The sequence below is a fragment of the Massilia pseudoviolaceinigra genome (genome assembly GCF_030846505.1).
GTDB lineage: Bacteria > Pseudomonadota > Gammaproteobacteria > Burkholderiales > Burkholderiaceae_D > Telluria_A > Telluria_A violaceinigra.
In genome coordinates this window covers 1-115,343 of sequence record NZ_JAVCWL010000021.1, presented here as the reverse complement: position 1 = coordinate 115,343, position 115,343 = coordinate 1, and the positions used below count along the sequence as shown (strand labels likewise).

Here is a 115,343-nt window from a genome sequence, read left to right as displayed (position 1 = left end):
ACGTCGAAAATGCCGTCATGGCGCTCCATGGCGGCAAGGGCGTGCTGTGCGAGAAACCCTTCACCATGAACCGGCGCGAGGCTGAAGAAATCGTGGCGCTGGCGCGCGAAAAGAAGCTGTTCCTGATGGAGGCAATGTGGACGCGCTTCATGCCGGCGCTGGCCGAAGTGCGGCGCATCATCGCATCCGGCGAAATCGGCACGGTGCACCAGGTGACGGCCGATTTCGGATTCGCGGGCACGCAGGACCCCTTGCACCGATTGAATAATCCGGAACTCGGTGGCGGCGGGCTGCTCGACCTGGGGATTTATCCGCTGTCGATCGCGGCCGCGCTGCTTGGGCCGGTGGCCGATGTGCAGGCCATGGCGCTGATGGGCGAGACCGGGGTCGATATCCAGACCGGCTTCACCATGAAGCATGAAGGTGGCGGCATGTCGGTGTGCAGCTGCTCGCTCAGGGCGCGCACGCCGGCGGAGCTGACCGTGTCCGGCAGCCTGGGACAGGTGCGGATGGATACCATGTTCCACCGGGCGCAATCGGTGACCGTGACCACGCTTGACGGGGCGCGCACGATTGCTACGCCTTATCTTGGCAACGGGTATGTGCACGAGGCGATGGAAGTGGGGCGTTGCTTGAAAGAGGGATTGCTGGAGAGTCCGGGAATGCCGCTCGACGAGACGCTGCATCTGATGGGAGTGCTCGATACGATCCGCGGGCAGATCGGGCTGCGGTATTCGGCGGACCGCTAACACGCCGTTCCGATATCCTCCGTCGTTCCCGCGAAGGCGGGAACCTATAGCATCTTCGCTTATCACGGGTGCTATGGGTTCCCGCCTGCGCGGGAAAGACGGTTTTTAGGCTAGCGTGAAAGATGGAATCTACACCTTCAAGAACTCCTCCTTACCACCCAGCCAGCGCGCCAGATGCGCCTCCACCACATCGTCCACCGCCTCATGAATCAGATTGTGCGCCACGTCGCGCGCCTGTTCCACCAGCCACTGGTCGGTTTCCAGATCGGCGAACCTGAGCATCGCCTGCCCCGACTGGCGCGCCCCTAAAAACTCGCCCGGTCCGCGAATCTCCAGATCCCGGCGCGCGATTTCGAAGCCGTCGGTGGTCTCGCGCATTGTCATCAAACGCTGCTTGGCGATCGGCCCCAGCGGGCTCTGATACAGCAGCAGGCACACGCTGGCGGCCGACCCGCGTCCCACCCGTCCGCGCAGCTGGTGCAGCTGCGACAAGCCAAACCGCTCCGCGTGCTCGATCACCATCAGCGAGGCATTCGGCACGTCCACCCCCACCTCGATGACGGTGGTGGCCACCAGTACCTGAACCTCGTTGGCGGTGAACGCATCCATCACCTCCTGCTTCTCGGCCGGCTTTAAACGCCCGTGCACCAGCCCCACCTGCAAATCGGGCAGCGCTTCGGCCAGCATCGCATGCGTATCGGTCGCGGTCTGCAATTGCAGCGCCTCGGATTCCTCGATCAGCGGACAGACCCAGTAAATCTGGCGTCCCTCCAGCGCGGCCGCGTGCACCCGTTCGATCACTTCATCGCGCCGGTTCTGGTCGATCGCGCGCGTGACGATCGGGCTGCGCCCCGGCGGCAGTTCATCGATGATCGACACTTCGAGGTCGGCGTAATAGGTCATCGCCAGGGTGCGTGGAATCGGCGTGGCCGACATCATCAACTGGTGCGGCGTCTTTCCGTCGCTTCCCTTGTTGCGCAAGGTGAGGCGCTGGCCGACGCCGAAGCGGTGCTGCTCGTCGACGATCACGAGCCCTAGTTTCGCGAACTGCACCGAGTCCTGGATAAGCGCATGCGTGCCGATCACCAGCTGCGCCTCGCCCGACTCCACCATCGCCGTGGCGGCCAGCTTGTCCTTTTTTTTCAGGCTGCCGGTGAGCCACGCCACCTTCACGCCGAGCGGTTCCATCCACCCGGCGATCTTGCGGAAGTGCTGGTCGGCCAGGATTTCGGTGGGCGCCATCAGGGCCGCCTGGTAGCCGCTGTCGATGGCTTGCGCCGCGGCCAGCGCCGACACCACCGTCTTGCCGCTGCCTACATCCCCCTGCAGCAGGCGCTGCATCGGATAACCGTTTTTCAGGTCGGCGCGGATTTCCTTGAGCACGCGCTGCTGCGCGCCGGTCAGCTTGAACGGCAGCTGCCCCAAAAACGCTTCCGACAGGGTGCCGATCGCTTTGAGGACCGGCGCGCCCTTGACGCGGCGTGCCCGCTGCGCGCGTTTGAGCGAGAGCTGCTGCGCCAGCAGTTCGTCGAACTTCATGCGGATCCAGGCCGGGTGCGAGCGCTCGACCAGCGAATGGGCGTCGATTTCCTGCGGCGGATAGTGCAGCAGCCGCACCGACGGCTCGAAGTCGGTCAGGTTCATTTCCTCGCGCAGCGACGGCGGCAAGGTGTCGCGCCAGTCGATGCGCTTCATCGCGTCCGCAATCGCGCGCCGCAAAATCGCCTGCGACAAGCCTTCGCCCGACGGATACACGGGTGTGAGCACGGTCGGCAGCGGCGCGCCTTCGTTGATGACTTTATAGGCCGGGTGCACCATCTCGGCCCCAAAAAAGCCATGCTTGAGTTCCGCCCGGGCGCGCACCCGCGTGCCTTCGGCCAGCTGCTTGACCTGGCTGCCGTAAAAATTCATGAAGCGCAGCAGCAGGTCGCCGCTCTCGTCGGCGATGGTGACGAGCAGCTGGCGCCGCGGGCGCAAGCTGATCTCGTTTTTCGTGACCACCCCCTCGACCTGCGACACATGGCCGCCGCGCAGGCAGGCTTCGCGGATCGACACCACGCAGGTTTCGTCCTCGTAGCGCATGGGCAGGTGCAGCACCAGGTCCATGTCGGTGTGCAGGCCCAGCTTGGCGAGCTTGCTTTCGTTGGTTTTCGGTGGTGTTTTCGGTTTGGTCGGCGGCATATTGAAGCAACTTCAGTGCGTAAGGGGGTAAAATAGAGGGTTGCCCTGCACGCGTGAGCCCTTATTGTACGGCTCTTGACCCTCTTTTTTACAAAATTAGCAGAATGTACTCGCTCTCCGACTTCGATTTCGACCTGCCCGCCGAGCGCATCGCGCAAACGCCGCTGCCCGACCGCAGCGCTTCCCGTCTCTTGCACCTGGACAGGACGACCATCGTCGACCGCCAGTTCACCGACATCGTGGGCCTGCTCGCGCCGGGCGACCTGCTGGTGATGAACGACACGCGCGTGCTCAAGGCGCGCTTTTTCGGCGTCAAGGAAACCGGCGGCAACGTCGAGGTGCTGGTCGAGCGCATTCTCGACAGCCGCACCGTGCTGGCCCAGGTGCGCGCCTCCAAGTCGCCCAAACCCGGCAACCGCATCCGCCTGGCCGACGCCTTCAACGTCACCGCGGGCGAGCGCGCCGGCGAATTCTTCACCCTCGTTTTCGATGGCGACGTGTTCGAGCTGATCGAAGCGCACGGGCGCCTGCCGCTGCCGCCTTATATTGAACACGATGCCGACGAATTCGACGAAACGCGCTACCAGACCGTGTACTCGCGCGAGCCGGGCGCGGTTGCCGCGCCCACGGCCGGCCTGCACTTCGACGAAGCGCTGCTGGCCGCCCTGAAAGCCAAGGGCGTCAACTTCGCCTACGTCACCCTGCACGTCGGTGCCGGCACGTTCCAGCCGGTGCGCGTCGAAGCGCTGGCCGATCACAAGATGCATACCGAGTGGTACACCGTGCCGCAGGAAACGGTGGACGCGGTGCGCGCCGCCAAGGCGGCCGGGCGCGATGTGGTGGCGGTCGGCACCACCAGCCTGCGCGCGCTCGAATCGGCGTCGCAGTCGGGCGAGCTGCTTGCCGGCAGCGCCGACACGGCCCTGTTCATCACGCCCGGCTACACCTTCAAGACGGTGTCGCGCCTGATCACCAACTTCCACCTGCCCAAATCGACCCTGCTGATGCTGGTGTCGGCCTTTGCCGGCTTTGATGCCATCCGCGCCGCCTATGCGCACGCCATCGCCAGCCAGTACCGCTTCTTCAGCTATGGCGACGCCATGCTGCTCACGACCGACAATAAGTAGACCAGACAAACTATGCTCGACTTTCAACTTCTCAAGACCGACACCAGCGGCCTGTCGCACGCGCGGCGCGGCCGCCTCACGCTCAATCACGGCGTCATCGAAACCCCGATCTTCATGCCGGTCGGGACCTACGGTTCGGTCAAGGCGATGTCGCCGGTCGAACTGAAGGAGGTCGGCTCGCAGATCATCCTGGGGAACACCTTCCACCTGTGGCTGCGTCCGGGTACCGAAGTGCTCAACAAGTTCGGCGGCCTGCACGGCTTCATGGGCTGGGACAAGCCGATCCTGACCGATTCCGGCGGCTTCCAGGTGTTTTCGCTGGGCGCGATGCGCAAGATCACGGAGGAGGGCGTCAAGTTCTCGTCGCCGATCGACGGCAGCAAGCTGTTTTTGTCGCCCGAGATCTCGATGCAGATCCAGCGCGCGCTCAACTCCGACATCGTCATGCAGTTCGACGAATGCACGCCGTATGAAATCGACGGCCGCCCGGCGACGTCGGTGGAAGCGGCGCAATCGATGCGCATGTCGCTGCGCTGGGCCCAGCGCTCGATGAACGAATTTACGCAGGGCGAAAATCCGAACGCGCTGTTCGGCATCGTCCAGGGCGGCATGTTCGAGAACCTGCGCGACGAATCGCTGGCGGGCCTGGAAGAGATCAACTTCCCGGGCATCGCAATTGGCGGGCTGTCGGTGGGCGAGCCGAAGGAAGACATGATGCGCATGCTGGAACACGTCGGCCCGCGCCTGCCGGCCAACAAGCCGCACTATCTGATGGGTGTGGGCACGCCGGAAGACCTGGTGGCCGGGGTGGCGAACGGCATCGACATGTTCGACTGCGTGATGCCGACCCGGAACGCGCGCAATGGCTGGTTGTTTACCCGCTTTGGCGACGTCAAGATCAAGAATGCGCGCTACAAGGACGACCAGGGGCCGCTCGACGAGAGCTGCGACTGCTACTGCTGCAAGAATTTTTCGCGCGCGTACCTGCACCACCTGCACCGCTCCAAGGAAATCCTGGGCGCGCGCCTGAACACGATCCACAATTTGCACTACTACCTGAAGCTGATGAGCGAAATGCGCGACGCGATCGACGCCGACCGTTTTCACGCCTTCCGCCTCGAATTCAACGCCGGCCGAGCCCGGGGCGTCTGAACCAGTTGCACCGTCGGCACTAATTGCCTAACCGGGGTCAGTCCCCGGTTAGGAAACATGGGGGAAATTGGCAACGCCGCCCGTGGCCGTTGAAAATTAAATAACTTTCGGCCGCTTGCAAAAATGAAGATGGCAGCCAAATAAGTCGAATTGGTTTGTCCGCAGCCTCCGGTGCTAGAATACAGCGCTGATTTTTTAACGAAACTAACCTCAATATCGGAGTCCCCGTGTTTATTTCCAACGCCTACGCGCAAGCCGCTCCCGCTGCCGCCGATACCAGTTTGATGGGCAATATGTCCACCTTCCTGCCGCTGATTCTGATGTTCGTGGTCATGTATTTCCTGATGATCCGCCCGCAGCAAAAACGCGCGAAAGAGCAGAAATCCATGATGGACGCGCTCGCCAAGGGCGACGAAGTCGTCACCGCCGGCGGCATCCTGGGCAAAGTCATCAAGGTCAACGACAGCTACGTGACCATCGAGGTGGCGAGCAATACCCACATCGTCGTACAAAAGAATTCGATCACCACGATGTTGCCAATCGGCACGATGAAGTCCCTGTAAGCCTGATGGGCGGCGCTGCGCCGCCTGCCTGCTCAACATTGAACGCTGGAACACTATGAATCGCTATCCCGTCTGGAAATACATTCTCATCGTCATTGCGCTGTTGCTGGGGGCCTTGTACACGGCGCCCAACTACTTCGTCGAATCGCCCGCGCTGCAGGTGACGACGGGCAGTTCGATCCTCAAGATCACCAGCACCACGAGCGAACAGGTCGAAGCGGCCCTCAAGGCCGTCGGCATCGCGCACGAGGGCGTGACCCTGGACGGGAATGAAAACAGTACGTCGGTGCGTGCGCGTTTCGCCACCACCGACGCCCAGTTCAAGGCCAAGCTGGCGCTTGAACGCGCCCTGAACCGCAACCCTGCCGAACCGGATTACATCGTCACCGTCAACCTGGTGAAGAACACGCCGCAGTGGATGCAGGCGCTGCGCGCGCTGCCGATGAACCTGGGCCTGGACTTGCGCGGCGGCGTGCACTTCCTGATGCAGGTTGACGTAGCTGCAACCACCGAAACCAAGATCAAGGGCATCCAGCAGAGTGTGCGCAGCCAGCTGCGCGACAAGGAAGATGCCCGCCATACCGGCATCGAGCGCGTGGGCCAGGCCATCGAAGTGCGCTTTGCCGATGCCGCCACCCGCGCCCGGGCGCGCCAGATCATTGGCAAGGAAATGAACGACCTGCTGTTGACCGACGCGGCGGATGCCAACGGCCTGAAACTGGTCGTTACGCTCAAGCTGGAAGCGCTCCAGAAGACCATCGCAGAAGGCGTCACGCAGAATATCTCGACCCTGTCCAAGCGTGTCAATGAACTGGGCGTGTCCGAGCCGATCATCCAGCAGCAGGGCCGCGACCGCATCGTGGTGCAGCTGCCCGGTGTGCAGGACGTGGCGCGCGCCAAGGATATCATCGGCCGCACCGCGACGCTCGAAATGCGCATGGTCGACGATACCGTGGTGCCGGGCACGGAATCGGCCGCCAGCATTCCGCTCACGTCCGAACTGTTCACCGACGAGACGGGCCGTCCGATCGTGCTGTTAAAGGACATCATCCTCACCGGCGACTACATCTCCAGCGCCATCGGCACCATGGACCAGAACAATCAGCCTGCCGTGAGCCTGGATCTCAATGGCGACGGTGGACGCAAGATGCGCGAAGCCACGCGCGACCGCGTCGGCAAGCGCATGGCCATCCTGCTCAAGGAAAAAGGCAAATACAACGTGCTGTCGGCGCCGGTCATCAACAGTGAACTGGGCAGCCGCTTCCAGATCACCGGCATGGGCACCCCGGAAAAGGCTAACGAACTGGCGCTGCTGCTGCGCTCCGGCGCCTTGTCGGCGCCGATGGAAATCATCGAAGAACGCGTGATCGGCCCGCAACTGGGCGCCGAGAACATTGCCAAGGGCCTGTACTCGACCGTGTACGGCTTCGCCGCGATCGCCGTTTTCATGATCCTCTACTACCACATGTTCGGCTTTTTCAGCGTGATCGCGCTGGCCTCGAACCTGCTGTTCCTGCTGGCGATTCTGTCGTGGATGCAGGTCACCCTGACCTTGCCGGGCATTGCCGCGATCGCGCTGGCGCTGGGTATGGCAATTGACGCCAACGTGCTCATTAACGAGCGTATCCGCGAGGAGCTGCGCGCCGGCGAGACGCCGCAAAAGGCGATCGCCGCCGGCTTCGACCGCGCCTGGGCCACCATTTTGGACTCCAACGTGACCACCCTGATCGTCGGTATCGCGCTGCTGGTGTTCGGTTCCGGTCCGGTGCGCGGCTTCGCCGTGGTTCACTGCCTGGGTATTTTGACCTCGATGTTCTCGTCCGTGTTCGTCTCGCGCGGCGTGGTCAATCTCTGGTACGGCCGCACCAAAAAGCTCAACAAAGTCTCGATCGGTACCGTCTGGACTCCTGGCCTGTCGGTCACGAAACAATAAGCACTTACTACAACAGGACTCAAGATGGAATTTTTCCGCATCAAGAAAGATATTCCCTTCATGCGCCACGCGTTGATTTTCAACGTGGTGTCGGCGCTGACCTTCGTGGCAGCCGTGTTTTTCCTTGTGACCAGGGGCTTGCACCTGTCGGTCGAATTCAAGGGCGGTACGGTGATGGAGCTTAAGTACCCGGCCGCCGCCAACCAGGAGAAGATCCGCACGGACTTGATCAAGCTCGGTTACGAGCAGCCTGAAGTCTCCAGCTTCGGCACCGCGCAGGAAGTCATGCTGCGCCTGCCGATCATCAAGACGGTGGCCGGTGCGACCGGTTCGCAAGTGGTGTTCGGCGCGCTGTGCAAATCCGAAGGCGGCGCAGTCACCAGGATCGATACCGTGGTCAAGGGCCAGAGCGTGGCCAAGGATGTCTGCCACTCGCCGGCCGGCGCCGACGTGCTCAGTCTCCAGAAGGTCGAATTCGTCGGTCCGCAGGTGGGGGACGAACTGGCCCACAACGGCATTAGCGCGCTGCTCATGGTGGTGCTGTTCGTGGTGGTCTACCTTGCCATCCGTTTCGAGTGGAAGTACGCCGTCTCGGCCATCATCGCCAACTTGCACGACGTGGTCATCATCCTCGGCTTCTTCGCCTTCTTCCAGTGGGAATTCTCGCTGGCGGTGCTGGCGGGGGTGCTGGCGGTGCTGGGTTACTCGGTCAATGAATCGGTGGTTATTTTCGACCGGATCCGCGAAAACTTCCGCAAGCAGCGCAAGGCCAGTGTCGAGGAAGTGATCGACAACGCCATCACCAGCACCATCTCGCGTACGATCATCACGCACGGCTGTACCCAGATGATGGTGCTGTCGATGCTGCTGCTGGGCGGCGCGACGCTGCACTACTTCGCCGTGGCGCTGACCATCGGTATTTTGTTCGGTATCTACTCGTCGGTGTTCGTTGCTGCCGCCATTGCCATGTGGCTGGGCGTGAAGCGCGAAGACTTGATCAAGCCGATCAAGGAAAAGGATGAAACGGACGGCGCCGTCGTTTAAGCGCAGTCCCGCCGCTCCCTGAACAATGCCGCCCGGCTCACGCTGCGCGGCATTTTTCATGGCTGCGCTGTTTGATCCTTCACCTTGCCGCCAACCCGCATGATTCACGCCCACCCGCCGCCATGAGCCGCACCAACCGCCTGTTCCTGCTGCTCGACGCCCTGCGCGGACACCGCCGGCCCGTCACGGCCGCCGTGCTGGCCGAGCGCCTCGGCGTCTCCGAACGCACCATCTACCGCGACATCCAGACCTTGTCGGAGCTGGGTGCGCCGGTCGTGGGCGAGGCCGGCGTCGGCTACATGATGCGCGCCGGCCTGTTCCTGCCGCCGCTGATGTTTTCCACCGACGAACTCGAAGCGTTGGTACTGGGTGCGCGCTGGGTGCGGCGTCAGGGCGACGAGGCGCTGGCCGAGGCGGCATCGAACGCGCTGGCCAAGATCGCCACGTCCACGCCGAAGGACCTGCGCGACTGCATCGCCGAGACCAGCCTGTGGGTGCCGGTCGGGCCAGGCGCGCCCGAGACGACCGCCTTCGTGCGCCCCGCGCGCGAAGCGATCCGCGACCAGCACAAGCTGCGCATCGGCTACCGCGACGCCGGCGGCGTGGCGACCGAGCGCACCGTGTGGCCATTCGCGCTGGCCTTTTTCGAGGGCGCGCGCGTGCTGGCCGCCTGGTGCGAGCTGCGCGGCGCCAACCGCCACTTCCGCATCGACCGCATCGTCAGTGCGGCTTCAAGCGGCGAGTGCTATCCGGAACAGCGGCGCGAGCTCATCAAGCGCTGGCGCGCCGAAATGTGCATGAGCGACGACTCCTGACAGAAACTGACGCGGGTCGCTTCTATCATGGTCGCTCCAACAACTTTCCACGGAGCTGCATCATGCGCCTGTTTCATAACTCCCTGTCATCGAACGCACGCCGGGTGCTGATGGCCGCCGAGCAGCTGGGCCTACCGCTGGACATCGTCAATGTCGACCTGATGAGCGAAGGCGACCGCACGCGCCTGCACGAAATCAACCCGAACGGCAAGCTGCCGGTGCTGCAGGATGGCGACTTCCTGCTGTGGGAATCGTGCGCCATCATGCAATACCTGTGCGACATCACGCCGGGCCAGCAGTTGTATCCGCACGATGCGCGGGTACGGGCCGACGTCAACCGCTGGCTGTTCTGGGGCAGCCAGCATTTCGCCGAGACGGTCAGCATCCTGTCGTTCGAGAACCTGTGGAAGGGCATGATCGGCATGGGCGATGCCGACCCGGCCGAGGTGGCACGTGCCGAAGGCGAGCTGCGCAGGCTCGGCGCCGTGCTCGACGGCCACCTGGCGCAGCGCGACTGGCTGGTGGGCGAGGCGCTGAGCCTGGCCGACATCGCCGTCGTCGCGCCCCTGATGTACCTGGACCAAGCCCGGCTGCCGCTGGGCGACTTCGTCCACCTGATGCGCTGGTTCGACCGCCTGCGCCAGCTCGACCTCTGGAAAAACACCGAAGCCGGATAACGCCTCGGCCGGCAGCGAATCGGCCTACAACCGGGGTCAGAGCTTTAACTGGAAATCTTTCTAGTTAAAGCTCTGACCCCGGTTGGGAACTTTCCATTGACACTCATGGGCGGGGTGGGCATACTTGGTGCTGTTATGTTAGCGCTAACATAGGATTCGGTGCCGTACCACGGTCGCCGTCCATCGAGGAGAGCCCCCGTTGAGTGCAACACCGCTGCCGTGGCGTGAAAAGATCAGTTATGGCCTGGCCGATATGGGCTTCAATTTCTATTGGGCCAATATCGCGACCTTCCTGATGATGTTCTACACGGATGTGTACGGCATCTCGGCCGCCTCTGCCGCCTCGATGATGTTCGTCATTAAGATTGTCAACGCGTTCACCGATCCCCTGATCGGCGCCGTGGCCGACCGCACCAGTACCCGCTTTGGCAAGTTCCGCCCCTATCTGGTCTGGATGGCGCTGCCGCTGGCCGGCGCCGGCGTGCTGACCTACACCACGCCGGACCTGGGCGAGAACGGCAAGCTGGCCTGGGCCTACGGCACCTATCTGCTCATGATGGTGTGCTACACCTGCATCAACATCCCCTACAACGCCTTGTCCGGCGTGATGTCGGCCGAGCCGCAGGAGCGCTCCGCCATCAACGGCCTGCGCTTCATCTTCGCCTTCGCCGGCAGCATGCTGGTGACCGCCGCCACGCCGGGCATGGTGGGCCTGCTGGGAGCAGGCGAGGGCATGGACGCGACCCGGCGCGGCTGGCAGCTGACCACGCTTGCCTGGGGCGTGCTCGCCTCGCTGCTGTTCGTGGTTACCTTTTTCAATACGCGCGAACGCATCGCGCCGCCGCCCCGGCAAAAAACGCGCGTGCGCGACGACATCCGCGACCTGGCCGGCAACCGCCCGTGGATGGTGCTGTTTTTCCTGGCGCTGATCATCATGGTGTCGATCACCCTGCGCACCACCACGGCCGCCTACTACTTCAAGTACGTGGTGGAGCGCCCCGACCTGCTCAAGTCCTTCCTGCCGGCCTACATGGCCGCCGCTGCCGCCGGCGCCGCCCTCACGCCGCTGATGACGCGCTTCGTCGACAAGAAAACCCTGATGATGGTGCTGATGTCGCTGACCGCGCTGTTCTCCGCGGCGTTCTTCTTCGTCGACGCTACCCAGATCGGCGTGATGTACGCGCTGCAGATCGCCCTTGGCCTGGTGCTGGGGCCGAAGTCGCCGCTGGCGTTTTCGATGTATGCCGACACGGCCGACTACAACGAGTGGCGCAATGGCCGGCGCGCCACCGCGATGACCTTCGCCGCGGCCACGTTCTCGCAAAAACTGGGCACGGCGCTGGCGGTGGGCGTGATCGGCGCGGTCTTCACGGTGCTCGGCTACGTGCCCAACGCGGCCCAGTCGGGCGGCTCGCAAGCCGGCATCATCTGGCTGATGTCCGTCATTCCCGCCTTGTTCGCCCTGCTCGCGGTGGCGGTCATGTTTTTCTATAACCTCGACAGCCACAAACTGCGGCAGATCCAGGCCGACCTGATGGCGCGCAAGGCGCCGCTGTAACGCTTTTTCCGGAGACGTTTTATGTTACGCCCCACCGACGACGGTGCCCGCTACGAATTGAGCAGCCCGACCGCGATGCCGCACGCCGCCGGCTTCCTGTGGAACCGCAAGATGATGATCCAGGTGACCTGCCGCGGCTACGCGGTGGCCCAGTTCATGCAGCCGGAGCCGGCCAAGTACGCGCACGCGCCGAACATGGAAGCGAAGTCCTTCATGCAGCCGGAGCAGGCCTATTTTGCGCATCATCCGGGCCGCTTCTTTTATGTGAAGGACGAAGACACGGGCGAACTGTTTTCCGCTCCCTACGAGCCGGTACGCGCAGCGCTGGACCGCTTCAGCTTTTCGGTCGGCCAGAGCGACCTGGCGTGGCATGTCGAACACCTCGGCATCGGCATCGACCTGCGCCTTTGCCTGGCGTCGGACGCGGTGGTCGAACTGTGGTCGCTGCGGGTCACCAATCTGTCCGGGCGCCCGCGCAGGATCAGCGTGACGCCCTACTTCCCGATCGGGTACATGTCGTGGATGAACCAGGCGGCCGAGTACCGCGCCGACCTGCGCGGCATCGTCGCCAGCAGCGTCACGCCGTATCAGAAGGTGGCGGACTACTTCAAGAACAAGGACTTCAAGGACAAGACCTTCTTCCTGTGCGAGCAGGCGCCCGATTCGTGGGAGGCCAACCAGGCCGCCTTTGAAGGGGAGGGCGGTTTGCATAACCCGTCGGCCCTGCAGGGAGGCGCACTCGCCAATGGCGACGCGCGCTACGAGACCCCGGCCGCGGTGGTGCGCTACCAGCTGGCGCTGGAGGGCGGCGCGGCCAGCACGCAGCGCTTCCTGTTCGGCCCCGCGTTCGACGACGCCGAGATCGCGGAACTGCGCAGCAGCTGGCTGAGCGAAGCGGGCTTTGCCCGTGCCGCCGCGCAGGCGCAGGCTTACGTGGCCGGCGGGCGCGGTTGCGCGCGCATCTCCACGCCCGACAAGGAACTGGACAATTTCGTCAACCACTGGCTGCCGCGCCAGGTGTTCTACCACGGCGACGTGAACCGCCTCACCACCGACCCGCAGACGCGCAACTACCTGCAGGACAATATGGGCATGAGCTATGTGCGTCCGTCCGTGATGCGCGCCGCCTTCCTGCATGCGCTCAGCCAGCAGGAAGCCTCCGGCGCGATGCCCGACGGGATCCTGCTGGCGGCGGGCGCGGAGCTCAAGTACATCAACCAGGTGCCGCACACCGACCATTGCGTGTGGCTGCCCGTGTGCCTGCAGGCTTACCTCGACGAGACGGCCGATTATGCGATGCTGGGCGAAGCCGTGGTCGATGCGGCCGGGCGCAGCGAGAGCGCGTTTGCGCGCGTGGGGCGCGCCATGGACTGGTTGCTGGCCGAACGCGATCATCGCGGCCTGTCGTTCATCGCGCAGGGCGACTGGTGCGATCCGATGAACATGGTGGGCTACAAGGGCCGCGGCGTGTCCGGTTGGCTGACGGTGGCGGCGGCGTATGCGCTCAAGCTGTGGGCTGGGGTGTGCGAGCAATACGGCGAGGCCGGCCAGGCGCAGCACTTCCGCGCTGGGGCGGCGGCGATGAATGCGGCGGCCAACGCCCATCTGTGGGATGGCGCCTGGTTCGCGCGCGGCATCACCGATGACGACGTGGCGTTCGGCGTGAGCACGGATGCGGAAGGGCGCATCTACCTCAATCCGCAGGCGTGGTCGATCCTGAGCGGGGCGGCCGATGGCGTGCAGACGGCCAGCATGCTGGCCGAAGTCGAGCGCCAGCTGTATTCGCCCTACGGCGTGACGATGTTCGCGCCGCCGTACAGCGCCATGCGCGACGATGTCGGGCGCGTGACGCAGAAGCATCCGGGGTCGGCGGAAAATGGCGCGGTGTACAACCACGCGGCGATTTTTTACATTTTCAGCTTGTACAGCATCGGCGAGTCCGAGCGCGCGCATATGCTGCTGCGCCAGATGATTCCGGGGCCGGATGATGCCGATTATCTGCAGCGCGGGCAGCTGCCGGTGTTCATTCCCAATTACTACCGGGGCGCGCACCGCGAGTATCCGCGCACGGCGGGCAGGTCGAGCCAGTTGTTCAATACAGGAACCGTGTCGTGGGTGTACCGCTGCATTGTGGAGGGCTTGTGCGGTTTGAAAGGCGATGCCGACGGCTTGACGATCAATCCGCAGATGCCGGCGGCGTGGCAGCGCATGGATGTGGAGCGCGAGTTTCGCGGGGCGCGCTTTGTCGTGCACGTCGAGCGCGCGGATGTGAAGGGCGTGATGGTCAGGTATGAGGGTAAATTTTTAGCGGAGGCGCGCATGACGGGGATCGTGGCGGGGGAGGAGTATCGGCTGGATGTATTTGTGCCTTGACCCCGTTGTACCTGAGCATCCGATTGCCCGCTCACCCGCTCCCCGGCTCCCCCGATTACCCGTCGTACCCGCGCCAAGGCGGCACTCGGCGGGTACCCAAGTTCCATGCGGACCAACGAAACCTTGGGTACCCGCCTGCGCGGGTACGACGGTGGAAAGGTGCGGGTGCAAAGGTGCGGGTGCAAAGGTGCGGGTGGAACGGGCGGGTGGAAAGAGAGAGGCGTGCGCCGATGCCTGCGCCTACGCGCTCTCGCGCGCCATCAGCGTAAACCCCAGATCGATCCGCGTCACTGGCGGCATCTCGCCCTTGATCGCCGCGCGCAGCAGGCTGGCCGCCTCGAACCCGATCTGGTAGCGCGGCGTATCGATCGTGGTCACCGATGGCGTCATCCATGCCGACGCCGGCAAATCATTAAACCCGCACACTGCCAGTTGTCCCGGCACCGCGATCCCGCGCCGCTGGCACTGGTAAATCGCGCCATGGGCCAGGTCGTCATTGCAGCAGAAAACCGCGTCGCAGTCCGGCGCCTGGTCCAGCATGCGCGCGAGCAGCTCGGCCCCCAGTGCGATGGTCGACGGATCGCCCACCATCATCTCCAGACGCGCATCGTGCAGGCCCGCATCGCTCATGGCCTTGCGGTAGCCGTCGGCACGGCGCAGGGTGCGTTCGTCGAGCTGGGCGCCGATGAAACCGATGCGGGTGTAGCCCTTCCCGATCAGATAGCGCGCCATCGCGTAGCCCGCGTCGAACTGCGAAAACCCGACCGACAACTGCCCCGGTGCGCTCCCCAGGTCCATCATCGACACCACCGGCACGCCGGAGGCGGCCAGCATTTGCGTCACCCGTGCGCTGTGGCTCAGGCTGGAGAGCAAAATCCCGTCCGGGTTCGATTGCAGATAAATGCCCAGCAGCTTTTCTTCCTCGGCATCGGAATAGCGGGTGTTGCCAATCAAAAGCTGGTAATTGCTGGCCTCCACCGCATCCTGGATGCCTTCCAGCACGGCGGTAAACACGGCATTCGACAACGACGGCACCAGCACCACGATCACGTTCGACTGCGCCGAGGCCAGCGCGCGCGCGGCGCGGTTCGGCACATAGCCGAGTACGGCAACAGCCAGCTCGACCCGCTCGCGCACCGCCGCCGACACCAGCGCCGGCTGGTTCAGCGCGCGCGAGGCGGTCATCGCCGACACGCCGGCATGCACGGCCACCGCCGCCAGCGTGGTTTTTCCGCTTGCCCGGCTCTTGCTGCTGCTTGTTTTGCTCATGGGGTCACTGGTCGTGTTGGCATTTGAATAGTTTTGTGGGATTCCATCCCTTTTGCACATGCTTTCCGTCAACACAAAGGAAGTTTCTCTGTAGAATTTTTAAGTTGTGTGTGTTCACGCACAGAAGTGGGACATGCCGCAGACTATAGTGGAACTGTCTCTTTCAGGACATCCCTAGTTTTGGACTTCGCCCGCTTTTATACAGCGGGCATTTTTTTGCCTCGACGATAAGCGTCGGGAAACATGCACAGGGAAAAGCAGGGCGCGGCAGGACGCCGCGCCGCCGGCTTACATCAGGGCCGAGGTCAGGCTGCTCACTTCGGCAGCCGATTCTTCCAGGATGCTGTTGAGCGTGCCATCGCCGATGACAAAGTCGATGGTTGCCGCCGCCTGACGCGAGGTCGCGCCGGCACGTTCGTACAGGGGCGAGGGGACCGGCGCCAGGTCGTTCGCCAGCAACAGGGTGTCGCCCAGGGTTTCGGGCGGCAGCGCGCGCATGCCGACCCAGAGCGCCTCGATGGCCGCCATCACCGGCGCCGGCACGCCCAGCCGTTGCAGCACGCAGCGGCCGATGATCTGTTCGCCATGTTCGATCCAATCGTCCGGCTCGCCTTCAAACAGGCCGGGGAACTCGTCCGCGCGTGAAAGCATGTAAAAGCCGCCGACCTCGTGCACGATGCCGGCGAACATTGCCGTTTCAGGGTCCAGATTGGCCACCCGCCGCGCGATCACTTGCGACAGCGCCGCCACGTGGGCCGAGTGCTGCCATAGCTGGCTGGCCTTGGCGCGCAGGGAGGGCTCGATGATTTTGCTGTCCAGCTGGCGCACGATGACCGCCGCGCCCAGCGCGTTGAGAGTGCGGAAACCCACCCGCTGCACGGCCGTACGGACATTCGTCACTTCATTGCCGGAACGGTTGTAGGCGACCGAATTGGCGATCGCCACGGTGCGCGCCGCCAGCAGTGGCTCGGCCTGCACCAGGCGGGCCGCCGTATCGGCATGACAGTCGGGATCGTTCAACGCGCGCTGCAGCTTGAGCGTGGCGTCGACGTTGGTCGGGAAACTCAGTTCCCCCCGGCTTGCTTGAGCAGCGATGCTCTTGTACGCTTCGAGTCTGTCCATGAAAAAATTATACTCCGATAACCCAGCCGTGTTTGTCGTAAAAACGTGCTTTAAAGCATTTATCTACGCGCCGCCCGGGCACCCCGCTCACGGGGCTGGCCGGCGGACACGGCCTGGCAATCAGGGCTCGCTGAAGATCGCGTCGCAGCCATCCTGGGTCGCTTCTGTATCCTGCAGCTCGTCGACCAGGCCCAGGTCGAACAATTCCTCGACTGCATTCATGAAGCTGTTGAGCTTGGTTGCGCCGATCAGGCGATAGATCTCGCCGGCTTCGTTGCGCACGCCGATCAGCATTTTTTCCTGGCGCACTTCATCCGGGGTGGCCACGTTGAGCAACAGGTTGCCGATGATGTGCTTGTCAAAATGGGCGGGCTTTTTGCCTTCGAGCAGAGTCGTTTTCAATCTTCTTCCTTGTGTTGTTGTAATGTGGGGGAAACGGCATGGTCCGCGATCACTTGCTTGAGTTTGTGCAAGCTGGCATCGATGGTATCGAAATCGGCGTCCGAGAACGACGAAAACATTTGCCTGCCTTGCTCGACCACCTTGGGAAATACCTCCTGGAACACCGCCTCGCCCTGCGCGGTCAGGCGCACGTAAAACGAGCGCTTGTCGTCGCAGCTGCGTTCGCGCGCAACCAGGCCCTTCTGTTCAAGGCGGTCGATCACGCCGGTCAGCGTGCCCTTGGTGATCAAGGTTTTCTCGCCCAGTTCCTTGTACGTCATGCCCTGCGTATTGCCGAGCGTGGCGATGATATCGAACTGGGCATGCGTCAAGCCGCACTGGCGCACGGATTCGCCCGAAAAGCGCTCGAAGCTCTGCAGGCACTCGGCCAGCAAGCGCACACTCCTTAAATAACGTTCCCCCATAGGCCGTGATTATAGCTGGCTGCGCCCGGTTTGACGGCGGCGCGCGGGCTTATGCGGGCTGGGCAGCCCCGGTAGCGGTCGCACTGATGCTGATTTGATACAGCGCAGCGGGGCGGATGGGATGGCGGCCGCTGGCCGGGTCCGGGCAGGTTCGTTGATCTCCGGTATGATAGTCAGCCGATGGAATTCCGAGGCGCCTTGCCGGCGCTGGTCCCTTTGTTATGACGCACTTTGCAGACGCACCCATGCCCGTCCAATGCCACTAGCCAAACTCGCCCGCCTGGCGCAAGAAACACCGCTGCGCGTGCTCCTGATCAACGCCGGCGAGCCCGACGCGCTGACCTGGGCCGGCCTGTTCCAGCCGCTGCGCCTGGCCGCCAAGATTCTCGGTCCCGAGCGCTTGCATGTGGACGTGCGCAGTCCCGACAAGTTTGCCGCCGACGCCCAGCGTCACTGGCATCTGGTGCTGCTGGTGGCGGACGAAGCGCAAGCGTCGCTGAAACCGGCCAACAGCCGCATCCTGATCGAGCGCTGCCGCGCCGCGCCGTTCTGGGGCGGGGTCGGGGCGGGGGTGCTGTGGCTGGCCGACGCGGGCGTGCTCAACGGCGTGCGCACGGCGCTGCCGTGGGCGCTGTACGCCGAGGTCGACACGGTGGCCGACCGCGCCCTGTTCACCCCGAACCTGTTCGAGATCGACGACAACCGGCTCACCTGCTGCGGCGGCGCGGCCAGCATCGACTTCGCGCTGAACCTGGTCGAGATCATCTTCGGGGCGGGGGTCCAGGCAAGCATCAAGGAAACGCTGTGCATCGACCGCGTGCGCGGCAAGGAAGAGCGGCAGCGGGTGGCCTTGCAGGCGCGTTTCGGCGCCCTGCAGCCCAAGCTGACGGAAGCGGTGACCTTAATGGAAGCGAACATCGAAGAACCGCTGTCGACGGACGACATCGCCAATCTGGTGGGGATATCGCGGCGCCAGCTGGAGCGGCTGTTCAAGCAATACCTGGGCAGCCTGCCGTCGCGCTACTACCTGGAGCTGAGGCTGCAGCGCGCGCGCCAGTTACTGCTCGACACACATTACTCGATCGTCCAGGTCGGGCTGATGTGCGGTTTCTCGAGCGGCTCGCACTTCTCGACCGCCTTTGGCGCCCTGTTCGGCAACACCCCGCGCGAAGAACGCCAGCGCAAACTCGCCGCCCCAGCCACGTAGATTCCTACAACCGGGGTCAGAGCTCTAATGTGAAATTATTGCGCATTGCCTACTGATCGCGCTTCTGCAACAGTAGCTCCTGATGCGCGTATTCATACCAGCCCCCGTTTTGGAGCGCAAGCCGCTACTTTTCTAGATTTAATAGCAATTAATTTCTAGTCAGAGCTCTGACCCCGGTTTTGCCGTTGGAAATTAATTGCTAGTCAGAGCTCTGACCCCGGTTAGGGAAGTTTTGGCGGCGAGCAAAAATGAAAATGCTTGTCGCGTATTCAAAAGATGTTTGCTGCTGCTCTTCTTATAATGGTCCGACGTGTCCAGCGGTTTCGCCCTGGTACGCCCTACTAACATTGGATGAGGAATGCCATGAACGCAAAGCTTGAAACGGGTGCAACCACGCGGCCGGTGACCAGACAAACCTTCGACGACGTCCTCGTCCCAACCTACGCGCCCGCCGCCATGGTGCCCGTGCGTGCCGCCGGCCTCGACCTGTGGGACCAGAACGGCAAGCATTACCTCGATTTCACTTCCGGCATCGCCGTGTCCAGCCTCGGCCATTGCAATCCGACCCTGGTCGCCGCCCTGACCGCTCAGCTCAACAACGTCTGGCACCTCGGCAATGGCTACACCAACGAGCCGGTCCTGCGCCTGGCCCTGGCCCTGACCGAAGCGACCTTCGCCGACCGCGCTTTCTTCTGCAATTCCGGCGCGGAAGCGAACGAAGGCGCCCTGAAGCTGGCGCGTAAGTACGCCCACACCAAATTCGGTCCGCACAAGTCGCGCATCATTTCGTGCCTGTCGTCGTTCCACGGCCGCACGCTGTTTACCGTGTCGGTCGGCGGCCAGCCGAAATACACCGAAGGCTTCGAGCCGCTGCCGCAAGAGATCAACCACATTGCCTACAACGATGTCGAAGCGGCCCGCGCCGCCATCGGCGACGACGTGTGCGCGGTCATCGTCGAGCCAATCCAGGGCGAAGGCGGCGTCATTCCAGGCGACCCGGCCTACCTGAAGGTGCTGCGCGAACTGTGCGACAAAACCGGCGCCCTGCTCATTTTCGACGAAGTGCAATCGGGCGTGGGCCGCACCGGCGCCCTGTACGCGTACATGGACAAGGGCGTCACGCCTGACATCCTGACCAGCGCCAAGGCACTCGGCAACGGCTACCCGATCGGCGCCATGCTGACCACGCACGACATCGCAGCCCACTTCGGCGTCGGTTCGCACGGCACCACCTACGGCGGCAATCCGCTGGCCGCCACCGTGGCGCTGAACGTGATCGAAACGATCAACCAGCCAGCCTTCCTGGCACGCGTCAGGCAAGCGTCGGACAAGATCTTCGCCAACCTGCGCAAACTGGCCGCCGACTACCCGCAAGTGTTCGGTGAAGTGCGCGGCAGCGGCCTGCTGATTGGCCTGCCGGTCGCGGAAGCGTTCAAGGGCCGCGCGAAAGACATCACCAAGGCCGCCGAAGCACTCGGCCTGATGCTGCTCATCGCCGGCACCGACGTGGTGCGTTTCGCGCCCGCGCTGATCGTCACCGACGAACAGATCGACGAAGCCGACCGCATCCTGCGCGCCGCCGTCGACGGCATGCTCAACGCGGCTCCCGCCAAGTAATCAGCTTTACACGGCCGGCCCGGCACTCGCCGCGGCCGGCCGCGGCACGCTTTGCCTAAAAAGGGAATTCACATGTTTGTTGTCCGTCCGGTTGAACTGTCGGATATCGACGCCCTCGAAACGTTGGCAGCAGTGACGATGCCGGGCGTGCATACCCTGCCGAAGACGCGCGAGAAAATCGCCGCCTCGGTCGAGCGTTCGATCGCTTCCTTCGCCGCCCATGTCGACATCCCGAGCGAGGAGTCGTACCTCTTCGTGCTCGAACAGCAGGCCACCCGCGCCATCGTCGGCACCGCCGCCATCTTCGCGTCGGCCGGCTCCAACGGCACCTATTTTTCATTCCGTAACGACGTCATCCAGCAGGTCTCGCGCGACCTCAATATCAGCCACAGCGTGCATGCGCTGACGCTCTGCTCGGAATTGACCGCTTACTCCCAGCTGTCCGGCTTTTACGTGGCCAACCGCGGCACGGCGGGCCTGGAAGCGGCCCTGCTGTCGCGCGCGCGCCTGCTGTTCGCGGTGCTCGCGCCGCACCGTTTCGGCGACCGCTTCTTCGTGCCGCTGGCCGGCATCACCGACAAGAACGGCCAGTCGCCGTTCTGGGAAGCGCTCGGCCGCAAATTCTTCAAGATGGATTTCCTCGAGGCCGAACGGGTCATCGGCGGCGCCCGCAACCGCACGCTCATCGTCGAGCTGATGCCGCACTACCCGGTGTACGTGCCGCTGCTGCCGGGCGACGCCCAGGCGGCCATGGGCCAGATCCACGGCGACGGCGAACTCGCTTTCAGCCTGCTGACCGAGGAAGGCTTCGAGGCCGACGACTACATCGATATCTTCGACGGCGGCCCGATCCTGCAAGCCCACAAGAACGCGCTGCGCACGTTTGCCGGTTCGATGCTGCGCCGCGTGGCGCCGCTCGATGCGGGCATGTCGTCCGAGCCGCCGGTGACCTACGCGGTCGCCGCCAGCAACGAGCAGAACTTCCGCGCCATCACCGTCTCGTGCCCCTCCGCCGAAGGCAGCGACACCGTCTTCCTGCCGCAGGACGCGCAGGATGCGCTGATGGTGGCCCCGGGCGATAACGTCATCTGCGTCAGAATCTGAAAGAGAACCCTATGCTAGTTGTACGCGCAATTCACGCGTCCGATCTGGATGCCCTGATCGAACTGGCGCACCAGGTCGGCAGCGGCATGACGACGCTCAAGCCGGACCGCAAGATGCTGGGCGACCGCATCTCGGTAGCCGTGGCCTCGTTTGCCGAGACCATCCCGCCCGAACAGCGCGACTATATGTTCGTGATGGAAGACACCACCAGCGGGCGCCTGGCCGGCGTGTGCGCGATCAAGGGCGCGGTCGGCCTGGACGAGCCGTTCTATAACTACCGCATCGGCACCCTGGTCCACTCCAGCCGTGAACTCGATGTGTTCACGCGGATGGATACGCTGTACCTGTCGAACGACCTGACCGGCGCCACCGAACTGTGTTCGCTGTTCCTGCATCCGGATTACCGCAGCGGGAACAACGGCAAGTGGCTCTCGAAGAGCCGCTTCCTGTTCATCGCCCAGTTCCCGCATCTGTTTACGGCCAAGCTGATCGCCGAAATGCGCGGCTACCAGGCCGAAGATGGCAGCTCGCCGTTTTACGAAGGCCTGGGGCGCCACTTCTTCAAGATGGATTTCAATCACGTCGACCATCTGACGGCGATGGGCAAGAAGTCCTTCATCGCCGAACTGATGCCACGCCAGCCGCTGTACGTGGCTTACCTGCCCGAATCGGCGCAGGAAGTGATCGGCAAGGTGCACCTGTCGACCGCGCCCGCGCGCCGCCTGCTGGAGCAGGAAGGCATGCACTTCGAAGGCTACGTCGACATTTTCGACGCCGGCCCGGTGCTGCAGGCGCGCGTGTCGGAACTGCGCGCCATGCGCGACAGCGCGGTGGCCACGGTCGACGCCGATGCCACCCCGCTTGATACCGATCCGCTGCTGGTATCGAACACCAAGCTCAATGATTTTCGCATGATCGTCGCACACGCCAATCCGGTCTCGGGCAAGCTCGCCCTGACGCCGGACGAACAGGCGCTGCTGCATTGCCAAGGCGGCGACACGGTTCGCACGCTGTCACTCAATGTAAGGAAAAATGTCCATGTCTGACCTGAGTAACTTCATCAACGGCGAATGGCTGGCCGGCAGCGGCGCCGAACTTGTCACCATCGATCCCTCCACCGGCAAGCAGACCTGGCGCAGCCTGGAGTCGACCGCCGACGACGTCGCACGCGCCGTGCAATCGGCACGCGCCGCTTTCGACGCCTGGGCCTTGACTCCGCTGGAGGATCGTATCGCCCTGTGCGGCCGTTTCCGCGACCTGCTCAAGGCCAATGCCGAAGACCTGGCGCAAACGATCTCCGAAGAAGTCGGCAAGCCATTGTGGGAAGCCCGCACCGAAGTGGCCACCATGGCCAACAAGGTCGATATTTCGGTCCAGGCTTACGGTGCGCGCACCGGTGAAGTGGCGGCCAAGGTCGCCGACGGCAATGCCGTGCTGCGTCACCGTCCGCATGGCGTGTTCGGCGTGTTCGGACCGTACAACTTCCCCGGCCACCTGCCGAACGGGCATATCGTCCCGGCCCTCATCGCCGGTAACACGGTGGTGTTCAAGCCGAGCGAGTACGCGCCGCGCACGGCCATCAAAACCGTGCAGCTGTGGCAGCAGGCCGGTCTTCCGGCCGGCGTGATCAACCTGGTCAACGGCGGGCGCAATACCGGCGTCGCGCTGGGCCAGGATGCGGGCCTCGACGGCGTGCTCTTTACCGGCAGCTGCCAGACCGGCGTCGCGCTGCACAAGCAGTTCGGCGGCCAGCCGGGCAAGATGCTGGCGCTGGAAATGGGCGGGAACAATCCGCTGGTGGTGTGGGACGTGAAAGATGTCGACGCCGCCGTGCACCATGCCGTGATGTCCGCGTTCATCTCGGCCGGCCAGCGCTGCACCTGCGCGCGCCGCCTGGTGGTGCAGGACAGCCCGGCCGGTGAAGCTTTTGTGAAGCGCCTGGTCGAAGTCGCATCCACCTTGACCGTGGGCGCCTCCAACGCCGAACCGCAGCCGTTCATGGGCCCAGTCGTATCGAGCGCCGTGGCGGCGCGCCTGGTGCAGGCGCAGGCCGACATGGCCGCCAAGGGCGGCACCGTGCTGCTGCAAATGCAGCAGCTCGACCCGAACGCCGGTTTCGTCACGGCCGGCATTGTCGACGTCACCAACGCCACCGGCATCCCGGACGAAGAGTGGTTCGGACCGCTGCTGCAGATCATCCGCGTCAAGGATTTCGCCAGCGCCGTCAAGGTCGCCAACGCTACCGAATTCGGCCTGGCCGCGGCGCTGCTGTCGAACGATGAAGCGCTGTGGAAGCAGTTTTCGGTGCAGGCGCGCGCCGGCATCGTCAACTGGAACCGCCCGACCACGGGCGCTGCCAGCAGCGCGCCGTTCGGCGGCGTGGGCAAGTCGGGCAACCATCGCCCGAGCGCCTACTACGCGGCCGACTATTGCGCTTATCCGGTCGCCTCGATCGAAACGAGCGAACTTGAAATGCCGGCCAAGCTGTCGCCCGGTCTCACTTTCTAGGATCCACCATGCAGAGCGCACGCGAATTCAACTTCGACGGCCTGGTCGGGCCGAGCCATAACTACGCCGGCCTTTCGTTCGGCAACGTCGCTTCCTTCAGCAATGTGAAGAGCGCGTCGAACCCGCGCGAAGCGGCCCTGCAAGGCCTGGCCAAGATGCGCGAACTGGCCGCCCGCGGTTTCGCGCAGGCGGTCATGCCGCCGCAGGCGCGTCCCAACTTCCGCCTGCTGCGGCGCATCGGTTTTACCGGGACCGACGCCGAGGTGCTGGCGCGTGCCTACCGCGAGTCGCCCGTCATCCTGGCGTGCGCCTATTCGGCTTCGCCCATGTGGACCGCCAACGCGGCCACGGTCAGCCCGTCGGCGGACACGTTCGATGGCCGCGCGCATTTCACTGCCGCCAACCTGAATAACAAGCTGCACCGCTCGGAAGAGCACTTGCAGTCCACCCGCACCCTGCGCGCGCTGTTCGCAGACGAGCGCCATTTCGCGGTGCACGAAGCGCTGCCGCCAACGTCGGCCTTTGGCGACGAAGGCGCGGCCAACCACACGCGTTTTTGCGCCACCCATGGCGGCAAGGGCGTCGAATTCTTCACCTACGGCCGGGTGGAGTTCGATCCGTCCGCGCCGGCGCCTAAAAAATACCCGGCACGCCAGACCCTGGAAGCGTCGCAAGCCATCGCGCGCCTGCACGGGCTGGACTCGGCGCGCACCGTGTTCGCCTCGCAGAATCCGGACGTGATCGACCAGGGCGTGTTCCACAACGACGTCATTGCGGTCGGTAACGGCAATGTGCTGTTCTATCACGAGCAAGCCTTTCACGACGAGGGCGCGGTATTGAACGCGCTGAGGAATGCATTGGCCGGTGTCGAGACCGAACTGACGGCGATCCGCGTGGCGAGCCAGGTGGTGCCGGTGGGCGATGCGGTGGCCAGCTATCTGTTCAATAGCCAGCTGCTCACCAAGCCTGATGGCAGCATGGCGCTGGTCATTCCCCAGGAATGCCAGGAAAACCGCGCCGTGGCGCGCTACCTTGAAGAAGTGGTCGCCAGCGGCGGCCCGGTCGACGAACTGATTCACTTCGACCTGCGCCAGAGCATGCGCAACGGCGGCGGGCCTGCCTGCCTGCGCCTGCGCGTGGCGCTCACCGGGGCGGAAGCGGCGGCCATGCACCAGGGCGTGATCATGACCGGGGCGCTGTACGACACGCTGGCCGCGTGGGTCGGTAAATACTACCGCGACCACCTCGAACCGAAAGACCTGGCCGATCCCCAGCTGGCGCTCGAATGCAGCGCCGCACTGGAGGAATTGAGCCGCATCCTGGGACTGCCCGGCCTGTACGACCTGACGTAGAATACCGCCAGCCGGACGGTGCCCCATATTTGGGCGGGTAAACCCGCCTACCTGCAAATCGCGAACGCGCCGCCATAAGCTGGCGCCGGACCGATGGAAATACAAACCAAGCAACGGAGAAGCAACGATGAAACAGATGCCCCAAGATTTGCGTAAACAGACGCTCGACCTGATCACTGCGAGCCAGCCTGCCGATGACGGCCAGGTGTCGGCCCTGATCAGCGCCTGGCTCGGTTCACTCGACGACGAAGACCTCGCGGGCACGGCGCCGGACAGCCTGGCGCCGGTCCTGCGCGACGGCTTTACGCAAGCAGCAAGGCGCACCGCCGCCGGTTGCCAGATCGCTCAGCTGCGCTACTCCGACGGCCGCGGCGCGCAAGCGACGGCCCTGCTGGTCCTCAACGACGACATGCCTTACCTGGTCGATTCGATCGTCATGGCGATGCGCAAGCAGCGCGTGGCCGTCAATGGCGTGATGAATTCCGTGCTGGCCGTGCGCCGCGATGCCAATGGCACCGCGGTCGCCGTCGGCGAAGCCGGCGCACCGCTCGAATCCGTGGTCCTGTGCCTGCTGGCCGAAGACCTGGGCGCCGACGAACTGGCGGCGCTGGTCGCCAAGCTGCACATGGTGGCGCGCGACGCCGCCGTGGTGCGGCGCGATTCCGTCGCCATGGGCGACCGCCTGACCGCGGTGGCCGCGGCGGCTGCCGCCAACGGCACCGAAGGCCAGGAAGTCGCTGCCTTCCTCGAATGGGCCAAGAACGAAGGCTTCGAGCCGTTCGGCTACGCTTACTATGTCGTGAAACCGGGCGTGCGCGAACTCGAACGCGATATCCCGAGCCGCATCGGCGTGCTGCAGGATACCTCGCATCCGGTCTACGGCAGCTGCCTGGCCAACATTCCGGGCGACTTCGACACCCTGTCCAAGCGTCCCGACGCGCTGTCGATCGTCAAGGCCGACGTCGAAGGCACCTTGCACCGCGATCAGCCGCTCGACTTCATCGGCGTGCGCGATACCGACGCACAGGGCAACATCCGCGGCGAGCATTGCTTCGTCGGCCTGTTCACCCGCGCCGCTACCGCGACCCCGCTGGCGCGCCTGCCGTTTGCGCGCGGCCGCGTGGCCAAGGTCCTGAGCCTGGCCGGCGTGCGCCAGGAAGGCTTCCGCGCCGAGAAATTCCTCGAAATCCTCGAATCGCTGCCGCGCACCGAAGCGCTGGAAGCCGATCCGGACTGGCTGTCGCAGGTGTGCAGCTCGGTCGTGTCGCTGTACAAGCAGCCGCGTGCCAAAGTGTTCGCGCGCCGCGACGTTTACGCGCGCCACCTGAACGTGCTGGTCTACATGCCGCGCGAGCGTTACAGCGCCAGCGTCGCCGCCAGCCTGGCCCACGCGCTGAAAGAAAGCTCGGGCGCGACCGACGTGCGTTCGCAAACCCTGGTGGCCGACGGCCCGCTGGCCCGCGTGTACCTGATCGCCCACGCGGCGCGCAATCCGCTCGACCTCGAAACCGATATCCAGCAGCCGCTCCTGTCGGTGCTCGATGGCTGGCACGACAAGTTCGCCGCCCTGACCGATAACGTGTTCGATGTGCCGACCCGCAGCACCCTGCGCAAACTGTGCTCGACCCTGCCGGTCAACTACGTCAGCGCCACCGCGCCGGCCGTCGCCTTCCGCGACCTCAATGCCATCCTGCACAACGGCCACGCCGGCCGCGTGTCGGTGCGCGTGGAGTCCGACGATGCCGGCAGCGCCACCATCCGCCTGTACTCGGTGGACGGCGTGCCGTCGCTCTCGCGCATCCTGCCGGCGCTGCATAACGCGGGCGTCGCCATCGACCGCGAACAGACGTACGCCATCGCCATTGCCGACGGCAGCCGCCATTTCGTCACCAGCCTGGCGGTCGACGCCGAAAGCGCGGCCAAGCTGGCCAAGCCGAACGTGGTGGCCGTGGCGCAGGAACTGTTTGCCTCGCTGTTCAACAACGAAGCCGAAGACGGCCGCATGAACGGCCTGGTGATTGAAGGCGGCTTGCGCATGCGCGAAGTGCAGCTGATCCGCGCCTACATCAGCTACTGGCGCCAGACCGGCAGCAAGTTCTCGGTGCGCTACATGGCCGACACCCTGCGCCGCCAGCCGGTGCTGGTCAAGGAACTGGTCGAAGGATTCCGCCAGCGTTTCGATCCGTCCGTGCCGCAAGAGCAGCGCCTGGCCGCGGCCGAACGCATCGCCGCCATCAAGACCAGCCTTGCCACCGTCAACCATGCCGATACCGAGGAAATCGTCGCCGCCCTGGTCGACCTGATCCTGGCCACCGTGCGTACCAACTACTTCCAGAACGACCAGCAAGGCGACAAGATCATCTTCAAGTTCGATACCAGCAGCCTGGCGCTGGTGCCGGAACCGCGTCCGTACCGCGAGATCTACGTGTTCTCGCGCCGCTTCGAAGGCGTGCACCTGCGCGGCGGCCCTGTGGCCCGCGGCGGCTTGCGCTGGTCGGACCGCATGGAAGACTACCGCACCGAAGTGCTTGGCCTGGTCAAGGCGCAGATGGTCAAGAACGCGGTCATCGTGCCGGCCGGTTCCAAGGGCGGTTTTGTCTGCAAGCAGATGCCGAAGGACGCCGTGCGCGAGACCATCGCCGCTGAAGGCGAAGCAGTCTACCGCCTGTTCATTTCCAGCCTGCTCGAAGTGACCGACAACCGCGTGCGCGGCGCCATCGTGCCGCCGCTTGATACGGTACGCTACGACCAGGACGATCCGTACCTGGTGGTGGCCGCCGACAAGGGCACCGCTACTTTTTCGGACATCGCCAACAGCATCGCGGTCAAGCGCGGTTTCTGGCTGGGCGACGCATTTGCGTCGGGCGGCTCGAACGGTTACGACCACAAGAAAATGGGCATCACCGCCAAGGGTGCGTTCGAAGCGGTCAAGCGCCACTTCTACGAGATGGACCACGACATGAACACCACCCCGATCACCATGGTCGGCGTGGGCGACATGTCGGGCGACGTGTTCGGCAACGGCGTGCTGCTGTCGCGCCAACTGAAAGTGCTGGCCGCGTTCGACCACCGCCACATCTTCCTCGACCCGACACCGGACGTCGTCACTTCGTTCGCCGAGCGCGAGCGCATGTTCGCGCTGCCACGCTCGTCGTGGGAAGACTATAACAAGGACCTGATTTCGGCTGGCGGCGGCGTGTTCCCGCGCAGCGCCCGTTCGATCGAGCTCTCGCCGCAAGTGCGCGCCGCGCTCGATATCGCCGAAACCGTGCTGCCGCCTGAAGAACTGATGCACCGCATCCTGCTCGCGCCAGTGGACCTGTTCTACAACGGCGGCATCGGTACCTACATCAAGGCGTCGACCGAAACCCACGCGCAGGTCAAGGATCGCGCCAACGACAATATCCGCGTCGACGGCAATCAGCTGCGCTGCAAGGTGGTGTCCGAAGGCGGTAACCTGGGCGCGACCCAGAACGGCCGTATCGAATTCGCCCTGGCCGGCGGCCGTATCTTCACCGATGCGATCGACAACTCGGCCGGCGTGGATTGCTCTGACCATGAAGTGAACGTCAAGATCTGGCTCGACACGGAAGTGAACGCCGGTGAACTCTTGGCATCGGACCGTAACCGCATCCTGAACGAAATGACCCTGGACATCGAAGACCTGGTCCTGCGCGACAACACCCTGCAAACCCACCTGCTGGTGCGCGAGGTGCAAGCCCAGGCCGACCCTGCGGTGGTGGACGGCTACGCCGCCCTGATCACCAGCCTGGAGTCCGAAGGTGCGCTCTCGCGCGAACTGGAACAGCTGCCGACCGACGCCGAACTGCAGCGCCGCAAGACGCTGGGCGCCGGCCTGACCGCACCGGAACTGGCGGTGGTCATTGCCAACGTCAAGAACCGCTTCAAGCGCCTGCTGGCCGCGCTGCCGCTGACGGAATTGAGCTGGGCCGAGTCGGTGCTCAAGCCTTACTTCCCGGCGCAGCTGGTCGCCACCCGCAACGCACTGGCGCACCCGCTGGCCAACGCGATCCTGGCGACCGTGCTGGCCAATGAATCGGTCAACCGCTGCGGTCCGCTGATGATCCGCGACCTCGCCACCGCCCACCAGGTCGACGAGACCGATGTGGTCAAGGCCTGGGGCCAGTCGTGGTCCGCGCTGCACCTGGCGCCGATCTTCGCGGCGCTCGACGCCGATGCACTGAAGGTACCGCGCGCCGTCTCGATCAAGGTCGATGCGCGCACCCGCGTGCTGTTCAAGGCGGTCGTCGAAGGCGTGCTGTCGGTGCCGGGCGACCATCAGCGCGGCGCGGGCGGCATGGAGGAACTCTCGCGTCTGTTCGCGCAGCCGGAAATGCTCAAGCAGCTCATGCCGGTCAACGCCGATGCCGACGCATTCGTGTCCCTGCCTGCGTCGTTCACGCAAGCCTGGAAAGCGGTCGACGCGATCGAAGCGGTGGCCACTTTCCTGTTCGCGGCGGTGTCGGTCAACCGTCCCGCGGGCATGAGCCTGGCGCAATTCCTGCAGGTGGGGATGGCGCTGCGCGGCCAGGCCGGTATCGATACGCTGGAACGCGGCCTGAAGCTGTCACCGCACAGCAAATCGCAGGAGCAGCTGCGCAACTACGCGATGCAGGCACTGCGCCGCACCCAGCAGCGCCTGCTGCAGCAAGTGCTGGCCCGTTCCAGCGACGGCAGCGATACCCTCGAAGCGGTTGAAGTGGTGACCAACACGATGGGCCTGTCGGGCTACGCACCGGCGGCCGACCTGGAACAGGCGATGCTGGACGTGTGGGCCTTGTCCGAGGCGACCAACGCGGCGCCGGTGGCGGCGTAAGCATGACCGCTTACGTTCCACCAACGGTAACCGCGGGAGGCGCGCAAGCGCTTCCGGCCGCCGTGCGCGCGCTGGCCGGCGCCGACTTCGGCGTGCTGGCCAAGCGCTTTACCGAGGCCGGTTTTAGTGTGCTGCAGCCGGCGCCCGGCATCGTGACGATCAAGTCCGGCAAGGCACCCGCCTGCGCCAGCGTGATCGTGTCGGTCGGCGTGCATGGCGATGAAACCGGTCCGATCGAAGTACTGGCGTACGTGCTCGATGCACTGTCGCAGGGACCGGACGCGCTGGCCGTTGACCTGATGATCTGCGTCGGCAATATCGATGCGATTGCCGCCGGCAAGCGTTTCATCGACGCGGACCTGAACCGGATGTTCCGTCCGGTGCGCGGTTCGCTCGCCAGCGCGGCGGAAGCTGCGCGCGCCGACACCATGATCGCCGCCACGGTGGCGTTCTTCGAGGGCGCCGGGCCGGATCGCTGGCACCTCGACCTGCATACGGCAATCCGGCCGTCGGTGTACCCGACGTTTGCGATCGTGCCGGACCTGATCGCGGAAGAGGGCAAGTGCGCGCTGATCGCCTGGCTCGGCCAGGCCGCCATCGGCGCCATTGTCATGAATCCGCAGTCGGCCGGTACGTACAGTTACTATTCGGCCGAGTTTCACGGTGCGGCGGCAAGCACGGTGGAGCTGGGCCGGGTCGGTACCCTGGGCCAGAACGATCTGAGCCTGTTCGCCGACGTCGGCACCGCGCTCGACGACCTGCTGCGCGGCGCCAAGCCGGCCGGACCGAAGGTCGAACCGCACGTGTTCGATGTGGCGCAGGAGATCATCAAGCATAGCGATGCTTTTACCATGGCGTTCGACCGCAGCACGCAGAACTTCACCGCGCTCGGCCAGGGGCAGGTGATCGCCACCGATGGCGACATCGTGTACGCCGTCAAACATCCGGAGGAGCTGGTAGTATTCCCGAATCCGGATGTGCGCGTTGGTCTGCGCGCCGGATTAATGGTGGTGCGGACGCGTTAGCCGGCATGGCTTGCCCCGTATCGTTTCTGACACGCGTTACAGGCAGGCCATGAGTACCTTGTTCACACCTTTCAGCATGGGGCCGCTCACGCTGGCCAACCGCGTCGCGATTGCGCCGATGTGCCAATATTCGGCCGACGAAGGCATGGCCAGCGACTGGCACATGATCCATCTGGGCCACCTGGCCTTGTCCGGGGCGGGCCTGCTGTTCCTGGAGGCGACCGCCGTGTCGCCCGAAGGACGCATTTCTCCCAAAGATCTGGGCATCTGGTCCGACGACCATGCCGCCGCACTGGCGCCCATCGTGGCCGCCATGCGCCGCCACGCGCCGATCCGCCTGGCGATCCAGCTCGCGCATGCGGGCCGCAAGGCGTCCTCCATGGTGCCGTGGGAAGGTGGCGCGAATATCGCCATCGGTGACGGCGGCTGGCAAACGGTGGCGCCGTCGCCGTTGCCGCATGCCGATGGCGAGACGGTGCCCTTGGCGCTCGATGACGATGGTCTTGCGCGCGTGCGCGACGCTTTTGTCGCGGCGGCGCAGCGCAGCCATGCGCTCGGACTGGACGCGATCGAACTGCACGCCGCGCACGGCTATCTGCTGCATCAGTTCCTGTCGCCGCTGTCGAACCAGCGCGATGACCATTACGGCGGGGCGCTGGAAAACCGCATGCGCTTTCCGCTGGAAGTGTTCGCGGCCGTGCGCGCGGCGGTGCCAGCGTCGATGGCGGTGGGCGTGCGCATATCGGCCACCGACTGGGTCGACGGCGGCTGGGAGCTGGAGCAAAGCGTGCGCTTTTCGCAGGAGCTCAGCGCCGCCGGCGCCGACTTCATTCACGTGTCGAGCGGGGGAATTTCGCCGCTGCAGAAAATTGCGGTGGGGCCGTCTTACCAGATCGGCTTTGCCGCCCGCATCCGCGAGGAGACCGGCATGCCGACCATTGGCGTTGGCATGATCACCGAGGCGCAGCAAGCCGAAGACATCATCGCGCGCGGCGACGCCGACGTGGTGGCGCTGGCGCGCGCGATGCTGTTCGATCCGCGCTGGCCGTGGCACGCGGCGGCGCAGCTGGGTGCCCAGGTGGAAGCGCCGCCCCAGTACTGGCGCTCGCACCCGCGCGAGTACAAGGACTTGTTCGGTCCGACCACGCTCGGGCAGCGCTAGGCTCTTACAGTGCGCGGGCCTGGCGGCGCCGGCGCCGCGCGCAAGCGCCCACCACCAGCGCGCCCAGGCCCAGCATGGCGTAGGTCTCCGGCTCCGGCACCGGCGTCGTCGTGTAGTAATCGACGCTGGCGGTGGTGCCGAAGGACATATAGATCATCCTGTCGGCATCGGTATTGTTGTCGAAGAAGAGTGAAAAATCCTGGGTGCGGGTGCCATAACCGCCGGTGAAGTCGCCGTTCTGGAGCGCCAGTGTCTGGTATGTGCCGTTCAATCCCACGTTGATGGCCGCGCTGCTGAAGGTGCGGTTGTCGCCGGTTTGATACCACTCGTCGATCGAGAGCTCGGCAAGGCCGCTGTAGATCAGGCGCGTGTGGGCTGCCACGCTCACGCCGATCATCTGGTTGGCGCTGCCGGTTGCACGCGCGTTGCCGAGCTGGTCGCCGTCGGCATAGATCCCGGTATTCGCCAGTCCCCACGTACCGGTGCTGGCGCTGACGCTCGCGCCGGTGTGGTACACGGAGGCATAGGTGTTGCTGCCATTGAGGTTGGGTACGTCCTTGCGCTTGTCCCAGACGGTGCCGATCATGTCGAGACTGGCCGATGCATTGCTGGACTGGCCGGACGCGGGCAGCGTGTAGCCTGCGGCCTTGCCATCGCGCGGGGTCAGGTCGATCACGATCAGCTGGGAATCCTTGACGGTGGCGCGCACGCTCGCACCGGCTGGGGAGGCGGCAGCGTTGTTACTGGCCAGCGCGAGCGACAGGGCGAACAGGGTGGTGCTGATCTTGGTGATGCGGTGAAGGTGTTTCATCGGTGTTCTCCGGACAGGTGGGAAGAGCTTGCGGGGGTGCGCTTTACGCCGCGCGTCGCCGGCGTCGCGCCATGGCGCCGACCATCAGGGCGCCCAGGCCGAACATGGCATAGGTGGCCGGTTCCGGCACCGGGGACGGGGCCTGGTAGAGGGCGCGTGTGACGAGGTTCACGCCGAGGAAGGCATATTCAGCGGTGTCGCCGTGGTTGAAGAACGACATCGAAAATTCTCCACCGCGAATCCCGCTATCGTTGTGGCCCGCAAAACCTTGCCCCATGCCCCGAATCCACACTTCGCTACCGAAATACACGGTTGTGACTGCCTCGCCGAAGAAGCTAGGGGGACCCTTTTGTCCGGCATCGCTCATCGATACCTCGCCATATCCCGAGTAAATGACCTGCGTGTGCGGAGCGATCAGCAAGGTGGTGCTTTGCACCACGTTGCCCATCGCATTGCCGCGGTGACCAACATTGTCATGCACTTGGACGTCCGCGCGCACTTCGCCAAACTGGCTTGCACTGCTTGACGAGGTCGAAGCGCCGTACGCTACCGTGGCGGCGATCGATGCCAAAAGGTGACTGTGCGCAGCGTCGTTCCGGTTCAAGGAATTCGACGGGGATTCGATGGTGGCGTCAACGCTGGAATTACCACTGCCGAGGAAGGTGTAGCCCGCCGCCTGTCCATCGTCCGGCGTCAGGTCGATCACGGTCAGCCTGGAGTTGCTGACGGCAGCGCCGACGCTGATGCCCGGCGCCGCTTGGGCGCCATGGGCTGCCAGCGACAGGGTAAAACCGAACAGGGCAGAGGCTACGGTCGCCAGGGGGTAGTGTTGTGCCATCAATTTCTTTCATATAGGGAGCGACGCGAACACGACGGCAACTGTGTCGGCGTGTTCGTTATCATAATTCCTATATTGCAGAGAAGGCAGTAACTTTTTTGTAACCGCTGCGTGCCGGCGCGACTTACAACAGATGATCGAGCAGGTCCGGCCCGAACACTTCGCGGTGCAGGCGCTCCACCGGCACGCCGGCGCCGACCAGCGCCAGCCACTGCGCCTGCATGAACGGCAGCGGGCCGCACATATACACATTCGTTTCCTGGCGCGGCCAGGCCGGCAAATACGTCACATCCATCCATCCGGTGAGGACGGCGTCGTCGTGAGCACTTACTTCTTCGTAGAACGTGACCACCTGCAGATTGGGCATGACGCTACGCGCGGCGGCCACGTCAAGCTGGTGCGCATGATGCTGCGCGTTGCGGGCGGCATGCGCGAAAATCACGTGGCGCCGCGGATGGACCTGGGCGATGCGCTTGAGGGCCGCGATCATTGGCGTGATGCCGATCCCGGCCGACAGCAGTACCACCGGCTCGTCCGATTCGCACTCCGGGGCAAAGTCGCCGAACGGCGGCGACACTTGCAGCACGCTGCCCACGCGCACGTTTTCGTGAATCCAGTTCGACACTTCCCCTGCCGGGGTGCCAGCGCCGGCCGGCGCGCGTTTGACCGAGACGCGCGCTCTGCCCGGCTGCGTGGTGTCGGACAGGCTGTACTGGCGAATTTGGCGATGTCCGTCGGCAAAGTCGACCTGCACGCTCAGATACTGCCCGGGCTTGCCGATTGCCACCGGCGCGCCATCCTCCGGCGTCATGCGGATCGACACCACATCCGCGCTTTCCTGCCGCACTTCGGTCACGCGCATGGCGCGGCGCTGGCCCGGCGTGATGCCGGCTTCGGCATACAGGGCGCGCTCGGCCTCGATGAACAGCGCGGCCAGCGAGTGATAGGCCTCGTCCCAGGCCGCCAGCAGCGGCGGCGTGGCGGCCTCGCCTAGGGTGCTGGCGATGGCGCCGAGCAGGTGGCGCCCCACGATCGGATAGTGTTCCGCGCGAATGCCGACCGACACATGCTTGTGGACGATGCGTTCGATCACCGGCGCCAGTGCGCCCGGGTCGCCGATGTTGGCGGCGTAGGCAAACACGGCCGAGGCGAGCGACTGCTGCTGGGCGCCGGTCGCCTGGTTGCCCATATTGAACAGGTTGGTCAGCTCGGGATGCTCGGCGAACATATTGCGGTAAAACGTGGTGGTGATGGCCACGCCGTGTTCGCGCAGCACGGGAACGCTGGCGTCGATGTAGGGACGGGAAGCAGCAGAAATCATAAAATCCTTTCAATATGTTGCATAAAAGATGCAACTTTAATGTCGTAAAAAAGGCGCGTCGCGACGCGCCCGTGTCCATAGCCGGTGTCAGGCAGCGATGCCCTTGCCCTCATCGAGGAACATCCTGTGCATGCGCACGATCTTCTCGCCCGTATTTCCCTCGGTAATCTGGCCCAGGGTGACCTTGTCCATGGCGCCGTAAAAGGCATCCATGCCAGTCTTGAGCGCCGCCCGCAGCTGGCAGTCGCCGCTCAGGCGGCAACCGGTGCCTTCGCAGTCGACCAGTTCGCTGTCGCCTTCCAGCTCGCGCAGCACCGTCCCGATGGACAGGGTGGCGGCATCGGCGGCCAGGCGCAGGCCGCCGTTGCGTCCGCGGGTGGCGCTGACCCAGCCGGCGCGCGCAAGGTGGCCCACCACCTTGACAACATGGTTGACCGGCAACTCGAACTGGCCGGCGACCTCGGCCACCGTCACCGGCACGCGCCGCTCCCCGGCACGGGCCAGGTAAATCAGCACGCGCAGGCCAATGTCGGTAAAACGGGTGAGGCGCATGGAGGCTCCGATGAGAAGACATGCATTCTAGCAAAGATGCATCTAGGATATAGCTTTAAAATGCGACATGGTGTTGTTTTGGCGAAATAATTATTTTCATTATAATAATTTCCACGTAGAATGTCCTGCCTATATGTACAGATGAGAATGCCATGTTCAGACACCTTTCCCTCGCCCTGTTCCTGCTGGCGCTCGGCTGCATGACCGGCGCCCACGCCCAGGGGCCGGGCGACGACAAGGCCGTCAGCGTCGAGCAGTTCGTCGCCTCACTCAAGCCGCAAGGCGGCAAGATCGACCTGCCTGGGGGACTGGCCACGCTGAACCTGCCGGACAGCTTCCGTTACCTCACCCCGGCCGACACCGAGCGGGTGCTGGTGCAGGCCTGGGGCAATCCGCCCGGCCACAAAACCCTGGGCATGATCGTGCCGGCCAGCGGCGTGATGGGCAAGGATGGCTGGGGCGTGATCGTCACCTACGAAGGCGACGGCCACGTCAAGGACAGCGATGCGGACACCATCAAGTACGACGAGCTGCTCAAGGACATGCAGGAAGCGGTGCTGGAAGCAAACAGCGAGCGCAAGTCCCAGGGCTATGCGGCGATGCAGCTGGTCGGCTGGGCCGAAAAGCCCAGCTATGAAAAAAGCACGCACAAGATGTTTTGGGCCAAGGAATTGTCGATCGCGGGCGAAAACGAACACAGCCTCAATTACAACATCCGCGTGCTCGGCCGTGAGGGTGTGCTGGTGCTGAACGCCGTGGCAACCATGGACCAGATTGCCGGCATCCGCCAGGAAATGCGCAAGGTCACCGCCTTTAGCGACTTCACGCCGGGCAACCGCTACGCGGACTACAACCCCGCCACCGACAAGGCGGCCGAATACGGTCTCGCGGCGCTGGTCGCCGGCGGCGTCGCCTCCAAGCTTGGCCTGTTCGGCAAACTGCTGGCCCTGCTGCTCGCCTTCAAGAAGCTGATCTTCATCGCCCTCGGCACGGCGGGCGTGGCGGCGTGGAACTTTTTCCGCGGCAAGCGCAACGACAAAGTCGATCTCAGCAAGTGATGCGGCGGCCCGTCCACGCCCCGGCGTGGCAAGGCCGTTGCCGGACTGGCTACCCGGTTTTTCGCGTGCAAAAGATGTGTATAAGTAAATGGCAATAGCCCCTATAATCGCTGCTGCCATTCATCTAGCGCGACAAAAGGGACGAATCCGTGAATCAAACTCTGGGCCAGAAGCTGTTCCGTACCAAACCTGCCGGTAGCACGACCAACCCCCCACCCGGGCATGCAGGAACGGGTCTGGCGCGCACCATGGGATTGTTCCCGCTGACCATGATCGGCGTGGGCGCCACCATCGGCACCGGCATCTTCTTCACCATGGTCGAGGCGGTGCCCAAGGCCGGACCCTCGGTCGTGCTGTCGTTCCTGCTGGCCGCGCTCACCGCCGGCCTGACCGCGCTGTGCTACGCAGAACTGTCGTTCCGCATTCCGGCGTCCGGCTCGTCCTATTCGTTTGCCTACGCCACGGTGGGCGAATTCGCCGCCTTCATCATGGCCGGCTGCCTGCTGCTCGAATACGGGCTGGCGGCCAGTGCCACCGCCATCGGCTGGTCAGCCTATCTGAACAACTTCCTCACCAATGCCTTCGGCTGGCAGATACCGGAAATGCTGCGAACGCCGATGTTCGTCTCCGGGGAGCACGGCATGGAAATCCGGGCCGGGCACATCAATCTGCCGCCGATTTTGCTGGTGATCATGTGCGGCTTGCTGCTGATCCGCGGCACCAAGGAATCGGCCACGACCAATGCGATCATGGTGCTGGTCAAGCTGGCGATCTTGGTGTTCTTCGTGGTGATCGCGTTTTCCGGCTTCGACATCAACAACTTCACGCCATTCTTCAACACCGATAACAGCAAGGGCTTCGCCGGCATGGCCGGCGTGACAGCCGCCGCCGGCACGGTGTTCTTCTCGTTCATCGGCCTCGACACGGTGGCCACGGCCGGCGAAGAAGTGCGCAACCCGACCCGCAACGTGCCGATCGGCATCCTGGCGGCGCTCGGCATCGTCACCGTGTTCTATATGCTGGTGGCGATTGCCGCCCTCGGCGCCCAGCCGGCCCAGATGTTTCACGGCCAGGAAGCGGGTCTGGCGGTGATTTTGCAGAACGTCACCGGCAAGACCTGGCCGGCGCTGGTGCTCTCCGCCGGCGCCGTCATTTCCGTATTCAGCGTGACCCTGGTGACGATCTACGGCCAGACCCGGATCCTGTACGCGATCAGCAAGGATGGCCTGATTCCGAAAACGTTCCAGAAAGTCAGCCCGCGCACCCAGTCGCCGGTCAGCAATACCCTGATCGTATGCCTGGTGGTGGGGCTGGTGGCCGGCTTCGTCGACTCGACCTATTTGTGGGACATGGTCAGCATGGGTACCTTGACGGCGTTCATCGTGGTGTCGGTGGCGGTGCCGGTGATGCGCAAGAAGATGGGCGAATCGCTGGTCAAGGGTTTCCGCGTGCCGTTCGGTCCATATCTGGTGCCTGGCCTGAGCGTCGCCGCCTGCCTGTACATCATGAAGGATTTGTCCAAGACCACATTCACCGTCTTCGCGATCTGGATGGGCGTGGCGGTGCTGACTTACTTCGCGTACAGCATCCGCCACTCGCGGCTGAACGACAGCGCGGCCTGACGGCTGGCCTTGCCCGCTTTTCGCGTGTGACACCGATCAGGAGCGGCAAGGCGAATGTTTAATCCAGTTCAAGCGATTGAAGATGCCGCATGCGCGGCCGATTCGCAAGTTCGTGTAAGCCTTCTTGAACAGGCGATAGAATTTCTTTCGACGCAAGGCGATGCGGGATCTGCTGAAGTGCAACACGCAATCGGGTACGCATGGTATCAGCATCCTGCGGATACGGAATTACGCAACGAAAATGTAGTTCATCATTTGCGTAATGCCTTGCGGATTAATCCCGATCACAAATATGCACTTCTCTATCTTGGTCATCATTACTATGATCGACGGCAATTCGTACAGGCCCTCGATATATTACTGACATTTCGAGATAGGGAATTTTCCGCATTCGATCAAGCCTGGCGCGATGCCAAAGTGGCAGAATTGATTCTGTGCTGCAGGTTGCAAATCGGCGATGAGAAAAATCTCAGAGAAGCGGCACATCGGTTCTGCGAAGCGATGACATGCTGAACTGTCACAGCCCAAGTAGCCCCAGCTGCCAAATGGAAGGGCCGCTTGGAACGGCTGGGCAAATCTGACAGACCGAAACGTTGATGCCTGGCTCAACTGGCCGCTTCCACATTCCCCTTCATGCCAGCCCCCTTCATTGTGGCGGGAGCTGGTACGACCGTCATTTTTAGCGGAGCAGCAGGATGCTATCGCCCCTGTAACGTAGCGAGCGAAGCCGGGTCCGGCTGCTAGAGCGCCAGACGCACGGCAGCCCGATCCAGCACGCGCACCACCATCGCTATCGCGTGCGGCACCATCTTTTTGGCCACGCCACGCCGCACCGCATGATCGGTCGACGACATCACCGCGCCCCCATATTTGTACGAATACGTGCCGCCTTGCGTGAGCAACGGCCGGATGTCGGTGGCGTTACTGGCCAGCGGCGTGAAGTCGTTCAGCGCCGCCAGCACCAGCGCCGGATCGTTCAGCTTTTCGGTATCGTAATGGTCGCCGATCCAGCCTTCCCAGCCCGAATGGTTGTGGCCGAGCACGTTGAAGGTATGGTGCGGCTGCAGCAGGTCGGTCGAATGCAGTGCGAACCCCAGCGACTGCGCCGACGGCGCCTGCAGGAAGCGCGTCCAGAAATGCTGTGCCAGATTGTCGAGCGGCTGGAATGGGAAATGCTGGTAATCCTGGTACATGCTCGCGGTCGAATAGCCGCCCTGGCGGTAGCGCGCTTCCGTGATGCCGAAGGTGTTGTACTTGCTGGCGTCGCCGAACCAGCCACCGAGCCCGCCGGTGCCATCGTCCAGGTAATCGTTGACCAGCCAGGCCGCCGCCAGCTTGTCGATGTCGCCCGGATTGCCCTGCTTGGCGTAGTGGTAGCCGCCGAAGTCGTTGCCGTGCACGTCGGCGCCGGCCGTATGGTTCTGGAAGTGCCAGAACGAGGTGTAGCGCGCCAGCCCGGAACCCAAGCCCCACAGCGGCGAACCTTGGCAGTTGCCGGTGGTCGCGCCGCAGATGTAGGTGTCCTCGAAATAGTCGACGTCGTGCGCGCCCTGGCCGACGGCGGCGGCGAACTGCTCGATCGTGTAGCCGGCCCGCGTCACGCCCGCCACCAAGGTCGCGTAGCGGGTCTGGTCCGGATGCGCCTTCATGAATTCGACGGCGTCGAGCACGATGCGGCGGTGCGTTTCGGTATTCCACGCCTTGGCCGGCAGGCATGCGAACAGGGCGAATGCGACGGGGGCGAGCTTGAATACTGCTTTCATCTGGTCTCCTTTTTTATGATGTATGCGGACAGCGCAAACGCGATGCCCGGCCGGCTTGCTGCATTACCACGACCGCGCATGCGGCCGCGCTCATTTCCCCAGTGCGGGATGATCCTTCAACAGCTGCGCGCGCATGTTTTCCAGCCCGCGCGCCTTGTCTTCCGCCTTGGCGATCTTGTCGGCGGCGATGCCCATGGAACGCCCGCGCGCGATGTCGTCGCGCAGGCGCGGCAGCTCCTCGTCGACCGCCTTGACGTAAGCGGCCATCACCTGCGCGTTCTGGCGCGCTTCAAATGCCTGATAGGCCTTCGGGTCGGCCAGTTCCTCGGCTGTGGGGCGCACCCGCGCCGGCACATCGAGCGCAATCGGCGGCGCTTCCGGGTCGCCGTAGACGCGGGTCTGCGCCAGGCTTTGCGCCGCCGGCAGCGGTGCCTCATCAGCCGGCGCGGCCTTGGTGTCCGGTGGCCAGGCGTCCAGCCAGGGCCGGCCGGCAACCGCCGCGCGCGTGCTGACGGTGGCGTCCGCCGTTCCAGCTTCGGACGGCGCCTCATTCTCCGGCCACACCAGCCAGATTGCGCTCCCAACCAGCGCCGCGCCGACCAGCAACTGCAGTGCCGGCCTCATGGCGCACCCGCGGCGCCGCGCGCCTGTTCATCGAGCAGCTTGCGGTTGACGGCGACCGTGGCCGCGCGCACCAGCTTGCTGCGCGCGGCGGCGAATTCGGTCCGCGCACGCTCATGGGCGATGGCCTTGCGCGCCATGTAGCGCACCGTTTCCGAGTCGGGCGGGTGGAAGCCCTCCACCCGTTTTTCGACCAGCAGGATGTCCCAGGTGGCCGTCGCTCCAGGCCCCACCGGCGCGCGGAACGGGCTCGACACCTTGCCCTCCGGTTGCAGCAGCGCCAGCGCCGACAGCCAGTCCGGCTCGTCGGTCTGCAGCACCCAGCCCAGGTCGCCGCCACCGGCTGCGTTGGGCGCTGTCGAATGGCGCCGCGCCAGCAGGCCGAAGTCCTTGCCGGCCGCCGCCTCGGCCGCAATCCGCGTCGCCAGCGCTTCGCTGTTGACGCGGATGTGGCGCGCGCGCACCTTCTCGGTACGCCGGAATTGCTCCTTGTGCGCCGTGTAGAACGCGCCGATCTCGGCCTGCGTGACCTGGCGCGCCAGCGCCGTTTGGAGCGGGCTGTGCGCTTCAGCGCCGTCGGCCAGTCCGTACTGGCGCATGGCGCCGCGCACCGCTTCCTGCTCGCTTAGCGCCTGGCGCAGGTCGGCCAGCGCCTGCGCGCCGAACTGGCGGTCCGCCCAGTCCAGCACGAACAGCCCGGCCATGCGCAGGCGCGCCTGTTGATAGATGAAGTCGAGCTTGCGGTTGAAGAAGTCCATGCGGCCCTGCACGTTCTGGCGCTGGTACACGTCCCCCAGCGTCAGGGTCACCGGCGGCGCGCTGCCCAGGCGATAGCGCAGCAGTGGGGTCTTGGCGGCCAGCGCGGCCTGCTCCGCACTGAAGTCGTAACCGAGCCGCAGCGCGCGCGGTGCGCCGAACAGGCGGTCGAGCTGCTTTGGTTCCAGCGGGAAGGTGGCTTCGATGGCGCCGGCAAGAGTGCCGCCGGGCAGGCCGCGCAGGGTCGCTTCCAGTTCCTTGGCGTACATGCTGCGCAGCAGGCCGACCAGGCGGTCGTCCACCCCCACCTCGGGTGCGAAGCCGACCGTGCTGGCGGGATAGAGCTGGGCGGCGCTGAAGCGCGCGCGCGACCAGTCCGCTTGCAGGCGGTCGGCCACGATGTCGGCCAGCACCGCCTCGGCGGACGGGCGGCCGGGTTGGTCGCGTGCCTGGTGCTGCAATGCGCGCAAGGTGAGCGCGTGTACGGGCGCGCCGTTGATGTGCGCGGCGACGGCGGCATCGTCGGGCGCGGCATGGGCGGGACCAAGGGTGCTTGCGAGGACGAGCAGGGCGGCCAGTAGGCGTGGTGTGGGAGCGATGATTGTCATGTCGGTTGTCGTTGTTCTCAGGCGAGGATGGCCACGCCGTGGTCGGTGCGGTCGGTAAGGATTTCAAAGGCGGCGCCGTGACGCGAACTGAACGTGCGCGGCGGCTGCCCGTGCAGGGTCAGGGTCAGCGTGCACGACGCCAGTTTGGAATTGAGGCAGGTTTTGACGCCGCCCGGAGGATTTGGATAATGCAAGCCGGCAAACGCTTCGCGCGGCGCGTCGATGCGGATCTGCACGCGCACGCCGGCGGCGCGAGCGTCGATATCCCAGCCGAAACCGTCGATGCGCGCGCGCGTGCGCAAGGCTTGCGTGATGCTGTTGAGCGAGATTTCCAGCGCGCCGATGCGCAGTACCACCAGGCTCATCTGCGGCGACCAGACCGGTCCGAATTTCAGGCGCGCCGTCGAGCATTCGAGGAACACCTCGGGCGCATCGTCGAAGCCGGCCACCTGGCCCCAGCAGTAGGTATCGGTATGGCGGCTGCCCCAGTTGTGATTCTGGCTGCCGCGCCACTGCTGCACGGCCACCGCTTCGCCATCGACCTCCAGCTCGCCTGCAAACAGCGCGCCCGGCGCCCCCACCAGCACCTTCGATTGCGGAAAGCGGCCCGCGTACAGCGAGGCCGGCATCAGCAGCAGCGGTGCGTGCGGCGCGTCGTAGCCTAGCGCCCATGCGATCCGGTGCGCGGGCGTGGCGGCGCTGCCCGCCAGGCCGCTGGCGCTGAGCTGCGAATGGCCGATCAGCAAGTCCGGCGCGCCCGGGCCGATCGTGCAGTCGCCCAGCGCGAACTGGTTCTTCACCGCCACAATGCGGCGCCGTTCGCGATCGAAGAACACAGCCCAGATTTCGCCCACGGCCTGTTGCGGCTGCCCCGCCGGGCAGAAAAAAGTGTAGCGGATCCAGAAGGCGCGCGCGCGGCCGGGCTCGTTGGCTCTGAGGAAATAGCTTTCGTAATGGCCGGCGCGGCTGCCCGGTACGAAGCGGCAGCGGTTGGCGTCGGCCGGCGTCATCACGCGTGCGGCTCCGCGCCGATGGATTCATGCGCCAGCCGCAGCGGACGAAACACCTGCGCCATGCGTTGGCGGAACACCAGCGGCGGGTAGCCGGTCCAGCCGCGAAAGGCGCGGCACAGCGACGATTGCTCCTCGAAGCCGACCGCCGCCCCCAGCTGCGCCAGCGGCGCGTCGCCGCGCAGCACGCCGATCAGCGCCTGCTGCGCGCGCGCGGCGTTGAGCAGCTGGCGAAAGCTGGCGCCCTCGCGCTGCAGGGCCCGTTGCAATGCGCGCGGCCCCAGGCCGAGGGCGGCGGCGGTGCGCGCTTCGTCGGCTTCGGCCAGCGGCACGCTGGAGGCGAACAGGGCGCCCACCGCGCGTGTCACGACCGCCCCCTCGCGCGCGCTGGTGCGTGCGCAATGGCCCAGCCAGGTGCCGAGCGCCGCATTGAGCGCGGGGTCGGCAAAGCGCGGCGTGGCGTCGAGCAGCTCCGTGGCAATCGTCACGCCGTAGCAGCAGGTTTCAAAATGCAGCGGGCAGGCGAAGGCATCTTCGTACTCTGCTAGCTGCGCGATGGGGCGGTGGCGCAGCGACACATGCGCCACATCGGCCTGCCCGCCCAGCAGATAACGGCCGAACGAGACCCAGCCGGCCAGGATGCCCTCGATCACGGCCGGCGCCACCGCCTGCGCCGGCTGCCATACCACGTGCACGCGTTCGCCCCGGCGCAGCACGCGCGCGCGTCCCAGGGTGCTGGTGATCGATTCGAGTTCGGTCAGGTGGCCGATGGCGCAGCGCAAAGTCGGCGCGCTGGCGGCGGCGATGCCCAGCATGCCGAAGCCGGCCGCACCCACGCGCGTGCCGAAGCGCAAGCCAAGCGCCGGGTCGTCCAGCTCGCGCGCGCCGCCCGTCATCAGCCCGGCAAACGCGCTGCCGCACAGGCGCGGCCCAGGGCTTGCCACGCCTGCATCGCGCGGCAAGCCCTGCTCGGCCAGGAACGCCCCCAGCGCATCGGCGTACAGGGTCGATACGCTGGGCGCGGCGCGTGTCAGCATCGGTTCAGACCGCCCACGGGAACAGCACCTTGGCCAGGTTGCCGAACACGGTCTTGAGGAACAGGATTTTCACCGCCAGCTCCTCGTACCACGGCGTGGCGATGGTGTTGAACGACCATGAAAAATTCCACAAGGTGGCCGGCTTCCACCACTCGAAGTGCAGTTCCGAGGTCCAGGCATCGCCCTTGAGCAAGTCCGGCACGCTCGGCTGGGCCTGGCCTTGCGCCTGAAACACGCCGCGCAGGGTGGTCATGTCGTCCAGCATGTCGAGCCCGGCATTGTTGTAGACGTGCTTGATGCCGACAAACTGCACCGCCGCGCCCTTGAAGCGGTAGGTCAGCACCCGTCCCGGCGCCGCGCCCGGGGCTGGCGCCAGGATTTGCAAGCTGCCGTTGACGCTGCCGGCCGGCACGCGGTCGAGCACCAGTTCGCCGCTCAGCTTGGCGGCGTGCTGGGGATTGGTGCGCCAGGCATCGATATCGTCGATGACGACCTTGAAATACACGCTCACGGAGCGGTACTCGCCCTGGTGATAGGCGTAGCCGTGCATTTCCTCGGAAAATGCGATGCCCCGTGCCCAGCCCAGGCAGGGCAGCAGCGCGAGACCGGTCAGCAGCAACAGTTTGTGCAGGAACGTCGTCATGGTCAGCCTCATTGGGAAAAGCGTTCGGCGGCGCGCTCGGCCAGCGCGGCGATGGTGAGCAAGGGATTGGCCCCCAGCGATGCCGGCGCGATGGCGCCGTCGATCACGCGCAGGCCCGGGTAGACCGCTTGCGCTGTCTGCCCACCGCCACGCGGATTGAACACCCGGCCGTCGGCGTCGACCACGCCATCCTCGACCCTATCGGCCATCGGGCAGCCGCCCAGGGGATGCACGGTGGTCATGGCGCCGCCGAACAGCGGACTGCTGCGCGGACTATCGGCGTAGCGCCCGCCGAATGCTTGCGCATGCAGCGCCATTTCGGCCCGCATGCGCTGCCCGAAGGGTTCTTTTGAAATGCCCGGCCACAGCACGCGCGCATTACCGTTGGCGTCGAGCTCCACCTTGCCCGAGGCGCTGTCGTGGCCGATGCCGAGGTACACCATGCTGTGGTTGAGGGCGCCGTCGGTGCCGCGTTTGGCGACGTCGCGCGCGATGCGCTGCAGGGCTGGAAAGTCGCTGCCGCCGGGCGCGGCCAGCGGCATGGCCAGGCGCAGGGCGTCGACCAGGGCGCTGGGGATGGCCGCATCCTGGATCAGGTAGCGCTGCGCCACCGGGGTGCCGGCGGCGCGATAGTCGGCCATGCTGGTGATGGTCGGTCCCACGCGCTTGAGGCCGAACGGCGCGGGGGCGGCGCCGAAGCCCATCACATTGGTCTGGACGCGTGTGTTGTAGGCCAGCCCCAGCAGGTCGCCATTGGTTGAAAAGCGGGTACCGAGCGCGGGCGACAGGGCCAGCCCGCGCGCCTGCGAGCGCAGCAGGATCTGGGTGCTGCCGAGGGATCCGGCGGCCAGGATCACGCTGGCGGCGACCACCGAGCCGGACACGGCGGGGCCGCTGTCCGGGCGCGCCAGGTAATGCACGCGCCAGCGCCCGTCAGGCAGGCGCTCGATCCAGTCGACCTCGATGCGCGCGAAAATCTGGGCGCCGCCGCTGCGGGCCAGCGGCAGGTAATTGACGTCGAGGCTGTTCTTGGCGCCGACGCGGCAACCGGTGACGCAATCGCCGCAATGGGTGCAGGCCGCCTGCCACACGCCCTGGGCATTCGGCTGGCCCTGGTAGCGGCGCAGGTTGACGGCGATCGGCAGCGCGCGCGGCTGTACCTGCGCGCCCTGGCGCTTGCGCGCAGCCGTGGTGGACAGGTGGAACCAGCTCTTGCGCAGGGCGTCCGCCTCGGTGACGGTGTCGGCGCCCAGCATCGTGCGCACGCGCGCCTCGTACGTATCCATGGCGCCGCTGGCGTAGGCGTTCTGGATCGCCTGCGGCCAGCGCCCGAAAATATCGCGGTCGGGTGCCAGCACCACGCTCGAATTGATCAGCGAGGTGCCGCCGACGCCATTGCCGCTCAACACATCGATGGTGCCGCCGGCGCGGTAATCGAACAGGCCGAGCGGTGCGGAGGCGGTGCGAAATTGTGCCAGGGTATCGACGAGGCCGGTGGCAAAGGCGTCCGGCGACCATTCCTTGCCCCGTTCGAGCACGGCCAGCGAGCGGCCCGGCGCCAGGCGCGCCGCCATCACCGCGCCGCCGTAGCCGGAGCCGATCACCAGCACATCGTAGACGGGCGCCAGCTGGCCGGGAGCGCGGCTGAGCGGGGTGCGGGGAGGGGCTGTGGCGGCCCGGGCTGGGGATGGCGCCAGGCTGGCGCCTGCGACCAGGCTGCCTAGTGCTGCCATAAAATGACGCCGCTTGATGCTGTCCGACATGGTGGCTCCTCCGTGGGATGGAGCAGCCAATGTAAAGGAGCATATGTACAGCGTCTTGTCCGAATGCGACAGGCGATGGTGGAGTTACGCCAAAACCGCCCATCGGTAAGCGATCGGAAATCGCCGCCCGGCGGCGGCGAGTCGCCTTACGCGGCGCTGACGAGGCGTTCGACCACCGGTTCGAGCGCGGCCGGACGGCAACCGAACGCGGCCAGGCGGCCTTGCGCTTGCGGCGCCAGCTCGAGGTCGTACGGCAAGCGGCCCGCGACCACCCAGAGTTTGTCCGCCGGCATGGCTGCCAGCAGGCGGCGTTGCCCCTCGACCAGCATCGCATTGTAGGTCTGCACCACGATCTGCTGCGCGCCGGCGGCAAACGCAATCGCCTCGGCCACTTCGGCATCGAGCGCTTCAGCCGACATCGCATACTCGCGCACGTCGAACCCGGCCTTCTGCAGCGCCGGCAGCATCGAACTGCGCGCTTCGTTGTTGCGTCCGTTGGCCACTTCATCGACTTCGCTGCGCGAACGCACCTCGACCGTGATCAGGCTCAGCGGCAGGCTTGGGTCGAGCGGGCGGAAGTCGCCCTGCACGCACAGCGCCGCCTTTTGCACTTTTTTCGCCAGCGCAATCGATTCGGCCGTCATCAGGCCGCCTGGCGTGGCCGCGCGCTCGCGCCAGCCGCCCACCGCGCGCGCCTGCTTCAGGCGCCGCACGCGCGCCAGGGCATCGCCGATGCGCTGCGCGTCGATGTCGCCTTGGGCCACGGCGGCCGTCACGGCCGCCAACGCCGCGCGCTGCTGGTCTTCGCGGTGCGAGATCAGCACGATGTCGACGCCCGCCTGCAAGGTCGCCACTGCGCCCGCCGCCACGCCCACGCCGTCGGCAATCGCGCCCATTTCCAGGCAGTCGGAAATGATCACGCCTTCATAGCCCATCTCTTCGCGCAGCAGCCCGGTCAGCACAGCCTTCGACAGCGTGGCCGGCACCGACGGATCCGGTTCGATGGCGGGAAAGGCCACGTGCGCCGTCATGATCGCATCCACGCCGCCGGCAATGGCGGCCCGGAACGGCACCAGCTCGACCGCGCGCAGGCGCTCCAGATCGTGCGGCACCAGCGCCATCGAGTAATGCGAGTCCACGGCGGTGTCGCCATGGCCGGGAAAGTGCTTGGCCGTGACGATGACGCCGGCTTCCTGCTGGCCGCGCAGGGCCGCCATGCCGTAGCGCACCACGGTGTCGGCATCTTCGCCGTAGGCACGCACGCCGATGATGGGGTTCAGACGGTTGTTGTTCACGTCGAGAACGGGAGCGAGCATCATGTTGATGCCGATCTGGCGCATCTCGTCGCCATTGATGAAATTGATCTGCCGGCATTCTTCCACCGACCCGGCCGCCTGGAAGGCCATGGCCGCGGGAATCGGCGTGACGCCCTGTTCGATGCGCATCACCATGCCGCCTTCCTGGTCGAGCGCGATCAGCAGGGGCTCGTCGCTGACTTCGGCGTTGATTTCCTGCAGCTTCTGGCACAGCGCGGATACTTGCGCCGGCGTGTGGACATTGCGCCGGAACAGGATCACGCCGCCGATGCGGCGTTCGCGGATCAGGCCGATAATATGGTCATTCGGTTCCAGGGCGTCGAAGCCGACCATGAATAACTGTCCGATGTTGTTCTGCATGTCTGATTGCATCTTGTGATTCCTCGCTATCCGTAAAAAACGTTACTCCGTGTCCTGCCATGGGCGCAGGCCCAGCAGTTGTTCGCCCAGGGCGCTCAATTGCGCGCGCTGGTATCTGGTCTGTTCCCATCGGCGCGGATCGCCATGCAGGCTGTATCCGGCCGGCGCTTCCCGCTCGCGCCAGGAATGGATGCGCCATTGTTTCAATGCCTCGTCGTGCTCCTGCGCCGGCATCATCGATATATATTGCGCCATCCGGACCTTATCCGCCGACACATTCTGGCGGATGCCGTGGCACAGGCGGCTGTTGAAAATGAGCAGATCGCCTTTTTTCAACAGCACCGGCACGTGCGGCAGGCTTGAGACGTCCGGCCGGTACCAGTCCCAATCGGCCGGCTGGGTGCGGCGCCAGGCATCGAAATCCTGGAACAGCGAGGGTACGCAGACAAAACCGCCCACTTCGATATCGGTCTGGTCGCTGATCGACAGCACGCCCTGCACATTCTGCGGCGCGCTCTCCGGGTCGTAATCCCAGTGCATGAAGCTCTTGAATTCGAATCCCGGCTCGGGCGGCAGGTTCAGGTTGATGCGGTCGATCGATACCCACAGCTTGTGCGTGCCCCAGATATCGACAAAGGCGTCATACACCCGCGGCATCTGGCGCGTGTCCCACAGATACTGGTGGTTGTATAACTCTATCATCCCCGCATTGAAGCTCAGCTCTGTTTTTCGCAGGCGCGATTTCTCGGGCGGATACCAGCTGCCTGGATTGTCCGGGTCGAGTTCCTCGAATTCCCAGATCAGCTGCTCCAGCCGCTCCAGCTGCTTCGGCTCGACCGCGTTGGGAATGACGATGTAGCCGTTCTTTATCCAGAAATCCCAGTCCTGTTCCGACAGCACGCGCAGCGGCGCGCCATTCGAACGGTCGTTCAGGCGCGCCGCCGTCCGCGCCACGGTCGACTGATTGCGCGTGTCGACGCTGTGTTTGCCGATTGTCTCGATACTGCCGTTCATCGTGCTCCTCCAGGTAGTGCCAATTCCATGAAATGCAGCCGGTCGAAAAACAGCTCGGCGGCGTAATCGAATACCGCGCGCGAGCGGAAACCCTTGTTCAGGTAAATGCCCATGGCGGCGCTGTTTTCCCATACCGCCAGCACGATGCGGGGGCTGCCTTTGTCGCGTGCCAGTGCGCCGATATCGGCCAGCATGACATTGAACAGCCCACGCCCGCGGAAGCGCTCCTCGACCGCCAGGCTGGCCACGAACAGGTCGTCCTCCCGCGCGTGGGTGGCGATAAAGGCGTCGTAGGCGGCATCCATGGCGTGCATCTCGTCGCGGTAATACGACACCGTCTCGATTTTCCCGAATTCGCCGATGGTGGCGGCCGTGTAAAAGCCGTTGAACCGGCCGGCGGCATCGAACAGGCCGACCGAATGGGCGATGTATGGATCGATATTCTGGCGCCGCTGCAACGCCACCAGCGGCAGGCGCAGGCGATTGCCGAACGAGCAGTATTCGAGATAGCTGGTCGCGAACAGCAGCGCCGCCATGCGGTCACGGTGTGCGTCCGGGATCAGCGGCCCTTGCACGAAGACGGGCGTTTCAGCGTTCATTGGCATGGGCGCTGTGGATGCGTGTGGCGGTGGCGTGGACGCTGGCGTACCTGCGCTCGCGCCGCGTATCGGCTCCGCGCGTCTTGCGCCAGAAGTTCCCGCGCCGGATCTGGTCGGCGTTGATTGCCATCAGATAGGCGCTGAACAAGGCGTTGACCCGGTCCAGCTTGGGGTCTTGCGAGAGGAAAGAGTAGTAATGGCAGCCCTCGGCCCAGGCGCGCAGTTGCGCCGCGTAAGCCATGCGCGGCAATTCCGTGGTGGTCAACACCTGGGCCACGCCGGCCAGATCGCGGATGTCGGGCAGGGTCCAGTGACGCTGTTCCAGCGCGTCGATGCAGCGCTCGTAGCTGTGCTGTTCGGCACCCGTGAGCGGCACCGGGGCGCGGGTGAGCGCATCGACGCTCAAACGCATGCCATGCAGGCCGCTGACGATGTTTTCGGTCGCGTCGTCATGCAATACCCCGTGGCGCGCGGCGAGGTCGTGGTAAGCCGTCAGCGAGCGTCCGATCGTGCCTTGCCAGACGCCGTAGGTGGCGCTGTGCAGGGCCGCGGTCCAGGCGGCGCTGTGGGCGGTTTTGTCGGGCACGCCGGGTCCCATGGCGGCCAGATTCGCGTCGATGTGCGCGATCAGCTGGGCCATCGCGGGCGTGGCTTTGCGCGCAATCAGCACGCCATTTTCGTCGTTGAACAGATTCATCCAGCAGACGAAACTGGCGTCGATATGGCCGCTGTCGCGGTTCACGGCAAAGCTGACGTAATCGGGGACTTCGGGCTTGCACAGAAAGAGCGTGGCGGCGCGATAGGGCAGGGTGTCCGCATCGAGATACATACCGCCGCAGCGGTGCAGGATCAGCAGCCGGAAATAATCGGCCAGGTTGACGAAATAGCGCTTGCGGTGCAATTGCGCCAGCAGCGGCGCGATATCGGCACCATGTTCTTGCGCCAGCGCCTGCAGCGAATGCACCGTCAACAGGCGCGCCCCGCACAGATAGGTGCCGATCACGTGCTGCGCGCCCGGCGCGGGATGAAAGCACGGGTCGCCGCGCAATTGCTCGGCGTCCCAGACCCACAGCATCAGGCGGTACGGGCCGGCGTCGAGCGGGCCGATGTCGTCGAGTGCGCAATCCCACTGGCGGATCGATTCGCGGGCCAGGTCCGGCAGCGCGCCGCCGAGCCAGATCCGGTGCATGATCATTTCGTCCGCACCGAGCGGCTGGGTCGGGACGGCGAGCAGCGACGAAATCCGGCGCGCATCGAACTGGGCGGCATGGCGGCGCACGAAATGGCGCAGTTCGCGCAAATGGCCGTAATAGGCCGATGCGGATGCCTGCAGGCGGGCCCGCGCATCGGCGCCGCCATGCGCATCCTGCCGGCAGAACGCTTCCCACTGTTTGTACGCCAGGAATTCGGCCTTCAGATCCTTGATCAGCACTTCATATTCCACGTCGATGTTCATGCTGCCTCCGTTCCGTGTCCGCTTGCTTACTCGGCCTGGGGCGATTGCGCCAGGGCCGGTTCCTGTTGGTCGTGGTTTCTCGCAAAGCGCATCAGGCAGGCGCCGATTGCCAGTCCCAATGGCACGTTAAACAGCGCATACGAGGCGAGCGAATAATCGAATCGGGCGCACACCAGGTTATAGATTTCGACGCCGGCGGCGATATACACGCAATAGAGCAGGCTCATCGCAGAAGAGGTCAGGTTCATCGATACGCCGGTGGCGGTCAGCGACAGGCGGATCAGGGCGCCGTTGAACAGGCCGAAGCCGGCCGAGAAAATGAACATGCAGACGATGAACAGGTGTCCGTGCTGATGCACCAGAGCCGCGCCCAGCATGCCGATGACGGCCAGTCCCGCGCCCTGGCGAATCAGGCGCGTGAGCGAAAAGCCGTCGCCGAGTTTTTGAATCGCCATGGTGCTGATGATGAATCCGGAGAAAATCACGAGCTGGTACAGGATATAGGTGCCGTATGACTTGCCCATGTGTTCCATGATGATCAGGGGCGACAGGCCGATCCAGGCCGTCAGCGGCGTGATCGCCATGGCCGCGATCAGGATTCCCGACATGAATTTCTTGTTGCGCACGATGGTCAGGTAGCTGGCGCGGATCGAGGCCAGGTCGGCTTTGGGCTTGATTGTTTCGGCGCGCGGCATGAAGGTGAACAGGCCGAGCCAGGCGATGGTGCCGAGCACAAAACCGATTCCGAAGATGGCTTCCCATGGCGCCACGGTGATCACGGCACTGCCAACCACCGGCCCGATCAGCGGGGCGAACACGGTGGTATTGGACAGCATGGCGGTCAGCTTGACGGCGTCGGCATCGTCGAACAGTTCGTGAATGGCGGCGTAGCCGATGAAAATGAAGCACGACCCCATGCCCTGGAAGAAGCGGGCGGTCAGGAACTGAGCGATGGTGGCGGAAAAGGGCACGAACAAGGTCGCCACCAGATACAGCGCCACGCCCGCCAGCATGACTTTGCGCTTGCCGATGCGGTCGGCGATGGGGCCGAGGAAGATCTGCAGCATGCTGCCGCCGAGGATGAACAAGCTCAGCGACAGGCCGATATTGCGGTTCGACGCCTGGAACTCGCGCACGACTTGCGGCATGGCCGGCATGATCATGTCGTTCGACAAGTAGACGGTCAGCTCATAGAGGATGAAAAACAGGGAAAAGTAGAGCAGATGCGGGCGTTTTTCAAACATATTTTCCACCTGAAAAAATCTTCCGAAAGTCCTATGGCCGAGATCCGAACACCTACAACCGGGGTCAGAGCTCTAATTAGCAATAACAAACCGCCGCCTTGGTACCGGAGCGACGCTTGTGAGGCTAGCGATACCTCGGAGAAACTTGAGCGCGCCTGCACGCGGACAGACATCTTTAAAAACGTGCACAACCGGCGTCTGACCCTAATGGCGTTAAATTAAGCTCCGTCATTCCCGCCTGCGCGGGAATGACGGAGCTAAGTTTTCGGGCAACAATGGCTTAACTTAACGGCATTCGTAACTGCATTCGGGTCTGACCCCGGTTGGGAAATGTGGTCTTAGATTGGAATGTATAGTAACTCGACTGGTCGTAGATTGGTATTAATAAATTGTAGAAATTTGTCATCGGGAGGCAGCTTGCCGCGCGGTCGCGGGCGGGACGGACGAAAAAAATGCCCGCGTCCCGGAGGAGGCAGGCATTCTTGATGGAACCAGCGCTGGGGGCGCCCGCGAACAGGCGGCCCCAGGCATGGATCTTATTCCACGTTCATTTCTTTGAGCAGGTTGTCGGCTTTGTCGACATGCTTCATGTTCCACAGCATGTAACGCACGTCGACCTGGATGTCGCGCGTGTTGGCTTTGTTGAAGTCCCAGTCCGAAATGATCGAGTCCAAGGTGCCGTCGAACGCCAGACCGATGAACTCGGCCTTGCTGTTCAGTGCAGCCGAACCGGAATTGCCGCCGGTGATGTCCAAGGTCGCCAGGTAGTTCACCGGTACGCTCTTGAGCTTCGGATCGACATACTTGCCGAAGTCCTTGGCCTTGATCGCCGCCAGTTGCGCCGCAGGGGCGTTGAACTCGCCTTCGCCAGTCGCTTTCGCCACCACGCCCTTGACGGTCGTGAACGCGGACCAGGAACCGGTGCCGTCGGCACCATGTTCGCGGCCAGCAATCTTGCCGAACGTGACGCGCAGGGTGCTGTTGGCGTCAGGATAGACCGGCTGGCCCTTGCTGGTCATGTAGGCGATCTTGGCCTTCATGTAGTTGGCGTAGGCTTGCTGGATCTTGCCTGCCAGCTCTTCTTCCTCGGCTTCGCTCTTCATGCCGGCGTCGTACATGGCCACGGCAGCCTTGATGAAGCTGTCGCTGCTGGCCTTGAAGTCGGCTGGGGTCTTGCCGATCCATGCCGCGCGCTCAGCCGCGGTGCCCAGCTTGGAGCCGGCGTACATGGTGTCGAGCACGGTCTTGAGCTGGGCTTCGCTCATGCCGTCGGTGATGCCGGCGGCGGCGTCGAAGTTGGCATTGCGCTCGGCTTTTGGCTGGGCAGCATATTTCTTCAGGCTGTTCAGGACCAGCGCCTTGTCGACTTTTTCGTCGTAGGTGCGCTCGATCCCCGCCACGGCCGCTTTCAGTGCCGGCAAGTCGCGTTCCTGGTAGCCCGACTTGCGCTCGACGTTCGGCTTGGTGTTTTCGTTCGCCAAGCGGTACAGGCGGCGTGCCACCGTCAGCAGGCGCGGTGCGGACGAGTTCAGGAAGAAGTCGCGCTTGGTTTCGGCATCGCGCTGGGCAATCAGTTTCTCGACCTGCTCGATGTCGGCCGCGAATTCTTTCTGGCGCGCCGGGTTGGCGTTGACCCAGGCTTTCATGTCCGCATGTTCTTTGGTCTTGCGTGCCAGGAAGTCGCTGCCTTCGTAGCTGGTCAGCATGCCCTTGCGGTTCTTGTAGTAGTTGTTGACGTTGGCGACCTGGCCCGCATATTTCAACTTGGCATCTTCGTTGGTCTTGGTTTCGCGTTCGATGATGGCCAGCGTTTCAGCCGACGCTTTCACGAATGCCGGATAGCTCCAGTCGAAGGTGAACGCCACTTCCGATGGCAGGCGGTGACGGTTGGTGCGGCCGGGATAGCCCAGCGCCATGATGAAGTCGCCTTCTTTCACGCCTTCCTTGGCGATCTTGAGGTGCGATGTCGGCACGTACGGCACGTTGTCCTTGGAGAAGTCGGCAGCCTTGCCATCCTTGCTCACGTAGGCGCGGTAGAAGCCGTAGTCGCCGGTGTGGCGCGGCCACATCCAGTTGTCGGTGTCGCCGCCGAACTTGCCCACGCCAGACGGTGGCGCGTGCACCAGGCGCACGTCGCGGATTTCCAGCTGCTTGATCAGGTAAAACTCGAGCCCGCCGTAGTAGCTGGCAACGGTGCAGCGGTGGCCGGCGTCTTTTTCGCATTCGGCAACCATCGACTTCATGTTCTTTTCCATCGCGTCGACGCGGGCCTTGCCGGCCAGCTTGGCGACTTCGGGAGTGATGATCTTGTTGCTGACGTTGGCAACGTCCTTGGTGACGTAGATGCGGCTGCCCGGCGCGGCCGGCAGTTCGTCCGCATGGGTCTTGGCCAGGAAGCCGTTGGCCAGCAGGTCGCGCTCCGGCGTCGAGTTGACGGCCACGCTGTTGTACACGCAGTGGTGATTGGTCGCTACCAGGCCCAGCGGCGAGACGAACGATGCGGAGCAGCCGCCCAGGCTGACAATCGCATTCATCGGGAATTCGGTGAGCTTGGTCAGGCTGGCCGGATCGAGCTTGAGGCCGGCGGCCTTGAGTTGCTTGGCTACTTGTGGCAGCTGCTGCGGCATCCACATGCCTTCGTCGGCGTGCGCGACGGTGCTGAGGATGGCTAGCGTTAGGAAGGTCTTTTTCATTCGCATTTCGTCTCGTTTTGGTCAATCGGAACAGTCTTGGCTCGCTGAGCGCCCTAGAGTATCCGTATCGCCAAAATAATAGTCAATCAAATTCTGATTGAACCCCGGCCGCGCGGGCCGGGGCATGCGCCGCTTGCGCGCTCCTTTTCTACAGCTGGTCGCCCACCAGCGAGGCCAGTTCGCCCGCCACTTTCTCGGTCCACGGACGCTGCTGCCATGCCTGCAGGCTGATCGGGCGGGCGCGGGTCCAGTCCTTGTCGAAGATGGCCACCTGTTCGGTGGCGAAGGCGCTATCGATGATGTTCAGGTTGGCTTCGTCGTTGAGGCTGAACGAGCGGTTGTCGAAATTGGTCGATCCGACCGAGACCATCAGCGAATCGACCACCAGCGCCTTGACGTGGAACATGGTCGGCTGGTACTCGGCGATCTCGATGCCCGCTTCGAGCAGGGCGCCCCAGCGCTCGCGCGAGGCGATGCGCACCAGGTCCGAGTCGATGTCCTCGCCGGGCGTGATGATCCTGACCTTGACCCCGCGCTTGGCGGCCGCAACCAGGGCGTTAATGGTCAGTTCGTCCGGCACGAAGTAGGAGCTCGACAGGTGGATGGTGTCGCGCGCAGCGGTAATGGCCATCAGGTACATCAGCAGCATGCTTTCGCTGCCTCCGCTGGGCGAGCTGCTGAACATCTGAGCCGCGTGGCCGCCTTGCGGCTTGAGCGGAGGGAAATAACGCGTGCCGTCGAGGACGGTGCCGGTGGCCTTGGTCCAGTTGTCGGCGAATACCGCCTGCATCTGCCCGACGACCGGGCCTTCGACGCGGAAGTGGGTGTCGCGCCAGTGCTTCTTGTCCTGGCCCGATCCGCGCCACTGGTCGGCAATGCCGACGCCGCCGGTAAAGCCGATGCTGCCATCGACCACCAGCACCTTGCGGTGGGTGCGGTTGTTCAGGCGCGTGAATTTCCACCAGACCGGCTTGTGGTAGCGCTGCACCTCGACGCCGGCCTGCTTCATCTTGTCCAGCGCGGCGGTATCCATTTTCATGCTGCCGATGAAGTCGAGCATGACGTGCACCTTGACGCCGGCGCTGGCGCGCTCGATCAGCGCGTCGGTAAATTCCTGGCCGATCGATTCGGACCAATAAATATAGGTTTCCAGGGTGATCGTGTGCTTCGCTTCGCGAATGGCCTTGAGCATGGCAGGAAAAATCTGGTCGCCATTGAGCAGGACGTCGACATGATTTCCTTCGAGAATTGGCGGACCCAGCAGCACGCCCATGGAGCGCCGGAACTGCGGGTCGTCGGTGTCGTACAGGCGGTGCAGCTGCCGCTCTATTTTCTTCTCGCTCGGCATGAAATTGAAAACCAAGAACACTCCCAGCAAGGTAAGCGCACAGCTGATCAATGCTACATAAAGGGGTTTCTTGGTCATCGGATATTCCAGGCAAAAAAAAACCAACGCACGAATGCGTTGGTCATGGGAGCAGCTGCATTTAGCGTACTTTACCGCGGCGCAGCAGGTTGACGATGGCCAGCAGGATCACGGCGCCCAGGAAGGACACGAGCAGCGACGACATGCTGAAGTCATCCATATTGATGGTGCCCGCGCCGAACAGGGGAGAGAGCAGCCAGCCGCCCAGGAAGGCGCCGACGATACCGACGATGACGTTGAGGATCATGCCTTGTTGGGCGTCCGTTTTCATGACCAGGCTTGCCAGCCAACCCAGGATGCCGCCAACGATGATCCAGATGATGAATAACATGGTAATTCCTCCAGTTAGTTAAATGATTTATCCCGGCCCCCGTGTTATCGCCGGGCCATGGAAAAAGAATAATTCGCACGATTTGAACGGTCGGTGCGGCAACGAACGTAATGGACGATTCAACATCTTTCTGATGAAACGTAGCGACAAGGCAGCGCTGCCGCCGTGCTTCCTCATCCATGGCAGCGCCGTGCTCCGGCGGCCCTTGTTTCACTTCGCCCAGGCCGCCCACCACTTACGTGGTCGCCCTGCCACTCACATGCTCCGCCCGCCACCCACGTGGCTCCCCGCCCACCCCCGTCGTCCCCGCGCCAAGGCGGCACTCGGCGGCGCCCCAGGTTCGTGCCGTCGTCGCCATGGGCACCAGAAACCGGGTCCCGTCCTGTGCGCGAAGTGCTGCGCGCGAATAAAAGGCCGGCGCTGATACAGGAACGCGCGATAGCGTGCGCGCCAGCCAGGCAGCGCGCCCCTATCCATCACGACTGTGCCAGCGTCGCAACAGCCGGTCTTGATGTGCCTCGCCTTCCGCATCGCACCATTTTTCAATGCCGCTTGGAAACACCGTTTTTGAGTGCGGCAACGTACGGAAGCATTGTTCAGTCGGGCTTATCGTTTCGTCACTGGCATTGATTTCCAGGTTTGCATGCGAGCCCCGCACATCAAAAATTCGAAAGGAAATTGAAATGAGCAATTACGACACCACGACCCAAAAAGATTCCCGTATGGTCACCGGCCTGTTCCGTGATCGCGACAGTGCAGAGCGGGCTTACACCTCCCTCTCCGACCGCGGCTACAGCAAGGACGACGTCACGCTGATGATGTCGGACGACACCCGCAAAACCTATTTCAACGATACCGATACTGAACTCGGCAGCAAAGCGGCTGAAGGCGCAGGCGTTGGCGCCGGCATCGGCGGCACCATCGGCGCTGTATTGGCTGGCATCGCCGCCGTCGGCACCACCCTGGTCCTGCCTGGCATTGGCCTGGTTGTCGCCGGTCCTATCGCAGCGGCCCTGGCCGGTGCTGGCGCTGGCGGCATCGCCGGCGGCCTGGTCGGCGCACTGATCGGCGCCGGCATCCCTGAAGAACGCGTCGTGCACTATGAAGAAGGCATCAAGAACGGCGGCATCCTGATGGGTGTGAACCCACGCAACGATGAGGATGCAAGCCACATCGAGCGCAGCTGGACTGAAAACAAAGGCGAGCACATCATCGGTACCGGCGTTGGCGCTGGCGCTGGTGCACTGACCGGTGCCGGTATCGGCGCCGCGGCCGGCCCGATCGGCATGGCGGCAGGTGCGGCAATCGGCGGTATCGCCGGCGGCCTGGCCGGCAAGGGTGCAGCCGAAGTCATCAACCCGAAAGCGGGCGATGAGCTGCACGAGCACCACTTTGCCAAGGGCATGGGCGCCGGTAGCGGCGCGGCGATGGGCGCAGCCGCTGGTGCGGTTGGTGGTCCGGTCGGCATGGCGGCAGGCGCGGCAATCGGCGCGATGGCGGGCGGCATGGCCGGTAAAGCGGCTGGCCAGCTGGTCAATCCTGAAGAAGAGTCGGCTTACTGGCGCAGTTCGTACCAGACCGCTCCGTACTATTCGCCGGGCTACACCTATGACGACTACGGTCCTGCCTACGAACTCGGCTACAACAGCCGCGGCCGTTATGCCGGCACCAACTTCGATTCGGTAGAGAACAACCTGTCGGATGAATGGGAAACCGTCAAAGGCAAGTCGCGCCTGAACTGGCAGCAAGCCAAGTCGGCCACCCGCGCGGCGTGGGATAAAGTCGAGCGCGCCATGCCGGGCGACTTCGACCGCGATGGCCGCTAAGCCGGGCTGCGCAATCTAGTGAGCACCTAAAAAAAGCCTCGCTTCCCGTCAAGGAAGCGAGGCTTTTCCGCGTCTGGAGCAACGCTGCTTAGTTCTTCACCGCTTCGACCTGGATCTGCAGTTTGACTTCCGGTGCGAACGGTGGCACGGCGTAGCTGATGCCGAAATCGGTGCGCTTGAATTCAGCCGATGCATCGGCGCCGCACACTTCCTTCTTGTGCATCGGGTGAATGATGCACTTGAACTTGTTGATGGTCAGCGTCACAGGCTTGCTCACGCCGTGCAGGGTCAGGGTGCCGTCGACCGAAATCGGGGTTTCGCCCTTGAAGGTGATCGACTTCGAGGTGTAGGTAATGTCCTTGAACTTGGCGACGTCGAACATGTCTTCGTTCTTGGCGTGCTTGTTCAGTTTATCGTTACCGAAATCGAGCGAATCGGCATCGATCTTGATGTCGATCGAACCGGTTTTCGCGGCGCGGTCGAGCACGACGGTGCCTTCGGTTTTGGTGAACTTGCCGCGCAGAATGGAAATGCCCATGTGGTCGGCTTCAAAGCTCGGGAAGGTATGGGTCGGGTCGATCTTGTAGGTGTCGGCGGCGAAGGCGGCGGTGGCGGTCGCGGTGGCGAGCATGGCAACGATCAGGTGCTTGATTTTCATGGGTGTCCCTTGAGTGAAATGTGCAATGTTAAAAGCGTGCGTATGAGTGAGGGTAGTGCGTTTACTGCGCCGCGCTGACGCGGAATTTGATGACGACTTCATCGGCCACCATGCTCGTGTCTTTCCACTCGCCGTCGCCGATGTTGTAAGTAAGGCGCTTGATGGGCAGCGCGCCATCGAAAGTATGCTTGCCGGCCTCGGTTTTCACCGTCAGCGGAAAGCTGACATCGGTCGTCTTGCCCTTGATCGACAGCTTGCCGGCGACCGTCATCTTGCCCGGGCCGGCCGCCTTGATTCCCGAAGAGACAAACGTCGCTTTAGGAAACTGTGCGGAGTTGAACCAGTCCTTCTTGGCTACTTCCTTGTTCATCAGCGGATCGCCCAGGTCCAGGCTGGTCGTGTCGATCTCGACACTGGCCTTGGCGGCGTCCGGCTTGGCCGCGTCGTAATCGATGCTGGCCGTAAATCTGGTGAACTTCGCTTCGACCGGCACGTTCATTTGCTTGAACGAGGCCGACACCATGCTTTTGGCCGGGTCGGTCTTGAGCGGCACCGCACTGGCGACCAGCGCCACGGCGAGCAGGGAGGCAAGCAAAGTGCCTTTGGTAAGATTCATACAATCTCCTTGGGATGAATTGGGTGACTCAGGGCAGCATGCGCTTGAGCACGCCGTCGCGGTCGATGAACTGGTGTTTCAGGGCGGCCGCCACGTGCATGGCGACGGCACCGGCCATTGCCATGTTGAGCCAGTAATGCACGCCTTTGAGCACCGGTTTCAGTTCCGGATCGGCAGCGATGATGATGGGCAGCTCGAACAGGCCGAAGTAGACCACCGGAATGCCGGCCGAGAGGGTGTACAGGTAGCCCGACAGCGGCACCGCGAACATCAGCAGGTACAGCATGCCGTGCAAGCCGTGGGCGGCGCCTTTTTGCCAGCCGGGCATGCTGGCCGGATAGGCGGGCGCGGCGTGGGTCAGGCGCCACAGCAGGCGCAGGGCGGCCAGCGCCAGCACGGTCACGCCGGCCCATTTATGCCAGGAATAGTAGCGCAGCTTGGTGGGCGTGAAGCCCGGAATGTCGGTCATCACCAGGCCCATGGTGAAGGCGCCCACGATCAGCACGGCGATCAGCCAGTGAAAAATAATCGCGGTCAGGGTGTAGCGTTCCTGCATTGGACCTGCTCCTGGAAATAGTACGTATTAGGACTAATATACCAAATAAACAGCATCGCCGCTTGCGAAGGGCAGATTACCATAGTGCGCGGGCTGTGCAGCGGGTTGAATATTGTAAAATTGCCCGAGACCCAGTTCATCACCGAACCCGGGAACGACCGCTGCATCGCTGAGCTTGGAACGTCATGACTACGACTTTTTCGCGCTGGACCGCATTCGGGCCGCTGCTGTTGCTGGCCTTGCCGGCGTCGGCGCAGCTATCCTCCGTAGCGGCCGCCACCATGGCCGACATGTCGATCGAGGAACTGGCCAATATCCAGGTCACATCGGTGTCCAAAAAGCCCGAGCGCCTCGCCGCCGCCGCCGCCTCGGTGTTCGTGATCACGGCCGACGACATCCGCCGCTCGGGCGTGGCCAGCGTGCCCGAAGCGCTGCGCCTGGCGCCAAATTTGCAGGTGGCGCAGAGCAGCGGCTACGGCTACGCCATCAGCGCGCGCGGCTTTAACAGCAGCCGCAACACCGTTCCCAACAAACTGCTGGTGCTGATCGACGGCCGCTCGGTGTATTCGCCCTTCTTTTCCGGCGTGACCTGGGATGCCCAGCAAGTCATGCTCGAAGACATAGAACGGATCGAAGTCATCAGCGGGCCCGGCGGTACCTTGTGGGGCGTGAATGCCGTCAACGGCGTCATCAACATCACCACGCGCGCCGCCAGCGCAACCCAGGGCAGCCTGGTGGCGCTGCAGGCCGGCCAGCGCGGCAAGCATGTTGCGGTGCGCCAGGGCGGGGGCGGCGACTGGCGCCTGCACGCCAGCTATGTCAAGGAAGGCCACACGGAACTGGCCAGCGGTGCGCCGGTCAACGATGCGCGCCACCAATGGCAGGCCGGCATGCGGCGCGACTGGGGCAGCGGCGCCAACCTGTTCAGCGTGGTCGGCAACGCCTATCGCGGCGCGCTCGACCAGCCGGAACCGGGTGCGATCTCCACCGGCACCAAGCTCGACCTGGGCACGGTCGGCTCATCCGGCGCCAGCCTGACGGCGCGCTGGACCCATGCCCTGGCCGGCGGCGGCAGCCTGATGTTGCAGGGCTACATCGACCATAGCGAGCGCGACGTGCCGCCGACGTATGCCGAACGCATCCAGGTGGCCGACCTGCAATTCCAGCACAGCCTGCCTGCCAGCAGCATCGGGCAACTGGTATGGGGCGCGAATTTCCGCCACACCTGGGACGCGGTGACCAACAGCAAGACCGTGGCGTTTTTGCCTGCCAAGGTCAACCAGAACTGGTCGAGCCTGTTCGCACAGGATGAGCTCGCCTTGCGCGAGGACCTGCGCCTGATCCTGGGTGCGCGGGTCGAGCGCAACGACTACACCGGCGCGGAATTCCTTCCCAGCCTGCGCCTGGCCTGGCAGGTGGCGCCGCACAATGCGCTGTGGAGTGGCCTCTCGCGCACGGTACGCGCGCCGTCGCGGCTCGACGCCGCCACCTTCGTTCCCGGCAACGCCCCGTATTTCCTGCGCGGCGGGCCGCAGGTGCGTTCCGAAGTGGCGAAAGTATTCGAGCTTGGCTACCGCGGCCAGCCGCTGCCGCAACTGTCGTACTCGGCCACCGCGTTCCACAACCGCTACGATCATTTGCGCACCCAGGAATATAACGTGCAGGGTGGCTTCCTGACCTTCGACAGCAAAATGGAAGGCAAGTCGAGCGGCATCGAAATGTGGGGCAGCTGCCAGGCCGCGCCGTACTGGCGCCTGAACGCGGGCTGGATGGCGCTGCACCAGCGCTTTTCGCTCAAGCCGGGCAGCAACGACGCGCCCGCGCCGCTCACCAGCGGACGCGACCCGTCGCACACGGCGCAGCTGCGTTCCACCTTCACCCTGTCCGCTGACAAGGAGCTTGAACTGGCCGTGCGCAAGGTGGCGTCGCTCAAGAGCGACAAGGTGCCCGGCTACCGCGCGCTGGACGCGCGTTTCGGCTGGCGCTTGCGCCCCAATGTGGAACTGTCGCTGTCCGGGCATAACCTGAACGGCGCGCATGCCGAGTACGGGCCGCTGGCCACGCGCGCGGAAGTGCCGCGTGAAATCGCGCTCAAGCTGGTGTGGCGTAATTGAAAAAAAAAGTGGTGCCGCCGCCAGCCACGGCGCCGGCCGATCCCACGCAGTGGTCGGACAAAAGCCAGGGCACCGTGGCGGCGTCGTTTCGTAAGCACTACACCGACCATGCGTACCGGTGCCGCGCGTGCCGCAAGGATGCGCTATTCAGCGCAGCCGAGCAAAAGATTGCATACGAGGTCAGGAAGACCCACATCAATGTGCAGCGCAAGTTGTGCGAGGCATGCTGGCGCGAGTGCCATGTAGTGGAGAACAAGATCGCCGCCTGCGAGGCGCAGTGGGCGCAGTCGAAACCGGCGCTGGCGCGCGATGCGGTGTTCTTGTCGACCTGGCGCGCGTTGCTGCTGGCGCACCAGCGTTACGGCGCCAGGGAGAATGGCGCGGCTAAAACCATGCTGCAAAAGTTGCTCGACCAGGCGGCCGACGTGAACTGACCCGGGAAGGCCGGATTGATGTCCGACTTTCCCGGGCCAGTTCACGGCGCGCGCCGACGGCTTACTTGGCGCGGTTGGCGATTTCGTTGCCCAGGAAGCCGCCACCGATCGCACCGGCTACCGTGGCAAGCTTTTTGCCCCGGCCGCCGCCAATCTGGTTACCGAGCAGGCCGCCGATGACAGCCCCCGCACCGATGCCCACGTAGTTAGGCTGGCTGGCTTGCTGCGCGGGCTGCGCAGGCTGCGCGCGGTAGTTCGGCGCCTGCTGCTGCGCCACCCGGGTCTGCTGCGGCGCGCGGCGCGGCGTGTGGACCACTTTCTTCACGACCGGCTTCTCGTACTCCACTTCCGGCGCTGGCCGCGGCTGCACGGCTTGCGGCGAATACTTTGCCACCAGCATCTGTGCGTCGGCCAGTTGCTGCGCCGTCGGGGTCGGCTGCGCCGCCAGCTGTGGCGCCGTCGGGGATGGCAGCGCTGCAAGCGCCTGGGGTGCTGTCAGTTGCTGCGGCGCCGTGGCCACCGCGCTGGTGTCGGCCTTGGAGCTTGGAAGCAGGCCAGTGATGGCCGCGGTGCCCGCCACGCTGAGCGCGATGACCGACAACGCTGCGGTCGCCATCAGGGGGTGGATACGCGAGGCTGTGTTGATCTGTTCCATGGTAGTGCTCCTGTTCGTTTAATCTTGAGTAAAAGATTAACGCAGCGCATCCTCGGCGCCTAGCCCCCAACCCGTATCAGTCGTAAGTGAATGTAAAACGGGCCCGCAGGCCCGTTTTGACGATTGTGGTGCGGACGATGCTGAAAAACGACTCAGACCGCCTTGGCCAGCTTGGCCGCAATGCCCACGTAGTTCGACGGCGTCATGGCCAGCAACAAGTCCTTCGCTTCCTGCGGAATCGCCAGGGTCAGCACGAACTCGCGCAGCGCATCCTTGGAAATGCCCTTGCCGCGCGTCAGTTCCTTGAGCTGCTCGTACGGGTTGGCAATCCCATAGCGGCGCATCACGGTCTGCACCGGCTCGGCCAGCACTTCCCAGTTCGCATCCAGATCCTGCTCCAGGCGCGCCGCGTTCACCTCCAGCTTGTTCAGGCCGCGCAGGCAGCTGTCGTACGCCAGCAGCGCGTAACCGAAGCCGACGCCGATATTGCGCAGCACGGTCGAGTCGGTCAAGTCGCGCTGCATGCGCGAGACCGGCAGCTTTTCCGCCATGTGCTTGAGCACAGCATTGGCCAGCCCCAGGTTGCCCTCGGAATTTTCAAAGTCGATCGGATTGACCTTGTGCGGCATGGTCGACGAACCGATCTCGCCCGCCTTGGTCGTCTGCTTGAAGTAACCGAGCGAAATGTAGGCCCAGATATCGCGGTTCAGATCGAGCAGGATGGTGTTGGTGCGCGCGATCGCATCGAACAGCTCGGCCATGTAATCGTGCGGCTCGATCTGGATCGTGTACGGATTGAAGGTCAAGCCCAGGCGCTGTTCGATCACGTTCTTCGAGAACGTTTCCCAGTCAAAATCGGGATAGGCCGACAGGTGGGCGTTGTAGTTGCCGACCGCGCCGTTCATCTTGCCCAGGATTTCAACGTCGGCAATGCGCTTGATCGCGCGTTTCAGGCGCGCAACCACGTTCGCCATTTCCTTGCCCAGGGTGGTCGGGCTGGCCGTCTGGCCGTGCGTGCGCGAAAGCATCGGCAGATCGGCGTTGGCATGCGCGATCTGGGTCAGCTTGCTGACCAGGCCCTGCAGCGCCGGCAGCATCACGCCGTCGCGCGCGGCCTTGAGCATCATCCCGTGCGAGGTGTTGTTGATGTCTTCCGAGGTGCATGCAAAGTGAATGAATTCGGTCGCCGCAACCAGTTCCGGCACATCCTTGACCTGTTTCTTGAGCCAGTACTCGACCGCCTTGACGTCATGGTTGGTAACCGCTTCCTCTTGCTTGATGGCGGCCGCGTCGCCTTCGCTGAAGTCGCTGGCCAGCTTGTCGAGCAGGGCGCTCGCTTCAGCCGAGAACGGCTTGAGCTCGGCGAAACCGGCTTGCGACAGCGCCTGCAGCCAGGAAATCTCCACCTTCACGCGATGGTGCATGAAGCCGGCTTCGGACAGGATCGGACGCAGTTTGTCGGTCTTGGCGGCGTAGCGGCCATCCAGCGGGGACAGGGCCGACAGCGTGGAGTAAGGAGCGGTAGAGGTCATGGGAGAGGGCGCTTATGGAGGAATGGATGAGCTGTGTGCATTGCTGCAAAGACCGACATTTTACCACCGGCGGCCTTGTCAAGCCTATGTTGCAAGCGTGTCCGGGCGCCGCTTTGGGGGCCATCGCACGCCGGGCGCGATGCTATACTGTCGGTCAATCGTTCACTCTAAGCATCTATGAAACTCATCGGTTCCACCGCCAGTCCGTTTGTCCGCAAGGTTCGTGTCGTCATGGCCGAGAAAAAGCTCGACTATGATCTCGAACTCGAGAACGTCTGGACGGCCGAAACGAAGATTCATCTGTCCAATCCGCTGGGCAAGGTGCCCTGCCTGATCATGGAAGATGGCAGCTCGATGTACGATTCGCGCGTCATTGTCGAGTACATCGACACCCTCACGCCGGTATGCAAGCTGCTCCCGCCGAACGGACGCGACCGCTCCGACATCAAGGTCTGGGAAGCGCTGGCCGACGGCGTGCTCGATGCCGCCGTCCTGGTGCGCCTGGAAAAAACCCTGCGTCCGGAAGAGCAGCAGAGCGCCGCCTGGATCGAACGCCAGATGGGCAAGGTGCACGCGGGCCTGGCCATCATGTCGGCCAACCTGGGCGAGTCGCCTTTCTGCAAGGGCAACCACTACACCCTGGCCGACGTCGCCGTCGGCTGCGCGCTCGGCTGGATCGCTTTCCGCTTCCCCGAGATCGACTGGCGTACCGACTACCCCAACCTGGCCAAGCTGTTCGACAAGCTCTCCGAGCGCCCATCGTTCAAAGACACGGTGCCGTTCTAAACGCACTGCGCGGCAATGGGTACTTCTCCACCGGACGACGACGCTGCAGGCAGCGCCGCGCAAAAGCGTTTGCAGATGGCCGACATCGCGCGCCTTGCCGGCGTGTCGAAAGCGACCGTGTCGCGCGCGCTCAACCGCAGCCCGCTGGTCAACGAGGAAACCCGCACCCGCATCCTCGAGCTGGCCAGTTCTCTCAAGTACACCATCAATATCGGCGCGCAGAACCTGCGGCTCAAGCAGAACCGCACGGTCGGCGTGGTCGTTCCCTACGATTCGGCGACGCGCCAGCATTTGTCCGATCCTTTTTTCCTGAGCATGCTCGGCAGCCTGGCCGATGCGCTGACCGAGCGCGGTTTCGACATGCTGCTCTCGCGCGTGGACGCCGAGCAGCTCGACGCGGCCGCCATGCCTTTCGATACCGGGCGCGTGATCGGCATTATCCTGATCGGCCAGTGGCGCCATCACGACCAGCTCAACCAGCTGGCGGCGCGCCATGTGCCGATCGTGGTGTGGGGGGCGCAACTGCCGCAGCAGCTCTACACCACGGTCGGCGGCGACAACGTCAGCGGCGGCATGCTGGCCACCGAGCACCTGATCGCGGCGGGCCGCAAGCGCATCGCGTTTTTCGGCGATATCAACCTGCCTGAAGTCGCGCAGCGCTACAGCGGCTATTGCAACGCACTGGCCAGGCATGGCCTGCCGCTCGATCCGCAACTGCGGGTGTCGGTGTCGTTCCTGCCCGAGGGCGGCGAGCAGGCGGTGCGCGAGATCGAGCGCCGCGCCGTGCCCTACGATGCGGCGTTCGCCTGCAGCGACTTGCTGGCCATGACCGCGATTAACACCCTGCGCGCGCTCGGCAAGCAGGTGCCCGATGACGTCGCGGTGGTCGGTTATGACGACATCGAACTGTCCACCTACTTCCATCCACCGCTGACCACGATCCGCCAGCCGATCCGCGCCGCCGGCCAGGCGCTGGTGGGGGCGCTGCTGGCGCTCGTCGAGAGCCAGCCGGCGGGCTCGCTGCAGTTGCCGACCGAGCTGATCGTCCGCGCAACGTCCACCTGATTTTCCGGTTCAAGTAAGTTTTCAACGCTTTCCCGAACAGAATGTAATCGATTGCACTTTTCCACGATCCTGTGGAAAAAAAGCCTCATGGGCAGGTAGTGGATTGTTATGCAATCGATTGCATTAAAAAATTGCCTGAGTCATAATCTGCTCGCACACACCAATAAGCGCCGCTCGACGGCGCACCCCCTACCGGAGGAGACTATGACAATCCAGACCACCCGCATGGCCACGGCCGTGTCCATCGCGCTGCTTCACATCGGCGCCGCCGCCCAGCAAACCCCGTCCGCCGAGGCGAGCGCCACCGACGGCCTGAACATGGAGCGCGTCGTCGTCACCGGCACCAGCGGCGGCGCGTCGAAAATGAAGTCGAGCGTCTCGGTGAGCACGATGGAGCTCGACGCCGTCCTCAAGACCGCGCCCACCAGCGCCGCCGACGTGCTGCGCTCGATCCCGGGCGTGCGCTCGGAGTCGTCCGGCGGCGAAGGCAATGCCAACATTTCGGTGCGCGGCGTGCCGGTCTCGGCCGGCGGCGCGCGCTACGTGCAGATCCAGGAAGACGGCTTGCCGGTGCTGCAATCGGGCGACTTCAACTTCATTACGCCCGACAGCTACGTCAAGATCGATGGCAGCCTCGATCACCTGGAAGTGGTGCGCGGCGGCTCCGCATCGACCCTGGCCAGCAACGCGCCGGGCGGCATCATCAATTTCATCAGCAAGACCGGGGTCGAGAAGGGCGGCAGCGTCGGCCTGACCAAGGGCCTCGATTACGACACCACGCGGGTCGACTTCGACTACGGCGCGCCCTTGTCGGACAAGACGCGCTTCTTCGTGGGCGGCTTTTACCGGTACGGCGAGGGGATCCGCAAGACCGGCATGAACAGCGAACAGGGTGGCCAGATCCGCGCCAACGTCACCCATGAGATGGATCAGGGTTTCATCCGGTTCTCGTTCAAGCACCTGAACGACAAGACGCCGGCCGGCCTGCCGGTGCCGGTCCAGGTGAGCGGCAAGGTCATCTCCGCCATCCCCGGCATCGACCCGCGCGACGCGAGCTTCTATTCGCCGCACTGGGTGCGCGACGTCACGCTCGCCAAGGACAACGGCCAGGTATCGAGCGATGTGAACGATGGCCTGGCGGTCAAGAGTACCGCCATCGGGATCGAAGCGCAGTTCAGGCTGGGCGACGGCTGGAGCGTGAGCGAGAAACTGCGCTGGTCGGACAACACGGGCCGCTTCATCGGCGTCTTCGCGGGCAATAACGGCAGCATCGGCGAGTACACCTTCGCCACCGGGCCGCATGCCGGCAAGGCGTACAGCGGCCGTGCCTTTTCCGCGGTGGTATTCAATACGTCGATCGACGACGCCGGCGCCGTGTTCAACGACACCCGGCTGTCGAAGACCTTTACGCCGGGCCAGGGCACCAGGCTGACTGCCACCGCCGGTCTGTACCTGTCGGTGCAAAACCTCGGGCTGACCTGGAACTTCAACGAATACCTGATGCAGGCCAGCGGCGACCAGCCGGCGCTGCTGCGCACCGCCAGCGCCACGCCCGGCCTGGTCGGACCGGCGTTCGGCGCCTGCTGTTCGCGCGCGGTCGACATGCAATACAAGCTGACCTCTCCTTACGTGAACCTGGGCCTCGAGCGCGGCGCACTCAATGTCGATGCCAGCCTGCGGCGCGACATGCAAAGCGCCAGCGGCAGCGCCAACATCGCCACCGGCGCCGCGCGCTACGACCCGGCCACGGCGCAGCAGGTCGACTATGACGTCGCGCGCACCTCGTATTCGGTGGGCGGCAACTACAAGCTGGCCACCGGTCTGGCCGTGTTCGCGCGCGCCAGCGACGGCGTCGCCTTCAATGCCGACCGCATCCTGTTCGGCTCTCCGCTGGACGGCAGCGCGCCGATCAGCATCAACACGGTCAAGCAGCTCGAAGGCGGCGTCAAATGGCGCAAGGGCGGCATCAGCACCTTCGCCACCGTCTTCCAGGCCAGGACGCGCGAATCGAATTACGAGGCGACGACGCAGCGCAGTACCGCCAACAGCTACGACGCCAAGGGCGTCGAGCTGGAAGCGGCCTACAACGGCGGCGCGTTGCGCGTGGCCGGCGGCCTGACCTACACGCATGCCAAGATCACCGCCACCGCGCCCGGCGGCGAAGCCGTCATCGGCAATACCCCGCGGCGCCAGGCCAAGGTGGTGTACCAGCTCACGCCGAGCTATGTCATGGGGGACGCCAGCTTCGGCGTGAGCGCGATCGGCACCGGAAAATCGTGGGCCGACGACGCCCACACCATCATCATGCCGGCCTACGCGGTCGTGCATGGCTTCTTCAATTACCAGTTGGGCGAGCGTACCCAGCTCGCGCTGAGCGCGAACAACCTGTTCAACAAGATCGGCTACACCGAAGTCGAAGGCGACGGCCATGCCGCCCGTTCGATCAGCGGCCGTGCGATCAAGGCCAGCATCAGGTACGCATTCTAAGCCCCGCCGCGGCCGGCGCGTCCACCCTTGCGCCGGCCGCGGCTTTTTTTTTGGCCACCATGACCACTTTCTCACCGCAGCAGCGCATGCTCGACGCGCTGCCTCTTCACCTGCGCGAGCAGGCGGCGCAGCGCTACGCCCGGCACGCGCCGGTATTGCTGGACCGCCTGCAGCGGCTGTACGGCCACCGCGCCGATTTTCACGCGTGGTACGCGGACCTGATGGGCGCCGTCGGCGCGCTGCACGGCGCGCGTTCGCCCGAACTGCTGGCGCTCGACGCCCGGCGCGCCGCCGATCCCGCCTGGTTCGCCGGCCAGCACATGCTCGGCTACAGCGCCTACGTGCAGCAGTTCGGCGGCAGTCTGCGCGGCGTCATCGGGCGCATCGCGCACCTGCGCGAGATGGGTGTGACTTATCTGCACCTGCTGCCCTTCCTGCGCCCGCGCGCCGGCGAGAGCGACGGCGGCTTCGCGGTGGCCAGCTTCGACGAGGTCGATCCGGCCCTCGGCACCGGGGCCGACCTGCTGGCCCTGACGGCGGCGCTGCGCGACGCCGGTATCAGCCTGTGCTCCGACCTGGTGCTCAATCACGTGGCCGACGATCATGCCTGGGCGCTCGGCGCCAAAGAGGGCGACGTGGCGCTGCGCGATTACTTCCATGTCTTCCCCGACCGCGAACAGCCGGACCGCTACGAACAGACGGTGGGCCAGATTTTTCCCGAGGCGGCGCCCGGCAACTTCACCTGGGTCGATGCGATGCAGGGCTGGGTGTGGACCACGTTCTATCCGTTTCAATGGGACCTGAACTACGCCAATCCGCAAGTGCTGTCGGCGATGGTCCAGAGCCTGCTGCGCCTTGCCAACCGCGGCGTGGAGGTGTTCCGGCTCGATTCGACCGCCTTCCTGTGGAAGCGCGAGGGCAGCGACTGCATGAACCAGCCGGAGGCGCACCAACTGCTGCAGGTGCTGCGCGCGATCGTGGAAATCGCCGCGCCCGGCGTGCTGCTCAAGGCCGAAGCCATCGTGCCCACGCGCGAGCTGCCCGCCTACTTCGGCGCTGCGGGCGGCGCGGCGCGCGAGTGCCACCTGGCCTACCACAGCACCCTGATGGCGGCCGGCTGGGCCGCGCTGGCCGAACAGGACGCCGGCCTGCTGCGCGCCGTTGCCGCCGCCACGCCGGCGCTGCCGCCGGCCGCCAGCTGGCTGACCTATGTGCGCTGCCACGACGACATCGGCTGGAACGTGCTGCGCGCCGAGGCGGGCGCGCCGCGGCTGGCCGCCATCGCCGATTTTTACCGGGGCGGCGACAGCGCCAGCTTCGCCGCCGGCGTGGCGTTCCAGACCAGCGCCGGGCGCGCCGTGCATGGCACCAACGGCAGCGCCGCCGCGCTGGCGGGCCTGGAGACGGCCCAGGGCGCGGAGCAGGAGGCATACGCGCTGCGGCGCCTGATGCTGCTGCATGGCCTGGCGCTGGCTTTCGGCGGCTTGCCGATGCTGTACATGGGCGATGAACTGGGCATGCAAAACGATCACACGTATCTCGGCGACGCCGGGCGCGCGCGCGACACGCGCTGGGTGCAGCGCGCACCGTTCGACCAGCTGCGTTACGCGCAGCGCCACGATCGATCGAGTCCGGCCGGGCGCGTGTTCGGCACCCTGTGCGCGCTGCTCGAACGGCGGCGCGGCTTGCCGATGCTGGCCGCCGGTGCGCCGCGCGCGCTGCTCGAGACGCCATACCCCGCCTTGCTGGCGCTCACGCGCGGCGAGCGCTTTCTGAGCCTGTCGAATTTTTCGGCGCAGCCGCTCTCGTTCAGCCTGTCCGCCATCGGCGCGGGGCAGTGGCCGGGCGCGGGCGACGCCATCGCGCTGGCGCCGTGGGACATGCTGTGGCTGGAACGCCCCGCGTAATATGATCATTAACGATGGATCAAGTTGAAGGAAGGCCGCAGACATGGATATGGTGACAGGACCGATCGTGGTGTTCGGAGAGGCGCTGGTCGACGATTTTCTTACCGAGCAGGTGGTGGGCGGCGCGCCCTTCAACGTGGCGCGCAACCTGGCGGCGTTCGGCAGCGCGCCGTTGATGGTCACGCGCATCGGCGACGACCCGGCCGGCGTGCTGCTGCGCGCGCAGTTCGAGCAGTTCGGCCTGGCGCAGCAGGGCTTGCAGTTCGACGCCACCGAGCCGACCGGACGCGTGCTGGTCGAACGTGGCGATGACGGTCATCGTTTCACCATCTTGCCCGACCAGGCCTACGACCGCATCGACAGCGCCGCCGCGCTGGCCGCCGCCGGCACGCCATCGACCGTCTATTTCGGCACGCTGGCGCAGCGCCACCCGACCTCGCGCGGGGCGCTGCGCGCGCTGCTGCGCGCCAGCGACGCATTGCGCTACCTGGACCTGAATGTGCGCAAAGGCCAGGTCAGCGAGCGCTGCGTGTTCGAGTCGCTGCACGAGGCCGACATCGTCAAGGTCAACGAAGAGGAGCTGCAAGACCTGTTCAGCTGGTACACCCACACGCGCCACGACACCGGCGACATGGGCAGCAGCGGCGTGCGTGGCGCATGCGCGGCCTTGATCCGCATCTTCTCGCTCGAAGCCCTGATCGTCACGCTCGGGCCGCGCGGCTCGGTGTACTTCGGCGCCGGCGGCGCCACCCTGGTCCATGCCGATACCGTCAAGCCGGCGCGCATGGTCGACACGGTCGGTGCCGGCGACGCCTTTTCGGCGCTCTTTTTGCTGGGGCGCGAGCGCGGCTGGCCGCTCGAGCTCACGCTGGCGCGCGCCAACGAGTTTGCCGGCGCCGTCTGCGCCATCCCCGGCGCGGTGCCGGCCGGGCGCGCCTTTTACGCGCCCTACATCGCGCGCTGGCTTGCCGACTGATCCCACGAAAGAGCACCATGTCGACCACCAAACCCACCTTGTCGTTCTGGCAGATCGTGAACATGAACGTCGGATTTTTCGGCATCCAGTTCAGCTTCGGCCTGCAGCAAAGCAGCATGAGCCCGATCTACAACTACCTCGGCGCCGACGAGGCCAGCCTGCCCTACCTGTGGCTGGCCGGCCCGGTGACGGGCCTGATCGTCCAGCCCATCGTGGGCGCCATGAGCGACCGCACCGTCACGCGCTGGGGGCGGCGTACGCCATACTTCCTGCTCGGCGCGATCCTGTGCAGCATCGGCCTGCTGTTCATGCCGTTCAGTCCCACCCTGTGGATGGCCGCCAGCCTGCTGTGGATCCTCGACGCGGCCAACAACGTGACGATGGAGCCGTACCGCGCTTTCGTGAGCGACAAGCTCGATCCCGCGCAGCATTCGCTGGGCTTCATGACCCAGAGCGCGTTCACGGGACTGGGGCAGACCCTGGCCTACCTGACACCGTCGCTGCTGGTGCTGGCGGGGATGAACAAGGATGCCGTCAACGCCAGCCAGATCCCGCACATCGTCATCGCCGCCTTTTTGATCGGCGCGGTGCTGTCGATCACGTCGGTGCTGTGGACACTGAAGACCACCAGGGAGCATCCCCTGAGTGCGCGCGAAGTGGCGGCGATCCGCGCCCAGCCGCAGGGCTTCACGCACACCCTGCGCGAGATCGGCAGCGCGATGCGCGAGATGCCGCCGACGATGAAGCAGCTGGCGCTGGTCAAGCTGTTCCAGTGGTACGCGATGTTCTGCTACTGGCAATACATCACGCTGTCGCTGGCCACCACCCTCTACGGCACCACCGATCCGGCCTCGCAGGGCTTTCGCGACGCCGGGCTGCTCAATGGCCAGATCGGCGCGTTCTATAACTTCGTTGCCTTTGTCGGGGCCTTTGCGCTGGTGCCGTACACGCGCCGCCACGGACCGAAGGTCATGCATTGCCTGTGCCTGGCGCTGGCCGGCATTGGCATGCTGGCGATTCCGCAGATCCGCTCGCCCGCGCTGCTGCTGATACCGATGGTGGGTATCGGCCTGGCCTGGGCCAGCATCATGGGCAACCCGTACATCATGCTGGCCGGGAGCATTCCGCCGGAGCGCACCGGTGTCTACATGGGCATCTTTAACATGTTCATCGTGATCCCGATGATCATCCAGATTATCACGCTGCCGCTGTACTACCGCAGTTGGCTTGGCGGCAATCCCGAGAACGTTATAATGCTTGCCGGCGCCCTCATGCTGTGCGCGGCGGCAGCTGTGCTGCGCGTAAAGGTCGATCAACCGCGGCGCGCCGATGCGCCGCCCGCGCCGTCCGCGCTCGCCGGCTCGAAGCCATAGGCGTTCCGGGCGCCGCAATGCGCAAGGAATGCAGAGTATGACAACCGTGGTGTATGGCGAGGCCCTGGTCGACGACTTTTCGAGCGAACAGGTGGTGGGCGGCGCGCCGTTCAACGTGGCGCGCCACATGGCGGCGTTCATGTCGCCGCAGCTGGCGATCACGCGCATCGGCAACGACCGTAACGGCGCCGTGGTGCGCGCCGAGTTCGAGCGCTTCGCCATGTCCGACGCCGGCCTGCAGCTCGATCAGATGGAAGAAACCGGGCGCGTGGCGGTCGAGCGCCATGTGCGCGGTCACCGCTTCGTGATCCTGCCGGGCCAGGCCTACGATTACATCAATCCCGAACAGGCGCTGGCCGCGATGGAGTCGGTGGATGCGTCGGCGATCTATTTCGGCACCCTGGCGCAGCGCTGTCCGCGCTCGCGCGACACCTTGTATGCGCTGCTCGATGCCAGCAACGCCACGCGTTACCTCGACCTGAACCTGCGCGAAGGCCAGTTCGACGAGCGCTGCGTGTTCCACTCGCTGCACGCGGCCGATATCGCCAAGGTCAACGAGGAAGAGCTGCAGTCGCTGTTTGCGTGGTACGTCGATATCCATCCATCCTCGCCGCCGCTGGAAGGCGACGAGGTACGCGCCGCCTGCGCGCTGCTGGTGCAGTTGTTCGCACTGGAAGCGCTGATCGTCACGCTGGGGCACCGCGGCTCGGTGTACTTCGGCGCCGACGGCACGGTACTGGTCCATCGCGATAATCCGCTGCCGCCGTTCGTGATCGATACGGTGGGGGCGGGCGATGCGTTTTCGGCGATGTTTTTGCTGGGCCGCGTGCGCGGCTGGGAACTTGGCACGACGCTGGGGCGCGCCAACGAGTTTGCCGGCGCGGTGTGCGCGATCCCCGGTGCGGTACCGAGGAGTCTTGCCTTTTACGACAAGTGGGTGGCGCGCTGGCGCGCCGGGTGAGGGAGCGCGCACCGTTACGCTAAAACCGCCGCCCCCGCGCCAAGGCCGCCGAGGGCCGCCTTGGCGCGGGGGCGGCGGATATGGCGGGTGATTAAGCGTGCTCGCCCATCTGGCTTTGCAGGTAGTTCTGGATGCCGACCTTGACGATCAGGTCCAGCTGCGTTTCGAGCCAGTCGATGTGTTCTTCGGTGTCTTCCAGGATCATCAGGAACAGGTCGCGCGTGACGTAGTCGCCGGCCAGTTCGGAAGCGGCGATGCCTTCCTTGACCGTGGCATGCGCCGCTTGCTCAAGTTTCAGGTCGCATTCGATCATTTCCTGGGTCGATTCGCCGATCAGCAGCTTGTGCAGCGCTTGCAGGTTCGGCAAGCCGTCGAGCATCAGAATGCGGTCGATCAGCTTGTCGGCGTGCTTCATCTCGCCGATCGATTCTTCGTATTCCTTCTTGGCCAGCTTTTCCAGACCCCAGTGGCGGTACATGCGCGCATGCAGGAAGTACTGGTTGATCGCGGACAGCTCGTTGGTCAGTTGTGCGTTGAGCAGCCGGATGATGTTCTTGTCGCCCTTCATGGGAGGCTTTCTTTAATGATGGAGAGTATGTCCATCATAGCAAAAAATGAGCCACAACGACGAAAAGCCCCTCGCGGAGCCTTCGTTTTGTTGCTCCCGCACCGATCAGCTGGCGAGCTGGAAGGTCAGCGGGACGATGACGTAGACCGAGACCGGATGGCCATCTTCCACGTGTGGCTTGAATACGGCGCGCAGGGCGGCCTGGCGGCCCGCTTCGTCGAGGCGCGCGGAACCGGACGAGGTTTGCACCTTGACCTGGTCCGGCATGCCTTTTTCATTGACCAGGATGAGCAGCACGACCTTGCCCTGTTCGCCCATGCGCTTGGACATGGTCGGGTACACCGGCTGCGGCGGCTGGATATATTCGACGCCCGAGGTGATCGTTTTCGGGCCGGGTGCCGGCGGGGCCGGCGGCGCCGCCACGGCCACGGGCGCGGCTGGCGCTTCGCTCACGGCAGGGGCCGACGGCGGCGAGGCGGTAATGGTATTCTGGACCGCCACCTGTACTACCGGCGTCGGCGGTACGATGACCTGCGGCGGCGGACGCACCTTGGCGATCGACACGGTTTTCGGCGCGGCGGGCGCGGCCGGCTTGGGTGGCGGCGGCGGGGCGACAAAGGTCACCATCACCGCGTGCGGAATGGCCACGTCGACCATGCGGTGCAGCAGCCCGCTCGAAATCAGGTAGAACAGCACGGCGTGAATGGCGACCACGGCGGCGATAGGGCCGAACTTGGCGCGCAGCTTCGCCACCACGGCAGTGGGATCGCCCATGCCGGGTTCGGTGGAAAAGGTCATTGCGCTCATAGGTATGCTCAGGCTGTTTGCGCCGAGCGGAAGGAGAGCTCGGTGGCGTGGATTTTGCTGTCGAGGTGTTCGTTCAGCACTTGTTTGGCGCAGCTGGCGCATTTGCCGCAGCAAGTGGCCACGCCCAGGTCGCGGCGCAGCTCGGCCATCGACGAGAGGCCGAGATCGACCGCCTGACGAATTTCGCGGTCGGAAATGTTATTGCAAACACAGACGATCATCGAAGCACCTTCCTTTGACTAGGCTTTGCGTTGGCTCAGCGGAAAATCTTGCCGCTTTCACTATAATGAGAATCATTATCATTAAGATTTGTATTCTGTCGGAACTCCAGATCGTTTGCAAGTGGTTTTCTCAAAAAAGGGCCAACTCCAAATAGAAATAAGTCGCATTTACGTTTATGATGCTAGTATCCAACACGATGTAGCGCGAATTCCACTTATCTTAGTGAAGTGACAATATGACTCTTGCCCCCACCCTGATCACGCTCGATGCCCTCGTTCCCGGCCAGAGCGGCACCGTGATCCATATCGCGCCGTGCGCGGCGGACGCGGGCGGCGGTGTCGACGTGTCGCGCCGGCTGATGGAGCTCGGCTTCGTGCCGGGCGAACGCATCCGCATGCTCAAGCGCCTGCCGGGCGGCGATCCGGTGGCGGTCAAGGTGGGCGATTCCACCTTCGCGCTGCGCCGCTTCGAGGCGTCGCTGGTCTCGATCAAACCGGAATAACGGAACAACGGAAATAACAATGGGTGCTGTAGAACCACAAGTCCAGGCAGTGACGCGCACGCCGCTCATTGCGCTGTTGGGCAACCCGAACTGCGGCAAGACTGCCCTGTTCAACCGCCTCACCGGCGCGCGCCAGAAGGTCGCCAATTACGCCGGCGTGACCATCGAGCGCAAGGAGGGCAGTTTCACCTCGCCCGCCGGGCGTGCCTATAGAGTACTGGACCTGCCGGGCGCGTACAGCCTGTCGGCCACCACCCCCGACGAAGCCATCACGCGCGACGTGGTCGGCGGCCTGCGCGCGGGCGAACAGGCGCCCGACGCCGTCGTCTGCGTGGTCAACGCCACCAACCTGCGCCTGAACCTGCGCCTGGTCCTCGAAATCAAGCGTCTCGGCCTGCCGATGGTGCTGGCGCTGAACATGGTCGACGTGGCCAACAAGCGCGGCATCAAGATCGACAGCGCCAGGCTGGCGCGCGAACTGGGCATGCCCGTGGTCGAAACCGTGGCCGTGCAGAGCGGCGGCGAACAGGCCCTGCTCAAGGCGCTCGACCTGATGCCGCAGACGAGCACCGTCAAGGCCGCGCCGCTGTCGGTGATCGATGCCGTGCCGGTCGAAGAAACCCAGCGCGAAGTGCGCCGCATATTAGAGGCGTGCGTCAGCTACGCCAACGATACCGGCAACCTGTCCGAGAAAATCGACGACGTGGTGCTCCATCCCGTGTTCGGCCCGATCCTGCTGGCCGCGCTGATGTTCCTGGTGTTCCAGGCCGTGTTCAGCTGGGCCGCGGTGCCGATGGAATTGATCAGCGGCGGCGTCGAAGCGATCGGCGCCTGGGTCGGCGGCCTGATGGGCGAAGGCGTGCTGCGCAGCCTGCTGGTCGAGGGCATTCTCGGCGGCGTTGGCAGCGTGCTGGTGTTCCTGCCGCAGATTCTGATTTTGTTCTTCTTCATCCTGGTGCTGGAAGACTGCGGTTACCTGCCGCGCGCCGCCTTCCTGCTCGACCGCATCATGGGCGGCGTGGGCTTGTCGGGACGCGCCTTCATTCCGCTGCTGTCGAGCTTTGCCTGCGCCATTCCGGGCGTGATGGCCGCGCGCACCATCCAGAACCCGCGCGACCGCCTGGTGACGATCATGATCGCGCCGCTGATGACGTGTTCCGCGCGCCTGCCGGTGTACGCACTGATCATCGCCGCCTTCATCCCCAACCGCGACGTCGGTGGCGGCTGGATCAACCTGCAAGGGCTGGTGCTGTTCATCCTGTACTTTGCCGGCATCTTCAGCGCCATGGCGGTGGCCTGGGTGATCAAGCGCTTCATGGGCGCGAACACCCATCAGCCGCTGATGCTCGAACTGCCGAGCTACCACTGGCCGCACCTGCGCAACCTGGCGATGGGCCTGTGGGAACGCGCCAAGATCTTCCTGGTCCGCGTCGGTACCGTGATCCTGGCGCTGATGGTGCTGCTGTGGTTCCTGTCGAGCTTCCCCGGCGCGCCGGAAGGCGCGACCCAGCCGCCGATCTATTACAGCATCGCCGGCATGCTGGGCCGCGCGCTGGCCGTGGTGTTCGAGCCGATCGGTTTCGGCTGGCAGATCTGCATCGCGCTGGTGCCGGGCATGGCCGCGCGCGAAGTGGCCGTGGGCGCTCTGGGCACCGTGTACGCGCTGTCGCAGACCGGCGACGAACTGGCCACCACGCTCGCGCCCATCATTTCGCAGTCGTGGTCGATGCCGACCGCGCTGTCGCTGCTGGCCTGGTATGTGTTCGCGCCGCAGTGCATCGCCACCCTGTCCGTGGTGCGCCGCGAAACGGGCAGCGCGCGGTACGCGTTCATCATGGCCGGCTATATGTTCGCGCTGGCGTATGCCGCCTCTTTCATCACTTACCGGGTCGCGATCGCGATGGGAGCCTGACATGCTGGAGAACCTGATCGTTGCAGTTATCGTCGCCGCGGCCGCATGGTATGCGGCGTCGAAATACCTGCCGGCCACGTTGCGGGCCAGGCTGTTCGGCAAGAAGAAGGCATCGGCCGGCTGCGGCAGCGGGTGCAGCAGCTGCGGTTCGTGCGAGGATGCGCCGGCGACGCCACGCATCGATGCGTCAGGGCCACCGTCACAGCGCGTGATCCAGCTCCATCTGAAGTGAGCACGTTCGCCGGGATGCCCCCCATTTATCCCGGTGAACCTCTGATGACTTGTCGCCCATTATCGCGGTCGCGGTTTCCGTGCCTGGGGCGGCTCGGCGTCACCTCCGGCGCGAGCTTTCCCCTGGCGTGATCTTGTAGATCGTCATGTCGGTGGCCACGTAGATTTCGCCGCGCGGCCCCAGTGCCATCTCGGTCAGGTCGTATTGAACCGGACGATTCTGTCGCGGCAGCAGTCCGGTATTGTCAAAACGGAAGTACGTGCTCATCTTGCCATCGGTATCGACCTGCAGGATGCGGGTATTGTCGGTCAGAAAAATGCGGCCTCGCGCATCGACCGCGACCGCGCTGATCTTGCACGACACCGCCCGCGTGACGTTCACAGCGGCCCTGCACGCGGTGTTCGCGCCGCCTGCGCACATGCTGCCGCCAGGCGCGTCCGGGGCGGCAAGTGAACAATCGCCGCCGTGCGTTGCTACCGGTACGGCACGCTCATCGGGCGTGATGCGGTAGACGCCATGCTGGCTGTGCGCCACCACCACGCCGCCGTCCGGATGGGTCGCCATACTGCGGCTTAGCCCCAGCGTGCCGGGCGCGTGCTTGTGCGCGCTGCCGGGAACCGGGAGGCGTATCCGTTTTCCCGTGCCGGAGATTTTGTAGGTGTCATCGTCACCCTGCACGTACAACTGGCCTGCGCGGTCGCTGGCGATGGCAGCGATGTTGATGTACTGGTCGGTGATGCTTTGGTACTCCATGGCGGCGTCGGCATGCGCGAGCCGCGTTACCGTACCATCCGGCGTAATCTTCTTGATGCGTGGGTACCGGATACAACCGTGGTCATCATTGCTGTGATCGGCGACATAGATGTTTCCTTGCCCGTCGGCGCTCAGGGCGTGTGGGATGATCAGGTTGACGCGCTTGAGCGGATCGTCGCTGCGCACGACCTCGCGAATGAATTCGCTGCGTCGCGCGCCGGCGCTCATGACATACACGCGATCCTCGCGTCTTGAACTGACATACAGCGTGCCGCGCGCATCGACGGTCATGCCGTCGATGATGTCCTTGCCATCCTCGATCACTTCCTGCTGCGCCGCCGGCACTGCCCGGCTGCGTTGTTCAGACTGGGCTGCCATGGCAGCCCAGCGCGGCATCTGGCAGGCCGCAGTGGCGATAGCGGCGGCCACCAGCGCCAGGCTCAGGGAAATGCTGCGGCGCTCGCTCGGCTCTGCTGTCATGGAGCTTCCTGTTTCGGCGCAGTCAAATCGATTGGGGTCAGATAGCCGTATTTTCCGGGCACCACGTCGTAGGTGCGCCGGTACGGCGGGTAACCGGTCGCATTGATCGTCAATTCATACCTGCCTTCCTTCAAGCCGACAAACGAAAAAAACGATTTGAACAGGTAATCCTGGCCCGCCACATAGGCTTCGAGGGTGCGGTCCCTGGTGTCCGGGCTTGGTGCGATCTCGCGCCGGTCGGTTCCGTTGGTGAGCACGATGGACTCGATCTGGATGTCGCGGCGGCCCGCGCGAAAGCTGCCGGCCGGATTGTCGGCGGGCGTGACGTCGGCACCGATATAGCCGGACAGCACGCCCTGTGGCGTCAGCTCGAAGCGCAGGGCGGGGATGCCGCCGGTGCCGATGGTGACCTGCGTGCTGGCTGGCGTGGTCTTGAACGCGCGCGCCATCAGGCCGACGTTGTAGACGCCCGGTGGAAAAGGCCCCAGTTCGCGTCCGCTGTCGCGCGTACTGACCGGTAAAACAATCCGCTCGCGCGTCGCATCGCGCGTGGCATCGACGGGCGTGAGCACCAGCACCGGTGCCGATGCCGGCGTCTCGTCCGGCCGCGCGTAGGAGAACGCCACGCGCAAATTGCCCTTGCCCGCCGACCGGCCGTCGCCATCGCGCTGGTCGGCCGCCTTGAGCAGCGCGGCGTATTGGGCGAATACCTGGGGCGAGGACAGGATGCCGACGTGGTCTTCATCGTAGCCAAACACGCGCCGGGCTTCGGACTGGGCGTCCGAGCGCAATTGGCTCGACAGGGTGATGGTGCCGTCATTGCTGGCCGGGCGCAGCAGGCTGTAACGGCCGCCGTGGCCGAACATCAGGTAATAATCAAGCTCGCGCGGGAGCGGCTTTCGGAACAGCGTCTGCACGTAGCGCCCGCCGGCCCGCACATCGTTCCACGACGGGATGACGGCCGGCGAGTACGCCACGCCCTGGTCGGCCAGCGCATCGCCGCCCCACGGCGTCGACAAGGTGACGAACAGTTTGGCGGCCGGGAACTGGTCGCCGTAGTCGGCCAGGAACGAGCGCACCACCAGCCCGCCCATGCTGTGCGCGGTCAGGTAGAGCCGGTCGAAATGGTGGCGCCGCTGCAGGTTACTCAGTTTCCAGTACAGCAGGTAGGACATGGAATCGAGCGAGGAACCGGACGGGTAGTAGAAAATCCATGGCTGGTAGCGGCTGCGGTCCAGGTGCTTGAGGAAGTAGCTCCAGTCCTGCGGCGAGCCGGCCGCGCCGTGCACGAACAGCACCGGCGTCTTGCGCGCATCGTACTCCTCCAGGAAGTAGATATTGCCGCCGACCTCCTTGAAAAAATCGACCGGCGCCCAGTAGCCGCGCCGCCCCGATTCGGCCGACATCAGCGGGTCGTCCAGCCTGGCGATGGCGCCAGCCTGGGTACTGTGCGTTTTTGCCGATGCGCGCGCGGCGACGGAGGTGCCGCGCGGGACGGCACTTTGCGCAGTGGCCGATATCACGACATCGAGGCTCACCAGCGAGCCCGTTCCCGTGGCCCGCACCGGGGCCGCCCCGTATTCGCCGACCGGCTCGCCGGCGTCCAGCGTCAGGTTGCCGTTGGCGTCGCCGAAGGCAAACAGGGCGTAGTCGCCCTTTTGCACAATCAGCTCGTAGCCGCCGGCTTCATGCAGCACGGTGTAGTGCGCGATCTCCAGCCGGCCATTGCGCCGGGTGTATGCGGCGACGACGACCGGTTTGTCCCATGCATCCGCGCTGGAGACATGGCCCGCCAGCACCGTGGACGAATAAAAGGTCTTCGTTTCTTCCTTGAGCTTGACCAGCGAGCACGCGCTCAGGCAGAAACAAAGAAGTGCCAACACCAACCCGTATCGATTTCGCAAGAGACGCCTATTCAACGTAAGCCAAAGGTACTCCCTTATACACAACTATTGGAAGTCCCGGTAGGGCCGGGCCCCGCTTCATTTCGCCGCCGGCACCACCGGCAGTTCGACCGCGCTTTCCATGCCCGGCGCGTGGAACACCTTGTGCGTGGCCTTGCGGTAGTCGCCCGGCTTGGCGAAGAAAATATTCGGCACGAAGGTTTGCGGATTGCGCTCGTACAGCGGGAACCAGCTCGATTGCACCTGCACCATGATCCGGTGCCCCTTGAGGAACACGTGATCGGCATTGGGCAGGGCGAAGCGGTAGCGTTCCACCTTGTTCGGTGTGATCGCGGTCGGCTTGTCCAGGCCCGTGCGGTAGCGCCCTCGGAAGATATCCATCGCGATGCCCAGCTGGTAGCCGCCCAGTTCCGGCTGCGATGCCACTTCGTCCGGATAGACGTCGATCAGTTTGACGACCCAGTCGGCGTCGCTGCCGGTGGTGGCGGCGAACAGGTTGACCATCGGCTGGCCGGAAATCTGCAGGGGCGCGTCGAGCTTGTCCGACACGTAGGTGAGTACGTCCGGGCGGTCCGAGAACGAGCGCTGGTCGCTGGCCAGCCATGGCTTCCAGACCGCGCTGTCGTACATGCGCACCGGACGCGGGATGAAGGGCACTGGCTTGGCAGGGTCGGACACGTAGTCGTCGGCCTGGGCCGCGCCCGTGCCGGCGGCCGGCTTGTCGAAGTCCAGGCGCGCGCCCGCTTTCAGGTAGACCGGTTTCATGACTTCGGTGAGCGGCCACTTGTCCAGGCGCTGCCATTTGTTGGTGCCGGTGAGGTACGACAGTACCGGCGGCGTGTCGGCTTTCGGTGCGTCGTCGCGCAGGTACTGGTTAAAGAAGGGCAGCATCACGTCGCGCCGGAATTCGGCGGCGGTGTCGCCGGTGAAGCGGATCGGGCCCAGGTTGGAGCCGTCGTAATTGACGCCGCTGTGGCGCCACGGGCCGACCACCAGGTGGTTCATGGTGTTGGTGGTGTCGAGCTTTTCGGTGGCGGCGTAGGCGGCGTACGGGCCGTAGATGTCTTCCTGGTCCCAGCGCCCCACCACGTGCATGGTCGGCACCTTGAGCGGGCGCGCGCCGAGGATGCGGTCGAGCGCCTGGTTCTGCCAGAAGCTGTCGTAGGCCGGATGCTCGAAGACCTTCTTGGTGAAGGTGAGCTGGTCGATGCCGAAGCGCTTGGCGTAGTCGGACGTGGAACCGGCGCGCAGCGCGAATTCGTAGTCGTCGTACACGCCGGTGGCGATGGTGGGCCCGCTGCCGCGCGCGCCCGTCTGGCCGGCGAAGTAGGAGAGGTTATTGAGGCGGAAGGCGCCGTTGTGGAACCAGTCGTCGCCGCGCCAGCCATCGACCATGGCGCTCATCGGCACCGCGGCCTTGAGCGCCGGGTGCGGATCGGTCAGCGCCATGAGCACCGTAAAGCCCTCGTACGAGGAGCCGACCATGCCGACCTTGCCATTACTTTGCGGGACATTCTTGACCAGCCAGTCGATCGTGTCCCAGGCGTCGGTCGCATGGTCGACGGCGCTGTCGTTGAGCGGGCCGCGCAGGGGGCGCGTCATCACGTAGTCGCCTTCCGAGCCGTACTTGCCGCGCACATCCTGGTACACCCGGATGTAGCCGTTGGCGATGTAGCCGTCGTCGCCCTCGGCCAGCATCGAGGCCATGTGCGGGCTGACGTTGCGCTCGGTGCGCTTGGCCGCGTTGTACGGCGTGCGCGAGAGGATCAGCGGCGCGCGCGCGGCACCCTTGGGAATGACGATCACGGTGTGCAGCTTGACGCCGTCGCGCATCGGAATCATCACGACGCGCTTGACGTAATCGGCGCCGTTATCGGGCACTTCAAACTTGGTGGCGGCGATGTCGGGCGCCATCGGCGCGGTCTGGGCGGCGGCCAGCGGCGGCACGGACAGGAGAATCAGGGATAGGGCGGACAGGCGGATGGTGCTTTGGCGCGGCATTCATGTCTCCAGGGTTGTCTGATCGTCATTGCGATCTTTATTGCAATATTGCTTGATAGTACCCAATGAAACACGCATATGCAATCCGCATGGGACGACATTTGCAGCGAATGGAAAATTCAGTGTCGTTGTGACAAACCGCGCTTTTTCAGCCGGATAATCCGTGTATCCTCGCTGCCCCGCGCTTGCATTTCCCTTATCGCGGGCGTACCGGATAACCGTGGAATACGCCGGTTTTGATGAACGTGGTCTTGCTGCTTGTGGCATTGTCGTCCACCGGTGCGCCCTGCCGATTGGCTGGATATGCCGGAGCGGGAACCATCGCCACAGCCGGCGTCGGCGGGGGGGCGCCCGCCGTCAAGCCCTTTGGCGGCCGCGCGATGGCGCGCATGTCGATGGTTCCCGGTACTGCCAGGTCCACGTAGGGATACACATCGACCATCGGGAACCGGTTTCCTGTGTCATGGGCCAGCGTATTAAACACTGCGGGGCGTGCCATGGCCCCAGCGGGCAGGGTCAGTACGACGTCCTTCGGCAGGCGCGCCACCGTCGCGGTATTCGGAATGTAATACACCGATGTCGACGGCGGCCCTCCGATCAGCCCTGTCGCCGACTGTACCGGCGCGTAGCCGTTGCCACGTTTCGCCACGACCAGCATGATCTCGCCGCCAAAGAAGTCCTTGTCGAACGTGAACGGCGTTTCCAGGGCCAGGCTGCCCTCCAGGCCCGCGCCGCCGGCGATCGGGGTCAGATAGACATGGGTAATGGTTGACGGCGGCATCATGAAGTCGGCGATATTCGCCGGACCCAGCGTCGAGGTGGTGCGCAGGTCGATATACGGCGCCGTTTCGGGTTGATAGCAGGCGCTCGTGGAACATAGCACCAGGCCGCCCAACCGGATCTGCCGTTCCGCCACATTCAAGTTGGAGAAAGCACTGACCTTGACGCGTACGCGCTTCGGTCGTTCATCGACGTCCATAAAACGCGGCACGCGAGTGGCGTAATGCGGTAGGCGCTGCGCGGCAAATGCCGGGGCCAGTGCCAACGCGGCTAGACAGATACATCTCCGGACGGTCATGATGGCGATGGCTCTTTGATTAAGCTTAACTGAAAGTCAATAGTAGCTGAATCAATTTTGCCGGGCAAGCAGTTTAGGCCGGGTTGGTCATCATGCCAGCGGATGAAATGATTCGGCCTGCGCAATCGGCCAGTACAGCCCGAAGACCGGCGGCAGGCGTTCGAGCTGGTTCGGATCGAGCAGTTCGCCCTCGGTCAGATACGGCAGCAGGGCCGAAGCCAGCTTGACCTGGTTGGGCGAGACGCGCCGCACCAGGTGGTGGGGTTTAAGCTCGTTGGGATGGGTCAGGCCGGCGGCGGCGATCAGCTGCGCCAGCGCCTTCATCGTGTTCTGGTGGAAGTTGGCCACGCGCGCCGTTTTGTCGGGCACGTCGAGCGCCTTCTGGCGCTGATCGTCCTGGGTCGCCACCCCGGTCGGACAGCGGTCGGTGTGGCAGCTTTGCGACTGCACGCAGCCCAGCGCGAACATGAAGCCGCGCGCCGAATTGCACCAGTCGGCGCCCAGCGCGATGGTGCGCGCGATGTCGAAGGCGGTGATGATCTTGCCCGAGGCGCCGATCTTGATCTTGTCGCGCAGGCGCGCGCCGACCAGCGTGTTATGCACCAGCAGCAGCGCTTCCTGCAGCGGCGTGCCGACGTGGTCCGAAAATTCGACGGGCGCCGCGCCCGTGCCGCCTTCGCCGCCATCGACCACGATAAAGTCGGGCACGATGCCGGTGACCAGCATGGCCTTGACGATGCCGAAGAACTCCCACGGGTGGCCGATCGCCAGCTTGAAACCGGTCGGCTTGCCGCCCGAGAGCGTGCGCAGGCGCTCGATAAAGTGCAGCATTTCGATGGGCGTGGAGAAGGCCGAATGGCTGGCCGGCGACAGGCAGTCCACGCCCACCGTGACGCCGCGCGCGGCCGCGATTTCGATGGTCACCTTGGCGCCCGGCAGAATGCCGCCCTGGCCCGGCTTGGCGCCCTGCGACATTTTGAGTTCGATCATCTTCACCTGCGGCTGGGTGGCGTTGGCGGCGAAGTTCGCCTCCGAGAAGCTGCCGTCCGGGTTGCGGCAGCCGAAGTAGCCGGAGCCGATCTCCCAGACCAGGTCGCCGCCGTTCTGGCGGTGATAGCGGCTGATGCTGCCCTCGCCGGTGTCGTGCATGAAGCCGCCCAGGCGCGCGCCGCCGTTGAGTGCCAGGATCGCGTTGGCCGACAGCGAACCGAAACTCATCGCCGAGATATTGAAGACGCTGGCGCTGTAAGGCTGCGCCCGCGGGCACGAGGGGTGGTTGCCGATCTCGATGCGAAAGTGGTAGTCGCTCATGGGCGCCGGCGCCATCGAATGGTTGATCCATTCGTAGCCCGGCTCATAGACATCGAGCTGGGTGCCGAACGGGCGTTTGTCGGTTTCCATCTTGGCGCGCTGGTAGACGATGCTGCGCTGGTTGCGCGAGAACGGCTTGGCGTCGGTATCGTCTTCTAGGAAGTACTGGCGGATCTCGGGCCGGATCGACTCGAAGAAAAAGCGGAAATGCGCGAGGATCGGGTAATTGCGGCGCAGCGCGCGCCGGGTCTGGGCCAGGTCGGCGATGCCCACCGCACTGAGGGCGCCGCTGAGCGCCGCCAGCCACCATCCGGGGCCTTCGCCCTGCAGCGCGAGGGCGAGCGACCAGGCGAAGACGATCAGCGAGATCAGGAACGGCAGGTAGCGCGGCGAGGCGAAACTCATTGGTGACTCCATGGTCAATAGGCAGCAACAATGCTAAGCTAGCGCCGATTCCATACCGGCGAAAGAACCCAATGATCATTGTCCACCATTTGAATAATTCGCGCTCCCAGCGTATTTTGTGGCTGCTTGAAGAATTGGGACTGGAGTACGAGATCAGGAAGTACCAGCGCGACGCCAAGACCATGCTGGCGCCGCCCGAGCTGCGCGCGGTGCACCCGCTGGGAAAGTCGCCCGTGATTACCGATGGCGAGAACACGGTGGCCGAATCGGGCGCCATCATCGAATACCTGCTCGAACGCTATGGCAATGGCCGATTCGTGCCCGCCGCCGGCACGCCGGACAAGCTGCGCTACACCTACTTCATGCACTACGCCGAGGGTTCGGCCATGACGCCGCTGCTGATGAAGCTCGTGTTCGACCGCGTTGAAAAGAGCCCGATGCCGTTCTTCGCCAAGCCGATCGCGCGCGGCATCGCGCAAAAGGTCAAGAGCACCTTTATCGTGCCGCAGATCGTGCAGCATCTGACCTACCTTGAAGCCGAACTGGCCAAATCAAGCTGGTTCGCCGGCCAGGAGTTCAGCGGTGCCGACATCCAGATCAGCTTCGTGCTGGAGGCGGCCGCCTCGCGCGGCGGCCTGGGCGACAAGTATCCCAAGCTGATGGATTTTTTGAACCGCATCCATGCGCGTGCGGCCTACCAGCGCGCGCTCGAGCGCGGCGGCCTGTACGAACTGCTCAAGTAAGGCCGTGGGCAAACTGCTTGCGATCGACGGACTCAATATCGTGCGGCGCGTGTACGAGGCCAGTCCGGAGCCCGATTCGGCCGAGAAGGCTGACATCGCGCTGCGCCACGCGCTGTCGTCGTTCCGCAAGCTGCTCGCCACGCATGCGCCGACCCACGTGCTGGCGGCATTCGACTTCGGCGGCCCGACCTGGCGCCACGAGCTGTATCCGCGCTACCGCGAGCAGCGCGCGCCGATGCCATCCTTCCTGCGCGACGCGCTTCCCGGGTTTCATGCGAAGCTGGCGGGGGAGGGCCTGCACGTGCTCATGCTCCCCGGGGTCGAAGCGGACGATGTGATCGGCACCGGGGTGCTGCGCTGGCTGGCCGAAGGGCGCGGCGACGCCATTGTGGCCAGCACCGACAAGGACTTGCACGGCCTGATTGCGCAAGGGGCGCTGGTGTGGGACCATTTCAAGGGCGAGTGGCACGATGATGCGTGGGTGCGCAAAAAATTCGGCGTCGCGCCCGAGCTGCTGGTCGACTTGCTGGCGCTGATGGGCGACGTGACCGACGGCGTGCCGGGGGTGTCCAAGGTCGGCATGAAGACCGCGGCCAAGCTGCTCAACGCGTACGGCAATCTCGACGCGGTGATGGCCGGCGCCGGCATTCTCAAGACCCCGGTGGGCGAGCGCCTGCGCGCCGAACGCGAGGTCCTGTATTTGTCGCGCCAGCTGGTGCAGCTCAAGACCGACGTGCGCCTGGGCGTGACCTGGAACATGCTGGCATTCGATACGTTCTGACGAAAAGGAAAAGACGCGATGTTAAGAGCAGTGATCGTCGATGGAAATGCGATTTCGCGCGGCTTGTTGAGCAGCGTGTTGACGGAGGGCGGCTACAACGTGGTCGGCGACACGCATACGGGGCTCAAGGGTTACCTGATGGTGCAGAAGTACCATCCCCAGATCGTGTGCGTGGCGTTGGAGCAGGTGGAGGATGGCGGCGAGATCGTCGAGCAGATCCGCGCGCACCAGCCCAAGACGCTGATCTTCTTGGTCTCGGGCACGCTCGATGCGCCCACCGTGCAGGCGGCGGTGGCGCGCGGGGTGCAGGGGTTTATCGTCAAGCCGTTCAAGGCCGACGCGGTGCTCAACACCATCCGCAACACCGTGCTGGCCGTGATTAAAAAGCAGAAGGCTCCGCAGGCGCAATGACTCCTATGTATCCGGAGCTGAGCAGCTGGTCCGACCTGCCGCGCCTGAACGCGGACCAATTTTTCGCGATCTTCCCCCTCGCCGGACAGGCATGCGAGGCCGACGAGAGCGAATTTTATGACGGCGATGTCGACGACCTCGAATTCATCGTCATCAACGGCAACGTCAGCATCTCGCGCGAGCAGCTCGACGAGATGGCGGCGGTCCTCGACGACGACTGGACGCTGCGCATTGCCGTCGACGGCCACGCGCAGGTCGATGGCGGGGCGGACCCCTTGTTCGCCGTCAAAGGCGACTTGCACTGCAGCTGGCTGGGGATTGACAGAAGCTGGGACAGCTACTCGGTGCACGGGCGCGTGTACGCCAGGGATTGCGTGTTCGTCAGTGCCTCCGATGAGGGATGGATGCGCACCTTGCCGGCGACCCGCATCGATACGCCTTTTCTTTTTCTATGGAACTACAAACCGGACACCATCGACCTGAACCCGGATGCCGTCATGTTCGTCCTCGGTTTCGAATGGTGGGGCAGCACGCTGCCGAACCGCTGCTACGCGCACAAAGATATCGTGTACGTGCTCGACAGCCGCTTCCTGACGCCCTTCACCTGCGAATACACTGAAGAAGCCGTCATCGACAGCGGCGCCATCCTGCGCGCCCTGGCCGCTGGCGAGAGCATCTACCGCGCCGGTTTCAATGTGCGCTGCGAACAGGCGACCGACGCCGCCTGGGCGGCAATGAAGGAGGGCGAGCACCGGCTGGCGTATTTTCATTACAAGCAGGCGGTGGCCATCTGGCCCGATTCCTATCCGGCCCGCGCGGGCATGGCCGACGCCATGCGCGCGGAAAGCGCCTACGCACAGGCGTTCGATCTGTACCTGGAAGCGAGCAAGCGCTTCCCGCCGGAGCAAACCGGCTTGGTGAACGACGCGCTCAACATGGCCGCCCGCATTGCCCTGCGCCTGGGCTGGCTGGACCGTGCACACGCGCTGGCGACGCAGTCGATCGACTTCACGCGCGCCTCGGAATGGAACGATAAATTGCTGACCGATGCCTGGTGGATTCGCGGCGAGACCTGCATTGCGCAGGGCGACATGGCGGCGGCGCAGCGCGACCTGGAGCAGTCGCTGCGCTTCGACCAGGGCGCGCCCCAGCCCAACTGGCTGATGGGCCAGTTATGCTTCCGGCGCGGCGACCTCGAACAGGCGCGTGCCTTCCACGCCAAGGCCGCGCGGCGCTGGAGCGGGACCGCCTATTACGATGTGGCGGACACTTACATCGAGGGCTTCAATCCGGTCAGCGTCGACTGGGACCAGCTCGATCCGGCGACCGTGCTGCCGGCGTGAACGACTGCGCGCGCCTTACCCGGCGGTCGACCCCGCGATAATCCCGCCGCCCAGGCACACGTCGCCGTCATACAGCACGGCCGACTGCCCGGGCGTGACCGCCCACTGCGGATCGGTGAACCCCAGGCCGAAATTGCCCATGCCGTCGGGCGTGAGCACGCATGGCACGTCGGCCTGGCGGTAACGCGTCTTGGCCGACATGGAGCGCGCCTCGGGCGCCTTGCCCGCCACCCAGCTGGCCTGGTCGGCGTGCAGGGTCCCCGACAACAGCCACGGGTGGTTATGCCCCTGCACGATGTACAGGGTGTTGTTCTCGATATCCTTGCGCGCCACGTACCAGGCATCGCTCGAGCCATCGTCGTTCTTGTACTTCTTCATGCCGCCCACGCCGATGCCCTTGCGCTGGCCCAGGGTGTAGAACGACAGCCCCACATGCTCGCCCACCACGGTGCCGTCGTCGGTCTTCATCGGCCCCGGCTTGTACGACAGGTAGCGGTTCAAGAAGTCGCGGAACGGACGCTCGCCGATGAAGCAGATGCCGGTCGAATCCTTCTTGGCGGCGTTGGGCAGCGCCAGCTTTTCGGCGATCTTGCGCACTTCGGTCTTGGGGATTTCGCCCAGCGGGAACAGGGTGCGCGACAGCTGCGCCTGGTTCAGGCGGTGCAGGAAGTAGCTCTGGTCCTTGGTGTGGTCGAACGCCTTGAGCAGCTCGAAGCTGCCGGCGTTCTGGCGCACGCGCGCGTAGTGCCCGGTCGCGATCAGGTCCGCGCCCAGGTGCATCGCATGGTCGAGGAAGGCCTTGAACTTGATCTCGGCGTTGCACAGCACATCCGGATTCGGGGTGCGCCCGGCCTGGTATTCGCGCAGGAAGTCGGCGAACACGCGGTCCTTGTATTCGGCCGCGAAATTGACCGCCTCGATATCGACGCCCACCACGTCGGCCACGCTGGCCGCGTCGATCCAGTCCTGGCGCGTCGAGCAGTATTCGGAATCGTCGTCGTCTTCCCAGTTTTTCATGAACAGGCCGACCACGTCGTAGCCCTGTTCCTTGAGCATCCACGCCGCGACCGAGGAGTCGACTCCGCCCGACATGCCGATCACGACTTTTTTCTTCGTCATTGCATTACATCCGTCTTAGGTTAATCCACCCTCGAACACCGAGGCGTGGGTGTGCAGCATTTCCAGAGGCATGCGCCGGCCGGCCAGGTAGTCGTCCACGCACTGCAGCATCAGCGGGCTGCGGTGGCGCTCCTGGCAAGCCGCCATTTCGTCGCGCGTCATCCACAAGGTGCGGATGATGCCGTCGTCGAGCGGCTGGTCATGCTCGGCGCCGGCCTCGCCGCAAAAGGTGAAGCGCAGGTACGTCACGTCGGTGCCGCGCCGCTTGGAGGTGTAGCGCGACATGTACACGCCCACCAGCGCCTGCGGCGTGAAGTCGTACGCCGTCTCTTCCAGCACTTCGCGCACCACCGCCTGGGCCAGCGTTTCGAGCGGGTCGAGGTGGCCCGCCGGCTGGTTCAGGCGGATGCCTTCGCTGGTCTCTTCTTCAATCAGGAGGAACTGGCCATCACGCTCGATGATGGCGGCAACGGTAACGGAGGGTTTCCAGATATGCGGCATGCGTGTCCTTCAAAATGAGCCGTCATTTTACCTTCATGCAGCATCGGTTGCCGATCCGCCATCGAACACAAGACTAAATCGGGGAACAAGGTATTGATCTGATACAAGAAAACGTTGGATTTTGCGCAGTGCGCAGTGCAACCGGTTTGGATGTGGAGGACTTCGTCTAGAAAAAACGGATGGTCGTGCTATTTTGAGGTTTGCGTGTACTATCGTGAGCAGTTTATTAATTCTATGGAGGCGTCATGAGAATAGGCATACCGACCGAAACGCGGTCGGGTGAAACGCGTGTTGCTGCAACACCCGAGACGGTCAAGAAGCTCGCCGCCAAGCACCAGGTAGTGGTCCAGGCGGGCGCCGGCCTGATGGCCTCCGTCACCGATGAAGCATATGCCGCGGCCGGCGCCACGATCGGCACGGCGCCCGACGCTTTCGGCTGCGACGTGGTGCTCAAGGTGCGCGCACCGAACGCCGATGAACGCCCCCTCATGAAACCCGATGCCGTGTTGATCGGCATGCTCAACCCTTTTGATACCGATAATATCGCCGCCATGGCCGGCGCGCGCCTGCGCGCCTTTGCGCTCGAAGCGGTGCCGCGCATCACGCGCGCCCAGTCGATGGACGTGCTGTCCTCGCAGGCCAACATCGCCGGCTACAAGGCGGTGATGATGGCGGCGAACACCTACCAGCGCTTCATGCCGATGCTGATGACCGCGGCCGGTACCGTCAAGGCGGCGCGTGTGCTGATCATGGGCGTGGGCGTGGCCGGCCTGCAGGCCATCGCCACCGCCAAGCGCCTGGGCGCCGTGATCGAGGCGTCCGACGTGCGCCCGCCCGTCAAGGAGCAGGTCGAGTCGCTCGGCGCCAAGTTCATCGACGTGCCGTACCTGACCGAGGAAGAAAAGGAAATCGCCAAGGGTTCGGGCGGCTATGCGCGCTCGATGCCGGCCGACTGGATGCGGCGCCAGGGCGAACTGGTACACGAACGCGCCAAGCTGGCCGACATCATCATCACCACCGCGCTCATTCCCGGCCGCGCCGCGCCGGTGCTCATTTCCGAAGAGACGGTCAAGGCCATGAAGCCCGGTTCCGTGATCGTCGACCTGGCCGTGTCGCAGGGCGGCAACTGCCCGCTGTCTGAACTGAACAAGACCGTCACCAAACACGGTGTGCATATCATCGGCGAGCCTGACCTGGCTACCCTGGTGGCGGCCGATGCCTCGGCCCTGTATGCGCGCAATGTGCTCGATTTCCTCAAGCTGATCATCGACAAGGATGAGCAGCTGGTGATCGACCGCGAAGACGAGATCCTCAAGGCCACGCTGGTGTGCGCCGACGGCGCGGTGCTGCGCAAATAGCGCCTGGAGTACAGCGGCGCCACAAGAATAAAGCAAGAAATAAAGCAAACCATGGGGGGCGGGCCGCGGCCCGTTGTCACATCAACGTAAAGAGGGAGGCAACATGGAAGTCAGTCACACCATCATCAATCTCATCATCTTCGTGCTGGCCATTTACGTCGGCTACCACGTCGTCTGGACCGTCACACCCGCACTGCACACGCCCCTGATGGCGGTCACCAACGCGATTTCGGCGATCATCATCGTCGGCGCCATGCTGGCCGCTGGCCTGACCACGGGAATCGTGGGCCAGGTGGCCGGCACGGTGGCCGTGGCGCTGGCGGCAGTCAATGTGTTCGGCGGCTTCATGGTCACCCAGCGCATGCTCGAAATGTTCCGCAAGAAGGAACCGAAGGCAGCCAAGACGGGAGACCACGCATGAGTTACATCAGCATGAACCTGGTGACGATGTTCTACCTGATCGCGTCGGTGTGCTTCATCCAGGCGCTCAAGGGCTTGTCGTCGCCGTCGACCGCGCGTACCGGGAATGCCTTCGGCATGTGCGGCATGGCCATTGCCACCATCACCACCGTGGCGCTGATCTTCAAGCTGCAGGCCCAGGCTGCCACCACCGGGGGCCTGGGCTTTAGCCTGGTGCTGCTCGGCGTGGTGGTCGGCGGCGGCATCGGCGCGTTTGCCGCCAAAAAGGTCGAGATGACCAAGATGCCGGAACTGGTCGCGGCGATGCACTCGCTGATCGGGCTGGCGGCGGTGTGCATCGCGGTGGCCGTGGTGGCCGAGCCGTGGGTGTTCCAGATCACTACCCCGGGCGTGGCGCTGCCGTTCGGGAACCGCCTGGAACTGTTCATCGGTACCTTCGTCGGTGCGGTGACGTTCTCGGGTTCCGTGATCGCCTTCGGCAAGCTGTCGGGCAAATACAAGTTCCGCCTGTTCCAGGGCGCGCCGGTCAGCTTTCCCGGCCAGCACATGCTCAACCTCGGTATCGCCATCGCCCTGATCGCGCTCGGCCTGGTGTTTTGCTTCGCGCCCGGGGTGGAGCCGGCATGGACGCCGTTCATCATCATGGCGGTGCTGGCGTTCCTCCTGGGCGTGCTGATCATCATTCCGATCGGCGGCGCCGACATGCCGGTGGTGGTGTCGATGTTGAACAGCTATTCCGGCTGGGCGGCGGCGGGCATCGGGTTTTCGCTGAATAACTCGATGCTGATCATCGCAGGTTCGCTGGTCGGTTCGTCCGGCGCGATCCTGTCGTACATCATGTGCAAGGCGATGAACCGCTCGTTCTTCAATGTGATCCTGGGCGGCTTCGGCGGCGACCCGGCGGCGGCGGCGGCGGGCGGGGCGCAGGAACAGCGTCCGGTCAAGTCGGGTTCCGCCGACGATGCGGCTTTCATCATGAGCAATGCCGAAACCGTGATCATCGTGCCGGGCTATGGCCTGGCGGTGGCGCGCGCCCAGCATTCGCTCAAGGAGCTGGTCGAGAAGCTGACCCACAAGGGCGTGATCGTCAAGTATGCGATCCATCCGGTCGCGGGCCGCATGCCGGGCCACATGAACGTGCTGCTGGCCGAAGCCGAGGTGCCGTACGACCAGGTGTTCGAGATGGAGGATATCAACGGCGAATTCGGCCAGACCGACGTGGTGCTGGTGCTGGGCGCGAACGACGTGGTCAATCCGGCGGCCAAGGATCCCAAGTCGCCGATCGCCGGCATGCCGATCCTGGAGGCGTACAAGGCCAAGAGCATCATCGTCAACAAGCGCTCGATGGCGTCCGGGTATGCGGGTCTGGATAACGACCTGTTTTACCAGGCCAATACCATGATGGTGTTTGGCGACGCCAAGAAGGTGATTGAGGCGATGGTCAAGGCAGTCGACTAACCATCGCCCTTATAAGCAAAAAACGCGCCACTCGATGAGTAGGCGCGTTTTTTTGCTTTATAGGGCCATTGCGCCTTTACGTCAGCCAGTACCGCACATGCGGTCTCGCGAGCGCTGGCGGGACGATGCGACGTCAAAGGCGCGACTTCGGCTGCACACGGCTAATTAGTGTCATATCGACAACATTCTGGTTGAAATTCATCTGAAGCCATGTCTCTACGTCTGCCTGCGCTCGCCTTGGTGCGTTCCGCCCAGAATAGTGAAATCGCCGGCAGCCACCGTACACCGAGCAAACTATTGTCGGTAAGACAATTAGTTGCAATGAGTATTCATTCTGCGACGAAAACAACACATAGCCCAATTGCGAAACTGACCGTAATGATTCTCGTGTGAAATTTTTTTTCAGCTATTTTTTCTAGGTAGAATAGTGCATGGCCAACGATAGTGAGGGTAAATGTTGCACACACTGCATCGCTTGATGGGGCTGCCGCAGAAATCTTTTTCCCCCTCGGCAGAGCGCAGGCTAGCCTTGCTGGGGGGTGTTATGTTGCATATGTTCAACATTTTTACACAATATGAGTTGACAATATGCACGTGTAAGTTGACAATAAGATAAATAAAGTATTTCCAGCTCACTAAATAATTATCTGTGACATTGTTGCGAAACCCTTGCTTTGAAGAAACATTTTTAGCTGGAAATGCAGTGATGTGAGTGATTTGGAGAGTATTCAGAGTTTGTCCGTAGGGTCGAATGACGCGGATCACAACAAGTGGTGTCACACAGGCAGATGGGCGAATGATCGATTTTGTGTTTCTCGCGCAACAGTGTGCGCCTGGCGTTCACGTTGACACGATGCAGCGGATAGTGCGCGTCGAGTCCTCGTTTAATCCCTATGCCATCGGCGTTGTTGGTGGACGGCTGGATCGCCAGCCGCGCAGTAGCGGCGAGGCGCTTGCCACTGCGCAGTGGCTTGAGAAGAAGGGCTACAATTTCAGCATGGGCCTGGCACAGGTGAACAAGCGCAATCTGGCCAAGTACGGGCTGACGCTGGCAACCGCCTTCGATCCATGCAGGAACCTGAGTGCAGGAAGCGCAATCCTTGCGGAATGTTATCAGCGCGCCGGCAAGACAGGCCGCAGTGAACAGGATGCGTTGCGCGCGGCCTTCAGCTGCTATTACTCAGGTAATTTCATCAGCGGATTCCGGCTGGGGTATGTATTGAAAGTGGTGAGCGCGAGCGGCAACGGTAAGGCTGCATTACCACGAATCCTGGTCAATCAAACGCGCGCGGCCGCAACAGTGAGCCGCGCCGTAGTGGCGCGCAGCGGAAGCGCGGTTCGCATGGCCAAGGAGGCTGGGTTGCCAGGCGTCCAGGCGCCGGTGCTCTCCTCTCAGTCGGAGAGCGCATTTCTGTTTTGAAGCAGCGACAGGTAGTACTGAAATTGCGGCACAGGAGTAATTTTAATCAACCAACTATTAAGCTCAAGCGTGGAGGAAATAATTTTATCAGGCCAACCTATTCGTCTTCCGCACGAGAATAACGTTTCAGCAATCCCCCAATCCTTAAGTTTGAAAGAAATTTCGATGAAAAACAAGTTCGCCCAACTCCAAAACTTCAGCAACATGCGTAAAACCACTGCAGCCCGTCTGGGTATCCTTGCGATCTCGGTGATGTCGTCACCTGCTTATGCACAGATTGCTAAAGTAAATACCGTGATGACCGGTGTGGAAAACGTACTCAAAGGCGTTTCCATCACCTGTTTCACGCTTGCCCTGATGTTCGCCGGTTTCAAAATGGCGTTTCAGCACGCAAAATGGTCGGAAATCAGCAATATCGTCATCGGCGGCATCATTGTTGGCGGCGCGTCTGCTATTGCCGCCTGGCTGATCAACTAAGTCATGTCCGGCTTTCGCGATCCCATATTTCGCGGGTGTACGCGGCCCGCGATGTTTGCGGGCGTGCCGATGCTTCCGTTTTTGTTGATAACCGGCGTGTTCATGGTACTGACGGTATGGACGTTTTATCTGGTGAGCGGGTATGTCTCGCTCTTCATCATAATGGCCTACATTCCGATCTTCGTTACCATGCGCGCCGTCACAAAAAAAGACGATCAACGGCTGCGCCAAATGATGATGCGCGCAAAAATGCGAGTACGCCAGCAAGCCGGTCGCCAGATCTGGGGCGCCATATCCTTTTCACCGATACGGTATAAACGCCGGAAATAAGCATGAACATGAGATCGAAAGAAGCTGTACACGCGGCGGCAGGTGCCCAAGTGCCCTCCGCCGACTATATCCCGTTCGGAACGCATATAGCGCCCAACATCATCAAGCTGAAAAAGTCCGGCGATTATATTGCGATCTGGCGACTGGAAGGAATCTCTTTCGAAACTGCGGATGTGGATTTCATCCATACGCGCAAGGATGGACTGAACAGCTTCTTGCTCGCCATGGGTGGTGGGCAGTATTCAATCTGGTCGCACAAGATCCGGCGCCGGGTACGCGAGCGTCTTGACGGCCACTACGAAGACGCTTTCGCGCGGGAATTCAACGACCGCTACAACGCGAGTTTCGATGCGCGCGATCCGCATACCGGCCAGCTGCTGCATAAGCAGATGGCGACTGAGCTGTACATTACGATGATCTTCCGTCCGGCGGCATCGCGCGGTGTGCAGCTGTTCAATAAGCTGACGGCGCGTTCAGCGGCCGACATCCTGGCGAGGGAAACCGAAAACCTCGATATCGTGGATGACATGGCGAAACAGGTAACGTCGAGCTTGCGCCGGTATGAGCCACAACGGCTCACGACCTTTACGCGCGACGGCACGGTGTTTTCCGAAATGGGCGCTTTCCTCGGCTTTTTGACGAATGGTGTATGGGAAGACGTGCCGATGCAGCGGGCCTCCATGGCGGAGTACCTGCCGACGTCGCGTCTCATGTTTGGCGACAAGAACGGGATGCTGGAAATATGGCACCCGTTGGAGCACAAATACGCCGGGTTTCTCGATTTCCAGGACTATCCTAAGTTCTCCGAACCCGGCATGAACAATGCCATTTTGTACGGTGACTACGAGTATATTGAAACGCAGAGTTTTTCGATTCTGAACAAGCGTGATGCAATGACGGCGCTGGAGCGCCAGAAAGGGCAGCTCCAATCGTCCGAAGACGTTTCGGACCGCGAGATCCATGAAATGGACGAGGCGATGGAGTCGTGCAACAGCGGCACCATCGCGATGGGTGAGTACCACTACACCTTGGCGGTCTTCGGCGATACGCTCGGCGACGTTGCAAAGAATATTCAGGAGGCCCGCACCGCATTGCAGGACGGCCCCGGTTTCAAAATGGCGGTCATCGATGCCATTCCCGAGTGCGCGTGGTTTGCGCAGTTGCCTGGCAACTGGGATCTGCGTCCGCGCGAAGCATCGATCACGAGCCTGAATTTCGCGAGCCTGAGCCCGTTTCATAATTTCGCGCGCGGCAAGCGTAACGGCAATCCGTGGGGTGAAGCGCTTGCCTTGATGCGCACACCGAGTGGACAGCCGTATTACCTGAACCACCATGTCTCGCCCGAGGATAAGGATTCCACCGACGAGAAAAAGCCGGGCAATACATCCGTGATCGGTACCACGGGCGTGGGCAAGACGACCCTGGTCATGGGGCTGATGCTGTTCGCGCTGAAATACAAGGGCTTGCGCGGCGTGTTTTTCGACAAGGACCGTGGCGCCGAAATCGGCATCCGGCGCCTGGGTGGAAAATACTATGCGCTGAAACGCGGCGAGCCTACCGGCTTTAACCCGTTCCAGCTGCCGCTGACCGAGACGAATATCGAATTCTGCGAGAAGCTGGTGCGCCTGCTGGCCGGACCGGCGTCGCAGGACGTCAGGTCGGCCGAAGATGCGGAAATCAGCCATGCGGTCCGGACCGTGATGAGCGACAAGGTGTCGTTCGAATTACGCCGGCTGTCGGGCGTGTGGCAGAACATGAAGGTGACCCAGGGCGGCAACAGCCTGCGCGACCGGCTCAAGAAATGGACCGGGAATAATCCGCGCGGCTGGGCGTTCGACAATCCGCGCGACACGCAGGATTTTAGTAACACCAGTATCCAGATCTATGGCTACGACTACACCGAATTCCTGGACGACGAGGAGCTGCGCACGCCAATGATGGCGTACCTGCTGCACGTTACCGAGTCGCTGATTACCGGCGATCCTTTCATCTATTGGATGGAAGAGTTCTGGAAGCCGCTGATGGACGAGTACTTCACGGATTTTGCGCTGAACAAGCAAAAGACGATCCGGAAGCAGAATGGATTGGGTGTGTTTCTGACGCAATCGCCGTCCGATGTCTTGCAGCACAGGATCGGCAAGACCATGGTCGAGCAGTCGGTCACCAAGATTTTCCTTCCAAATCCGGCAGCGGATTACAAGGATTATGTGGAAGGATTCAAGGTTACCGAGCAGGAGTTCAATATTATCAAGAACCTGGGCGAAGATAGCCGCTTGTTCCTGGTCAAGCAAGGCCACCGTTCAGCAGTGGTCAGGTTCGATCTGGGCGGGATGCCGGATATTCTCAATATCATTTCCGGTTCGACCGATAACGTCGAGCTGCTCGACCAGATCCGCGAGGAAGTGGGAGACGATCCCAAGGTCTGGGAACCGCTGTTCCATCAACGCATTGCAGCGCGTCGTGCGCAGATTAAAAACAAATGAGGAGTGTGACCATGTCGAAATCAAGACTGACCCTGGCGGTATCGTTTTTATCCATCTTCGCGTTGGGTGGGTGCGACAATAAAGGGGAAAATGATGGCAATACCGGAACGAAGAGCGCCATTGATACATTTGAATATAAGCACGATCCGAATAAGTACAAGAACAAAGCAGAAAAGGTGACGACGACACCAGCGGAAGCTGACACGCGATCGATTGGCAAGGCACTGCCGAAAAACGGGAATGCAGGCATCGAGAGCGCAATCGATACGTTCGAGTATAAACACGATCCCAACAAGTACAAAAACCCGCCATCGGCGGTTAAAGCGAATGCGTCTTCCGCAAAGTCGGCAACAGATTCGGCGGCCGGCGCGACGACAGCTTCATCGAAAAATGCCAAGGATTAAAATATGGGCATCGCAACGAAGCTAGAAGCGTCGATCGACGGTCTGGTAAAAACCTTTATAACCGATACGAGCCAGAACCTATCCGGCGTACTGGCACCACTGGCAGTTACCGGCGCGTGCATCTACCTTTTACTCATGGGGTACTCCATCATGCGGGGCGACGCTAAGGAGTCGGTCCAGACTGTCCTGTGGAAGTGTTTTCGGATAGCGTTGATATCGGGACTAGTATTCGGTGCCGGTGAATATCAGGGAATGGTTGTGGCCGCGGTGCAAGGCTTGCAGGACGGGCTTATCGAGGCAATTTCTGGTGAAGCGACCATGGGTAGCCTCATCGATAATATGATGATGCCGTTCGCAATACTTGGAAAGTCGCTTCTGGAATCGGCAATCACCGGCTATATTCCTGCGTGGGGTTATTTGGCGGCTTTCGTGCTCGTTTCTCTCGCCCAAGCCGCGTTGTTCGTCATCGGTATCGGCTACTATTTGCTGGCAAAGATTTCACTTGCGCTTGTATTGGGAGTTGGACCGATATTTATTTTATGCGCAATGTTTCCGGCAACGCAAAAATATACCGAGAACTGGATTGGCCAGGCGATGAATTATGTTCTCTTGAATGTTCTCGTGGCTGCCTGCATTGCAATGACGACCGGGTTTGTGAGTGACTATGCTGCAGATGTTACCCTTAAGAAAGATGAGGTTAATACCGTCTTTTCAGCAATGGCGTTGTTTATTGCTTGTGCCTCGCTCGCGGTCGTCATGCTTAATTTACCTCAGCTGGCCAGTGCTTTGGCGGGCGGCGCGAGCATCTCGGGCATTGGACGCGAAATTGCGAGTGCGGCCATGAGCGGCGGAAAATACATGGCGGGTAAAATGAAGGCGCCACCGCCACCACCACCACCACTACCACCAACGGGCGGGTCAATAGCTGGACAAGGCGGCGCAGGTGGCGGACAAGGGGGGGGCGCGCAACCGCTCTACCAAAGAGAAACCATAGAAAACATTCAAAATTCAGCCTAAGGAAATACACATGAAACGCATAATCATATCGGCTACATTTGCATCTCTGGGTCTGGCAAGCAGTGCCGCGCACGCAACCGGCGTACCCGTTGTCGACGTCGCCAATCTGGCCAATTCGGCTCAACAAGTACTGGCTTGGGCAGAGCAATATAAACAAATGGTATCGCAATATGAACAGATGAAAGAGCAGTACAAAGCCGTAACCGGAGACCGCGGTTTCGGCGGCATGGCGAAAGATAATTCGCCGTTCAAGGACATCGTTCCGATGGATATCGCTGATGTCTACGGCTCCGTCCTGGCCGGCGGGGGATTGACCGACAAAGCAGCGGAAATTCGCGGGGCATCTATGGAATACGATTGCCAGGAGCGCTCAGGAAAGGACCAGTCTACCTGCAAGGCGATGTTGGATACCAATGCGCAAACACAGGCGTATGAGGCCAAGGCACTGGACGTACTGAACAAACGCATGATTCAAATCAACACCCTTCGTGAAGGGATCAGTTCGGCAAAGGATCCAAAGGCCATTGCAGAACTGCAGGCCCGAATCGCAATCGAGGGCGCGCAAGTCACCAATGATAGCAACCGCATTGCGATTATGAACGCCATGGCTCAGACCCAGCAACGTGCGGCGCAACAGGTACTGAAGGAACGAGAAATGAAAAATATGTCGCGCACGAATAGCGCTATCGACACCTTCGTCTATACGCCGAAAAGTAAATAATCATCGATTCACATCAGGAAACTCAACGATGTCAAATAATGCACCAGTAAAAGCGGCTGACGAAGCCGCTTTTTATAAAGAAGCGGGCGGTTGGGAAGCTGACAGGCTGGCCATGCTTCATAAATCGGAACGGCGTGCCTGGCGCATTGCTGGCGGTGCATCGCTGCTCGCCTTGGCGGCAGTGATCGGTCTCTCCACGCTGGCACCGTTCCGAAGGACTGTCCCCTATCTCTTTGGTGTAGATAAAGCCACGGGTAACGTGGAGTACGTCGGGGCGGTGGATGATCGTGCGGTAACCGGATATCAGGAATTGCTCGATAAACACTGGGCGGCCAGATATGTGGTGGCCAGGGAGTCTTACAACTACAAGTTGCTGCAGTCCGACTACGACGCGGTATTGGGTTTGAGCGACGATAACGTTGGCAAGGATTTCGCCCGTTTGTACGAGGGACCGAACGCGCGCGACAAGAAATACGGTGCCAGCATGGAAATGAGAGTTGCAGTGATCAGCGTACAGCGATCACAAAACTCTGTGGGCACCGTGGCGGTCGTTCGCTTTAGCAAGACAACGAGGCGGGTTGAAGGTGATGTCGTAGATCCGCCGCAGTACTTTGTTGCCACTTTAGCTTATGAGTATAAGCCAAGCATGTTTGGTAAAGAGCAGGATCTTATTGCCAACCCCTTGGGCTATAAGGTGACAAGTTATCGTGCCGACTCTGAACTGGCTCCGGTTATTGTCCCGCCAGCCGGTGCGCCAGCCGGTGCGCCAGCTGCGGCTCCTGCTCCCGTACCTGCCGCTGAGTCGCCGGTAATCCCAACCCCAGCCGCTCCTCCAGCTCCTGTGGAACAGGTTCCGGCCGTGAATGCTACTGGCCAATAGAGAACTCGCATGAAAATCATAATAGCAATGCTGCTTGCGGCAGCTCAGTGTTCGGCCCTAGCCGCCGAGTTGCCTGCCCCTGGCCAACATGACCCGCGGGTGCGCTACATCACCTATAAAAAGGATGAAGTCACCGTTATCTATGCGCGGCGCGGTACGGTCACGCGGATTGTGCTGGGTGACGACGAGAAGATCATCAAGGATGGCGCGGCAACTGGCTTCCCCTCGGACTGCTCAAAAGCGGACCTGGAGTGGTGCGTGCGTGCCGATGTAGGCGCCAACCAGATCTGGCTCAAGCCGAAGGACAATGCGACCTATAACAACCTGGAATTAAAGACCGACAAGCGCGACTACAGTTTCGACTTGCGCTTGTTGAGCGACACGCCTACCGGGTCTGCGAAAAAGCTGGCAAACCGGCGCGGTCTGGAAAACGAGCCGATGTTCCGCGTGATTTTCCGCTATCCGATGCCTCTGCCGTCGATGGCCGCCATGCTCGCGATGGCCAATACGTCCGCAACGCCGGTGGTTAACGAGAAAGCGCAGTTGGAAGACCGGTTGGCGTTGGCGGCGGTAAAGCCGGCCAACTGGCGCTATTCGATGCAGGTGTTAAAGGGCTCCCAGGACATCGCTCCGGCGATGGTGTTCGACGACGGCCGCTTCACCTATTTCCGTTTTCCCGCCAATCGGGAAGTACCGACGATCTACCACGTTTCGCCGTCCGGCGAGGAATCGCGTATCAGCTACCACGTGGACGACAAGGATGATGAACTCGTTGTGGTCGAACGCATGGGCCGGCGCTTCGTGCTGCGCCTTGGCGAAGCAGTCGTCGGAATCTGGAACGACGCCTTCGATCCGAATGGTGTTCCTCCCCAAAATGGAACGACGGTTGACGGCGTTTCACGCGTCATTCGTGAAGGAAAGTAAAAAATGGCAGATAACGACGTAAACAGCAGTGCACCGACTCCGCCCGAGGCGAGGGGAATTGTGTCTGTAAACAGCCGCGGCGGTTCTTCCAGCGGCATCATGGGTAAAGTCATTTTTGTGATGGTCTTGCTCGCGGTTCTGGTGATTGGTAGTCTGATCGCTTTTAACAATTACAGGGCATCCCAAAAAGCAGCGGCAGGGCTGGCCGATCAAAACTCAAAAAACGAAAACAAGCCGGCATTGGTTGGGCAGCGTCGGAAGTTCGACACCGACCCGCCGCTGTTGCCTAGCGGCGCGGACACTCCGAAAAAAGCGACTGCCAGCTTGCCGATCATTCCTGGGCAGGGATGTGCAGATGGCAGCCCGGGCCAGATCCTGCTCGGCCCCGACGGCCAGCCCATGATGGCGCCAGCAGGCCAGCCCATGCGGGTGTGTGCGAATGGCCAGGTAGTTGTTCCGGGGCTCGCAGCACGGCCTGGCGAGGCACCGATCGGCGTTGTCGGGCAGGGCGGCGGACAAGTAGGCGGACCGCCACCTCCGAGCCGCTATGCGGGCGACGTTATCGTACCCGCAAGCAGCGGCGGCGGCGGCGGGGCATTGTCACCCAACGACCCCAACAATCCGTTCGTCAAGGCGGTCCTGGCTAACATGCAAGGGGGCGGGGCGCAAGGTGGAATGGGTCCGGCGAGATCGATGGGACCACCACTCTCGCCGCCAGCGCAAGAGCCCGTCGGTTCCCCGCCGAGCCAGCAAGGCGCGATCGGCAATTTGCTGCAGTCGTCGCAGACACCGACGATCAGTGCCGGCATGCTCGGCGACCGCAACATGATCCTGCCGAAAGGGCGCACGATCGACTGCAATTTGTCGACCCGCGTGATCAGTGAAGTGTCAGGGATGGCTACCTGCGTCTTCTCGTCGAACGTCTACAGCGACAATGGCCGCGTGGTGTTGGCGGAGCGCGGTTCGGAAGCGACCGGCGAGTATACGGCGCAAATGACGCAGGGGCAGCGCCGCCTCTTTATTCTGTGGACGCGAATCAAGACGCCGCGTGGGGTGACGGTGAACATCAATTCGCCGGCCTCGGATTCGCTCGGCACCTCGGGCGTTGACGGCTTTATCGAACACCGCTGGATGGAGCGCATTGGCGCAGCCTTCCTGCTGTCGCTGGTGCAGGACGCGATTTCCTATCAAACCGCGAAGGCGACCAGCGGCGGTGCCGCAGGTGGCGTGACCGTCATGGAGAAATCGACCCAGACCGGCAAATCCATCGCCGAGCGGGTACTGGAGAGCACCATCAACATCAAGCCGACCCTGTACAAGAACCAGGGCGACAGGGCCTCGATCTTCGTTGCACGCGATGTCGATTTCGGGAGCGTATATGCACTTCGAGCCAATTGATCTGCTCGCCAATGATGCGATGGTACGGGAGTTGTTCCGCCCCCTCGTTGATTTCCTGTCGATTCCGGGCGCCACCGAGATTGCCATCAACCGTCCCCACGAAGTATTCGTGGAGGCCGGTCCGGTGTGGAAGCGGTATGACGCCCCGTCGCTGACGTTCGAGCAATGCGTCTCGCTCGCGCACGCCGTGGCGTCGTACACCGAACAGCATATCGGGGCCAGCGCGCCCCTGCTGTCGGCGATGCTGCCCGGCGGGGAGCGGATCCAGATCATCTTCCCGCCAGCGGTCGAACGCGAGACGGTATCGATGACGATCCGTATTCCGGATTTTTCCACGCGCACCTTTGACGAGTACGAAAAGCAGGGTTTTTTCAGCAAATACCGGTGGCCGCGCCCGGTCGAACTGGAAGAACGGCGGCGTGATCTCAAGCAGGTTGACCTCAAGCTGATCGAGCATTTGGAAAACAACCGGCTCGGCGACTTTCTGCGCCTGGCGGTCAAGGCGAAGAAGAACATCGCCGTGGTCGGCGACACCGGTTCCGGCAAGACCACGTTCATGAAAGCGGTCTGCCAGTACATTCCGAAAGATGAGCGTTTGATCACCATCGAGGACGTGCGCGAACTGTTCCTGCCGCACCATGCGAACCGCGTGCACCTGCTCTATTCCAAGGGCGGGCAGGGCGCCGCCAAGGTGACGCCGGCCGATCTGATTGCCAGCAATATGCGGATGAAGCCGGACCGCGTCCTGCTGGCCGAGTTGCGCGGCGGCGAAGCGTTCGACTTCCTGAAACTGCTCACGACCGGCCACAGCGGCTCGATCACCAGCTTCCACGCAGAGTCGTGCGCGCTGGCGGCCGAGCGCTATGTCTTCATGTCCAAGGAACATGAGCAGGCGGCCATCTATGACGCGGCCGCGCTCAAGCGTCTGGTGGCGCTGACCATCGACATCATCATTCACGTCGAGGTCGAGAAGATCTACGACGACGCCGGCGAGCCGGTGCGCAAGGACCGCTACATTTCGGAAATCCATTACGACCCCGTCGCCAAGCTGGCTACCCAGTTCGGCGCCGCGCAACTGCATCACGCCTGAAAGCAAGCCATGAACGGAAAAAAGGGCGTCATTATCGGCGTCGTACTTGTGTATATCATCGTTGGTTTTTTTGCGGCCCAGTATGTTGCGGGCGGAGCTTATTTCGTCGTGAATAAGACGATGCCGGCAGATATCGCCATCGATACCTGGATGCGCTACTGGGAAGCCTATGGCGACGATCCCGTGCAGCGCAAGAAGCTGACGATGGCAGCCGGCATCGGCGGCATTCTGGTGTATCTGGTGCCACTGGTGGTGGTACTGCTGGCCACGCGCGGCCAATCGCGCTCGCTGCACGGCGACGCGCGCTGGGCATCGGCCCGTGAAATCAGAAAGGCAGGCCTGTTATGAGCGGCATCATCGTTGGCAAGTACGAGGGCCAGTACCTGATTTTCCCGGGCCAGCAATTCGTGCTGGTGGCGGCGCCTACCCGTTCGGGAAAAGGCGTGGCGATCGTGATTCCGAATTTGCTCAATTATGAGGATTCTGTCGTCGTGCTCGATCTGAAGATGGAAAACTACAGGCTCACTTCGCTGTTCCGTGAACGTAACGGACAAAAGGTATTCCTGTTCGCTCCGTTCGCCGAAGACTGCATCACGCACCGCTGGAACATGCTCGATACGGTCTCGCGCAGCCGCAATACGCGCGTTGGCGACGTGCTGGCCGTCGGCCAGTCCCTGTACCCGAGCGATTGCGACCCGAAAGACAAATTCTGGAACGATAACGCACGCAATCTGTTCCTGGCATTTGTGCTGTACCTGATGGAATCGCCCGAATTGCCTTGCACCTTCGGTGAAGTATTCCGCCAGTCGTCCGGCCGCGGTCGCCCGATCAAGGAGTACGTCGAAGGTATCATCAAGGAGCGCGAAGATGCCGGCAAGCCGCTCAGCGGCGAATGCCTGGACGCCTTCGGCCGCTTTCTGGCCGCGCCTGAAAACACCCTCGGCAATATTCTGTCGACCTTCAATGCGCCGCTGCTCATTTTTGCCAATCCGATGGTCGATGCGGCCACCAGCGCGTCCGATTTCGATATCAACCAGGTGCGCAAGCAGCGCATGTCGATCTATATCGGGATCCAGCCGGGCCAGCTGGCCGATGCGTCGCTGCTGATCAATATGTTCTTCTCGCAGCTGATCAATTTGAATACCAAGGAACTGCCCGAGGATAACCCGTCGCTGCGCTATGCCTGCCTTTGCGTGCTGGACGAATTCACCTCGATCGGCAAGGTCAACATCATCGCCAAGGCCAACTCCTTCATCGCCGGCTATAACGTGCGGCTGCTGACGATCGTGCAGAGTATCGCCCAGCTCGAAGGCGTGTACGGCGAACAGGATACGCGTACCCTGGTCACCAACCATGGCCTGCAGATCATGTATCCGCCGCGCGAGCAAAAAGATGCCAACGACTACAGCGAGATGCTCGGTTACTTTACCGAAAAAACGGTATCCAAAGGGAACAGCAATTCAGGCGGGTTCTCGGCCGGCAGCGTGACCCGGAGCGAGAACACGTCGGAAAACCGGCGCGCCTTGATGTTGCCGCAGGAATTGAAAGAAATGCCTCAGGATGAAGAATTCATCCTGATGGAAAACACGAAGCCGATCCGCTGTCACAAGGCCCGTTATTTCAACGACCATGTGTTTATCGACCGCCTGAAATCGGTCAGCCCGTCGCTCGCTGCGCTCGACGGTGTCGGTTGGCGCGCGTATGCGCGCAAGTTCGGCCTGCATTCGATGGCAAAAGTACTGCCTACCTCGTCCCAGCTCAAGCACGCGGCGTTTATTCGCAAGGAAATGAGTTCGGCGGTCCCCTTCGTCGACGTGGATTTGCACAAGGCAAAGATGGAAGGCCGGATGCGCCCGCTCGAAGAAGGTGAGCCGGTCGATGCCGCGACCTTGGCCATCAATGTCGCCGCCTTGCCCGCCATCGACAATCCGGCCGATCCCTCGCAAAAGCAGGTTGGGGCGCTGGTCGAGGCTTTCTTCTCGGAGCTGGAGTGGGGGGCGGAGGAACATGACGAGCCGGCGCCGGCCGTCGCCGAGGTATCAGGTGGATGGATCGAGAAGGGCCACAATGTCGCTTCCGTGGCGTTGCCTGCCATGGCCGGAGCCGACTCTGACGAGACGTAGCGCTGCCTGCCCGTCGCCGTCGATGGCGGTCGGCATGGCATTACTGTACTTCGTTGCTTGACCAATAAATGCACAAAGGAAAATTCGATATGTATGAAAGAATCATTGCACTGGCCGCTGTTGCCGCGCTAACCGCGTGCAGTTCCGCGCCCCAGCCAGTCATGCCTAACGGCAGGGACCGGACGCCGATCAACAGTCAGGTCAAGATCGAGGAATACCGCGCGCGCGTGGCCGAGGAAACGACCGACCGCAGGGAAAAGATTGCGCTGGCCAGGCAGGTGGAAGCACTGAGCCGCCAGCTCGCCGAGCTCAAGTTTTACATGATGGCGATGCAGGCCGATGCGCAAAATGGCCCCCCAAAAGCGCGGCCGGTATCCCACCAAGGCACGGTACCGGCCATCGCAACCCATAACGCCGAATCCGTCGATGTGCGCAAGCAGGCAATCGTTTTCCGGCTTGCCCACCGCTACGGCAAATCCGCCTTCAGTCCCACTGCCGGGTTTCAGGATTCCTTGCTCAAGGCCGCGCGCAGCAGCACACGCGTGGTGATCCGTGGCCGCACCGATTCCGGCGTCGAGGATGACGCCAACCGCCGGGTGGCGATGGGCCGCGCGGTGAAGGCGCGCGCCTTCTTGATCGAAAACGGCATTCCGGCCGCCAAGATTCAGATCAGCTATTTAGCCGCGGGCGGTTTTTTGGTTCCGAACGAAACGGAAGCCGGCAAGGCGCAGAACCGCCGTGTTGAGATCGAAACCGTTGATCTGGACACCACCGCGTTTGCAGCTCCAGAGTCGGCTCCACTGGGAGCGGCGCGATGACTGAGGTGGCCGGTGGTGGTGACCGCCAACAGGCGATACCATCCGGGCGGGATGCGGTTGAGCCTACGCGTCCGGCACGCGAGGATGCGCAGCGCCCGCAGTCCGCCGAGAAGGCAGTGGACCGCTCGGCCGAGGCTGCGCGTCCGGCACGCGAGGATGCGCAACGCCCGCAGCCGGCGGAGAAGGCCGCGGACCGATCGGACGAGGCTGCGCGTCCCGCACGCGAGGATGCGCAGCGCCCGCAGCCGGCGGAGAAGGCAGCGGACCGATTGGACGAGGCTGCGCGTTCGGCACGCGAGGATGCGCAGCGCCCGCAGCCGGCAGAGAAGGCAGCGGACCGATCAGACGAGGCGGCGCCACGTCCGCAGCCCGCCGAGAAAGCATTGGACGGTTTTGGCGAAGTGCGCAAACAATTCCTTGAGGAGGCAAAGAAATACTACTACCCCGACAAGAAGGACACCGTCGCTTTCGAAGACAAGGGATCGCGCTTGGAAACCAAGAACAACGATCCGGCGGTAGTAAAGTCGATGGTCGACATGGCGATGGACAAGAAGTGGACGACGCTTACTGTCTCAGGCGCTGACGAGTTCAAGCGTAGTGTTTGGCTTGAAGCGTCAACGCGCGGCATGCAAGTTGAGGGTTACAAGCCGACCGATGTGGACCTGGCGATGCTGAAGGAGCAACGGCACGAGCGCGGCATCAAGGAACCCGTTGCGGGCACTCGTGAAACTGCTGACCGCGACACGCGCAACAGCCGCGCCGATGCAGCGCCCGCCCCGACACCTGCAACCGAGCGGAGTCAGGCGGCGACGCCGCAAGCCGGCTCCCGCGATAAGCAGGGTTCCGATGAAAAGGAGCGTCCGCTGACGCCCAAGCAGCAACTCGCCATCGATGTGCTGACGAAGGTTATGAGCGAACGCGGCGACTCGGACAAGTCGGTGCAGATGGCCACCAAACTCGCGTCCGACATGCTCCGGACTCTCAGCAAGGAGACCGACAAGCCAGGACGCGGCGAGCCGGTGGTGAACCGTTACGACCGTGATGCCGACAAAAAAGCGCCCAAAGAGGCGCCGCAGCGGGAAGCCTCGCCAAGCCGGAGCCCCGAACGCCCACCGGAGCGCCAGGCGCCACGCCAGGCTGAACCGCAGCCTCAACGCCAGCCGGATCGGTCGAGATAAATCGGGCGTGTTTTTCCAGGTTCATCGTTATATCAGATTTAAATCACCTGCTTGTCATGAGCGAACGAAATGGCATTGTTGCCCCGCTACAGCCGGAAGCTGAAAGGAGTTTCAATATGAAGTACAAGAACGTCTATGCGTCGCTCGCGTTTGCCGTGGCAGGCTTCGCGTCCGTAGCGCCCGCGCAGGCACAACCACTTGAACTTACCGGCGACACCAAGGTGGCTTGTGAAGTTATCCTGTGCCTGTCCATGCCACGCGACCGTCCCCATGAGTGCCTCGATCCCTTGAAGCAATACTTCAGCATCAAAATGAAGAAATTGCACAAAACGCTCAAGGCGCGTGCCGATTTCCTGAAATTATGTCCGAAGGGTGAGGACGACTCCGACAAAATGGCCGAACAGTCATCAACCGACTTATCTCCAGACCCGGTCGAAGTACCGGCGTTGCCACCGTCCGTGCCGGGAGCTGCATCAGGTATTGTGTATACCCCGGATATGAAAGACGCCCTCAAAGCCGAAATCGCCAGGGTGACGCAGATTTGGCAAGAACATGGTGTGCATAGCAAGGCTGCGTACACTGTCGTGGAACAATGCGTAGCGGCGACTGGCCGTGTTCAGGATGGCTTTTGCAAGACAGAAATGGCCGACTTCGAACTCAAACGTGCTCCTACAGCGGCACTTCGCGACGAAGTCGATCGTTTAACAGCCATTCTTGCAACAATGTAATAAAAAGGGATGACGTGTTTCCTTTTGTAGATGTGAAACAGAGCCACGGTCAAGACGACCGCGGCTTCACGAATGGACTGACCTTATCGGTCGGATCGGCGGACCGGGCAAGTTGCCCGGTACCCGCAAGTACAACATCCATCAATTTCCTGCACCATCAAAGTCGACACAGTCAGCGCTCGATGCGGCTGCGTCGCTCGAAAATTGATCAACTATTCGGTTCGGAAGCGCTGTAAAACAGCGGTCTTAGATAAGCGCATGCAATCCGGCGTAACGGTAGCTCCCTACGCCGGATGCCTGGCCGGCTTTCGCGGCTGCCTTGCCGGTCATTTCTGCACCACCGCTCTGAAACTCGAGCGTGACCGGTTTGTTCTGAACAGACACGATCGGGAGGCCGCGTAGCGGATGCTCGACGAAAGATTTCTCCCCACCGCCTGAACCGCATGATAGCTGGTCACAGCCATCAAGGGTTCCGTATGCTTGCTGTCGGGTCCGGCGAATTTCAGTTCGGCGCCTTCGCCGCACTTGCGCGGGCCGCGCTGGTCGCCTGCGCCAGGCTGGACTCGACCGAACAGGCTCTCGCCTTGTCAACTTACTCCGGCGCCCCCCTTCGCGTAGATGCGATTTGTTGGCCCACTTTGCCCGCCGTTTCGGACATCGGAAGGTAAGGCCGACCTGGTGCTTTACAATTACCGCAGTGGCCTTCTCGACGCCACACGGTCCACTATGCGGAGAAGCACCGACTATCTTCGCCATCGACCGCCAGCACATCGACGAGCGCCTTGATGGCGCCGATGATGTACATGTTGCTAACACTGCGGCAATTTTTCCAGACTCGTAAGCTTTGCTGCCGAGCTGCCGAGCTGCCGAGCTGCCGCTTAGCGTTGCGGCTGAGCTGGTTTGTCAGGCGCCCTCTCGGTCACCTGTGCGCGGCCCTCCTGATACGCGATGGTGACCGGCTTGTTCGGCGCCGGCACGCTCGGCAGATCGCGCAGCTGGTGCACCACGACGGCTTTCTCGTTGACCGCCTGGACGGCGTGGTAGCCCGAGACGGCCGTCACAGGCCCGGTGTGCTTGCTGTCCGGCGTCGGGGTCTTCACTTCGATGCCCGCGCCGTGTTGCGAGCGGGCCACGCTGGTTGCCCGTTCCAGGCTTTGTTCGACCGAACGGGCCACTGCCTTGTCCACTTGCTCTTTTACCGCTGGCAACCCTTCGCGTACATGCAGGTCGTTGAAGTCGGATACCTTGCCCGGCGTCTTCGACTCGGGGAACGCGATGCCGACCTGGTGCTTGGCTGCGGCGGCGGTCGCCTTCTCGACGCCCACATTCTGCTGGGAGTGCTTGTCGTTGTCCGCCATGATATGCACGGGGTTGGTCGGATGGCGCGATTTCACCGAGTCGACCACGGCGTCGAGGTTGCGCGAATCGAAGGCCACGACCACCGGTTTGCCGGTGGCCTGGTGCAGCGAGGCGCCGGTCGCGTAACCTTCGGACACGAGCACATCGGCGCCCGGTTTGATCTCGCCGATGACGTGCATGTTGCCAGAGCGGCGGCCGCCTTTTTCAAACGTCTTGCCTTCATCCTCGCCGGGACGGATCGACTGCGCCGACCAGACCTTGCCGTCGATGTCGCGCACCGGAACGACGACCTTGTCGCCATCGAACTTGACGCCGTGCGCATCGATCTGCTTGCGCTCCAGGTAGGCATTGCCTTGCGCCGGAGGGGTGTCGGGAAGCCGTGCGAGTTTCTCGGCCGTCTTGGTGCTGACGTTGTTGTATTGTTCGGACAGCTCGGCTCCGCGCTGTTGCCGGGCGTTTTCTCCATGCGCTGTCAGCCGGCCTTGCTCCTTTTCCGATAACGGCACCCCGTTCATGCTCCAGTTTTGCTGGACGCCCGTGGCGAAGTTGGTGATGTGCCCGTGCGGCTTGCCGTCGAGATGGCCGGCATAGGCGCCATCACGGTTGTCCGCGGCGCGGCCGGCAACCGGCACGCGCTGCAGGGTGCCGTCCATGACAGGCGGCTCTTTCAATTCCAGGCCGGCCGCCTTGATCGCTTTGGCAAACTCGACTTTTCCATCCGTCGCCGGGGCCGGCACAGCGCCAGCGACGGAGTCGCGCGGTGGCTCTGGCTTGGCGGGTGCTGGCTCGGCTGCACGGTTAATGGCCTCGCGCGGTGGTTCGGACTTGGCCGGTGCCGGCTCGGGTGCACGGTTCGCGGCCTCGCGCGGTGGCTCGGATTTGGCCGGTGCGGGTTCGGGTGCACGGTTCGCGGCGTCACGCGGTGCCTCGGACTTGACTTGTGCCGGCTCAGGTGCCCGATCGGCAGTGGTGCGTGAAGTGGCGGCAGGATCGGGGCGTACCGGGACGCCTTCTTGCGCGCTTCTGGTCTCAGCCTTGTCTTGAGCAGCACCCGTCTGTGGTGCTGGCGTATCGGCGGATTTATCCTTGATCGGGTACTGTGCCCGCAGAACAGGGTCTACAGCTTCCCGAGTGGGAAGATCGATAACACCGCGCTCTTCCACTTTCTTGTATATTATTTTATGTTGGGTGGAGTCATGAATGACGCTGTGGTCTGGATCGGTGGAAATGTCGACCTTGCGGATCGCGTCATGGCCCAGCACCTTGTTGTAAAAGTTTGTCGCCAGATTGAAAGCGCGGTCCGACAGCGCCTTCAACTTGTATCCGCCGCCAACATCGCTATGCGCGCCCGGCACTGTTACCGCTACAAACCGGCCATCGTCGGACACGCCCTGTTCGATATTGTTTGTAACTGGAAAAGCACTGCGTTTCTCGTCGGCGGCATTGATCTGCATTCCGGTGACAACCGAGGGCGGGAGACGACGGTCATGGAGATTAGGCATACCTGTGCCGACCGGATCGTAGAGCACAACGGATTGTGGAATGCTGCCGGGCGCACGCAATGGCGGCTGAGCTTCCGGCTCAGGCAAACCGCTGTCCTTGCCCAGACCCTTATGTACTGCGCCTAACGCGCGAGAAATGCTACCTTCCTTAGGGATGGTGGCATCCATCTCTATCGATGCCGTTATTCCGCGGTCGTGCACCATCCGGGAGAACCCGGCGGCTTGCTCCGCGCCACGGCTAAAGCCAGTCGACATGAGGCTGATCTTAGCGTTCGGGTCCTCTTTCAGCCACTCGGCACATTGCGCTTGAAATGCTACATACATCTGCTCCATGCGCGCTTCGTAGGTATACCCGGTGGCGCCGTCGAGCGTGCGGGTAATGGGGTTTTTCTGCGTCCCCGGGCCCTCTAAATATTGACCTCGAATTGATGGATTTTCGTCGCTCAGACGCTGGACCTGCTCAGATAACATGCCGATATTGGTAGGATTGTCCGGGTCGTTAGCAAGACTATTGCCCGTACCGTCGAACATTGCTACAAAGATGCGCGCATGCGGGTCAGCGCTGTCATAGAGCTGGGGCACCTCTAGCTGGCTGATCTTTTCGTCGGCTTTGCCATATTGACCCAATTGCTCGGCGGTTGCACGAACGACATCGACTGTATCGATCGACCCGACCTTAGGTGTATTTCCGTATCCGTTATTCGCCATTACAACGTCCGGGAATAGACAAGCTTATATGTTTTGGCGTGGTCTGGTTCCCGGCTGGCCGGATCGAGAGGACGTACTAGCAAGGTGGCAGCGAAGTAAATGTTTATCGTTCGATCATCGAATTCAACAATGACAACCGGATTTCCCAGGAAGGGTTTTTGGGCGAAGACTCGCTCCGGAAATTCATAGCTAACACGGGGATCAGGAATTTCCTTTTTGAGGTCGACAGTGTGGCTTAACTCGGAACCGTCGCGCGCACGCCACGTCATTTCCATTGGCGAACCGAATTTAGTAAAGGAACCTAACAATACGCCAGGTACCTTGTTAATGTCACTCGGCAATTTGTCCCTGCCGGTCCACGTAAAGCAATTCCTTCCTACCAGATCACCATATTTCACCCTGGCATTAGTAACTCCGCCATAGCAAGCCAATCCAATGGTATGAT

Annotated in this window: 99 protein-coding genes (1 of these 99 running past the window's edge); 58 read left to right on the top strand and 41 right to left on the bottom strand. The window is 63.2% G+C overall.

Annotated elements, in window-relative coordinates:
* A protein-coding gene (locus RBA40_RS20820; RefSeq protein ID WP_306649656.1) for a Gfo/Idh/MocA family protein crosses the window boundary here: on the top strand, positions 1 to 749 show its 3' portion. It extends 235 nt beyond the left edge of the window; the window shows 749 of its 984 coding nt (coding positions 236-984); its start codon lies off the left edge, out of view; it ends in the stop codon at positions 747 to 749.
* 129 nt (positions 750 to 878) lie between these two features.
* On the opposite strand, the gene recG is transcribed toward RBA40_RS20820, so the two are convergent.
* A complete protein-coding gene (gene recG, locus RBA40_RS20815; RefSeq protein ID WP_306649655.1) occupies positions 879 to 2,930 on the bottom strand; it encodes an ATP-dependent DNA helicase RecG in 2,052 nt (683 codons plus the stop codon).
* A gap of 104 nt (positions 2,931 to 3,034) precedes the next feature.
* Between recG and queA the strand changes: the two genes are divergently transcribed.
* From queA to RBA40_RS20770, 9 genes are all read left to right on the top strand, one after another.
* Positions 3,035 to 4,057: a tRNA preQ1(34) S-adenosylmethionine ribosyltransferase-isomerase QueA gene (gene queA / locus RBA40_RS20810; protein WP_306649654.1), complete on the top strand. Its 1,023-nt coding sequence runs from the start codon at positions 3,035 to 3,037 to the stop codon at positions 4,055 to 4,057.
* Positions 4,058 to 4,069: 12 nt separating this feature from the next.
* Positions 4,070 to 5,209: a tRNA guanosine(34) transglycosylase Tgt gene (tgt, locus tag RBA40_RS20805; protein ID WP_054265073.1), complete on the top strand. Its 1,140-nt coding sequence runs from the start codon at positions 4,070 to 4,072 to the stop codon at positions 5,207 to 5,209.
* Positions 5,210 to 5,436: 227 nt separating this feature from the next.
* Positions 5,437 to 5,772 (top strand): preprotein translocase subunit YajC, encoded by a 336-nt coding sequence (gene yajC / locus RBA40_RS20800; protein WP_306628306.1) that lies wholly within the window; start codon positions 5,437 to 5,439, stop codon positions 5,770 to 5,772.
* A gap of 55 nt (positions 5,773 to 5,827) precedes the next feature.
* Complete coding sequence (gene secD, locus RBA40_RS20795) at positions 5,828 to 7,705, top strand: protein translocase subunit SecD (protein ID WP_306649653.1); 1,878 nt, start codon at positions 5,828 to 5,830, stop codon at positions 7,703 to 7,705.
* A 24-nt stretch (positions 7,706 to 7,729) separates the two neighbouring features.
* On the top strand, positions 7,730 to 8,749 hold the full coding sequence (gene secF / locus RBA40_RS20790; RefSeq protein WP_306649652.1) for a protein translocase subunit SecF: 1,020 nt from the start codon (positions 7,730 to 7,732) through the stop codon (positions 8,747 to 8,749).
* A 122-nt stretch (positions 8,750 to 8,871) separates the two neighbouring features.
* Positions 8,872 to 9,564, top strand: coding sequence for a helix-turn-helix transcriptional regulator (locus tag RBA40_RS20785; RefSeq protein ID WP_306649651.1), 693 nt, complete (start codon positions 8,872 to 8,874; stop codon positions 9,562 to 9,564).
* Between the two features lie 62 nt (positions 9,565 to 9,626).
* Entirely contained in the window at positions 9,627 to 10,241 is a 615-nt protein-coding gene (locus RBA40_RS20780) for a glutathione S-transferase family protein (RefSeq protein ID WP_306649650.1), read from the top strand.
* Positions 10,242 to 10,440: 199 nt separating this feature from the next.
* The gene (locus tag RBA40_RS20775) at positions 10,441 to 11,799 is read left to right on the top strand and encodes an MFS transporter (protein ID WP_306649649.1); all 1,359 of its coding nucleotides are present in this window, start codon (positions 10,441 to 10,443) and stop codon (positions 11,797 to 11,799) included.
* 21 nt (positions 11,800 to 11,820) lie between these two features.
* Positions 11,821 to 14,172 (top strand): GH36-type glycosyl hydrolase domain-containing protein, encoded by a 2,352-nt coding sequence (locus tag RBA40_RS20770; protein ID WP_306649648.1) that lies wholly within the window; start codon positions 11,821 to 11,823, stop codon positions 14,170 to 14,172.
* Between the two features lie 240 nt (positions 14,173 to 14,412).
* Here RBA40_RS20770 and gntR read toward each other — a convergent pair whose 3' ends face one another.
* The 4 genes from gntR to RBA40_RS20750 all read right to left on the bottom strand — a co-directional run bounded on the left by gntR (position 14,413) and on the right by RBA40_RS20750 (position 17,429).
* On the bottom strand, positions 14,413 to 15,441 hold the full coding sequence (gntR, locus tag RBA40_RS20765; protein ID WP_306649647.1) for an HTH-type transcriptional regulator GntR: 1,029 nt from the start codon (positions 15,439 to 15,441) through the stop codon (positions 14,413 to 14,415).
* A 288-nt stretch (positions 15,442 to 15,729) separates the two neighbouring features.
* Positions 15,730 to 16,563, bottom strand: a complete 834-nt coding sequence (locus RBA40_RS20760) for an HDOD domain-containing protein (RefSeq protein ID WP_306649646.1) — start codon at positions 16,561 to 16,563, stop codon at positions 15,730 to 15,732.
* 120 nt (positions 16,564 to 16,683) lie between these two features.
* On the bottom strand, positions 16,684 to 16,965 hold the full coding sequence (locus tag RBA40_RS20755) for a hypothetical protein (RefSeq protein WP_054265065.1): 282 nt from the start codon (positions 16,963 to 16,965) through the stop codon (positions 16,684 to 16,686).
* The gene (locus RBA40_RS20750) at positions 16,962 to 17,429 is read right to left on the bottom strand and encodes a MarR family winged helix-turn-helix transcriptional regulator (RefSeq protein ID WP_306649645.1); all 468 of its coding nucleotides are present in this window, start codon (positions 17,427 to 17,429) and stop codon (positions 16,962 to 16,964) included. The genes RBA40_RS20755 and RBA40_RS20750 overlap by 4 nt, the downstream gene beginning before the upstream one ends.
* A 256-nt stretch (positions 17,430 to 17,685) precedes the next feature.
* Here RBA40_RS20750 and RBA40_RS20745 point away from each other — a divergent pair, with 256 nt between their 5' ends.
* From RBA40_RS20745 to RBA40_RS20705, 9 genes are all read left to right on the top strand, one after another.
* The gene (locus RBA40_RS20745; protein WP_306649644.1) at positions 17,686 to 18,636 is read left to right on the top strand and encodes a GlxA family transcriptional regulator; all 951 of its coding nucleotides are present in this window, start codon (positions 17,686 to 17,688) and stop codon (positions 18,634 to 18,636) included.
* A gap of 363 nt (positions 18,637 to 18,999) precedes the next feature.
* Positions 19,000 to 20,253: an acetylornithine/succinylornithine family transaminase gene (gene astC / locus RBA40_RS20740; RefSeq protein ID WP_306649643.1), complete on the top strand. Its 1,254-nt coding sequence runs from the start codon at positions 19,000 to 19,002 to the stop codon at positions 20,251 to 20,253.
* A gap of 72 nt (positions 20,254 to 20,325) precedes the next feature.
* Positions 20,326 to 21,357, top strand: coding sequence for an arginine N-succinyltransferase (gene astA, locus RBA40_RS20735; protein ID WP_306649642.1), 1,032 nt, complete (start codon positions 20,326 to 20,328; stop codon positions 21,355 to 21,357).
* Between the two features lie 11 nt (positions 21,358 to 21,368).
* Positions 21,369 to 22,403: an arginine N-succinyltransferase gene (astA, locus tag RBA40_RS20730; protein WP_306649641.1), complete on the top strand. Its 1,035-nt coding sequence runs from the start codon at positions 21,369 to 21,371 to the stop codon at positions 22,401 to 22,403.
* Entirely contained in the window at positions 22,396 to 23,865 is a 1,470-nt protein-coding gene (astD, locus tag RBA40_RS20725) for a succinylglutamate-semialdehyde dehydrogenase (protein ID WP_306649640.1), read from the top strand. Before astA (RBA40_RS20730) ends, astD begins: the two co-directional genes overlap by 8 nt.
* An 8-nt stretch (positions 23,866 to 23,873) precedes the next feature.
* The gene (gene astB / locus RBA40_RS20720) at positions 23,874 to 25,217 is read left to right on the top strand and encodes an N-succinylarginine dihydrolase (protein ID WP_306649639.1); all 1,344 of its coding nucleotides are present in this window, start codon (positions 23,874 to 23,876) and stop codon (positions 25,215 to 25,217) included.
* Positions 25,218 to 25,344: 127 nt separating this feature from the next.
* Positions 25,345 to 30,054, top strand: coding sequence for an NAD-glutamate dehydrogenase domain-containing protein (locus RBA40_RS20715; protein WP_306649638.1), 4,710 nt, complete (start codon positions 25,345 to 25,347; stop codon positions 30,052 to 30,054).
* Positions 30,055 to 30,056: 2 nt separating this feature from the next.
* The gene (locus RBA40_RS20710; RefSeq protein WP_306649637.1) at positions 30,057 to 31,079 is read left to right on the top strand and encodes a succinylglutamate desuccinylase; all 1,023 of its coding nucleotides are present in this window, start codon (positions 30,057 to 30,059) and stop codon (positions 31,077 to 31,079) included.
* A gap of 49 nt (positions 31,080 to 31,128) precedes the next feature.
* A complete protein-coding gene (locus tag RBA40_RS20705; protein WP_306649636.1) occupies positions 31,129 to 32,241 on the top strand; it encodes an NADH:flavin oxidoreductase/NADH oxidase in 1,113 nt (370 codons plus the stop codon).
* 4 nt (positions 32,242 to 32,245) lie between these two features.
* On the opposite strand, the gene RBA40_RS20700 is transcribed toward RBA40_RS20705, so the two are convergent.
* The 4 genes from RBA40_RS20700 to RBA40_RS20685 form a co-directional block, all read right to left on the bottom strand.
* Positions 32,246 to 33,052, bottom strand: coding sequence for a PEP-CTERM sorting domain-containing protein (locus tag RBA40_RS20700; protein WP_306649635.1), 807 nt, complete (start codon positions 33,050 to 33,052; stop codon positions 32,246 to 32,248).
* Between the two features lie 43 nt (positions 33,053 to 33,095).
* Positions 33,096 to 33,890 carry a PEP-CTERM sorting domain-containing protein gene (locus RBA40_RS20695; RefSeq protein WP_306649634.1) on the bottom strand — a complete coding sequence of 265 codons (795 nt, stop codon included), beginning with the start codon at positions 33,888 to 33,890 and terminating at the stop codon, positions 33,096 to 33,098.
* 124 nt (positions 33,891 to 34,014) lie between these two features.
* The gene (locus tag RBA40_RS20690; RefSeq protein ID WP_306649633.1) at positions 34,015 to 35,211 is read right to left on the bottom strand and encodes a globin domain-containing protein; all 1,197 of its coding nucleotides are present in this window, start codon (positions 35,209 to 35,211) and stop codon (positions 34,015 to 34,017) included.
* 87 nt (positions 35,212 to 35,298) lie between these two features.
* Positions 35,299 to 35,763: an RrF2 family transcriptional regulator gene (locus tag RBA40_RS20685; RefSeq protein WP_306649632.1), complete on the bottom strand. Its 465-nt coding sequence runs from the start codon at positions 35,761 to 35,763 to the stop codon at positions 35,299 to 35,301.
* Between the two features lie 152 nt (positions 35,764 to 35,915).
* On the opposite strand from RBA40_RS20685, the gene RBA40_RS20680 reads away from it, so the two are divergent.
* The 3 genes from RBA40_RS20680 (at position 35,916) to RBA40_RS20670 (ending at position 38,956) form a co-directional block, all read left to right on the top strand.
* Complete coding sequence (locus RBA40_RS20680) at positions 35,916 to 36,821, top strand: DUF2167 domain-containing protein (RefSeq protein ID WP_306649631.1); 906 nt, start codon at positions 35,916 to 35,918, stop codon at positions 36,819 to 36,821.
* A gap of 149 nt (positions 36,822 to 36,970) precedes the next feature.
* Entirely contained in the window at positions 36,971 to 38,443 is a 1,473-nt protein-coding gene (locus RBA40_RS20675) for an APC family permease (RefSeq protein ID WP_306649630.1), read from the top strand.
* 54 nt (positions 38,444 to 38,497) lie between these two features.
* On the top strand, positions 38,498 to 38,956 hold the full coding sequence (locus tag RBA40_RS20670) for a hypothetical protein (RefSeq protein WP_306649629.1): 459 nt from the start codon (positions 38,498 to 38,500) through the stop codon (positions 38,954 to 38,956).
* Between the two features lie 227 nt (positions 38,957 to 39,183).
* Here RBA40_RS20670 and RBA40_RS20665 read toward each other — a convergent pair whose 3' ends face one another.
* The 15 genes from RBA40_RS20665 to RBA40_RS20595 all read right to left on the bottom strand — a co-directional run bounded on the left by RBA40_RS20665 (position 39,184) and on the right by RBA40_RS20595 (position 57,083).
* Complete coding sequence (locus RBA40_RS20665) at positions 39,184 to 40,206, bottom strand: phospholipase C/P1 nuclease family protein (protein ID WP_306649628.1); 1,023 nt, start codon at positions 40,204 to 40,206, stop codon at positions 39,184 to 39,186.
* Between the two features lie 90 nt (positions 40,207 to 40,296).
* Positions 40,297 to 40,830 (bottom strand): hypothetical protein, encoded by a 534-nt coding sequence (locus tag RBA40_RS20660; protein WP_306649627.1) that lies wholly within the window; start codon positions 40,828 to 40,830, stop codon positions 40,297 to 40,299.
* Positions 40,827 to 42,191 carry a foldase protein PrsA gene (locus RBA40_RS20655; RefSeq protein ID WP_306649626.1) on the bottom strand — a complete coding sequence of 455 codons (1,365 nt, stop codon included), beginning with the start codon at positions 42,189 to 42,191 and terminating at the stop codon, positions 40,827 to 40,829. The genes RBA40_RS20660 and RBA40_RS20655 overlap by 4 nt, the downstream gene beginning before the upstream one ends.
* Positions 42,192 to 42,208: 17 nt before the next feature.
* Complete coding sequence (locus tag RBA40_RS20650; protein ID WP_306649680.1) at positions 42,209 to 43,201, bottom strand: tocopherol cyclase family protein; 993 nt, start codon at positions 43,199 to 43,201, stop codon at positions 42,209 to 42,211.
* Complete coding sequence (locus tag RBA40_RS20645) at positions 43,201 to 44,238, bottom strand: AraC family transcriptional regulator (protein WP_306649625.1); 1,038 nt, start codon at positions 44,236 to 44,238, stop codon at positions 43,201 to 43,203. Before RBA40_RS20645 ends, RBA40_RS20650 begins: the two co-directional genes overlap by 1 nt.
* A 4-nt stretch (positions 44,239 to 44,242) precedes the next feature.
* Positions 44,243 to 44,881, bottom strand: coding sequence for a hypothetical protein (locus RBA40_RS20640; RefSeq protein ID WP_306649624.1), 639 nt, complete (start codon positions 44,879 to 44,881; stop codon positions 44,243 to 44,245).
* 8 nt (positions 44,882 to 44,889) lie between these two features.
* Positions 44,890 to 46,614 carry a GMC family oxidoreductase N-terminal domain-containing protein gene (locus RBA40_RS20635; RefSeq protein WP_306649623.1) on the bottom strand — a complete coding sequence of 575 codons (1,725 nt, stop codon included), beginning with the start codon at positions 46,612 to 46,614 and terminating at the stop codon, positions 44,890 to 44,892.
* A gap of 176 nt (positions 46,615 to 46,790) precedes the next feature.
* The gene (nagZ, locus tag RBA40_RS20630; protein ID WP_306649622.1) at positions 46,791 to 48,332 is read right to left on the bottom strand and encodes a beta-N-acetylhexosaminidase; all 1,542 of its coding nucleotides are present in this window, start codon (positions 48,330 to 48,332) and stop codon (positions 46,791 to 46,793) included.
* Positions 48,333 to 48,362: 30 nt separating this feature from the next.
* A complete protein-coding gene (locus RBA40_RS20625; protein WP_306649621.1) occupies positions 48,363 to 49,334 on the bottom strand; it encodes a phytanoyl-CoA dioxygenase family protein in 972 nt (323 codons plus the stop codon).
* Positions 49,331 to 49,939, bottom strand: coding sequence for a GNAT family N-acetyltransferase (locus tag RBA40_RS20620; RefSeq protein WP_306649620.1), 609 nt, complete (start codon positions 49,937 to 49,939; stop codon positions 49,331 to 49,333). The genes RBA40_RS20625 and RBA40_RS20620 overlap by 4 nt, the downstream gene beginning before the upstream one ends.
* Positions 49,923 to 51,389, bottom strand: coding sequence for a glycosyltransferase (locus RBA40_RS20615; RefSeq protein WP_306649619.1), 1,467 nt, complete (start codon positions 51,387 to 51,389; stop codon positions 49,923 to 49,925). Before RBA40_RS20615 ends, RBA40_RS20620 begins: the two co-directional genes overlap by 17 nt.
* A 26-nt stretch (positions 51,390 to 51,415) precedes the next feature.
* Positions 51,416 to 52,633: an MFS transporter gene (locus tag RBA40_RS20610; RefSeq protein ID WP_306649618.1), complete on the bottom strand. Its 1,218-nt coding sequence runs from the start codon at positions 52,631 to 52,633 to the stop codon at positions 51,416 to 51,418.
* A 536-nt stretch (positions 52,634 to 53,169) separates the two neighbouring features.
* Positions 53,170 to 55,326, bottom strand: a complete 2,157-nt coding sequence (locus RBA40_RS20605) for a S46 family peptidase (RefSeq protein WP_306649617.1) — start codon at positions 55,324 to 55,326, stop codon at positions 53,170 to 53,172.
* A gap of 148 nt (positions 55,327 to 55,474) precedes the next feature.
* The gene (gene cls, locus RBA40_RS20600; RefSeq protein WP_306649616.1) at positions 55,475 to 56,752 is read right to left on the bottom strand and encodes a cardiolipin synthase; all 1,278 of its coding nucleotides are present in this window, start codon (positions 56,750 to 56,752) and stop codon (positions 55,475 to 55,477) included.
* 61 nt (positions 56,753 to 56,813) lie between these two features.
* Positions 56,814 to 57,083, bottom strand: coding sequence for a GlsB/YeaQ/YmgE family stress response membrane protein (locus tag RBA40_RS20595; protein WP_306626262.1), 270 nt, complete (start codon positions 57,081 to 57,083; stop codon positions 56,814 to 56,816).
* Positions 57,084 to 57,766: 683 nt separating this feature from the next.
* On the opposite strand from RBA40_RS20595, the gene RBA40_RS20590 reads away from it, so the two are divergent.
* Positions 57,767 to 58,909, top strand: a complete 1,143-nt coding sequence (locus RBA40_RS20590) for a hypothetical protein (protein ID WP_306649615.1) — start codon at positions 57,767 to 57,769, stop codon at positions 58,907 to 58,909.
* 88 nt (positions 58,910 to 58,997) lie between these two features.
* Here RBA40_RS20590 and RBA40_RS20585 read toward each other — a convergent pair whose 3' ends face one another.
* The 3 genes from RBA40_RS20585 to RBA40_RS20575 all read right to left on the bottom strand — a co-directional run bounded on the left by RBA40_RS20585 (position 58,998) and on the right by RBA40_RS20575 (position 60,739).
* Positions 58,998 to 59,567 carry a YceI family protein gene (locus tag RBA40_RS20585; protein ID WP_306649614.1) on the bottom strand — a complete coding sequence of 190 codons (570 nt, stop codon included), beginning with the start codon at positions 59,565 to 59,567 and terminating at the stop codon, positions 58,998 to 59,000.
* A 61-nt stretch (positions 59,568 to 59,628) separates the two neighbouring features.
* Positions 59,629 to 60,183, bottom strand: a complete 555-nt coding sequence (locus RBA40_RS20580) for a YceI family protein (RefSeq protein ID WP_306649613.1) — start codon at positions 60,181 to 60,183, stop codon at positions 59,629 to 59,631.
* 28 nt (positions 60,184 to 60,211) lie between these two features.
* Positions 60,212 to 60,739, bottom strand: a complete 528-nt coding sequence (locus RBA40_RS20575; protein WP_306649612.1) for a cytochrome b — start codon at positions 60,737 to 60,739, stop codon at positions 60,212 to 60,214.
* Positions 60,740 to 60,924: 185 nt separating this feature from the next.
* Between RBA40_RS20575 and RBA40_RS20570 the strand changes: the two genes are divergently transcribed.
* Together RBA40_RS20570 and RBA40_RS20565 are read left to right on the top strand one after the other, a co-directional pair.
* The gene (locus RBA40_RS20570) at positions 60,925 to 62,853 is read left to right on the top strand and encodes a TOL_0244 family TonB-dependent receptor (RefSeq protein WP_306649611.1); all 1,929 of its coding nucleotides are present in this window, start codon (positions 60,925 to 60,927) and stop codon (positions 62,851 to 62,853) included.
* Positions 62,850 to 63,287 (top strand): zinc-ribbon domain containing protein, encoded by a 438-nt coding sequence (locus RBA40_RS20565; protein WP_306649610.1) that lies wholly within the window; start codon positions 62,850 to 62,852, stop codon positions 63,285 to 63,287. The genes RBA40_RS20570 and RBA40_RS20565 overlap by 4 nt, the downstream gene beginning before the upstream one ends.
* 61 nt (positions 63,288 to 63,348) lie before the next feature.
* Here the strand turns inward: RBA40_RS20565 and RBA40_RS20560 are convergent, their stop codons facing one another.
* Together RBA40_RS20560 and purB are read right to left on the bottom strand one after the other, a co-directional pair.
* The gene (locus RBA40_RS20560) at positions 63,349 to 63,942 is read right to left on the bottom strand and encodes a glycine zipper 2TM domain-containing protein (RefSeq protein WP_306649609.1); all 594 of its coding nucleotides are present in this window, start codon (positions 63,940 to 63,942) and stop codon (positions 63,349 to 63,351) included.
* Positions 63,943 to 64,094: 152 nt separating this feature from the next.
* Entirely contained in the window at positions 64,095 to 65,474 is a 1,380-nt protein-coding gene (gene purB, locus RBA40_RS20555) for an adenylosuccinate lyase (protein WP_306649608.1), read from the bottom strand.
* Between the two features lie 177 nt (positions 65,475 to 65,651).
* On the opposite strand from purB, the gene RBA40_RS20550 reads away from it, so the two are divergent.
* The 7 genes from RBA40_RS20550 (at position 65,652) to RBA40_RS20520 (ending at position 75,029) form a co-directional block, all read left to right on the top strand.
* Positions 65,652 to 66,260 carry a glutathione S-transferase family protein gene (locus tag RBA40_RS20550; RefSeq protein WP_306649607.1) on the top strand — a complete coding sequence of 203 codons (609 nt, stop codon included), beginning with the start codon at positions 65,652 to 65,654 and terminating at the stop codon, positions 66,258 to 66,260.
* A gap of 15 nt (positions 66,261 to 66,275) precedes the next feature.
* Complete coding sequence (locus tag RBA40_RS20545) at positions 66,276 to 67,325, top strand: LacI family DNA-binding transcriptional regulator (protein WP_306649606.1); 1,050 nt, start codon at positions 66,276 to 66,278, stop codon at positions 67,323 to 67,325.
* 204 nt (positions 67,326 to 67,529) lie between these two features.
* Complete coding sequence (locus RBA40_RS20540) at positions 67,530 to 69,812, top strand: TonB-dependent receptor domain-containing protein (RefSeq protein WP_306649605.1); 2,283 nt, start codon at positions 67,530 to 67,532, stop codon at positions 69,810 to 69,812.
* Between the two features lie 59 nt (positions 69,813 to 69,871).
* Positions 69,872 to 71,719, top strand: a complete 1,848-nt coding sequence (locus tag RBA40_RS20535; RefSeq protein WP_306649604.1) for an alpha-amylase family glycosyl hydrolase — start codon at positions 69,872 to 69,874, stop codon at positions 71,717 to 71,719.
* A 43-nt stretch (positions 71,720 to 71,762) separates the two neighbouring features.
* Positions 71,763 to 72,695, top strand: coding sequence for a PfkB family carbohydrate kinase (locus RBA40_RS20530; protein ID WP_306649603.1), 933 nt, complete (start codon positions 71,763 to 71,765; stop codon positions 72,693 to 72,695).
* Positions 72,696 to 72,712: 17 nt separating this feature from the next.
* Positions 72,713 to 74,068: an MFS transporter gene (locus RBA40_RS20525; RefSeq protein ID WP_306649602.1), complete on the top strand. Its 1,356-nt coding sequence runs from the start codon at positions 72,713 to 72,715 to the stop codon at positions 74,066 to 74,068.
* Positions 74,069 to 74,105: 37 nt separating this feature from the next.
* Complete coding sequence (locus tag RBA40_RS20520; protein ID WP_306649601.1) at positions 74,106 to 75,029, top strand: PfkB family carbohydrate kinase; 924 nt, start codon at positions 74,106 to 74,108, stop codon at positions 75,027 to 75,029.
* 91 nt (positions 75,030 to 75,120) lie between these two features.
* Here RBA40_RS20520 and bfr read toward each other — a convergent pair whose 3' ends face one another.
* From bfr to RBA40_RS20505, 3 genes are all read right to left on the bottom strand, one after another.
* Complete coding sequence (gene bfr, locus RBA40_RS20515; protein ID WP_306626246.1) at positions 75,121 to 75,597, bottom strand: bacterioferritin; 477 nt, start codon at positions 75,595 to 75,597, stop codon at positions 75,121 to 75,123.
* 105 nt (positions 75,598 to 75,702) lie between these two features.
* Entirely contained in the window at positions 75,703 to 76,404 is a 702-nt protein-coding gene (locus RBA40_RS20510; protein WP_306649600.1) for an energy transducer TonB, read from the bottom strand.
* Positions 76,405 to 76,412: 8 nt separating this feature from the next.
* Positions 76,413 to 76,625 carry a (2Fe-2S)-binding protein gene (locus tag RBA40_RS20505; protein WP_167090400.1) on the bottom strand — a complete coding sequence of 71 codons (213 nt, stop codon included), beginning with the start codon at positions 76,623 to 76,625 and terminating at the stop codon, positions 76,413 to 76,415.
* A 236-nt stretch (positions 76,626 to 76,861) separates the two neighbouring features.
* On the opposite strand from RBA40_RS20505, the gene RBA40_RS20500 reads away from it, so the two are divergent.
* From RBA40_RS20500 to RBA40_RS20490, 3 genes are read left to right on the top strand one after another with little or no spacing between them, the layout of a single operon-like run.
* Positions 76,862 to 77,128 (top strand): FeoA family protein, encoded by a 267-nt coding sequence (locus tag RBA40_RS20500; RefSeq protein WP_306649599.1) that lies wholly within the window; start codon positions 76,862 to 76,864, stop codon positions 77,126 to 77,128.
* A gap of 19 nt (positions 77,129 to 77,147) precedes the next feature.
* The gene (gene feoB / locus RBA40_RS20495; RefSeq protein ID WP_306649598.1) at positions 77,148 to 79,040 is read left to right on the top strand and encodes a ferrous iron transporter B; all 1,893 of its coding nucleotides are present in this window, start codon (positions 77,148 to 77,150) and stop codon (positions 79,038 to 79,040) included.
* 1 nt (position 79,041) lies between these two features.
* Entirely contained in the window at positions 79,042 to 79,272 is a 231-nt protein-coding gene (locus RBA40_RS20490; RefSeq protein WP_306649597.1) for a hypothetical protein, read from the top strand.
* 99 nt (positions 79,273 to 79,371) lie between these two features.
* Here the strand turns inward: RBA40_RS20490 and RBA40_RS20485 are convergent, their stop codons facing one another.
* From RBA40_RS20485 to RBA40_RS20465, 5 genes are all read right to left on the bottom strand, one after another.
* On the bottom strand, positions 79,372 to 80,505 hold the full coding sequence (locus tag RBA40_RS20485) for an NHL repeat-containing protein (protein ID WP_306649596.1): 1,134 nt from the start codon (positions 80,503 to 80,505) through the stop codon (positions 79,372 to 79,374).
* The gene (locus tag RBA40_RS20480; RefSeq protein WP_306649594.1) at positions 80,502 to 82,388 is read right to left on the bottom strand and encodes a lipase family alpha/beta hydrolase; all 1,887 of its coding nucleotides are present in this window, start codon (positions 82,386 to 82,388) and stop codon (positions 80,502 to 80,504) included. The genes RBA40_RS20485 and RBA40_RS20480 overlap by 4 nt, the downstream gene beginning before the upstream one ends.
* 99 nt (positions 82,389 to 82,487) lie before the next feature.
* A complete protein-coding gene (locus tag RBA40_RS20475; RefSeq protein WP_306649593.1) occupies positions 82,488 to 84,410 on the bottom strand; it encodes a CocE/NonD family hydrolase in 1,923 nt (640 codons plus the stop codon).
* A 196-nt stretch (positions 84,411 to 84,606) separates the two neighbouring features.
* Positions 84,607 to 85,389, bottom strand: coding sequence for a hypothetical protein (locus RBA40_RS20470; protein ID WP_306649592.1), 783 nt, complete (start codon positions 85,387 to 85,389; stop codon positions 84,607 to 84,609).
* A 189-nt stretch (positions 85,390 to 85,578) separates the two neighbouring features.
* Positions 85,579 to 87,204 carry an FMN-binding glutamate synthase family protein gene (locus tag RBA40_RS20465; protein WP_306649591.1) on the bottom strand — a complete coding sequence of 542 codons (1,626 nt, stop codon included), beginning with the start codon at positions 87,202 to 87,204 and terminating at the stop codon, positions 85,579 to 85,581.
* Between the two features lie 71 nt (positions 87,205 to 87,275).
* Here RBA40_RS20465 and RBA40_RS20460 point away from each other — a divergent pair, with 71 nt between their 5' ends.
* The 4 genes from RBA40_RS20460 to RBA40_RS20445 are packed head-to-tail and all read left to right on the top strand — an operon-like array spanning position 87,276 to position 90,482.
* Positions 87,276 to 87,947, top strand: a complete 672-nt coding sequence (locus RBA40_RS20460; protein ID WP_306626237.1) for a glutathione S-transferase — start codon at positions 87,276 to 87,278, stop codon at positions 87,945 to 87,947.
* Positions 87,948 to 87,951: 4 nt separating this feature from the next.
* Positions 87,952 to 88,728, top strand: coding sequence for a 5'-3' exonuclease (locus RBA40_RS20455; protein WP_306626236.1), 777 nt, complete (start codon positions 87,952 to 87,954; stop codon positions 88,726 to 88,728).
* A gap of 18 nt (positions 88,729 to 88,746) precedes the next feature.
* Positions 88,747 to 89,139 (top strand): ANTAR domain-containing response regulator, encoded by a 393-nt coding sequence (locus RBA40_RS20450; protein ID WP_306649589.1) that lies wholly within the window; start codon positions 88,747 to 88,749, stop codon positions 89,137 to 89,139.
* Positions 89,136 to 90,482, top strand: a complete 1,347-nt coding sequence (locus RBA40_RS20445) for a tetratricopeptide repeat protein (RefSeq protein WP_306649588.1) — start codon at positions 89,136 to 89,138, stop codon at positions 90,480 to 90,482. The genes RBA40_RS20450 and RBA40_RS20445 overlap by 4 nt, the downstream gene beginning before the upstream one ends.
* A 15-nt stretch (positions 90,483 to 90,497) precedes the next feature.
* Here the strand turns inward: RBA40_RS20445 and mnmA are convergent, their stop codons facing one another.
* Together mnmA and RBA40_RS20435 are read right to left on the bottom strand one after the other, a co-directional pair.
* Entirely contained in the window at positions 90,498 to 91,601 is a 1,104-nt protein-coding gene (gene mnmA / locus RBA40_RS20440; RefSeq protein ID WP_306649587.1) for a tRNA 2-thiouridine(34) synthase MnmA, read from the bottom strand.
* Positions 91,602 to 91,616: 15 nt separating this feature from the next.
* Complete coding sequence (locus RBA40_RS20435; RefSeq protein WP_306649586.1) at positions 91,617 to 92,102, bottom strand: NUDIX hydrolase; 486 nt, start codon at positions 92,100 to 92,102, stop codon at positions 91,617 to 91,619.
* A 245-nt stretch (positions 92,103 to 92,347) separates the two neighbouring features.
* Here RBA40_RS20435 and RBA40_RS20430 point away from each other — a divergent pair, with 245 nt between their 5' ends.
* From RBA40_RS20430 to RBA40_RS20340, 19 genes are all read left to right on the top strand, one after another.
* On the top strand, positions 92,348 to 93,460 hold the full coding sequence (locus tag RBA40_RS20430) for a Re/Si-specific NAD(P)(+) transhydrogenase subunit alpha (protein ID WP_306649585.1): 1,113 nt from the start codon (positions 92,348 to 92,350) through the stop codon (positions 93,458 to 93,460).
* 103 nt (positions 93,461 to 93,563) lie between these two features.
* Positions 93,564 to 93,881: a proton-translocating transhydrogenase family protein gene (locus RBA40_RS20425; RefSeq protein WP_306626230.1), complete on the top strand. Its 318-nt coding sequence runs from the start codon at positions 93,564 to 93,566 to the stop codon at positions 93,879 to 93,881.
* The gene (locus RBA40_RS20420) at positions 93,878 to 95,338 is read left to right on the top strand and encodes an NAD(P)(+) transhydrogenase (Re/Si-specific) subunit beta (RefSeq protein ID WP_306649584.1); all 1,461 of its coding nucleotides are present in this window, start codon (positions 93,878 to 93,880) and stop codon (positions 95,336 to 95,338) included. Before RBA40_RS20425 ends, RBA40_RS20420 begins: the two co-directional genes overlap by 4 nt.
* Positions 95,339 to 96,134: 796 nt before the next feature.
* Entirely contained in the window at positions 96,135 to 96,758 is a 624-nt protein-coding gene (locus RBA40_RS20415) for a lytic transglycosylase domain-containing protein (RefSeq protein ID WP_306649583.1), read from the top strand.
* 165 nt (positions 96,759 to 96,923) lie between these two features.
* The gene (locus RBA40_RS20410; RefSeq protein ID WP_306649582.1) at positions 96,924 to 97,235 is read left to right on the top strand and encodes a TrbC/VirB2 family protein; all 312 of its coding nucleotides are present in this window, start codon (positions 96,924 to 96,926) and stop codon (positions 97,233 to 97,235) included.
* Positions 97,236 to 97,238: 3 nt separating this feature from the next.
* Positions 97,239 to 97,565 (top strand): VirB3 family type IV secretion system protein, encoded by a 327-nt coding sequence (locus RBA40_RS20405; protein ID WP_306649581.1) that lies wholly within the window; start codon positions 97,239 to 97,241, stop codon positions 97,563 to 97,565.
* 2 nt (positions 97,566 to 97,567) lie between these two features.
* On the top strand, positions 97,568 to 100,048 hold the full coding sequence (locus tag RBA40_RS20400; RefSeq protein ID WP_306649580.1) for a VirB4 family type IV secretion/conjugal transfer ATPase: 2,481 nt from the start codon (positions 97,568 to 97,570) through the stop codon (positions 100,046 to 100,048).
* Between the two features lie 11 nt (positions 100,049 to 100,059).
* Positions 100,060 to 100,452, top strand: coding sequence for a hypothetical protein (locus RBA40_RS20395; protein ID WP_306649579.1), 393 nt, complete (start codon positions 100,060 to 100,062; stop codon positions 100,450 to 100,452).
* A gap of 3 nt (positions 100,453 to 100,455) precedes the next feature.
* Complete coding sequence (locus RBA40_RS20390; protein WP_306649578.1) at positions 100,456 to 101,469, top strand: TrbL/VirB6 family protein; 1,014 nt, start codon at positions 100,456 to 100,458, stop codon at positions 101,467 to 101,469.
* A 10-nt stretch (positions 101,470 to 101,479) separates the two neighbouring features.
* Positions 101,480 to 102,190 carry a P-type DNA transfer protein VirB5 gene (gene virB5 / locus RBA40_RS20385; protein ID WP_306649577.1) on the top strand — a complete coding sequence of 237 codons (711 nt, stop codon included), beginning with the start codon at positions 101,480 to 101,482 and terminating at the stop codon, positions 102,188 to 102,190.
* A gap of 28 nt (positions 102,191 to 102,218) precedes the next feature.
* Positions 102,219 to 103,070, top strand: coding sequence for a VirB8 family type IV secretion system protein (locus RBA40_RS20380; RefSeq protein ID WP_306649576.1), 852 nt, complete (start codon positions 102,219 to 102,221; stop codon positions 103,068 to 103,070).
* 9 nt (positions 103,071 to 103,079) lie between these two features.
* Positions 103,080 to 103,994 (top strand): TrbG/VirB9 family P-type conjugative transfer protein, encoded by a 915-nt coding sequence (locus RBA40_RS20375; protein ID WP_306649575.1) that lies wholly within the window; start codon positions 103,080 to 103,082, stop codon positions 103,992 to 103,994.
* Positions 103,995 to 103,997: 3 nt separating this feature from the next.
* Complete coding sequence (virB10, locus tag RBA40_RS20370; RefSeq protein ID WP_306649574.1) at positions 103,998 to 105,392, top strand: type IV secretion system protein VirB10; 1,395 nt, start codon at positions 103,998 to 104,000, stop codon at positions 105,390 to 105,392.
* Positions 105,373 to 106,482 (top strand): P-type DNA transfer ATPase VirB11, encoded by a 1,110-nt coding sequence (gene virB11, locus RBA40_RS20365; RefSeq protein WP_306649573.1) that lies wholly within the window; start codon positions 105,373 to 105,375, stop codon positions 106,480 to 106,482. Before virB10 ends, virB11 begins: the two co-directional genes overlap by 20 nt.
* Positions 106,483 to 106,491: 9 nt before the next feature.
* Complete coding sequence (locus RBA40_RS20360) at positions 106,492 to 106,830, top strand: hypothetical protein (protein ID WP_306649572.1); 339 nt, start codon at positions 106,492 to 106,494, stop codon at positions 106,828 to 106,830.
* Positions 106,827 to 108,605: a type IV secretory system conjugative DNA transfer family protein gene (locus tag RBA40_RS20355; protein WP_306649571.1), complete on the top strand. Its 1,779-nt coding sequence runs from the start codon at positions 106,827 to 106,829 to the stop codon at positions 108,603 to 108,605. The genes RBA40_RS20360 and RBA40_RS20355 overlap by 4 nt, the downstream gene beginning before the upstream one ends.
* 68 nt (positions 108,606 to 108,673) lie before the next feature.
* Positions 108,674 to 109,423 (top strand): OmpA family protein, encoded by a 750-nt coding sequence (locus tag RBA40_RS20350; protein ID WP_306649570.1) that lies wholly within the window; start codon positions 108,674 to 108,676, stop codon positions 109,421 to 109,423.
* Complete coding sequence (locus tag RBA40_RS20345; protein WP_306649569.1) at positions 109,420 to 110,601, top strand: LPD7 domain-containing protein; 1,182 nt, start codon at positions 109,420 to 109,422, stop codon at positions 110,599 to 110,601. The genes RBA40_RS20350 and RBA40_RS20345 overlap by 4 nt, the downstream gene beginning before the upstream one ends.
* A gap of 116 nt (positions 110,602 to 110,717) precedes the next feature.
* Positions 110,718 to 111,329 (top strand): TrbM/KikA/MpfK family conjugal transfer protein, encoded by a 612-nt coding sequence (locus RBA40_RS20340; RefSeq protein ID WP_306649568.1) that lies wholly within the window; start codon positions 110,718 to 110,720, stop codon positions 111,327 to 111,329.
* An 878-nt stretch (positions 111,330 to 112,207) separates the two neighbouring features.
* Here the strand turns inward: RBA40_RS20340 and RBA40_RS20335 are convergent.
* Both RBA40_RS20335 and RBA40_RS20330 read right to left on the bottom strand, forming a co-directional pair.
* Positions 112,208 to 114,898 (bottom strand): phospholipase effector Tle1 domain-containing protein, encoded by a 2,691-nt coding sequence (locus tag RBA40_RS20335; RefSeq protein WP_306649567.1) that lies wholly within the window; start codon positions 114,896 to 114,898, stop codon positions 112,208 to 112,210.
* On the bottom strand, positions 114,898 to 115,343 hold a 446-nt coding region (locus RBA40_RS20330; protein ID WP_306649566.1), incomplete at its 5' end, for a hypothetical protein. The genes RBA40_RS20330 and RBA40_RS20335, both read right to left, overlap by 1 nt.

Coding starts and splice junctions, on each gene's coding strand:
- RBA40_RS20470 (WP_306649592.1), bottom strand. CDS start 85,389: ATGGACGTCGATGAACGACCGAAGCGCGTACGCGTCAAGGTCAGTGCT.
- astB (WP_306649639.1), top strand. CDS start 23,874: ATGCAGAGCGCACGCGAATTCAACTTCGACGGCCTGGTCGGGCCGAGC.
- RBA40_RS20660 (WP_306649627.1), bottom strand. CDS start 40,830: ATGAGGCCGGCACTGCAGTTGCTGGTCGGCGCGGCGCTGGTTGGGAGC.
- nagZ (WP_306649622.1), bottom strand. CDS start 48,332: ATGCAATCAGACATGCAGAACAACATCGGACAGTTATTCATGGTCGGC.
- cls (WP_306649616.1), bottom strand. CDS start 56,752: ATGACCAAGAAACCCCTTTATGTAGCATTGATCAGCTGTGCGCTTACC.
- RBA40_RS20415 (WP_306649583.1), top strand. CDS start 96,135: ATGATCGATTTTGTGTTTCTCGCGCAACAGTGTGCGCCTGGCGTTCAC.
- RBA40_RS20760 (WP_306649646.1), bottom strand. CDS start 16,563: ATGGACAGACTCGAAGCGTACAAGAGCATCGCTGCTCAAGCAAGCCGG.
- RBA40_RS20610 (WP_306649618.1), bottom strand. CDS start 52,633: ATGTTTGAAAAACGCCCGCATCTGCTCTACTTTTCCCTGTTTTTCATC.
- astD (WP_306649640.1), top strand. CDS start 22,396: ATGTCTGACCTGAGTAACTTCATCAACGGCGAATGGCTGGCCGGCAGC.
- RBA40_RS20580 (WP_306649613.1), bottom strand. CDS start 60,183: ATGAATCTTACCAAAGGCACTTTGCTTGCCTCCCTGCTCGCCGTGGCG.
- feoB (WP_306649598.1), top strand. CDS start 77,148: ATGGGTGCTGTAGAACCACAAGTCCAGGCAGTGACGCGCACGCCGCTC.
- RBA40_RS20650 (WP_306649680.1), bottom strand. CDS start 43,201: ATGACGCCGGCCGACGCCAACCGCTGCCGCTTCGTACCGGGCAGCCGC.
- RBA40_RS20715 (WP_306649638.1), top strand. CDS start 25,345: ATGAAACAGATGCCCCAAGATTTGCGTAAACAGACGCTCGACCTGATC.
- RBA40_RS20535 (WP_306649604.1), top strand. CDS start 69,872: ATGACCACTTTCTCACCGCAGCAGCGCATGCTCGACGCGCTGCCTCTT.
- RBA40_RS20595 (WP_306626262.1), bottom strand. CDS start 57,083: ATGTTATTCATCATCTGGATCATCGTTGGCGGCATCCTGGGTTGGCTG.
- RBA40_RS20590 (WP_306649615.1), top strand. CDS start 57,767: ATGAGCAATTACGACACCACGACCCAAAAAGATTCCCGTATGGTCACC.
- secF (WP_306649652.1), top strand. CDS start 7,730: ATGGAATTTTTCCGCATCAAGAAAGATATTCCCTTCATGCGCCACGCG.
- astC (WP_306649643.1), top strand. CDS start 19,000: ATGAACGCAAAGCTTGAAACGGGTGCAACCACGCGGCCGGTGACCAGA.
- secD (WP_306649653.1), top strand. CDS start 5,828: ATGAATCGCTATCCCGTCTGGAAATACATTCTCATCGTCATTGCGCTG.
- tgt (WP_054265073.1), top strand. CDS start 4,070: ATGCTCGACTTTCAACTTCTCAAGACCGACACCAGCGGCCTGTCGCAC.
- RBA40_RS20700 (WP_306649635.1), bottom strand. CDS start 33,052: ATGAAACACCTTCACCGCATCACCAAGATCAGCACCACCCTGTTCGCC.
- RBA40_RS20750 (WP_306649645.1), bottom strand. CDS start 17,429: ATGGGGGAACGTTATTTAAGGAGTGTGCGCTTGCTGGCCGAGTGCCTG.
- mnmA (WP_306649587.1), bottom strand. CDS start 91,601: ATGACGAAGAAAAAAGTCGTGATCGGCATGTCGGGCGGAGTCGACTCC.
- RBA40_RS20450 (WP_306649589.1), top strand. CDS start 88,747: ATGTTAAGAGCAGTGATCGTCGATGGAAATGCGATTTCGCGCGGCTTG.
- RBA40_RS20680 (WP_306649631.1), top strand. CDS start 35,916: ATGTTCAGACACCTTTCCCTCGCCCTGTTCCTGCTGGCGCTCGGCTGC.
- RBA40_RS20345 (WP_306649569.1), top strand. CDS start 109,420: ATGACTGAGGTGGCCGGTGGTGGTGACCGCCAACAGGCGATACCATCC.
- RBA40_RS20530 (WP_306649603.1), top strand. CDS start 71,763: ATGGATATGGTGACAGGACCGATCGTGGTGTTCGGAGAGGCGCTGGTC.
- RBA40_RS20560 (WP_306649609.1), bottom strand. CDS start 63,942: ATGGAACAGATCAACACAGCCTCGCGTATCCACCCCCTGATGGCGACC.
- RBA40_RS20625 (WP_306649621.1), bottom strand. CDS start 49,334: ATGAACGGCAGTATCGAGACAATCGGCAAACACAGCGTCGACACGCGC.
- RBA40_RS20615 (WP_306649619.1), bottom strand. CDS start 51,389: ATGAACATCGACGTGGAATATGAAGTGCTGATCAAGGATCTGAAGGCC.
- RBA40_RS20770 (WP_306649648.1), top strand. CDS start 11,821: ATGTTACGCCCCACCGACGACGGTGCCCGCTACGAATTGAGCAGCCCG.
- RBA40_RS20460 (WP_306626237.1), top strand. CDS start 87,276: ATGATCATTGTCCACCATTTGAATAATTCGCGCTCCCAGCGTATTTTG.
- RBA40_RS20640 (WP_306649624.1), bottom strand. CDS start 44,881: ATGACGACGTTCCTGCACAAACTGTTGCTGCTGACCGGTCTCGCGCTG.
- RBA40_RS20520 (WP_306649601.1), top strand. CDS start 74,106: ATGACAACCGTGGTGTATGGCGAGGCCCTGGTCGACGACTTTTCGAGC.
- recG (WP_306649655.1), bottom strand. CDS start 2,930: ATGCCGCCGACCAAACCGAAAACACCACCGAAAACCAACGAAAGCAAG.
- RBA40_RS20705 (WP_306649636.1), top strand. CDS start 31,129: ATGAGTACCTTGTTCACACCTTTCAGCATGGGGCCGCTCACGCTGGCC.
- queA (WP_306649654.1), top strand. CDS start 3,035: ATGTACTCGCTCTCCGACTTCGATTTCGACCTGCCCGCCGAGCGCATC.
- RBA40_RS20490 (WP_306649597.1), top strand. CDS start 79,042: ATGCTGGAGAACCTGATCGTTGCAGTTATCGTCGCCGCGGCCGCATGG.
- virB5 (WP_306649577.1), top strand. CDS start 101,480: ATGAAACGCATAATCATATCGGCTACATTTGCATCTCTGGGTCTGGCA.
- RBA40_RS20395 (WP_306649579.1), top strand. CDS start 100,060: ATGTCGAAATCAAGACTGACCCTGGCGGTATCGTTTTTATCCATCTTC.
- RBA40_RS20545 (WP_306649606.1), top strand. CDS start 66,276: ATGGGTACTTCTCCACCGGACGACGACGCTGCAGGCAGCGCCGCGCAA.
- RBA40_RS20465 (WP_306649591.1), bottom strand. CDS start 87,204: ATGAGTTTCGCCTCGCCGCGCTACCTGCCGTTCCTGATCTCGCTGATC.
- RBA40_RS20605 (WP_306649617.1), bottom strand. CDS start 55,326: ATGAAAAAGACCTTCCTAACGCTAGCCATCCTCAGCACCGTCGCGCAC.
- RBA40_RS20655 (WP_306649626.1), bottom strand. CDS start 42,191: ATGACAATCATCGCTCCCACACCACGCCTACTGGCCGCCCTGCTCGTC.
- RBA40_RS20550 (WP_306649607.1), top strand. CDS start 65,652: ATGAAACTCATCGGTTCCACCGCCAGTCCGTTTGTCCGCAAGGTTCGT.
- RBA40_RS20685 (WP_306649632.1), bottom strand. CDS start 35,763: ATGCGCCTCACCCGTTTTACCGACATTGGCCTGCGCGTGCTGATTTAC.
- RBA40_RS20585 (WP_306649614.1), bottom strand. CDS start 59,567: ATGAAAATCAAGCACCTGATCGTTGCCATGCTCGCCACCGCGACCGCC.
- RBA40_RS20645 (WP_306649625.1), bottom strand. CDS start 44,238: ATGCTGACACGCGCCGCGCCCAGCGTATCGACCCTGTACGCCGATGCG.
- RBA40_RS20695 (WP_306649634.1), bottom strand. CDS start 33,890: ATGGCACAACACTACCCCCTGGCGACCGTAGCCTCTGCCCTGTTCGGT.
- RBA40_RS20380 (WP_306649576.1), top strand. CDS start 102,219: ATGTCAAATAATGCACCAGTAAAAGCGGCTGACGAAGCCGCTTTTTAT.
- RBA40_RS20505 (WP_167090400.1), bottom strand. CDS start 76,625: ATGATCGTCTGTGTTTGCAATAACATTTCCGACCGCGAAATTCGTCAG.
- RBA40_RS20335 (WP_306649567.1), bottom strand. CDS start 114,898: ATGGCGAATAACGGATACGGAAATACACCTAAGGTCGGGTCGATCGAT.
- virB10 (WP_306649574.1), top strand. CDS start 103,998: ATGGCAGATAACGACGTAAACAGCAGTGCACCGACTCCGCCCGAGGCG.
- RBA40_RS20670 (WP_306649629.1), top strand. CDS start 38,498: ATGTTTAATCCAGTTCAAGCGATTGAAGATGCCGCATGCGCGGCCGAT.
- RBA40_RS20780 (WP_306649650.1), top strand. CDS start 9,627: ATGCGCCTGTTTCATAACTCCCTGTCATCGAACGCACGCCGGGTGCTG.
- RBA40_RS20525 (WP_306649602.1), top strand. CDS start 72,713: ATGTCGACCACCAAACCCACCTTGTCGTTCTGGCAGATCGTGAACATG.
- RBA40_RS20405 (WP_306649581.1), top strand. CDS start 97,239: ATGTCCGGCTTTCGCGATCCCATATTTCGCGGGTGTACGCGGCCCGCG.
- RBA40_RS20635 (WP_306649623.1), bottom strand. CDS start 46,614: ATGGCAGCACTAGGCAGCCTGGTCGCAGGCGCCAGCCTGGCGCCATCC.
- RBA40_RS20510 (WP_306649600.1), bottom strand. CDS start 76,404: ATGAGCGCAATGACCTTTTCCACCGAACCCGGCATGGGCGATCCCACT.
- RBA40_RS20745 (WP_306649644.1), top strand. CDS start 17,686: ATGCCACTAGCCAAACTCGCCCGCCTGGCGCAAGAAACACCGCTGCGC.
- RBA40_RS20485 (WP_306649596.1), bottom strand. CDS start 80,505: ATGACAGCAGAGCCGAGCGAGCGCCGCAGCATTTCCCTGAGCCTGGCG.
- RBA40_RS20350 (WP_306649570.1), top strand. CDS start 108,674: ATGCACAAAGGAAAATTCGATATGTATGAAAGAATCATTGCACTGGCC.
- RBA40_RS20400 (WP_306649580.1), top strand. CDS start 97,568: ATGAACATGAGATCGAAAGAAGCTGTACACGCGGCGGCAGGTGCCCAA.
- RBA40_RS20785 (WP_306649651.1), top strand. CDS start 8,872: ATGAGCCGCACCAACCGCCTGTTCCTGCTGCTCGACGCCCTGCGCGGA.
- virB11 (WP_306649573.1), top strand. CDS start 105,373: ATGCACTTCGAGCCAATTGATCTGCTCGCCAATGATGCGATGGTACGG.
- RBA40_RS20355 (WP_306649571.1), top strand. CDS start 106,827: ATGAGCGGCATCATCGTTGGCAAGTACGAGGGCCAGTACCTGATTTTC.
- RBA40_RS20410 (WP_306649582.1), top strand. CDS start 96,924: ATGAAAAACAAGTTCGCCCAACTCCAAAACTTCAGCAACATGCGTAAA.
- RBA40_RS20435 (WP_306649586.1), bottom strand. CDS start 92,102: ATGCCGCATATCTGGAAACCCTCCGTTACCGTTGCCGCCATCATCGAG.
- RBA40_RS20500 (WP_306649599.1), top strand. CDS start 76,862: ATGACTCTTGCCCCCACCCTGATCACGCTCGATGCCCTCGTTCCCGGC.
- RBA40_RS20690 (WP_306649633.1), bottom strand. CDS start 35,211: ATGATTTCTGCTGCTTCCCGTCCCTACATCGACGCCAGCGTTCCCGTG.
- bfr (WP_306626246.1), bottom strand. CDS start 75,597: ATGAAGGGCGACAAGAACATCATCCGGCTGCTCAACGCACAACTGACC.
- RBA40_RS20420 (WP_306649584.1), top strand. CDS start 93,878: ATGAGTTACATCAGCATGAACCTGGTGACGATGTTCTACCTGATCGCG.
- RBA40_RS20430 (WP_306649585.1), top strand. CDS start 92,348: ATGAGAATAGGCATACCGACCGAAACGCGGTCGGGTGAAACGCGTGTT.
- RBA40_RS20360 (WP_306649572.1), top strand. CDS start 106,492: ATGAACGGAAAAAAGGGCGTCATTATCGGCGTCGTACTTGTGTATATC.
- RBA40_RS20665 (WP_306649628.1), bottom strand. CDS start 40,206: ATGAAAGCAGTATTCAAGCTCGCCCCCGTCGCATTCGCCCTGTTCGCA.
- gntR (WP_306649647.1), bottom strand. CDS start 15,441: ATGAGCAAAACAAGCAGCAGCAAGAGCCGGGCAAGCGGAAAAACCACG.
- RBA40_RS20445 (WP_306649588.1), top strand. CDS start 89,136: ATGACTCCTATGTATCCGGAGCTGAGCAGCTGGTCCGACCTGCCGCGC.
- RBA40_RS20390 (WP_306649578.1), top strand. CDS start 100,456: ATGGGCATCGCAACGAAGCTAGAAGCGTCGATCGACGGTCTGGTAAAA.
- RBA40_RS20570 (WP_306649611.1), top strand. CDS start 60,925: ATGACTACGACTTTTTCGCGCTGGACCGCATTCGGGCCGCTGCTGTTG.
- RBA40_RS20475 (WP_306649593.1), bottom strand. CDS start 84,410: ATGCCGCGCCAAAGCACCATCCGCCTGTCCGCCCTATCCCTGATTCTC.
- RBA40_RS20710 (WP_306649637.1), top strand. CDS start 30,057: ATGACCGCTTACGTTCCACCAACGGTAACCGCGGGAGGCGCGCAAGCG.
- RBA40_RS20540 (WP_306649605.1), top strand. CDS start 67,530: ATGACAATCCAGACCACCCGCATGGCCACGGCCGTGTCCATCGCGCTG.
- purB (WP_306649608.1), bottom strand. CDS start 65,474: ATGACCTCTACCGCTCCTTACTCCACGCTGTCGGCCCTGTCCCCGCTG.
- astA (WP_306649641.1), top strand. CDS start 21,369: ATGCTAGTTGTACGCGCAATTCACGCGTCCGATCTGGATGCCCTGATC.
- RBA40_RS20620 (WP_306649620.1), bottom strand. CDS start 49,939: ATGCCAATGAACGCTGAAACGCCCGTCTTCGTGCAAGGGCCGCTGATC.
- RBA40_RS20575 (WP_306649612.1), bottom strand. CDS start 60,739: ATGCAGGAACGCTACACCCTGACCGCGATTATTTTTCACTGGCTGATC.
- astA (WP_306649642.1), top strand. CDS start 20,326: ATGTTTGTTGTCCGTCCGGTTGAACTGTCGGATATCGACGCCCTCGAA.
- RBA40_RS20375 (WP_306649575.1), top strand. CDS start 103,080: ATGAAAATCATAATAGCAATGCTGCTTGCGGCAGCTCAGTGTTCGGCC.
- RBA40_RS20425 (WP_306626230.1), top strand. CDS start 93,564: ATGGAAGTCAGTCACACCATCATCAATCTCATCATCTTCGTGCTGGCC.
- RBA40_RS20340 (WP_306649568.1), top strand. CDS start 110,718: ATGAAGTACAAGAACGTCTATGCGTCGCTCGCGTTTGCCGTGGCAGGC.